General features: G+C 66.5%; 94 protein-coding genes (1 of these 94 running past the window's edge). 43 read left to right on the top strand and 51 right to left on the bottom strand.

Annotated elements, in window-relative coordinates; translation table 11 throughout:
* Nucleotides 1–38: 38 nt before the first annotated feature.
* Nucleotides 39–494, top strand: coding sequence for a hypothetical protein (locus tag HWN72_RS17510; RefSeq protein ID WP_211150868.1), 456 nt, complete (start codon nt 39–41; stop codon nt 492–494).
* A 353-nt stretch (nt 495–847) separates the two neighbouring features.
* Here the strand turns inward: HWN72_RS17510 and HWN72_RS17515 are convergent, their stop codons facing one another.
* Entirely contained in the window at nt 848–1,771 is a 924-nt protein-coding gene (locus HWN72_RS17515; protein ID WP_211150869.1) for a fumarylacetoacetate hydrolase family protein, read from the bottom strand.
* 39 nt (nt 1,772–1,810) lie between these two features.
* On the bottom strand, nt 1,811–2,938 hold the full coding sequence (locus HWN72_RS17520) for a cupin domain-containing protein (protein WP_211150870.1): 1,128 nt from the start codon (nt 2,936–2,938) through the stop codon (nt 1,811–1,813).
* A gap of 117 nt (nt 2,939–3,055) precedes the next feature.
* Here HWN72_RS17520 and HWN72_RS17525 point away from each other — a divergent pair, with 117 nt between their 5' ends.
* Nucleotides 3,056–4,006, top strand: coding sequence for a carbon-nitrogen hydrolase family protein (locus HWN72_RS17525; protein ID WP_008832876.1), 951 nt, complete (start codon nt 3,056–3,058; stop codon nt 4,004–4,006).
* 4 nt (nt 4,007–4,010) lie between these two features.
* A complete protein-coding gene (locus tag HWN72_RS17530) occupies nt 4,011–4,646 on the top strand; it encodes a flavin reductase family protein (RefSeq protein WP_211150871.1) in 636 nt (211 codons plus the stop codon).
* Nucleotides 4,647–4,706: 60 nt separating this feature from the next.
* Here HWN72_RS17530 and HWN72_RS17535 read toward each other — a convergent pair whose 3' ends face one another.
* The gene (locus HWN72_RS17535) at nt 4,707–5,840 is read right to left on the bottom strand and encodes a Gfo/Idh/MocA family protein (RefSeq protein ID WP_211150872.1); all 1,134 of its coding nucleotides are present in this window, start codon (nt 5,838–5,840) and stop codon (nt 4,707–4,709) included.
* A 295-nt stretch (nt 5,841–6,135) separates the two neighbouring features.
* On the opposite strand from HWN72_RS17535, the gene HWN72_RS17540 reads away from it, so the two are divergent.
* The 3 genes from HWN72_RS17540 to HWN72_RS31145 are packed head-to-tail and all read left to right on the top strand — an operon-like array spanning nt 6,136 to nt 10,447.
* Entirely contained in the window at nt 6,136–8,271 is a 2,136-nt protein-coding gene (locus HWN72_RS17540) for a TonB-dependent siderophore receptor (protein ID WP_211150873.1), read from the top strand.
* A 2-nt stretch (nt 8,272–8,273) separates the two neighbouring features.
* Nucleotides 8,274–9,005, top strand: a complete 732-nt coding sequence (locus HWN72_RS17545; protein ID WP_211150874.1) for a hypothetical protein — start codon at nt 8,274–8,276, stop codon at nt 9,003–9,005.
* The gene (locus tag HWN72_RS31145; RefSeq protein ID WP_211150875.1) at nt 9,002–10,447 is read left to right on the top strand and encodes a PstS family phosphate ABC transporter substrate-binding protein; all 1,446 of its coding nucleotides are present in this window, start codon (nt 9,002–9,004) and stop codon (nt 10,445–10,447) included. The genes HWN72_RS17545 and HWN72_RS31145 overlap by 4 nt, the downstream gene beginning before the upstream one ends.
* Nucleotides 10,448–10,512: 65 nt before the next feature.
* Here the strand turns inward: HWN72_RS31145 and HWN72_RS17555 are convergent, their stop codons facing one another.
* A complete protein-coding gene (locus tag HWN72_RS17555) occupies nt 10,513–13,407 on the bottom strand; it encodes a TonB-dependent siderophore receptor (protein ID WP_211150876.1) in 2,895 nt (964 codons plus the stop codon).
* 415 nt (nt 13,408–13,822) lie between these two features.
* Between HWN72_RS17555 and HWN72_RS17560 the strand changes: the two genes are divergently transcribed.
* Nucleotides 13,823–15,160 (top strand): LLM class flavin-dependent oxidoreductase, encoded by a 1,338-nt coding sequence (locus tag HWN72_RS17560; RefSeq protein ID WP_211150877.1) that lies wholly within the window; start codon nt 13,823–13,825, stop codon nt 15,158–15,160.
* Between the two features lie 30 nt (nt 15,161–15,190).
* Nucleotides 15,191–15,472: a LysR family transcriptional regulator gene (locus tag HWN72_RS31150; RefSeq protein ID WP_081799039.1), complete on the top strand. Its 282-nt coding sequence runs from the start codon at nt 15,191–15,193 to the stop codon at nt 15,470–15,472.
* Nucleotides 15,473–16,038: 566 nt separating this feature from the next.
* On the opposite strand, the gene HWN72_RS17570 is transcribed toward HWN72_RS31150, so the two are convergent.
* Nucleotides 16,039–17,202 (bottom strand): acyl-CoA dehydrogenase family protein, encoded by a 1,164-nt coding sequence (locus tag HWN72_RS17570; protein WP_211150878.1) that lies wholly within the window; start codon nt 17,200–17,202, stop codon nt 16,039–16,041.
* Nucleotides 17,203–17,480: 278 nt separating this feature from the next.
* On the opposite strand from HWN72_RS17570, the gene HWN72_RS17575 reads away from it, so the two are divergent.
* From HWN72_RS17575 to HWN72_RS17585, 3 genes are read left to right on the top strand one after another with little or no spacing between them, the layout of a single operon-like run.
* Entirely contained in the window at nt 17,481–18,548 is a 1,068-nt protein-coding gene (locus HWN72_RS17575; RefSeq protein WP_211150879.1) for an ABC transporter substrate-binding protein, read from the top strand.
* Nucleotides 18,549–18,558: 10 nt separating this feature from the next.
* Nucleotides 18,559–19,578, top strand: a complete 1,020-nt coding sequence (locus tag HWN72_RS17580; RefSeq protein ID WP_211150880.1) for an ABC transporter permease — start codon at nt 18,559–18,561, stop codon at nt 19,576–19,578.
* Complete coding sequence (locus HWN72_RS17585) at nt 19,572–20,360, top strand: ABC transporter ATP-binding protein (protein ID WP_211150881.1); 789 nt, start codon at nt 19,572–19,574, stop codon at nt 20,358–20,360. The genes HWN72_RS17580 and HWN72_RS17585 overlap by 7 nt, the downstream gene beginning before the upstream one ends.
* A 14-nt stretch (nt 20,361–20,374) precedes the next feature.
* Here HWN72_RS17585 and HWN72_RS17590 read toward each other — a convergent pair whose 3' ends face one another.
* The 5 genes from HWN72_RS17590 to HWN72_RS17610 form a co-directional block, all read right to left on the bottom strand.
* Entirely contained in the window at nt 20,375–22,225 is a 1,851-nt protein-coding gene (locus HWN72_RS17590) for a diguanylate cyclase (protein WP_211150882.1), read from the bottom strand.
* A gap of 62 nt (nt 22,226–22,287) precedes the next feature.
* Complete coding sequence (locus HWN72_RS17595) at nt 22,288–23,043, bottom strand: SDR family NAD(P)-dependent oxidoreductase (protein ID WP_211150883.1); 756 nt, start codon at nt 23,041–23,043, stop codon at nt 22,288–22,290.
* Nucleotides 23,040–23,432 (bottom strand): hypothetical protein, encoded by a 393-nt coding sequence (locus HWN72_RS17600; protein WP_211150884.1) that lies wholly within the window; start codon nt 23,430–23,432, stop codon nt 23,040–23,042. Before HWN72_RS17600 ends, HWN72_RS17595 begins: the two co-directional genes overlap by 4 nt.
* 6 nt (nt 23,433–23,438) lie before the next feature.
* Nucleotides 23,439–25,349 (bottom strand): hypothetical protein, encoded by a 1,911-nt coding sequence (locus HWN72_RS17605; protein WP_211150885.1) that lies wholly within the window; start codon nt 25,347–25,349, stop codon nt 23,439–23,441.
* 138 nt (nt 25,350–25,487) lie between these two features.
* Nucleotides 25,488–27,830, bottom strand: coding sequence for a TonB-dependent receptor (locus tag HWN72_RS17610; RefSeq protein ID WP_211150886.1), 2,343 nt, complete (start codon nt 27,828–27,830; stop codon nt 25,488–25,490).
* 293 nt (nt 27,831–28,123) lie between these two features.
* Between HWN72_RS17610 and HWN72_RS17615 the strand changes: the two genes are divergently transcribed.
* The 4 genes from HWN72_RS17615 (at nt 28,124) to HWN72_RS17630 (ending at nt 31,595) form a co-directional block, all read left to right on the top strand.
* Nucleotides 28,124–28,828, top strand: a complete 705-nt coding sequence (locus HWN72_RS17615) for a GntR family transcriptional regulator (protein ID WP_211150887.1) — start codon at nt 28,124–28,126, stop codon at nt 28,826–28,828.
* Nucleotides 28,829–29,062: 234 nt separating this feature from the next.
* Complete coding sequence (locus HWN72_RS17620; protein ID WP_211150888.1) at nt 29,063–29,395, top strand: EthD family reductase; 333 nt, start codon at nt 29,063–29,065, stop codon at nt 29,393–29,395.
* A gap of 1 nt (nt 29,396) precedes the next feature.
* Complete coding sequence (locus tag HWN72_RS17625; protein ID WP_211150889.1) at nt 29,397–30,605, top strand: hypothetical protein; 1,209 nt, start codon at nt 29,397–29,399, stop codon at nt 30,603–30,605.
* A 6-nt stretch (nt 30,606–30,611) separates the two neighbouring features.
* Nucleotides 30,612–31,595 carry a phosphotransferase family protein gene (locus tag HWN72_RS17630; protein ID WP_211150890.1) on the top strand — a complete coding sequence of 328 codons (984 nt, stop codon included), beginning with the start codon at nt 30,612–30,614 and terminating at the stop codon, nt 31,593–31,595.
* Between the two features lie 9 nt (nt 31,596–31,604).
* Here the strand turns inward: HWN72_RS17630 and HWN72_RS17635 are convergent, their stop codons facing one another.
* Together HWN72_RS17635 and HWN72_RS17640 are read right to left on the bottom strand one after the other, a co-directional pair.
* On the bottom strand, nt 31,605–32,285 hold the full coding sequence (locus HWN72_RS17635; RefSeq protein WP_036530185.1) for a Fe2+-dependent dioxygenase: 681 nt from the start codon (nt 32,283–32,285) through the stop codon (nt 31,605–31,607).
* Nucleotides 32,286–32,309: 24 nt separating this feature from the next.
* Complete coding sequence (locus tag HWN72_RS17640) at nt 32,310–34,652, bottom strand: TonB-dependent siderophore receptor (RefSeq protein ID WP_211150891.1); 2,343 nt, start codon at nt 34,650–34,652, stop codon at nt 32,310–32,312.
* 212 nt (nt 34,653–34,864) lie between these two features.
* Here HWN72_RS17640 and HWN72_RS17645 point away from each other — a divergent pair, with 212 nt between their 5' ends.
* Together HWN72_RS17645 and HWN72_RS17650 are read left to right on the top strand one after the other, a co-directional pair.
* Complete coding sequence (locus HWN72_RS17645) at nt 34,865–35,581, top strand: response regulator (RefSeq protein ID WP_008829187.1); 717 nt, start codon at nt 34,865–34,867, stop codon at nt 35,579–35,581.
* The gene (locus HWN72_RS17650; RefSeq protein WP_036530167.1) at nt 35,581–36,975 is read left to right on the top strand and encodes an ATP-binding protein; all 1,395 of its coding nucleotides are present in this window, start codon (nt 35,581–35,583) and stop codon (nt 36,973–36,975) included. Before HWN72_RS17645 ends, HWN72_RS17650 begins: the two co-directional genes overlap by 1 nt.
* On the opposite strand, the gene aroD is transcribed toward HWN72_RS17650, so the two are convergent.
* Nucleotides 36,962–37,999 (bottom strand): type I 3-dehydroquinate dehydratase, encoded by a 1,038-nt coding sequence (gene aroD / locus HWN72_RS17655; RefSeq protein ID WP_081799232.1) that lies wholly within the window; start codon nt 37,997–37,999, stop codon nt 36,962–36,964. The two genes, HWN72_RS17650 and aroD, sit on opposite strands and share 14 nt — an antisense overlap.
* 69 nt (nt 38,000–38,068) lie before the next feature.
* Here aroD and HWN72_RS17660 point away from each other — a divergent pair, with 69 nt between their 5' ends.
* Nucleotides 38,069–38,983 (top strand): LysR family transcriptional regulator, encoded by a 915-nt coding sequence (locus HWN72_RS17660; RefSeq protein WP_008829184.1) that lies wholly within the window; start codon nt 38,069–38,071, stop codon nt 38,981–38,983.
* A gap of 175 nt (nt 38,984–39,158) precedes the next feature.
* Entirely contained in the window at nt 39,159–40,523 is a 1,365-nt protein-coding gene (locus HWN72_RS17665) for an MFS transporter (RefSeq protein WP_211150892.1), read from the top strand.
* Nucleotides 40,524–40,620: 97 nt separating this feature from the next.
* Here HWN72_RS17665 and HWN72_RS17670 read toward each other — a convergent pair whose 3' ends face one another.
* Nucleotides 40,621–42,498 carry a bifunctional sugar phosphate isomerase/epimerase/4-hydroxyphenylpyruvate dioxygenase family protein gene (locus HWN72_RS17670; RefSeq protein WP_211150893.1) on the bottom strand — a complete coding sequence of 626 codons (1,878 nt, stop codon included), beginning with the start codon at nt 42,496–42,498 and terminating at the stop codon, nt 40,621–40,623.
* 224 nt (nt 42,499–42,722) lie between these two features.
* Here HWN72_RS17670 and HWN72_RS17675 point away from each other — a divergent pair, with 224 nt between their 5' ends.
* From HWN72_RS17675 to HWN72_RS17700, 6 genes are all read left to right on the top strand, one after another.
* Nucleotides 42,723–43,634, top strand: a complete 912-nt coding sequence (locus HWN72_RS17675; RefSeq protein WP_211150894.1) for a pirin family protein — start codon at nt 42,723–42,725, stop codon at nt 43,632–43,634.
* 11 nt (nt 43,635–43,645) lie between these two features.
* Nucleotides 43,646–44,029, top strand: a complete 384-nt coding sequence (locus HWN72_RS17680; protein ID WP_211150895.1) for an OsmC family protein — start codon at nt 43,646–43,648, stop codon at nt 44,027–44,029.
* Between the two features lie 110 nt (nt 44,030–44,139).
* On the top strand, nt 44,140–44,634 hold the full coding sequence (locus HWN72_RS17685) for an RNA polymerase sigma factor (RefSeq protein ID WP_211150896.1): 495 nt from the start codon (nt 44,140–44,142) through the stop codon (nt 44,632–44,634).
* A gap of 106 nt (nt 44,635–44,740) precedes the next feature.
* Nucleotides 44,741–45,715: a FecR domain-containing protein gene (locus HWN72_RS17690; protein WP_051587207.1), complete on the top strand. Its 975-nt coding sequence runs from the start codon at nt 44,741–44,743 to the stop codon at nt 45,713–45,715.
* Between the two features lie 121 nt (nt 45,716–45,836).
* Nucleotides 45,837–48,317 (top strand): TonB-dependent receptor, encoded by a 2,481-nt coding sequence (locus HWN72_RS17695; protein WP_211150897.1) that lies wholly within the window; start codon nt 45,837–45,839, stop codon nt 48,315–48,317.
* 8 nt (nt 48,318–48,325) lie between these two features.
* Nucleotides 48,326–49,012 (top strand): energy transducer TonB, encoded by a 687-nt coding sequence (locus tag HWN72_RS17700; protein ID WP_211150898.1) that lies wholly within the window; start codon nt 48,326–48,328, stop codon nt 49,010–49,012.
* Nucleotides 49,013–49,015: 3 nt separating this feature from the next.
* Here HWN72_RS17700 and HWN72_RS17705 read toward each other — a convergent pair whose 3' ends face one another.
* Nucleotides 49,016–50,074 carry a cytochrome-c peroxidase gene (locus HWN72_RS17705; protein ID WP_248006092.1) on the bottom strand — a complete coding sequence of 353 codons (1,059 nt, stop codon included), beginning with the start codon at nt 50,072–50,074 and terminating at the stop codon, nt 49,016–49,018.
* Between the two features lie 87 nt (nt 50,075–50,161).
* Complete coding sequence (locus tag HWN72_RS17710) at nt 50,162–51,475, bottom strand: MFS transporter (RefSeq protein WP_211150900.1); 1,314 nt, start codon at nt 51,473–51,475, stop codon at nt 50,162–50,164.
* 343 nt (nt 51,476–51,818) lie between these two features.
* Here HWN72_RS17710 and HWN72_RS17715 point away from each other — a divergent pair, with 343 nt between their 5' ends.
* A complete protein-coding gene (locus HWN72_RS17715) occupies nt 51,819–52,220 on the top strand; it encodes a pyridoxamine 5'-phosphate oxidase family protein (protein WP_008828886.1) in 402 nt (133 codons plus the stop codon).
* A gap of 78 nt (nt 52,221–52,298) precedes the next feature.
* Here the strand turns inward: HWN72_RS17715 and HWN72_RS17720 are convergent, their stop codons facing one another.
* The 5 genes from HWN72_RS17720 to HWN72_RS17740 form a co-directional block, all read right to left on the bottom strand.
* On the bottom strand, nt 52,299–52,781 hold the full coding sequence (locus HWN72_RS17720) for a hypothetical protein (protein WP_211150901.1): 483 nt from the start codon (nt 52,779–52,781) through the stop codon (nt 52,299–52,301).
* A 251-nt stretch (nt 52,782–53,032) separates the two neighbouring features.
* On the bottom strand, nt 53,033–53,428 hold the full coding sequence (locus HWN72_RS17725; protein ID WP_008828884.1) for an acetyl-CoA carboxylase biotin carboxyl carrier protein subunit: 396 nt from the start codon (nt 53,426–53,428) through the stop codon (nt 53,033–53,035).
* A gap of 4 nt (nt 53,429–53,432) precedes the next feature.
* Complete coding sequence (locus HWN72_RS17730) at nt 53,433–55,139, bottom strand: pyruvate, phosphate dikinase (protein WP_248006093.1); 1,707 nt, start codon at nt 55,137–55,139, stop codon at nt 53,433–53,435.
* A gap of 2 nt (nt 55,140–55,141) precedes the next feature.
* Nucleotides 55,142–55,756, bottom strand: coding sequence for a hypothetical protein (locus HWN72_RS17735; RefSeq protein ID WP_211150903.1), 615 nt, complete (start codon nt 55,754–55,756; stop codon nt 55,142–55,144).
* On the bottom strand, nt 55,756–56,505 hold the full coding sequence (locus tag HWN72_RS17740) for a PEP-utilizing enzyme (RefSeq protein WP_289357185.1): 750 nt from the start codon (nt 56,503–56,505) through the stop codon (nt 55,756–55,758). The genes HWN72_RS17735 and HWN72_RS17740 overlap by 1 nt, the downstream gene beginning before the upstream one ends.
* A 143-nt stretch (nt 56,506–56,648) precedes the next feature.
* Here HWN72_RS17740 and surE point away from each other — a divergent pair, with 143 nt between their 5' ends.
* The gene (gene surE, locus HWN72_RS17745; RefSeq protein ID WP_211150904.1) at nt 56,649–57,419 is read left to right on the top strand and encodes a 5'/3'-nucleotidase SurE; all 771 of its coding nucleotides are present in this window, start codon (nt 56,649–56,651) and stop codon (nt 57,417–57,419) included.
* An 89-nt stretch (nt 57,420–57,508) separates the two neighbouring features.
* Here the strand turns inward: surE and HWN72_RS17750 are convergent, their stop codons facing one another.
* From HWN72_RS17750 to HWN72_RS17775, 6 genes are all read right to left on the bottom strand, one after another.
* Nucleotides 57,509–58,732, bottom strand: a complete 1,224-nt coding sequence (locus tag HWN72_RS17750; protein WP_211150905.1) for a thiolase family protein — start codon at nt 58,730–58,732, stop codon at nt 57,509–57,511.
* Entirely contained in the window at nt 58,732–60,276 is a 1,545-nt protein-coding gene (locus HWN72_RS17755) for a class I adenylate-forming enzyme family protein (RefSeq protein ID WP_211150906.1), read from the bottom strand. Before HWN72_RS17755 ends, HWN72_RS17750 begins: the two co-directional genes overlap by 1 nt.
* A 123-nt stretch (nt 60,277–60,399) precedes the next feature.
* Nucleotides 60,400–61,857 (bottom strand): pyruvate carboxylase, encoded by a 1,458-nt coding sequence (locus tag HWN72_RS17760; RefSeq protein ID WP_211150907.1) that lies wholly within the window; start codon nt 61,855–61,857, stop codon nt 60,400–60,402.
* Between the two features lie 5 nt (nt 61,858–61,862).
* A complete protein-coding gene (locus tag HWN72_RS17765; protein WP_211150908.1) occupies nt 61,863–63,230 on the bottom strand; it encodes an acetyl/propionyl/methylcrotonyl-CoA carboxylase subunit alpha in 1,368 nt (455 codons plus the stop codon).
* A gap of 4 nt (nt 63,231–63,234) precedes the next feature.
* Nucleotides 63,235–63,735 (bottom strand): biotin/lipoyl-containing protein, encoded by a 501-nt coding sequence (locus tag HWN72_RS17770; RefSeq protein WP_036530117.1) that lies wholly within the window; start codon nt 63,733–63,735, stop codon nt 63,235–63,237.
* Nucleotides 63,732–65,279, bottom strand: coding sequence for a hypothetical protein (locus HWN72_RS17775; protein ID WP_202902899.1), 1,548 nt, complete (start codon nt 65,277–65,279; stop codon nt 63,732–63,734). Before HWN72_RS17775 ends, HWN72_RS17770 begins: the two co-directional genes overlap by 4 nt.
* 127 nt (nt 65,280–65,406) lie before the next feature.
* Here HWN72_RS17775 and bioB point away from each other — a divergent pair, with 127 nt between their 5' ends.
* On the top strand, nt 65,407–66,465 hold the full coding sequence (gene bioB / locus HWN72_RS17780) for a biotin synthase BioB (RefSeq protein ID WP_036530109.1): 1,059 nt from the start codon (nt 65,407–65,409) through the stop codon (nt 66,463–66,465).
* 209 nt (nt 66,466–66,674) lie between these two features.
* Here bioB and HWN72_RS17785 read toward each other — a convergent pair whose 3' ends face one another.
* The 7 genes from HWN72_RS17785 to HWN72_RS17815 are packed head-to-tail and all read right to left on the bottom strand — an operon-like array spanning nt 66,675 to nt 73,394.
* A complete protein-coding gene (locus HWN72_RS17785; protein ID WP_036528332.1) occupies nt 66,675–67,448 on the bottom strand; it encodes an enoyl-CoA hydratase-related protein in 774 nt (257 codons plus the stop codon).
* Nucleotides 67,445–68,437 (bottom strand): nitronate monooxygenase family protein, encoded by a 993-nt coding sequence (locus HWN72_RS17790; RefSeq protein WP_036528334.1) that lies wholly within the window; start codon nt 68,435–68,437, stop codon nt 67,445–67,447. Before HWN72_RS17790 ends, HWN72_RS17785 begins: the two co-directional genes overlap by 4 nt.
* On the bottom strand, nt 68,437–69,597 hold the full coding sequence (locus HWN72_RS17795) for an acetyl-CoA C-acetyltransferase (protein ID WP_036528336.1): 1,161 nt from the start codon (nt 69,595–69,597) through the stop codon (nt 68,437–68,439). The genes HWN72_RS17790 and HWN72_RS17795 overlap by 1 nt, the downstream gene beginning before the upstream one ends.
* 3 nt (nt 69,598–69,600) lie before the next feature.
* The gene (locus tag HWN72_RS17800) at nt 69,601–70,389 is read right to left on the bottom strand and encodes an enoyl-CoA hydratase/isomerase family protein (protein WP_051587051.1); all 789 of its coding nucleotides are present in this window, start codon (nt 70,387–70,389) and stop codon (nt 69,601–69,603) included.
* A complete protein-coding gene (locus tag HWN72_RS17805) occupies nt 70,386–71,459 on the bottom strand; it encodes a phosphotransferase (RefSeq protein WP_036528338.1) in 1,074 nt (357 codons plus the stop codon). Before HWN72_RS17805 ends, HWN72_RS17800 begins: the two co-directional genes overlap by 4 nt.
* Nucleotides 71,446–72,636, bottom strand: a complete 1,191-nt coding sequence (locus HWN72_RS17810) for an acyl-CoA dehydrogenase family protein (RefSeq protein WP_197524496.1) — start codon at nt 72,634–72,636, stop codon at nt 71,446–71,448. The genes HWN72_RS17805 and HWN72_RS17810 overlap by 14 nt, the downstream gene beginning before the upstream one ends.
* The gene (locus HWN72_RS17815) at nt 72,633–73,394 is read right to left on the bottom strand and encodes an SDR family NAD(P)-dependent oxidoreductase (RefSeq protein ID WP_036528340.1); all 762 of its coding nucleotides are present in this window, start codon (nt 73,392–73,394) and stop codon (nt 72,633–72,635) included. Before HWN72_RS17815 ends, HWN72_RS17810 begins: the two co-directional genes overlap by 4 nt.
* Nucleotides 73,395–73,538: 144 nt before the next feature.
* On the opposite strand from HWN72_RS17815, the gene HWN72_RS17820 reads away from it, so the two are divergent.
* A complete protein-coding gene (locus HWN72_RS17820; protein WP_211150909.1) occupies nt 73,539–74,174 on the top strand; it encodes a TetR/AcrR family transcriptional regulator in 636 nt (211 codons plus the stop codon).
* 125 nt (nt 74,175–74,299) lie between these two features.
* On the opposite strand, the gene HWN72_RS17825 is transcribed toward HWN72_RS17820, so the two are convergent.
* From HWN72_RS17825 to HWN72_RS17850, 6 genes are read right to left on the bottom strand one after another with little or no spacing between them, the layout of a single operon-like run.
* Nucleotides 74,300–75,403, bottom strand: coding sequence for an NAD(P)-dependent alcohol dehydrogenase (locus tag HWN72_RS17825; RefSeq protein WP_211150910.1), 1,104 nt, complete (start codon nt 75,401–75,403; stop codon nt 74,300–74,302).
* Between the two features lie 12 nt (nt 75,404–75,415).
* Nucleotides 75,416–76,219, bottom strand: coding sequence for an SDR family NAD(P)-dependent oxidoreductase (locus HWN72_RS17830; RefSeq protein ID WP_211150911.1), 804 nt, complete (start codon nt 76,217–76,219; stop codon nt 75,416–75,418).
* A complete protein-coding gene (locus HWN72_RS17835; RefSeq protein WP_036528344.1) occupies nt 76,216–76,632 on the bottom strand; it encodes a GFA family protein in 417 nt (138 codons plus the stop codon). The genes HWN72_RS17830 and HWN72_RS17835 overlap by 4 nt, the downstream gene beginning before the upstream one ends.
* Nucleotides 76,629–78,086 (bottom strand): aldehyde dehydrogenase, encoded by a 1,458-nt coding sequence (locus HWN72_RS17840; RefSeq protein ID WP_036528402.1) that lies wholly within the window; start codon nt 78,084–78,086, stop codon nt 76,629–76,631. Before HWN72_RS17840 ends, HWN72_RS17835 begins: the two co-directional genes overlap by 4 nt.
* A gap of 14 nt (nt 78,087–78,100) precedes the next feature.
* Nucleotides 78,101–79,333 carry a cytochrome P450 gene (locus HWN72_RS17845; RefSeq protein WP_211150912.1) on the bottom strand — a complete coding sequence of 411 codons (1,233 nt, stop codon included), beginning with the start codon at nt 79,331–79,333 and terminating at the stop codon, nt 78,101–78,103.
* A 16-nt stretch (nt 79,334–79,349) separates the two neighbouring features.
* Entirely contained in the window at nt 79,350–81,593 is a 2,244-nt protein-coding gene (locus tag HWN72_RS17850) for a TonB-dependent receptor (RefSeq protein WP_069709472.1), read from the bottom strand.
* A gap of 218 nt (nt 81,594–81,811) precedes the next feature.
* On the opposite strand from HWN72_RS17850, the gene HWN72_RS17855 reads away from it, so the two are divergent.
* The 5 genes from HWN72_RS17855 to HWN72_RS17875 all read left to right on the top strand — a co-directional run bounded on the left by HWN72_RS17855 (nt 81,812) and on the right by HWN72_RS17875 (nt 88,665).
* Nucleotides 81,812–83,311: an acyl-CoA synthetase gene (locus HWN72_RS17855; RefSeq protein WP_069709471.1), complete on the top strand. Its 1,500-nt coding sequence runs from the start codon at nt 81,812–81,814 to the stop codon at nt 83,309–83,311.
* A gap of 2 nt (nt 83,312–83,313) precedes the next feature.
* On the top strand, nt 83,314–84,462 hold the full coding sequence (locus tag HWN72_RS17860) for an acyl-CoA dehydrogenase family protein (RefSeq protein WP_036528352.1): 1,149 nt from the start codon (nt 83,314–83,316) through the stop codon (nt 84,460–84,462).
* A 28-nt stretch (nt 84,463–84,490) separates the two neighbouring features.
* Nucleotides 84,491–85,543, top strand: a complete 1,053-nt coding sequence (locus tag HWN72_RS17865) for a helix-turn-helix domain-containing protein (RefSeq protein WP_231958341.1) — start codon at nt 84,491–84,493, stop codon at nt 85,541–85,543.
* Nucleotides 85,544–85,668: 125 nt separating this feature from the next.
* Nucleotides 85,669–86,865: a DUF2252 family protein gene (locus HWN72_RS17870; protein WP_036528355.1), complete on the top strand. Its 1,197-nt coding sequence runs from the start codon at nt 85,669–85,671 to the stop codon at nt 86,863–86,865.
* 192 nt (nt 86,866–87,057) lie between these two features.
* Complete coding sequence (locus HWN72_RS17875) at nt 87,058–88,665, top strand: ABC-F family ATP-binding cassette domain-containing protein (protein WP_036528406.1); 1,608 nt, start codon at nt 87,058–87,060, stop codon at nt 88,663–88,665.
* Between the two features lie 53 nt (nt 88,666–88,718).
* Here the strand turns inward: HWN72_RS17875 and HWN72_RS17880 are convergent, their stop codons facing one another.
* The 7 genes from HWN72_RS17880 to HWN72_RS17910 form a co-directional block, all read right to left on the bottom strand.
* A complete protein-coding gene (locus HWN72_RS17880) occupies nt 88,719–91,049 on the bottom strand; it encodes a TonB-dependent receptor (RefSeq protein WP_051587054.1) in 2,331 nt (776 codons plus the stop codon).
* Between the two features lie 28 nt (nt 91,050–91,077).
* Nucleotides 91,078–91,800, bottom strand: coding sequence for a phosphatase PAP2 family protein (locus HWN72_RS17885; protein WP_008828627.1), 723 nt, complete (start codon nt 91,798–91,800; stop codon nt 91,078–91,080).
* A gap of 23 nt (nt 91,801–91,823) precedes the next feature.
* Complete coding sequence (locus HWN72_RS17890) at nt 91,824–92,855, bottom strand: YncE family protein (RefSeq protein ID WP_036528357.1); 1,032 nt, start codon at nt 92,853–92,855, stop codon at nt 91,824–91,826.
* A 116-nt stretch (nt 92,856–92,971) separates the two neighbouring features.
* Nucleotides 92,972–94,393, bottom strand: a complete 1,422-nt coding sequence (locus HWN72_RS17895) for a HAMP domain-containing sensor histidine kinase (RefSeq protein WP_051587055.1) — start codon at nt 94,391–94,393, stop codon at nt 92,972–92,974.
* On the bottom strand, nt 94,375–95,061 hold the full coding sequence (locus HWN72_RS17900; protein WP_008828630.1) for a response regulator transcription factor: 687 nt from the start codon (nt 95,059–95,061) through the stop codon (nt 94,375–94,377). The genes HWN72_RS17895 and HWN72_RS17900 overlap by 19 nt, the downstream gene beginning before the upstream one ends.
* Before the next feature lie 68 nt (nt 95,062–95,129).
* Complete coding sequence (locus HWN72_RS17905; RefSeq protein ID WP_211150913.1) at nt 95,130–96,488, bottom strand: ATP-binding protein; 1,359 nt, start codon at nt 96,486–96,488, stop codon at nt 95,130–95,132.
* Nucleotides 96,475–97,158, bottom strand: coding sequence for a response regulator transcription factor (locus HWN72_RS17910; protein ID WP_008828632.1), 684 nt, complete (start codon nt 97,156–97,158; stop codon nt 96,475–96,477). Before HWN72_RS17910 ends, HWN72_RS17905 begins: the two co-directional genes overlap by 14 nt.
* Nucleotides 97,159–97,306: 148 nt before the next feature.
* Between HWN72_RS17910 and HWN72_RS17915 the strand changes: the two genes are divergently transcribed.
* The 4 genes from HWN72_RS17915 to HWN72_RS17930 all read left to right on the top strand — a co-directional run bounded on the left by HWN72_RS17915 (nt 97,307) and on the right by HWN72_RS17930 (nt 103,867).
* A complete protein-coding gene (locus HWN72_RS17915) occupies nt 97,307–97,987 on the top strand; it encodes a response regulator transcription factor (RefSeq protein WP_036528359.1) in 681 nt (226 codons plus the stop codon).
* Nucleotides 97,988–98,067: 80 nt separating this feature from the next.
* Nucleotides 98,068–99,579, top strand: coding sequence for an efflux transporter outer membrane subunit (locus HWN72_RS17920; RefSeq protein ID WP_231958338.1), 1,512 nt, complete (start codon nt 98,068–98,070; stop codon nt 99,577–99,579).
* Nucleotides 99,576–100,766 carry an efflux RND transporter periplasmic adaptor subunit gene (locus HWN72_RS17925; RefSeq protein WP_051587058.1) on the top strand — a complete coding sequence of 397 codons (1,191 nt, stop codon included), beginning with the start codon at nt 99,576–99,578 and terminating at the stop codon, nt 100,764–100,766. The genes HWN72_RS17920 and HWN72_RS17925 overlap by 4 nt, the downstream gene beginning before the upstream one ends.
* Nucleotides 100,763–103,867 (top strand): efflux RND transporter permease subunit, encoded by a 3,105-nt coding sequence (locus HWN72_RS17930; RefSeq protein ID WP_211150914.1) that lies wholly within the window; start codon nt 100,763–100,765, stop codon nt 103,865–103,867. Before HWN72_RS17925 ends, HWN72_RS17930 begins: the two co-directional genes overlap by 4 nt.
* 82 nt (nt 103,868–103,949) lie before the next feature.
* On the opposite strand, the gene HWN72_RS17935 is transcribed toward HWN72_RS17930, so the two are convergent.
* Complete coding sequence (locus HWN72_RS17935) at nt 103,950–104,663, bottom strand: hypothetical protein (protein WP_248006094.1); 714 nt, start codon at nt 104,661–104,663, stop codon at nt 103,950–103,952.
* A gap of 10 nt (nt 104,664–104,673) precedes the next feature.
* Nucleotides 104,674–106,776, bottom strand: a complete 2,103-nt coding sequence (locus tag HWN72_RS17940) for a TonB-dependent siderophore receptor (protein ID WP_211150915.1) — start codon at nt 106,774–106,776, stop codon at nt 104,674–104,676.
* Between the two features lie 462 nt (nt 106,777–107,238).
* On the opposite strand from HWN72_RS17940, the gene HWN72_RS17945 reads away from it, so the two are divergent.
* On the top strand, nt 107,239–109,278 hold the full coding sequence (locus HWN72_RS17945; RefSeq protein ID WP_162177416.1) for a TonB-dependent siderophore receptor: 2,040 nt from the start codon (nt 107,239–107,241) through the stop codon (nt 109,276–109,278).
* 23 nt (nt 109,279–109,301) lie between these two features.
* Here HWN72_RS17945 and HWN72_RS17950 read toward each other — a convergent pair whose 3' ends face one another.
* Together HWN72_RS17950 and HWN72_RS17955 are read right to left on the bottom strand one after the other, a co-directional pair.
* Entirely contained in the window at nt 109,302–110,690 is a 1,389-nt protein-coding gene (locus HWN72_RS17950) for an ATP-binding protein (RefSeq protein ID WP_051587060.1), read from the bottom strand.
* The gene (locus HWN72_RS17955; RefSeq protein WP_008828764.1) at nt 110,680–111,354 is read right to left on the bottom strand and encodes a response regulator transcription factor; all 675 of its coding nucleotides are present in this window, start codon (nt 111,352–111,354) and stop codon (nt 110,680–110,682) included. The genes HWN72_RS17950 and HWN72_RS17955 overlap by 11 nt, the downstream gene beginning before the upstream one ends.
* 130 nt (nt 111,355–111,484) lie before the next feature.
* Between HWN72_RS17955 and HWN72_RS17960 the strand changes: the two genes are divergently transcribed.
* From HWN72_RS17960 to HWN72_RS17975, 4 genes are all read left to right on the top strand, one after another.
* Nucleotides 111,485–111,799 (top strand): PepSY domain-containing protein, encoded by a 315-nt coding sequence (locus HWN72_RS17960; RefSeq protein WP_008828763.1) that lies wholly within the window; start codon nt 111,485–111,487, stop codon nt 111,797–111,799.
* 98 nt (nt 111,800–111,897) lie between these two features.
* The gene (locus HWN72_RS17965) at nt 111,898–113,202 is read left to right on the top strand and encodes a TolC family protein (protein WP_036528363.1); all 1,305 of its coding nucleotides are present in this window, start codon (nt 111,898–111,900) and stop codon (nt 113,200–113,202) included.
* The gene (locus tag HWN72_RS17970) at nt 113,199–114,224 is read left to right on the top strand and encodes an efflux RND transporter periplasmic adaptor subunit (protein ID WP_036528364.1); all 1,026 of its coding nucleotides are present in this window, start codon (nt 113,199–113,201) and stop codon (nt 114,222–114,224) included. Before HWN72_RS17965 ends, HWN72_RS17970 begins: the two co-directional genes overlap by 4 nt.
* Nucleotides 114,221–115,343: the beginning of an efflux RND transporter permease subunit gene (locus HWN72_RS17975; protein ID WP_211150916.1), read on the top strand. The gene runs 1,916 nt beyond the window's last position; 1,123 of the gene's 3,039 nt are visible here — the first part of the coding sequence; it begins with the start codon at nt 114,221–114,223; its stop codon lies off the right edge, out of view. The genes HWN72_RS17970 and HWN72_RS17975 overlap by 4 nt, the downstream gene beginning before the upstream one ends.

Raw genomic sequence — 115,343 nt, forward strand, 5'->3', positions numbered from 1 at the left:
CCTAGGCAGGTGACAACTGCAACGCTATTCTGGTCGCAATGATCTCCCGTTCAACAGATTCGTTCTTCTGGCCTGCCTTGCTCGGGTCTTGGATGGCAGCGGTTGTTGCCGGGCTCATCGCGATTGCTCCGCTGACATTTGCGCCCATCGCTTTGCCCCTCACGGCGTTGTTGGGTGCTTTGGCGGCGGTTATGTTCTTGGTCGCCCTTTTTGATAGAGCAACACGTCAAGCGGTTGACACCTTTAATCAGCGGTCCAAGGCGCAGTGGCGTGACATGTCGTGGCGTGAGCGCTTGTTTTCCCGCAGCTACGGCGATCTCCGGTTGCTCATCATCAATCGGCTAATCGCTTTGGAAATGTTGGCCTTCATCGTTACCGGAAATCAAGGTCAGCACTTTGCGTTGCTCGCTTTCATCGGCTTCGCACTATCGACTTTGATGTTGATGCTGATGATGAAACATCAGTCTGACATCGTCATGCGCCCCGGCAGCTAACCACCCCAATCAGACCTCCCCACCCCGCTCAGCCTGAGCCTGTCGAAGGCCCGGAGGCGGGGCGCGAGGTTCCCCATGCTTCGACAAGCTCAGCATGAGCGGGGTGGGTGGGACAACGTCCATTTCCCACCCATTCCCGCGAAGGCGGGAACCCATCTCCTGACGGTTCCTGTTGCACTGGCATCAGCTGGGCCCCCGCTTTCGCGGGGATGACGTGGATATAGCTGAGGACGCTTACGCTCCGGATCGCTGCGTTCGCGACGACGGACTGCCATGAAAAAACGGGGGCCTTCGAAAAGGCCCCCGCTTGAAAGTCAGGGAGGATGTTCTCCCCTTTCGGGAAGTTCTTAAAATCAGGCCTTGATGACCGAGTGGGTCAGCGAGCCGATCTTCTCGACGGTCGCTGTGATCACGTCGCCCGGCCAGACCCACTCCTGCGGGTCCATGCCTGCGCCGACGCCCGCCGGGGTGCCGGTGGCGATGATGTCGCCCGGCTCCAGCGTGATGCCTTTCGAGATGTCGGCGACCAGTTCGTCGACCTTGAACAGCATGAAGGCGGTGTTGCTCGACTGCTTGGTCACGCCGTTGACGGTGAGCGAGAGGTCGAGGGTCTGCGGATCGCCCAGCTCGTCGGCGGTGACCACGACCGGCCCCATCGGCGCGAAAGTGTCCTGGCCCTTGGAGTAGATCCACTGGCCGGCACGGCGGCAGTCGCGCGCGCTCATGTCGATGCAGACGGTATAGCCGAACACGTAGTTCAGCGCGTCCTCACGGGCGACGCCCTTGGCGCGGGTGCCGATGATCGCGGCGAGTTCGACTTCCCAGTCGAGCTGCTGGGTGATCTCGCCGTTATGGCGGATCGGCTCGCCCGGCGCGATCACCGAGGTCGGCGGCTTGGAGAAGATCACCGGCTGGCGCGGCAGTTCGGGCGAGGTGTCGAGCGACTTGGCGCTCTCGGCGACGTGCTCGGTGTAGTTGAGGCCGATGCCGAAGATGTTCTTGCGCGGGCGCGGGATCGGCGCGAGCAGGATCACGTTGGCGAAGGGGATCGCGGTGCCGAGCGGGAACAGGCCCTCGGCCTGCTCGATCAGCTTGCTGGCGATCAGGACCGCCTGCGGGCCGAGGTCGATGAACTCGAGCATCGTCGCGGGGAAGGGAACGCCCATTTCCTCGCCGAACAGTTCGAGGTCGAGCACGAGATCGCCGCCGAAGCCGGAGACGAGGGCGCCGAGCCGGGCTTCGGCTTCGACATTGGCACGGTAAGTAACGAGACGCATTGGGCTATTCCCCCGAAGGTTATCGTGTTGAGTTGAAAATCAGGTCAGGATCGGCTGGTGACCGCCGTTTTCCGCCAGCGCTTCCTCGCGGTAGAGACCGAGCGCGCGCATCACGGGCAGGTCGTTGAAGGTGAACAGGCACGCATCCTCGGTGTCGGAGGCATTGGCGTGTTCGTGGTACATCCAGGCGGGCACGACGAAGATGTCGCGCTCCTGCCAGTCGAAGCGCTGGCCGTTGATGATCGACCAGCCCTTCCCCTTGGCGCACTGGTAGACGAAGCTGCCGGTCTGGCGGTGGGCCTTCGTCCGTTCGCCAGGGCGCAGCAGCTGCATGGACGCGCCGATCGTCTGCATCACCGGACCGCCGGTATGCGGATTGACGTATTCCATCATCACACCGTCGAAGGGCGACCCGTCGGTTACTCGTGCGTATTTCGTCAGCGCCTCGTAGGTGGGCGCCCATTCGTATTTGAACAGCGGCGAATAGGGCTTGGACCACGCCATACCCGCCGGGCGCAGGCCGGTGCCCGCCCAGGTCGCGGTGGAATCGTCGACCGGGTAGGAGACCGCCTGCTGCAGATCGGGATGAACCTCGTAGAAGTTGGCTTCCAGCGCGTTCATCAGCGGAATGTCGAGACCGTCCTGCCAGATGCACGGAGTGCCGCCCTCGGCGACGCCATGTTCGTGCCAGGTGCCGTTGGGCGTCAGCACGAAGTCGTTAGCGCCCAGCGTCATCTTGTGCCCGTCGACATTGGTGAAGGCGCCCTCGCCCTCCATGATGAAGCGCAGCGCAGAGGCGGAATGGCGGTGGCTGGAGGCGAGTTCGCCCGGCCCCATCACCTGCAGGCCCGAGTAGAGCCAGCCCACGGCGGCGACCACGTCGGCACGGCCCGGGTTCTCCAGATAGACGACGCGGCGCCCCGCCTGCTCCGGCGTGACGAGGTCGAGCGCCTTCATCACGTCGTCGCGCAGGTCCTTGTAGCGCCACAGATACGGCACCGAGGTGGAGATCGGCTCCCACGGTTCGATCTTGTTCGCCACGGTCCACAGCGCGCCGGTGCCCAGCTGCTTCAGGCGCTCGTAATAGGCCACCAGTTCGGGGGTGTCCGCCACGTTCGCGCGGCCGATCATTTCCTCACGGTACTGGTCGTAGCTCTGATCGGCCATGGGTGCCTCCATCTGCGAGATATTACAGACCTAAAATAATTTGAATAAAGTGTCAAATGCAACTATTGTCCCTTATGTGAACCGCAGATTCCCTGTGCTTTTCCAAAGGAGCGCCGCATGTCCGCATCGTTTAAGGCAGCCCCCTTCAAGGCCGCTGTCATCCAGGCCGCATCGATCCCGACCGATTCTCTCGCCGCCGCCGAAAAGGCCGCTGGCCTGATCCGCAAGGCAGCCGCAGGCGGCGCGGCCTTGATGGTGTTTCCCGAGGCGTTCCTCGGCGGCTATCCCAAGGGCGCCTCGTTCGGCACGCCGGTCGGCATGCGCAAGCCGCAGGGACGCGAGGACTTCCGCGCCTATCACGAAGCCGCGATCGACCTGAACGGCCCCGAAGTGGAGGTACTCTCCGAGGCCACCGCCGAGACCGGCGCCTTCGTCGTCATCGGCGTGATCGAGCGCGACGGCGGCACCGTCTACTGCACCGCGCTGTTCTTCGACGGCGACAAGGGCCTCGTCGGCAAGCACCGCAAGCTGATGCCGACCGGTGCGGAACGCCTGATCTGGGGCTTCGGCGACGGCTCCACGCTGCCGGTCTTCGACACGCCCTTCGGCAAGGTCGGCGCGGTGATCTGCTGGGAAAACTACATGCCGATGATGCGCATGGCGATGTACGATCAGGGCATCTCCATCTACTGCGCCCCCACCGCCGACGACCGCGACGCCTGGCCTTCGACCATGCAGCACATCGCGCTGGAGGGCCGCTGCTTCGTGCTTTCCGCCTGCCAGCATGTGACGCGCGGCGCCTATCCGGCCGACTACGACTGCGCGCTGGGCGACGATCCCGAGACGGTGCTGCTGCGCGGCGGCTCGATGATCGTGGATCCGCTGGGCACGGTGCTTGCGGGACCGGACTATTCGGCCGAAACGATCCTCTATGCCGATATCGAACCGGCGCAGGTGGTGCGCGGCAAGTACGACTTCGACGTCGTCGGCCACTACGCACGGCCCGATGTGTTCGAACTGAAGGTCAACGTCGCACCGCGCCGCGCGGTCACCCGTTCGGGGGAATAGCCAAGTGGAATTCGATTTTTCAAAAGTACCGGGCCCCGATCGCTACAAGCTGATGGGCTCCAGCATCACCCCGCGCCCGATCGCGTGGGTGACGACGGTGTCGGGCGCGGGGCTGCGCAATGCCGCGCCCTACAGCTTCTTCAACATGATGAGCGCCGAGCCGCCGCTGATCGTGCTGGGCATGATGCGCCGCCCCGACGGCACGCACAAGGACAGCGCCGCCAACATCCTCGAAACCGGGGAGTTCGTGGTGAACCTCGTCTCCGAGGCCGACAGTGCGGCGATGAACTTCACTTGCATCGATGGCCCGCCCGAATTCGACGAACTGGCGGCAGCGGGTATCCCGACCCTGCCCTCCAGCGTGATCGGCGCCCCGCGCATCGCGACCGCGCCGGTGGCGATGGAGTGCCGTCTCTACGAGACGGTCGAGACGGAGAAGACCACCATCGCGCTGGGCGAAGTGTTGCGCTTCCATATCGACGACGCCTTCATCGATGCCGAGAAGCTGCATGTCGATACGCTGGCGATGAACCTCGTCGCGCGCGTTCACGGCGCGGGCTGGTATGCGCGCACCACGGACTTGTTCCAGATGACCCGCCCCACCTTCGCGCAGTGGAACGCGGAGAAGGCCGAGTCCTGACGGTACGGGGATGGCCTGCCGAATAGCGGCAGGCCACTCTTCTCAGGCGGCCATCCCGCCTCAGACTGGCACGTCGACCCAGGCATTGGTGTCCGCCGACTGAATCACCGCATCGATGATCCGTGCCGAGCGCAGACCGTCGGCGAACGTCGGCAGACCGGCAGGTGCCTCCCCGCGCACGGCAGCGTACGTGTCCGCAACGAAGTTCTCGAAGCACTGGGCATAACCCTGCGCATGGCCCGGCGGCAGGCTGGAAAGACGGCGCGCATCGGCCGCACCTGCGCCCGGACTGCGGAACAGTGTTTCGGCCGAATCCTCGGTGCCGAGCCAGACCGTCTCGGGGTTCTCCTGATCGAAGACGGCGGACTTGTGCGCGCCGTCGAACTCGAACCACAGCCGGTTCTTGCGGCCCGCCGAGACCTGCGAGATCACGGCGCTGCCCAGCACGCCCGAAGCCGTGCGGAACAGGATGGTCGCGGCGTCCTCGGTATCGACCTTCACCAGCGGCCCGGTGGCCGCCCCGCCCGAGAAGCTGGCCTGCGACACTGCGGGACGCTCCGGCACGGTGATCGTCATCGCCGCCATAACCGAGGCGATGCGCTCGCCGGTCACGAATTCCATGAGGTCGCACCAGTGCGAGCCGATGTCGGCGAAGGCCCGGCTGCGCCCACCCTTCGATGCATCCACACGCCAGCTGGTCGCGTTCGGCGAGAGAAGCCAGTCCTGCAGATAGCTGCCGTGCAGCAATTGCCACGCGCCGAACTCGCCCGCCTCGCGCCGCGCGCGGATTTCGCGCACCAGCGGATGGAAACGGTAGACGAAGGGCACGGTGGCGATCCTGCCCGCTTCGGCCGCGAGGGTGTGAAGATGCAGCGCCTCGTCGGTGCCGACGGCGAGCGGCTTTTCGCAGATCACGTGGGCACCGGCCGCCAACGCCGCCTCGACATGGGCTGCGTGCAGGCTGTTGGGGCTGCAGACGTGGACGACATCGAGGCCGAGCCCCGCCAGTTCCTCCAGCGAGCCGATGGCCAGCGTGCCCCACTGCGCCGCCGCTTCCGCGGACCGTGCGCGAGAGGACGCCATGACGCCGACCAGTTCGACACCAGCCAGCAGCGCCGCGCGGCGGTGAATCTCGCCGATCATTCCGGCACCCAGGATCGCCACACGCAAGGGCTTGCGGACGGAAACGTTCAACGGACTCTCCTGTTCTCGGTCGTGCACCCACCGGATGCGGGGCCGCACCTCTAGCCTTGTCAGCGCTGTCGGGAAACCGGTTTGCAGCCTTGCCCGCAAGATAGATTCGGCACGCAACAGTTCGGGCCGGGACCCGACTCCCCCGGAACCATCGAGGCTACGCCTGCAGCCCACACCGGCGGATTTCCGGGCCTGAAGGCAACCTGAACAATGTCGCTTTTAACTATTGCAATGAATTCGCAGTAGCAATATGTGCGGTGCACAATCGAGATCACCCTCGGGGAGCACCATACAAATGTACCTTCATCCCTCTTGCCTGCGGGCAGGAACGAGCACGCTTGCCCTTGTTCTGACAACCATCGCCGCGCCCGCTTTCGCCGACGAGGCCGCCGCCGACGGTGCGCCGCAGGACGTCAGTTCCTCGGAAATCACCGTGCTCGGCGCGCGCAGCAAGGATTACAAGGTCGACCAGTTGACCACCGCCACGCGCACCGGCACCAGCATCATGGACGTGCCGCAGTCGATCCAGTTCGTGCCGCGCGACGTCATCGACGATCAGCAGATCCTCGACCTCACCAGCGCGCTGCGCAACGTCAGCGGCATCCAGGCGGGCACCGACGCGGGTAACCGGTCGGAGAGCTTCACCATCCGCGGCTTCCGCTCTTCGTACTACGCCATCGATTCGATCATGCTCAGCCCGGCGATCGAGACCAACGACAGCTACCGCGACCTTGCCAACGTGGAGCGCATCGAAGTGCTCAAGGGTCCGGCCTCTGTGCTCTACGGGCGCGGCGATCCGGGCGGCCTGATCAACATCGTCACCAAGCAGCCGCGCTTCGAGCGGGGAATGAACTTCTCCGTGCAGGGCGGCAGCAACGACTTCATGCGCGGGCAGGTGGACGTGACCGGTCCGGTTGATGCCGCCAAGACGCTGGCCGTGCGCTTCATCGCCGCCGCGCAGACCGGCGACACCTTCCGCGACGTGTTCCAGCCCTATCGCCGCCAGTTTCTGTCCGGCTCGGTGCTGTGGCAGCCGACCGACCGCACCCGCGTCATCGCCAGCCTGACGTATGCGCACCAGAAGAACCAGACCGATCGCGGCATCGTCGCCACCACCGACGCCGACGGCGATCTCGTCGTCAACCTCCCGCGCGAGCGGTTCCTGGGCGAAGCCTGGGCGACCACCGAATCCAGCCGCTACGAGTTCAACTACCGCATCGAGCATGAACTGGCCGACTGGCTGACGGTCCGCCAGATCGGCCATTACGACGAGGGCAAGCTCGACCTGTTCGGCATCAATTACGGCACGTCCGTCGCCGTCAATGCCATAACCGGCGCGCGCACCGTCACCCGCACCGCCGTCGAGCAGCACGAGAACAATCACAACTACGATGCGCAGGCCGACATGGTCGCGCGCTTCTCCACCGGAGGGATCGGGCACACGGTCGTGTTCGGCGGCGAGTATGTGAAGTCCTACCGCTTCCGTACCTTCGCGCGCGCCACACTGGCCCGCATCGACATCGACAACCCCGAATACGGCGCGCAGCCGGGCACGTTCGTCCTTGCCGCCGACCGCGAGGTGAAGTCCAAGTCGCTGTCCGGCTACCTGCAGGACCAGATCGACATCGGCGAGCATGTCAACCTGCTTGCCGGCGTGCGCTACGACCATGCCCAGCAGTCGGACCACGGCTCCACCCAGTATGCCTCGGACGACAAGGCATGGTCGCCGCGCGTGGGCGTGGTGTTCAAGCCGGTGCCGAACGTCTCGCTGTTCGCCGACTTCACCCGCTCGTTCCAGTCCAAGCCCGAGCCGACCATCGACGGCAAGCCGATCGATCCGGAAAAGGGCAAGCAGTACGAGGCCGGCATCAAGGCTGAACTGTTCGGCGGCCGCCTTGCCTCCACGCTGTCGATCTACCAGCTGACGCGTGAGAACGTGACGCAGCAGGACCCCAACAACGTCGGCTACAACATCAACGCGGGCGTCCAGCGCTCGCAGGGTGTCGAGTTCGACATGTCCGGCGCGATCACGCCAAGTGTCAAGGTCATCGCCAACGGCGCCTATACCGACGCCACCGTGCGCTCCTCCACCGACTACGCAAAGGGCAACAAGCTGATCGGCGTGCCCAAGTGGAGCGGCAGCCTGTGGGTGACGCTGGAGCCGGTGGACGGCCCGCTGAGCCGCTTCGGCCTCGGCGGCGGCGTGGTTGCGGCGAGCAACCGCATGGGCAATCTGGAGAACACCTTCTCGGTTGGCGGCTACACCCGCTTCGACAGCAGCCTGTGGTACAAGCTGGCCGACAAGGTGCGCCTGACGGTGAACGTCAAGAACATCACCAACGAGTACTACATCGCCAGCACCGTCTCCCGCGCGCAGATCACGCCGGGCGAGGGCCGCAGCTTCCTCGTCGGCCTGAGCGGAGGGTTCTGAGGATGACCAAGGCATTCGCCGCCGCGCTGCTGGCGCTGGCCATCGGCACGGCTCCCGCCCCGGCCTTGGCGGCGGATGCCGGCAAGGTGCTGTTCCTGATGCGCGCCGATCCCCCCGGCGGTTCGGCCGACCCGGCGGTCAAGGCGCGACTGGAGGCGATGGGCTATGCCGTCACCACCAGCGAGGGGCTGGACGGCGCGCCGGACCCTTGCGGGTTCGACCTTGTCGTCATGTCCTCGACGGTGCGCTCCAACCAGTTCACCGCCAACCGCCCCATGATCGCGCGCTGGCGCGACATGAGCGTGCCGCTGGTGACCTGGGAGAACGACCTTCTCGACGACTTGTGGATGACCGGCCTGCGCCGCGACACCGACTTCGGCGAACTGGAGACCGGCCACTACTTCTGGCTGGTGCGCGCACCGCATCCGATGGCGGCGGGCATCCCGGCGGGCCTTGGCACCTGGACCGAGGCGCGCACGCCCGCAGGCTGGGGCAAGCCCGGGCTCGGCGCCGACGTCATCATGACCTGGCCGGGCGAACCGGACAAGGCGACACTGTTCGGCTACGAGGCGGGCGCGACGATGGACCACGACCACCTCGCGCCCGCGCGCCGGGTGTTCATCGGCATGGAGAACAACAGCTTCACCCGCATGACCGATACCGGCCGCAAGCTGTTCGACGCCGCGATCATATGGGCGCGCGCGGGCGCGAAAGTGTGCAAGGTGAAGAAGTGAGGCGCGCGCTTGGCTTCGCGCTGGCAGCCGCCCTGCTCGCGGGCTCCGCATCGGCGCAGGACAGCGGGCCGATCCCCGAGGCGCAGCCGCTGCTGGCGCGCTACGTGCTGGCGGACGGTGGCCTTGCCATTGGCGGTGGCCGGGAAACGGATGCCGTCGCAGCGGCAGCCAGCGGCCTGTCCCCCCGCATCGTCGGCCCGGCCGGAGCGATGCCGCTGCTGACGCAAGGCACCATCGCGCTCGCCGTGATCCCACGCGAGATGACCGTGATCGAGCGCGCCGCCGTGCGCCGCTTTTCCGGCGGCCTGCCGCTGGCGGTGCCGGTGATGCAGGGGCTCTACCTCTATGTGCGCTGCGACAAGGACGGCGCCATCGACGAACGGGTGAAGCCGGTGCTGCAGGCGCTGTTCTCGGACGACGGACAGGCGCGCCTGAAGGCGGCGCTGTCGATCTACAAGCCGCTCGATGCCGCCGCGCTGACCGATGCGCGGGAACGGATCGCAAGGCTGCACGGGATCACGATCCCGCGGCGTGAGGCGGGCTACGTCGCCCCGGACGGCAGCCTGTCGATCATCGGCAGCGATACGCTGACGACGATCATGCCCGACATGCTCGCCGCCTATGCGCGTCACGCGCCCAAGGTGCGCTTCACCGCCGACTTGCGCGGCTCCTCCACCGCGATGCCTGCGCTGACGGCCGGAACCACGATCTTCGCGCCGATGGGCCGTGAGCTGTGGGAGAACGACCTCGACGGCTTCCGGCAGGTGAAGGGCTACGATCCGGTGCGCATCCGCATCGCCTATGCCAGCCACGGTCCCCGCGCGAACGGCAAGACGCCGCCCGCGATCTACGTCAACGCGAACAACCCGCTTGCCGGACTATCGATGGCGCAAGTGAAGCGCGTCTTCGCGGCCGGAGCACCGGGCGGCGACATTGCCGACTGGTCGAATCTGGGCGCCGCGGCTGGCGCGATCCACGTCTACGGTGCGCGCGACGATGGCGGGTTCGGCTCGGCCATGCGCGCCTCGAAGCTGGACGGGCTTCCCTTCAACGCCCGCTACCAGGCGATGCCGAGCGGCAAGGCGATCCTCGCCGCCGTCGCGGCGGACCCTCGCGGCATCGGCTATGCGACATGGATCGACGCGGGCGAGGCACCGGAAGGCGTGCGAGTCCTGCCGCTGTCCGCACGCGACGGCGGCCCTTACGTCCTGCCTCAAGCGGGCAAGGACCGGGGCGCATGGCCGATCTCGTACTTCCTCAACATCTATGTCGATAAGGCGCCGGGCAGGCCGATCGACCCGGCGGTCAAGGGCCTGCTGCGCTTCCTGCTCTCGGACGAGGGGCAGGCGATCATCACCCGCCACCGCGAAGAGGACGACGGCTACGTCCCCCTGAACGGCGCCGACCTGAAAGCCATGCGCGATCTCGTCGAGACTTTCTGACCGAGACGAAGCCACCACCCCCCTCGTGGTGGCTTCGTCATCGGGCTCCATAACCGCCGGAAAGGTTACAGAGCGTAGTTCAGGCCCACCACCACGCTATGCGTGCGGAACGCGCCTTCGATGGCATTGGCGGTGGTCGTCTGCAGGAACACGTCCGACACGTTGAGATAGCGATAGCGCAGTGTCGCATCGAGCCGGTCCGACAAGGCGTAACGCGCGCCGACCACGGCCTGCCAGGCGAAGCGTACCTTGTTCTCGTAGGCGAAAGTGCTGCTCTCGTCGGCCTCCAGCTTCCAGCGGTACTGGTTGATCCGCGCCACGCCAATGCCGCCGCCCGCCTCCAGCGACCAGCGCGAGCCGGTGGCGATGTCGGCCAGACCGTTGAGCAGGATCGACTGGATGCGGGTGGTGCCGGAAGGATCGTCGTAGATCCCGGCGGTACGGGACACCGGATTGACCGCGATGCGCGTCGAATTCAGCGCAACCCGGTCGAGATCGAACTGCTGGCGCGCCAGTTCGAGTTCGGTGCGCAGGAAGCCGAAGTCATAGCCCAGCCTCCCGGCGAGTTCCCATCCGGTCTTGTACGAGGTCTTCAGGCCACTACGATCCACACCCAGCGCGGCGTTTACGCGGGCGCGGATGTCGAAGCTGCCATCATTGATCTTCGTGCCGCCCACCGCAGCGCCGATATAGAAGCCGCCGGTTCCGGAGCCTTCACTCCACTCGGTATCGCGCCGCTCGATCGGGCCGGTGGAGACCGTCAGGTTCAGGCTGAACGTGCGCGGTGCACCCGCCGACAGCGAGACGCCGCCCGAACCCGGCACCCAATACTGCTCGTTGGTGATGTTCTGGACGTTGCCGGAAACCGTGACCGAACGTCCCTCGATCGGCAGTTTATAGGAAATACCCGCATCGCCGACGGTCACCGGCTTGTAGATGAAGGTATTCGTCACCTGCCCGTAAGCCTTGCCCGAATAGCGCACGCCGCCGAACGCCGAGAAGCCGGGCAGGAACGCGGGCGAATATTCGACGAAGCCCGAGGTCTGGAACGCGGTAGCGCCCGGCACCTTCTTGCCGACCAGCGCCGCGCTCGATGCCTTGGTCTGCACCGCGTCGAGATAGGCGGCGCCGAACTTCAGCAACACTTCGGGGGTCGCCTGCCAGTGCGCGTCGAACTCGATGCCCTGGAACCGCCGCTCGCCGTCGCGCACCCAGTAGCTTTCGGTATTGAGAAACTCGGACGGCACCTTGGTGCGGAACGCCGCGAGCGTCGCGCCCCAGGTGCCGCGATCGACCTTGATGCCCGCCTCGTACTGCGTGCTCTTGATCGGGCCGAAGCTCTCGCCATAGTTCAGCGCGTTGGCAGGGGCCTGCGTGCCGCGCTGCAGCGCCTGCACGTAGGAAACATAAGCCCGGACGCCATGTGTTACGTCGTAGCTGAGCGCGGCGACGGGAGTGAAGCTGTTCTCGCGGTAGTTCGTATCCGCCAACACCGGCTCGTAATTGCGCTCAGTATAGAAGGTGTAGCGGCCGCCCAGCATCAGTTCGGCATTGCCCAGCTTCAGCGTATCGCTGAGAAACAGGCCGCGCTGGCGGATTTCCTGATAGCGGAACCAGTCGGGCGGGCGCTGGAACTGGCGGCCCGTCACCACCTGCCCGTCGGCGCGGGTGTAGGAAGCGAAAGCCCAGTCGGGCACGTTGTTCGCGTAGATGTTGCCGGTCAGGTTGAAGTCGTACGACACCGTCGGCACGCGCGTAGCGGTGTATGGGTTGTAGTCGTAGTCGTAATCGACGTCCAAGTAATCGAACCCGGCGACCACGGCATGCTCGATCGCGCCGGTATGGAAAGTGCCGTCGATCGACAACTGCCCGACATGATACGTGAACTTGCGGTTCATCCCCAGTACGCCGACGCGATAATCGCCCGCATTGTTGGTGATCTGCGCGGTATTGCCGGTGAACCGCTCGTCCAGCGCCGAATAGCGCAGCGCGGCGGAAATCTTCCAGTCAGGCGCGATCTGGTAGTTCAGGCGGCCGGTCACCTGATTGATGTCGTTGAACTTGTGCGTCGATTTCGAGGCGAGGTTGAAGTCCGCCCCGCTCATCGTCGCCAGCGAGGTGACCCCGGTGGTGAAGCTGACGGTATTGGACTGCCCCGCCTGCCATGTGCGCTGGTAATAACCGTCGACGCTCCACGTCAGGTCGGGCGTGATCTCGCCCTGCAGCCACAACTGCGCGAAAGTATTCTTGTTGTAGGCGCCGTTGTAGAGCGTGCCCTGCTCCTCCACCGCGTTGAGGCGGAAGGCAGTGGAGCCCGTCTCGGTCAGCGGCCCGCCGATATCGACGTGCGCGCGCCAGATGCTGGAACTGCGCAAGGATAACCCGGCGGTGGCGACCAGTTCGTCGGTCGGCTTCTTCGAGATGAAGTTCACCACGCCCGAAGGCGAGGCATAGCCGTAGACGAAGCCGCCCGCGCCCTTCAGCACCTGGATCTGCTCGACCGCCTCGATCGGGTGGTCCTGGAACCAGTAGGGAAAGGCCAGCCCGTCGTACTTGTAGCCGTTGGTAAGGTCGATCGCCTGCCCGCGGATGCTGAAGGTATTGCCCGAAGCCAGCCCCGAATTGTTGGATCGCACCGAAGGATCGTAATTGAACGCGGCGTCGATCGTCGTCGCGGCGATGCGGTTGATCTGGTCGGTATCGGCAGCGGAGACCGAGAACGGCGTCTCCAGAATGGTGCGCGTGCCGAGCGGCCCGGCCTCTACCACCGAGCCGCGCGAGCGCGTCCCTTCGACGAGGATTTCCGCCGCCGCATCGCTGCTGTCCGCGCCTTCCGCTTCGTCTGCCGCGAAGGCGGGCGTCGCCGTCCCCCCTACCGCCAGTGCGAGCATGAAGCCCAGAGCCTGCCTGCTGCTGCCCGATCCCAAGGCATGGCCCTTATGGCGTGCCGATTTGCGCATTGTTCACCCCTGTATATGCGTCGGGCGCACCGCTCCGGCCCCCGGAACGGAAGCTGCGGGAGCGGCGAAATCCGGCCCGACCTGTCGTTTTTCGAAAAAGGATATCCCCGAGGTCAGGGTGCATCCGGCGCGCACGCTGTCGCAGCGTGCAGGGCCTTTTCAGCGTGTCTCACCAGCATGGCATTGTTATCGGCGTTTTGATGTCAAATAGCCGCCGAGGCCTGACCTGATGAGCGATGGGTATGGGCGGCCCGCCCATCAGACAAATTGGAAGTCGCAGCCCTCGCTTGAGAATTGGTCATACTGATCGCGTCCGTTTAGCGCCGCGAATATCGCTATGGGAAACCCTCGTTATTCGCGGGTGTCCACGTCGATTACGCTCGGCCCATCATCATCGACGAACGGGTACAATCTCATGAGCGAACGGCAGCTTCATCTTGGCGCGATACTTACCGGCGTAGGCAACGATCAGTACAACTGGCGCCATCCCGACGTGCCGGGCGATGCCAGCGTCGACATCGACTGGTACATCACCAACGCGAAACTCGCCGAGGACGCCAAGTTCGACCTGGTGTTCATCGTCGATTCCCCGTTCATCACGCCGGACACCTCGCCGCACTTCCTCAACCGGCTGGAGCCGCTGACGCTGCTCTCCGCCGTCGCCGGGCACACCTCGCGCATCGGCCTCGTCGGCACGCTGACGACGAGCTACTGGGAGCCCTATAACGTGGCGCGCCAGTTCGGTTCGCTCGACCACATCAGCCGGGGCCGCGCCGGCTGGAACGTGGTGACCACCGGACTCGAAGGCGCCGCACGCAACTATGGCCGGGAGGAGCACTTCGACCACGCCGTGCGCTACGAACGCGCGCAGGAATTCGTCGAGGTCGTGCAGGGCCTATGGGACAGCTACGAAGATGACGCCTTCCCGCGCGACAAGCAATCGGGCCTGTTCCTGCACAAGGACAAGCAGCACCGCCTCGACCACAAGGGCCGCCATTTCGCGGTGGCCGGGCCGCTGGCCCTCACCCGCTCGCGGCAGGGCCAGCCGGTGATCTTCCAGGCGGGCGACAGCGACGAAGGCCGCAACCTGGGCGCGCACATCGCCGAAGCCACGTTCGCCGCCTCCCCTGATTTCGCGTCGGGCCAGCAGTACTACGCCGACCTCAAGGCGCGCGCCGCCGCGCTCGGCCGCGATGCGGACGCGATCAAGGTGCTCCCCGGCCTGTTCCCGCTGATCGCCGAGACGGATGAGGAAGCCCACCGCATCGAGCGCGAGCGCGCGGAGAACCTCGATATCGACAAGCTGCTCGTCCAGCTCGGCCGCGCGTTCAACTACCACGACTTCAGCCAGTACGATCTGGACGCACCGTTCCCCGATCTCACCGGCGTCACGCTCAACAGCTACAAGGGCGCGGCCGAGCGGATCATCCGCACCGCGCGCGAGGAGAAGCTGACCTTGCGGCAGGCGGCCCAGCGCGGCCAGAACCCAGGCGGCAAGGGCTTTGTCGGTTCGCCCGAGACGATCGCGAACGAAATCGAGCGCTGGTTCACCGGCCGCGCGGCGGACGGCTTCAACATCGTCGTCGGTGCACCGGACGAGTTCGCGCTTTTCCGCGAACGGGTCGTGCCGATCCTGCAGAGCCGCGGCCTGTTCCGCACCGAATACGCGCACGACACCCTACGCGGCCACCTCGGCCTGCCGGTCCCGGAGCACCGCCACGCCGCCGCCTCGCTCGCAGTCGCCGCAGAGTGACCCCGCGCGCCTGACGAAAGCGCACGGAAAGTGACGGGGCCTTATCCCCTCAACGCCTTGCGCGCCTTCGAGGCGGTGGCGCGCAACCGCAGCTTCGCGCTCGCCGCGCGGGAACTGCAGGTGACGCCGTCCGCCGTCGGCCAGCTGGTCGCGCGGCTGGAGAGGGATTTGGGGACAGAGCTGTTCGCCCGGCCCCGACGCGGGCCTGGCGACCTGTCGCTCACCCCGCGCGCGGCGCGGGCGCTGCCGGATCTGCAGGAGGGGTTCGCCAGCCTGTCGAGGGCGGTGACGTATCTGGAAAGGGGTGGTTGAGGACCGCCTTCAACCCGCTCCCCACCTCGTCATTGCGAGCGCAGCGAAGCAATCCAGGGCGGTGTAACTCTGCCCTGGATTGCTTCGCTGCGCTCGCAATGACGAATTTCATGAGAGGCAGGATACGCCCCATTGCAGACATACGGCGTTTGACCCACCATTCAGCGGATGGTTTCCGGATCATGGACGACGAGGACAAATGAAAATCCCGCGATGGTACTTATGGCAGTTGGCGGCGTGGTTCGTTACGGGACTTCCGTTCCAGTGGTTTTTCACGGCTTTCAACGGCCTGCCATTTTTCTCATTGCCCGATGCGCCGGGGCCTAACGGCCCGTCGATACCACTTTGGGTTCTGGTGATAATTTTTCTCTATCACCCAATCTTGACCGCTCCGGCGGCGGCTTGGTCTGCCTGTTCCGATTCCAATCGGCGTTGAAGAGCCCTGCCGCGCTCTGAGGGCGGCTGCGCTAGTACTCAGCGATAGAAGGTCCGCTCACCACCCAAAGCTGGCAACCCGTCGCGCTCCGCCTGCACGGAGTGGCGGGACGAAAACACTCGTTCCCACCTCAATCCTTCAACAATGCCTTGCACCCTGCCCCGACCAGCACAGTGTCAGCCTGCGGCGAGTGAATCCGGCTGCACAGCACGTCGCGGTAATGCCTCTCGAGCGGGTTGTTACGGCTGATGCCCGGGTTGCCGGTCAGTTCCAACCCCAGCGCCACTGCCTGGATCGCGTTCGCATTGGCGACATGCTTGATCAGGTTGGCCTCGGTGGCGGCGGGCAGCGCGCCTTCGTCGGCCGCCCGCGCCGCGCCTGCGATCAGGGCGCGGTTGGTGTAGAGCAGCGCCTCGATCTCGCCCAGCTTCTCCTGCACGCGCGGCAGGGTCGCCAGCGCAGCCCCGAGGTTCGCGGGCACCCGCGCGTTGAGATAGCCGACCAGCCAGTCCCGTGCGGCGCGGGCGACCCCGTCGTAGATCGTGGCGATCGCCAGCGCGTTCCACAGCGCCTGTCCTGCCGCCGGTTCCCACTCGGCCGGAAGCCGGACGTCGACTGCATGCTCGGCCGGGATCGCCACGTCTTCGAACACGACCTTGTGGCTTACCGTGGCACGCATGCCGAGGTGGTCCCACTCAGGCACGATGGTGATGCCGGGCGTCGCCGGGTCCACGAGAAAGCTGCCGACGCGCGGGGCTGCCTCGTCGGTGCGTGCCCAGACGACGAACCAGTCGAGCCCGGTCGAGCCGGTGGAATAGATCTTCTCGCCGCTGATGCGCCAGCCTTGCGGGGTGCGGGTGGCGGTGGTCTTGGGCAGGCCGCCGCGTACCGGGGTGCCGAGTTCCGGCTCGACGCGGAACGTGCCGATCAGTCCGCGTCCCGCCACCGCCTCGCGCGCCAGTCGTTCGTAGAGAGGACGCGGCCAGCGGGCGGCCTTCTCGGCGGCGTGGAAGGCGTAGGTCATGAACAGGATGAGCGCGGTGGACGGCTCCCCCTGCGCCACCGCGCCCAGCACCCGCAGCGTGTCGGCATAGCCCGCACCCGCGCCGCCCAGCTTTGGATCGACCGTCAGGCCGATGAGGCCCGCCTTGGCCAGAATGTCGAAGTTGGCGCGCGGGAACGTGGCAGCGCGGTCGTGGTCCTGCGCGCTGGCTGCCAGCTTGCGGGTGATTTCCTGCAAGGCGGCGTCATCGGGAAGGCGCAGCGAAGCGGGTTCAAGTATACGGGTCGCCATCGTCGAAGCTCCGAAAGCACAAGTTGTCTTGTGAAACCTGTGTTCACTGCCGCCGCGTTCGACAAACGAGTTCGGCGCGATCTGGCTTGAGAGTTTGTGGACTGCGCCTGACGCCCGGGCATCTGTTGAGATAGCTCAATAGTCACATTGCCATTGCCGGATAGTCTTGCACGATCGCGGCGCTAGGCTTGGTGAGCAGGATCGATCCTTGCCGGGGCACTTCGCGTGAAAGCCCCCGGCGTACGGGTCTCCATTCCCTTCCAAGCAAGCGAGCCCGCATGACTTTCACGCCGCCTGACGACGATATCGCCGAACCCGAAGCCCCGCCGCCGCGTCCGCTCATCAACCGGCGCAGCGTGCTGGCGGGCGGCGTGGTCGCGGCGGCGGGGGCGGCCGGGCTCTATGCCGCCGCGCGGCCCGCGCCGCTGCCGCGCAATGCGAAAGGGCAGCGCAAGATCACGCTGGCGTGGAATGCCAACGCCATCTGCCTCGCCCCCGCGCTGCTGGCCAAGGAACAGGGCATCTACGAGCGCTTCGGCCTCGACGTGGAACTGATGAACTTCGCCGGGTCCACCGACCAGCTGCTGGAGGCGATCTCCACCGGCAAGGCCGACGCCGGGGTCGGCATGATCCTGCGCTGGATCAAGCCGCTGGAACAGGGCTTCGACGTGCGGCTGATCGCGGGCACCCACGGCGGCTGCATCCGCGTGCTGGGATCGCGCCGGGCGGGGATCACCGATGCGGTGGAGAGCCTGCGCGGCAAGGCGATCGGCCTTTCGGAAATCACCGGCGCCGGGCGCAATGCGCTGGCGGTGCTGCTGAAGGCCAACGGCCTCGATCCCAATCGTGACGTCGAATGGAAGGCATTTCCCGCGCCGCTCCTCGCCGCCGCGGTCGAGAAGGGCGAGATCCAGGCTTTCGTCGATTCCGACCCGATCGCCTACGTGCTGCAGAAGAATTCGGGCGGCGATCTGGTGGAGGTGCTCTCCAACCTCTCGGCTCCCTGGCAGGACCGCGTGTGCTGCGTGCTCGGCGCCAGCGGCGACCTGCTGCGCCGCGACCGCGCCAGCGGCGTCGCGCTGGCGCAGGCGCTGACGACGGCGGCCTCGATCTGCTCGCAGCAGCCCGAGGCGGTGGCGCGCGCCTTCGCGCCTTATGCCAAGGCCAGCGTCGAGGATCTGGTCGCGGTGCTGAAGATGCAGACCCACGATCACCACCCTGTCGGCCGCGACCTGCACAACGAGGTCGCGCTCTATGCCGGGGAGCTGCGCGACGTCGGAGTGATGAAGCCGACCACCGATCCGCAAAGTTTCGCCAGCCGCACCGTCGAACAGCTTTTCGCATGAAGGACACGCCATGAGCAGCAGCGCCCTCGCCTTATCGTCTGATCGCTTCGCCGGACGCAGTGAAGAGGTCGTCGAACCGGCTTCCCCGCGCGCTCCGGTGTGGCGAGGCGGCATTGTCGCGGCGCTGGCATGGGCCGCCGCCGCCGGGGTCACCTGGACGTGGCCGGATATCACGCCATGGTCGCGTTCGGGGCTGCTGGGTGCGGTTGAGTGCACGTTGGGTGCCGCTCTGTGCCTCCTCGCATTCGCCGGAAATCGCGGCCGACTGGCGGCACTCCGGCCTTGGGATCGCTGGCTCGGCGCGGGTGCGGTGCTGCTTACACTGTGGCAGATTCTGACCGCAAAGACCGCAATTCTGCCGCTTCCGTTCTTCCCTCCGCCCCAGTCGATCCTCGAAGTCTACACCGACGACAGCGCCCGATTGCTCGAAAGCGCGGCCCGTTCGCTGCTCCTGCTGCTGCCGGGCTATGCGATCGGCGGAGCGGTCGGTTTCGCCAACGGCGTCGCCATCGGCTGGTGGAAACAGGCGAGCTACTGGGGCCACCCGATCCTGCGTTTCGTCGGCCCGCTGCCCGCCACCGCATGGCTGCCGCTGGCGTTCTTCGTGTTCCCCGGATCGCAGAGCGCCAGCACCTTCCTGATCGCGCTGGCGACCGCCTTTCCGGTCGCGGTGCTGACGTCCTCAGGCGTCAAGGGCGTCAATGCGGCGTATTATGACATCGCCCGCACCTTGGGCGCGAGCGAGCGGTTCCTGATCCTGAAAGTGGCAATCCCGGCCGCGCTCCCGGACGTTTTCGTCGGCCTTTTCATGGGCCTCGGCGCATCGTTCGCCGTGCTGATCGTAGCCGAGATGATGGGCGTCAAGGCCGGGCTCGGCTGGTATCTGCAGTGGGCGCAAGGGTGGGCGGCCTATGCCAACCTCTACGGTGCGCTGATCGTGATGGCGCTGTTGTTCTCGGGGCTGATCGCCCTCCTCTTCACCGTGCGCGACCGCGTGCTCGCCTGGCAGAAGGCAATCGTTCGATGGTAACTCTGGTCCATTCCCCCGCGACCACCGGCCTGTCCGTACAGGCCCGCGGCGTCCACCACGCTTTCGACACGCCCGGCGGCCCGCTGCCGGTGCTGGACGACGTCACCCTCGACATTGAGCCGGGCGAATTCGTCGCCCTCCTCGGCCCCAGCGGCTGCGGAAAATCCACGCTTCTGCGCCTTTTGGCGGGGCTTGAGGCTCCGTCCGAGGGCAAACTCGGCGCAGACAAGGTCCGCATAGTCGGCCCCGATCCGTCGCGGCTGCTCGTGTTCCAGGACCCGACGCTATATCCATGGCGCAGCGTGCACGGCAACGTCGCGCTCGGCCTTGAGGCGCAGGGCGTGGACCCGCAGGAGGCCGAGGCCCGCGTCGATCGCACCTTGCGGCTCGTCGGTCTCGAAGGCTTCGAGCAGGCGCTGCCGAGCGAGCTTTCCGGTGGCATGGCTCAGCGTGCCGCGCTCGCCCGCGTGCTGGTGAACGAGCCGCGCCTGCTGCTGCTGGACGAGCCGTTCGGCAAGCTGGATTCTCTGACCCGAATGACCCTGCAGACCGAAATCCTGCGGCTTTGGCGCGATGCCGGGTTCACCGTGCTGCTGGTCACCCACGATGTCGAGGAAGCCCTGCTGCTGGCCCAGCGGATCGTCGTGTTCAGCCCGCGCCCGGCGCGGATCGTGCGTGAGGTGACGGTCGGGGAGCCCTATCCGCGCCGCCGCGACGACCCGGCGCTGCAGTCGCTGCGCCGCGATATCCTCGCCTCGCTGGGCCATGCCCATGAACTTTGAGGGCTGAGGCAGCGTCAGTCCCCGACAGAAACCGACATGCCGCCGCCACGGCTGCGCTGAGTGGCGACGACGATGCAGTCGCGGCCACCTTCCTTGGCGCGAAGAAGCGCAGCGTCGGCGGTCGTGATCAGCGCCTGGATCGGGCCGTGACGGGGATAGACCGCGAGCCCCAGCGACACCGTGACTTGCCCGATCGGTTGCCCCTCGTGCGTAAGGTCGAGCGCCGCGACGCGCTCGCGAATGCGCTCGGCCCGTTCCAGCGCCAGGGCCTCGTCCGCGCCGGGCATCAGCATCAGGAATTCCTCGCCGCCGTAGCGCAGCGCCAGATCGTCTTCGCGCGCGCCGCCCGCGAAGACGGCGGCGACGGTGCGGATGACGAGGTCCCCGGCATCGTGGCCGAAGCGGTCGTTGAGCCGCTTGAAGTGGTCGATGTCCATCATCAGGCAGGCGATCGGCGTGCCGGCGGCGTCGGCGGTAGCGACCAGACGGCGCAAGGTGTCGTCCAGCTCATGCCGGTTGCGCAGGCCGGTCAGCGGGTCGAACAGCGCCTTTTCGTGAAGCACGTCGCGCAAGTTCAGGTTGGCGAGCGCGAGCCCGACCGTCTCGGACATCAGTTCGATGTAGACGCCGGTGGACTCGTCCGGCCCGTGGTCGGCAGCCAGGTTCTCCAGCACCAGCAGGCCGATCGTCTCGCCCTGCGCGGTCAGCGGTACGCAGATCGTCGCCCGGGCCGCTGACGGGGCCACGTGGCGGCACGGCACGTCGAGCATCTCTCCGCCGGGGGCATGGATCTGTCCGCGTCGCAGCGCCCAGCAATCGTCCGGGCCGAAGGCGGCGTCAGTGCCTTGCGGCCCGCTCCTTTCCGCGCCGTCGCCATGCGACCCGCGCCACTCGGCGGCGCAGACCATCAGGTCCATGCGGTTGTCCAGCGTGTAGAGCCGCCCGGCAAGGCTCGGCGCGATCTCGGGCGCGAACAGGCGCACGACGGCGAACAGGTCGCTCACGCTCTCGCAGCCCTGCAGGCGCTGAGTCATCCGCGCCAGCAGGTCCCGCACCGCCCAGTCGGCGTCGCGCTCGCGCTCCAGCCTTTGACGCTCAAGGCCGTTCTCGCGGAAGATGCGGATGGCATGCGCCATGTCGCCGATCTCGTCGACTTGCGAGAAGGCCGGGGTCTCGACCGTATAGTCCTGATCCGCCAGCCGGTTGACGACGTCGCTCAGGGTCATGACCGGACGCAGGATGCGCCGCTTCAGGATGAAGCCCAGCACCAGCAGGAACAGCGCCGCCGTGATCGCGACCATGGCTTCGGACACCGAGCGCAGCCGCTGCGACGCCTGGCTCGCCTGCTCGATGGAATCGTCCGAGCGCTGGTCGAGCATATAGCGGAAACGGCCGATCAGGAAGCGAACGCGTTCCAGTTCGCGCTCGTACTCCGGCCCGAAGACGATGGCCCGCGCCGTGGCGTCGTCCCCGCGCCGGGTGGCGGCGATCGCCGCCTGCTGTTCGTCTTCCAGCGTTTTGGCCCAGCGCAGGCCCTCTTCCAGCGAGCGCAATTCCTGTTCGTTGGCGCCCCCGTCCTTGAGCTTCGCGACGCGCTGCTCGACCGTGCCGAGCGAGGCCAGCGTGCGCTGATAGGCGATGGCGTGGCTGGGATCGTCGGTCACCGCCGCCAGCCGCGCCTGGTCGGTCAGCTCCGAAAGGTCATTCTCGATCTCGAAGGTCAACTGGTCGAACAGGTCGCGCTGGCGCACCGCGGCGCGCTCGACCCGGTCGGCGCTTGAGGCCATGACCATCGTGACACCGGCCACGATGGTGAGGCAGACGGTCGCGCCGTAGGCCCAGTTGGTGATCGTCGCGATGCGCATGACCGGAAGCTAGGCCCGCATGGTTACTTTTTGGTGCATCCCATCAGGAATTGGAACCGCATTCACGCCATATGGCCACCGCAATTCGCGTGGATGACCTGCCCGGTGATCACCGAGGATCGCGCGGAGGCCAGAAACAGGAATACTTCGGCGATTTCCTCAGGTCTCGCGAGGCGTCCCAGCGGCAGCACCGAGGTGACGGCGGCCACCGCGCCGGTCTTGTCGGTTTCCATCAGGGCCTTCACCGTTTCCGTCATCGTCGGACCCGCCGAGACCGCATTGACGCGCACCAGCGGCGCGGCTTCGACCGCCATCGCGCGGGTCAGCCCCTCGATCGCGCATTTAGACGCGCCGTAGATGGCGAGCCCCGGCGTGGGAAAGCGCGCGGCGGTGGACGACATGTTGACGATCGCGCCGCCCCGCGCCCGCAGTTCGGGCAGCGCCGCGCGGCACATCGCGAATGTCGCGCCGAGATTGCTGGCAAGGGTGCGGGCGTAGTCCTCGTCCCCGGTGTCCTCCACCAGTGCGGTCGGATACCAGCCCGCGACGTTGGCCAGCAGGTCGAGCCCGCCCAGTTCGATCGCCGCCGCGACGGCCCGCGCCGCGACTTGCGCGTCGGCGGCATCGCCCGCCACCGTCCGCAGGTTCACGCCATGCGCTGCGCCGATGCGACGGGCAGCTTCCTCCAGCCGCGCCGCGTCGCGCGCCACCAACACCACGTCCGCGCCGCGTGCGGCGAGCGCCTCGGCCAGCACCGCGCCGATCCCGCGCGAAGCGCCGGTGACGATGGCCACGCGGCCAGCGAATTCCCCGGTCATGACTGCGCCGACACCCGCTCGTTCCGGATTACCCTGCCGCTTTCGTCGATCACCATGCGCAAGGCATAGCGCTCTCCGGGCTTGCCGCAGTCCTCGCTATAGATGACCCGCTCTCCGCGGATCGCCGAGTAGGCCTGGTCGCCGAGGCGATAGAGGTGCGTGCCGTGCTCCGCGTAGACCCAGGTGCCGCCCGCCAGAAGCTCCACCGCCACGAGCGCGCCCAATGTCGCCCGCACCTTGGGCCTTGCCGACCACGCCCGCATCCGGCTGGGCAGCGTGTCGGCATCGTCGTACTCGCGGGGCGGGACCAGCCCCAGGAACACCGCCCAGCGCCGCAACATCGCCATGATATGGGCGATCAGCAAGGCGGCAAGGATGCAGCAGGACATGGCGCGTCAGCTTACCGGAACCAGATGCAGTTCGCTACGCGTGTCGAGGTCGAACGCGAGCGCCGCCTTGCCGTCCGGCCCGGCCTGTAGTTCCTGCCCGGTCTGCACCACGCGGTAGTGCGTACCCGGCACCAGCCGCGCGAAGCCGAGGCTGACGCGCGCCGGCCCTTCCCCTGCCCGCAGCACCAGCGACAAGTCGCGCCCGTCGCTGACCGCACGGGTGACGATCGTTTCGGGATAGCACGCCTCGGCCAGCAGCGGGCCGGTATTCCACGCTTCGGGCAGGCCCTTGTTGACCATGTCGCGCACGGTGTTGCGGCGGGTCCAGGTCAGTGCGTCGGCCATGCCGGGACTGTACTGCGCGTCGATGCTCTCGCGGGTGGCGGCGATGATCTCCTCGTCGCCCATCTCCAGCGCGGCCCACAGCACCATCGTCAGCGGGTTCAGTTCGGGCCACTGCGCGAACGAGAAGTTGGCGGGCTTGCGCGTGTCCCAGCCCAGCGGCAGCAGCTTGAAATCGAGCGTGCCGTCAGGGCGGCGGGCGATGAAGTCCTGCTTGAGCACCTGCCACAGCCGCTCCGCCTGATCGGGCGCGTGGGGGGTGAGGAAGCGGATGCCCCAGGTCTCGCCGAACAGGCCCGAGAGGCTGGGCACGGTGAAGCCGAAGGGGGAGGAGGTGCAGACCTTCACCCGCCCGTCGGCCATCATCATTTCCTGCTCCATCGTCTGCTCGAAGCGGTCGCCGACCTTGCCGATCATGTCGGTGCCGTTGCGCGCATCGTGCAGCGCCAGCGCGGTGCGGCCGACGAGATTGCACATCGAATAGATCCAGCGCGGCTCGCACGGGAACCAGCCGATGTCGTAGCGGCGGAAGTTCTTCACCACTTCGTCCATCAGCGTTTCGTGGCTGTACGGGAACGCGGTCTTCTCGTCCCAGCGGAAGGTCAGCGCGTCCTTGCCCGCGAAGGGCGAGGTGCCGCTGGCCGTCTCGAACAGGCCGAGCGAGACGCCCATGAAACCCGACAGCATGATGTTGTCGGTGGCGACGGGGTTCTTCTCCAGCTTCAGGTTGCCCCACAGGCTTTCCCAGAACCAGTAGTTCCACGTCCTGCGGTCCACGTGCTTGCGGATCAGGTTTTCCTGCGCGGTGTTGAGGTAGCCGTGGAACGCCGGAAGCTGCGTGTACTGCCCGAAGGCGAGGTTCCACGACATCGTGCAGATCTGGTAGCGCAGCGCGCCGTCCTGCCAGGTGTCGCCGGTCGAGAACCCGGTCCAGCTGTCCACCGGCTGCAGCGCAAGGTCGAGCATGCGGCGGTACTCGCCGATCTGGCCCTCGGGCATCTCCGGCCCGGCCTCCACCGGCGCATCGCGCAGGATCGGCTCGGCCCGGGCGATCACGCGGTTGAGTTCCTCCCCCCGTGCCTGCTGGCGGGTGAAGTGCGCGCGGCGCCTTAGCGCCATGACGCCGAACGCCGCCAGCACGCCAACGGGGAGCGCATATTCGACGAAGGCGACGCCATCGCGCCCCTCGATCCAAGCGGCGGAGAGCAGCGCGGTGCCGATCAGCACCCCGGGCGGCGCGATGATCGGACCGCGCGCCCACCAGATGAACAGGATGACCGCGAAGGCCGCGATCGAGGCCAGCGCGCCCAGCACGCCGACTACCCCGCCCGCATAGAGGAACCCGCCGCCCGGGAAGATCAGCCCCAGCCCGAAGGCCTTCCACTGCGCGCTCATGCCCAGCACCACCGGCAGCACCGCCAGCGCGAAGACCACCGCAAGGCCAAGGTAGAAGCGCCGCAGCCGCCGCGCCGTCAACGGGCCGTGCGCGCGGTCACGCGGCGGGATCAGCGGGATCCGCGCCACGATGGGCGTCGGGCTGGCGACATGCGGCTGCTCGTAGGGCTGCGTGGCCATCGGTGCTCTCCATTGCGGCGTCTCGTTCGATCCGGTTGCCGGATTTGCGACGAATCGCCTGTCGTTATCGTAATACGATCTTGCCTATCCAAAAAGACCCCGCGGCCCTGAAGCAAGGGCCGCGGGGCAACGGAGAGGTCAGTAGCGCCAGCCGAGCTGGATGCCGTAAGTGCGCGGCATGCCGGTGAAGCGCGAGATCGAGGCGAGGTTGTCCTGGATGTTGGTCCAGTAGAACGTGTTGGTCACGTTGCGCACCCAGGCACCGATGCGGAGCTTGTCGTCGTGCAGCTTCACACCCGCTCGCAAGTCGAGCAGCGCGTATTCCTTGATCTGGAAGCGGCTGTCGCGATCGACGTACTGCGTGTTGCTGTTGGCCAGCGCGCTGCTGGTCTGGCTGTTGTAGGTGACCGAAGCGCCGATATAGGCATTGGCGCTGCCCACCGCCCAGTCGTACTGCGCATCGCCGATCGCGGTGATCGCCGGGGCATAAGGGAACTTCTGACCCGCAAAATCGTGCAGTTCGCCCAGCGCGTCGTAGCCGGTGAACTCGGTGATCTTGGTGTCGATGTAGGTCATGCCGGCGGAGATGCGCAGGCCGTCGGTGGGGCGCACGTCGATCTGCGTCTCGAAGCCGTAGACGCGGCTCTTGGGGATCTGCACCAGCCCGTCGAGGGTGCCGAACACCGGATCGGGCTTGCGGCCGCGCAGCTGCTTGTCCTTGTAGTCATAGTAGAACGCAGCGGCGGAAATTTCGACCAAACCGTTGCCGAACGGGGCCTTCACGCCCGCTTCATAGGCGGTGACGGACTCCTGCTTGACCGGGGTATAACCGCTGTAGCTGGCGACCGAGGCGGTCGGGAAGCTGCCCGACTTGTAGCCCCGGCTGACACGGGCATAGAGCAGCATGTCGCTGTCGGTCTTGTAGTTGACCCCGGCGTTCCACGAGATGTTGTCCTCGTTGAGCTGGTCGAAGTCGGCGGGATCGAAGATGACCGGGAACGTCGGCGTGAAGGTCAGGCAGCCGCCGGGCTGGACATTGGTGCCGAAGATCGCATTCCACCACGTCGCCGTGCCGCCACCGAAGTCGTTGGTGCAGCCCTCGAAGCTGCGCTTGGTGTTGGTGTAGCGCGCGCCGCCGATCAGGGTGAGCTGCGGGGACAGTTCGAACTCCACGTTACCGAAGGCGGCGTAGGACTTCACGTTCTGGCGTGAGTAGTTGAACGTCAGCTCACCATGCGGCGCGCCGGGGATCATGTAGAGCGGGTTGGCCGATGGGCCTTCGCTGAAGTTGTAGAACAGGCGATCGAACGTGCGCGAACGGTTGTAATTGCCGCCGACGATGACGTTGAGCGCACCATACTTGCCGGACAGGCGCAGTTCCTGCGCGAAGTCCTTGATGAAGCCGGTGGTGTTGGTGTCCACCGAGAACATCGTGGCGCCGTCGAAGTCCTGCACCGAATCCGTCTTGTAATCGGAATAGGCGGTCACCGAAGTCAGCGTCAGGTTCTCGTTCAGGTCGAGGTCGGCGCGGGCGCTGAGTTGCCAGAAGCGGTCGTCGCGCTTGGGACGGCGGCCGAAGATGCCGTAGCCCCAGTCGGCCGCGCGGGCCTTGTCCGGCGCGCGCGGATAGTCGCGGAATGCCGCGGCCTGCGGGCTGCCGCAGGTGCCTGCGGTGGATTCCGCGCAAGTATCCTCGACCAGCTGCGCGGCCTGGGTATCGCCCTTGTCGATCCAGCCATTGGCATTGAGCAGCAGGCGGAAGTTGCTGGTCGGCTCGATCGCCAGCTGGAAGCGGCCCTGCAGCTGGCGCTTGCGGCCGAGGCTGTCGTCGCGGGTGTAGCTGTACTGCCAGTCGTCGCTATGAACGCCGCGCACCGCGAGGCGCGCCTTGACGCCGTCGGTGATCGGGCCGCTGATGAAGGCGGTGGTGTCGATCTCGTTGAAGCGGCCGTAGCTGAGATCAAGACCGGCATCGAACACTTCGGTCGGCTTGTTGACCACGTAGTTGATCGCACCGCCGGTGGTGTTCTGGCCGAACAGCGTGCCCTGCGGACCTTTCAGCACCTCGACGCGCTGGATGTCGAACGCGGCGCCGCGCGTGGTGGCGCTGAACGGCAACGCCACTTCGTCAGTATAGACCGCGACGGTCGGCGAAGCGGACAGCGTCGTCTCGTAGAATCCGATGCCGCGCAGGGTATAGACCGGGGTGTTGAACGGCGAGGGCTGGACCGTCAGGCCCGGCACGATCTTGCCGAGGTCGGTGGGCGAGCTGATGCCGCGCTCCATCAGCGCCTCGCCCGACTGCGCGGTGATGGAAAGCCCGACGTCGTTGATCGACTGCTCGCGCTTGTTCGCGGTCACGATGATCTCGTTCGCCGATGCGCTCGGGGCATTCGGGGTGCTTGCAGTGCTGGTCGCGTCCTGCGCCCATGCCGCATCCGCGCTGGCCAGGACCGTGAGCGATACTGCCCCCAGCAACATCCGCCCAACTGCGATTCGCCCAACTGTAATTGGATTGCCTGTCGCCATTTCAGTTTCCTCCCTCCTTGGAGCCACGAGGCGCGGGAATTTGCTTCCCTGCCGTCCGTCGTGGATTGGAGGTATTGCCGCCCTCACACCATCTGTCAATATCGTTCGACGATTTCGTGATATGAGACCGATCGATCATTTTGTATTGATGATGGACGAAACGCTTGTAGAGCAGTACGGATTGGAAGTCCGGGAGAGACCCGGCGGCACGAGTGAGCAGGACAATGTCTACGCGGTTGAAGGACATGGCAGACGAAACCACCCTCGATGCGGAGGCCATCAAGGTCGACGCCGGAAGCGCGGCCGACAAAGTCTCCGAAGCCATAATCCGGGGCATCCGCGCGGGCGTGTTCGTGCCCGGCCAGCACCTCGTCGAACCTGACCTGACGCAGCGGCTGGGGATCAGCCGGGGCTCGCTGCGCGAAGCGCTCAAGCATCTTGCGGCGGACGGCATCGTCACGCTCAACCGCTATCGCGGCGCCTACATCGCCACGCTGGACCGCAAAGCGGTGCTCGATCTGCTGCAGACGCTGGAGCCGCTCGCCTGCCTCGCCGCGCGACTCGCGGCCGAGCATTGCGACACCGACGAGAAGCGCCGCCAGATCGTCGAGGCCGCCAACGCCATCGACGAGGCCAACCGCAACCACAACCGCGCGCTCTATCTGGAGCAGCGCCGCCAGTTCTATTCGGTGCTCGTTGCGATCGGCGGCAACGGAGAGCTTGAGCGCGCGATGCCGCTCACCCGCACCGACCTGTTCCGCGCCCAGATCGAATCGATCCAGTCGGAAAAGCAGCGCGTGCGCCATGCCTCGGGCTACAGCAAGATCGCCAAGGCCGTCGCGGAGAACGCCGTCGGCGCCGCCGACCGCGCGGTCCAGCGCCACTTCGCCGGCACGCGCAACACGATCGAGGAACTGCCCGCAGCGGCCTTCGCCAGCTTCGCGTCCTGAGCAGCTAACGTACCGAAACCCCTGTCGTCCCGGACCTGATCCGGGACCGCCGGCGGTGATCAACCCACCTGACGCCGAGGCGCCCGGCGCAATGGCGCAATGGCGCTTGCCTGAAGACGGCCACCGGTCCCGGATCAAGTCCGGGACGACGAAAAGCAGGTACGATTTTCTATAGACTAAATCGTCGGACGATTTAAACAGATCAGCGGGACAGGAACAGAAAGGCGAAGCGCGATGATTCGCATTCTCGCGGTCTATCCGAACGACGCTGGCAGCCGTTTCGACGGTGACTATTACCGGCACCATCACACGCCTTTCGCGCGCCGCCTGCTGGCGCCGTTCGGGCTGGAAAGCGTGCGCACCGTGCTGGGCGAAGCCGCACTCGACGGCACGTCTCCGGCTTACTGGGCCGTCTCGGAAATGCTGTTCGCCACACGCGCCGCCTTCGACGAGGCCATGGCGCAATGCGGCGCGGCGCTGTTCGCCGACCTTCCCAACTACACCACCGTCACCCCCGTCCTGCAGGTCGGCACGCTGGCGGAAGAAGACATCAAAGAGGGAGCCTGAAATGAATTCGACACTGCTGAACACGCCGGTGCGCTACGTGCGCAGTGCGATGGAAGACATCGGCATGATCACGGCGCTTGACGAGCATCTCAACCACCAGATCGTCGATACGTTCGCCTCCGTCAGCACCTCAGAACAGAGCTGGACCGAGAAGATCTGGACCGCGATCGTGCGCAAGGACGGCGCCATGGGCGTCGATTTCGGGCTCGGCCGCTACCACAACCGCGGCGTTCTCGACGGCTGGGCCGCGATCTCGCGCGGGAGCGAGCAGTGGACCGTGCGCGCCAACCGCGAGTTGCGCGACGACCCGCTCGTCACCGAGGCCGGGCCGCTTTCCTACGAGATCATCGAGCCGCTGCGCCAGGTCCGCTTTGCCTGCGCCGCCAACGACCAGCAGCCGATCGCCTACGACATCACCTTCACCTCGGAAATGCCCCCGTTCTTCGAGGACCGCCACAAGCAGCGCGAGAAGGACGGCTTCCGCATCGGCTCCGATGTGATCCGCTACCACCAGATCGGCACCCCCTCCGGCTGGATCGAGGTCGAGGGCGAGCGCATCGAGATCAACCCCGAGGAATGGACCCAGTACCGCGACCACTCCTGGGGCACCCGCCTCGACGTGGGCGCGCACAATGCCGACGTGCGCCCCACCTCCGACTTCGGCGACGTGAAGTTCGGCCAGGGCGAGTTCGTGCTGATCTGGAGCCCGTTCATGCTCGTCTCGCCCAGCGGCGAGAAAGTCGCCTATCACATGTACTTCCAGTCGAAGCAGGGGCGGATCTTCTACTCCTCGGGCTACCGCAACAACCCGGACGGCACGCAGGAGAAGATCGCCCGCGTGCGCCCCGAACTGCGTTTCGACGACCGCACCCGGCGCCTGCTCGGCGGCCGCCTCCACTTCGACATGCTGCAGGGCGGATCGCACACCATCGAGGTGGAAGTGGTGGGCACCTCGGGCGTCCACCTCGGCCCGGGCCTCTACCTCGGCTTCGACGGGCGCAAGCACGGTTCGTGGCACGGTCCGCTGACGGTCGAGGGCGAGAAGTTCGACGACACGCTGGACCGCAAGACGCTAGAGCGCATCCGTCAGTTGCGCGACTGCCCGATCAAGGTGACCGAGGGCGACTGGACCGGCTACGGCATCATGGAGACCATCATCCACGGCGCGCATCCCGAACTCGGGCTGACCGCCGAAAACTCGCTGGTCTGAGCCGCCATGGCGCGCGATACCGAAAAGCTGGCAGCCGGGCTTCGCGCCTGGCTGCCGCGCGGAAACCGGGTGACGGGGGTGAAGACCCTCTCCGCCGGCCACTCCAACGAGACTTATCTGGTCGAGGGAATCGACGAGATCCTGCGCATGCCCCCGTCCGAGGAGGGCCTGTTGCCGCCTTACGACATGGTGCGCCAGCACGCGGTGCTCAGCGCCGTGTCGAAGGCCGCGCCGGGGGTGCCCCTGCCCCCGGTGCTGGAACTGTGCGACGATCCGCAGGTGCTGGGCGACCCGTTCTTCCTGATGGGCCGCATCGAGGGCGAGGCGTTCGAATATGCCGTGCCCGACTGGCTCGCCGCCGACCCGGTCGAGGGCGCCGAAAGCGTCTGCCGCCAGTGGTTCGACGCGATCCTGGCGCTGCACCGGATGCCGGTATCGGCGATGCCGCCGGGTGGCCGCACCGTGCCGGAGGAAGCGCAGCACTGGCTGGACGTGGCGCGCGGGGCCGATTCCACGCCCGGTCTGGTCTCGGTGCTGGAGGATCTGGTGGCCCGCCCGCCGCGCACCTCCGGCACGCCCACGCCGGTCCACGGCGACCCCAAGCACGGCAACTGCATGTGGCACCGGGGGCGCATCACCGGCCTGCTCGACTGGGAGATGGCGCAAGTCTCAGAACCGCTGCTGGACCTTGGCTACGTGCTGATGTTCCACGATCAGGGCGAGGCGTCGCTGGCCAACGCCGGGTTCGAGCTGCCCGGCTGGTGGTCCGCCGGGCGCATGGTCGAGGAATGGGAGAAAGGCACCGGCCGCACCGCCGTCGACGTCGATCGTTATGCGGTGCTGGGTCAGGCCAAGGTGGCGGCGATCATCTCGGTCGGCGCGTTCCTGTTCGAGACGGGCCGCATCGCCGACCCGCGCTTCAAGGCCTTCGCGGCGCTGATCCCGTCCTACGTGGCGCTGCTGGAGAAACGGGCGATGGTTGCGGGCTGAGCCTTTTGATCAGACCTCGGCCCACTGCCGCAGCAGGTTGTGGTATACGCCGGTTAGTTGCACCAGCGCATCGGCATCGCCGCCGGTCTGGGTCAGGCGCTGGATCGCCACGTCCATGTCCAGCAGCATCTCGCGGCGCGCATCCTCGCGGACGACGCTCTGCACCCAGAAGAACGACGCCAGCCGCACCCCGCGCGTCACCGGCTCGACGCGGTGGATGCTGGTGCCGGGATAAAGCAGCAGCGAACCGGCGGGCAGCTTCACCGCATGGGTGCCGAACGCCCCGCGCACCACGAGTTCGCCGCCGTCGTAGCTGTCGGGATCGGCGAGGAAAAGCGTCGCGGACACATCGGTGCGGACCCGCTCGCGCGTTCCGTTGATCGGGCGGATGGCGTTGTCGACGTGATACCCGAAATCGTGGCCCGGCGCATAGCGGTTGAACAGTGGCGGATAGATCCGCTGCGGCAGCGCCGCCGACATGAAGACGGCGTTGCCCGCCAGCGCCTCGAGAATCCGCTGGCCGAAACGTTCGGCCAGCGGGTGGGTCTCGGATAGCTGCTCGTTGCGCTTGGCCTTGGCCGACTGGGCACCGGCGGTCACCTTGCCGTCGAGCCAGTCGGCCTGTTCCAGCGCGCGGCGCATGGTGCCGACTTCGTCCGGGGTCAGGACGTCTGGGATTTCAAGCAGCATCATGCACTCCGGCAGCAGGTATGATCAGAACGCGAAGTCCACGCTGCCCGTCACCGTGCGGCCGGCGCCGGGGATGCCGTAGAGCTGGAAGCCATCCAGCGAGGCACCGATGCGCGACCAGTAGAACCTGTTGGTCAGGTTCTGCACGTTGAGGTTGGCGGTGACGTTGTCGCTGACATGCCAGCGAACGGCCGCATTCTGGACGATGTAGGAAGGGGCACGTTCCTCGTCGAGCGTGTAGATCGCATAGACGCCCGAAGGACCCATCGCATAGCTGGCGCTGTTGTTGAGGCCGCCGACGTACTTGTTGTTGGAATAGCGCCGATGGCCGACGTACTGCGCGCCGTAGCTCAGTTCGACTGCTGAGCCCAGCTTGTAGGAGGTCCACAGGCTGCCGCTCCAGTCTGGCACGTTGGCAGCTTCCACGCCCTTGTTCACGCCCTTGGTGATCTCGCTCTTGAGGCGCGAGAAACTGGCGATGATAGACCAGCGCGGCGTGATCTCGCCATGCGCTTCCAGCTCGAAGCCGTCCACCCGCTTGGAAGGCAGCGCGCGCACCGGAGAAGTATCGTCGGCGTTGTATTCCCACGAATCCGACAGTTCAGTGCGGAACACCGCGCCGGTGAGGGACAAGGCGCCGCCCATCAGGTCCCACTTGCTGCCCGCTTCCCAGGTCCGCGACTTGGCGGGCTTGAGCGCAGAAGTGGCCGCCGCGCCATAGATGGTGTTGTTAGTGGTCAGGCCCACCGCCGAAGGCTGCGCCGCCTGGCTGTAGGACACGTAGATTGCGCCCGCCTCGACCGGCTTGTAGACGAGGCCGAGGCGGCCGCCGATCGCGGTGTCACTGCGACTGGCGGTGACCGATTGCGCCTTGAAACGGTCGGCCCGGATCGCGGCCTGGACTTCCCAGCGATCGGCCAGGGTGATCGTGTCGTTGATGTAGATTCCCGCGCTTTCCACCTTGGCGCGCGCGTTGCCCGCGCCCTTTGTCACCGTGGTGGTGGCGAAGACCGTCTGCGGGTTGGCGAGGTCGAAGAACATGTCGCCTGCCGGTGCGAGCATGGTGCGCTCGTGGTCGCCGTAGTATTCGCGGAACAGTTCGATACCCGCCGTCAGGTCATGCTTGATGCCGCCGGTGTGGAAATGGGTCTTGATGTCGGTCTGGCTGTCGTAGATCTCGTAGCGCTTGGACGTACCGAAATCGTTGCCGCGCAGGTAGCCGTAAGCGCCGGTGTCGATCGTGGTGTAATCGGTGTAGGAACTGACGCCCGCAACCGAAGTCAGCCCGCCGAGCCCCGCATAACCCAGCGTCGCGCAGCGGGTGCCGGTGCAGGTCTTGTTGCCGTTGGCATCAGCCGCGGTGAAGCGGGCGGGCGAATAGACGCCCCAGTTGTCCGAGCGTTCGTAGCGCGCCTGGGTGCGGATCGTGGTCGCATCGGAGAAATCGTGCTCGAGCTTGCCGGTCAGGCTGTCGACCTGGGTATGCTGCGCGTAGGAATTCGACGCGCCGTACCAAGCATCCTTGGGCACGCCCGGCATCCGCTGGCCGCCGGTGCCGCGCTGGATCGGCAGGCCGCCATCGGGGGTGTTGTCGTCACGCTGGTGTAGGCCGTCGAGGTACAGGCGAGTGGACGTGCCGAGGCCAGTCGCCAGCGACACGGCGGCGCCGTAGCGCTCGTAGTCCACCTCGTTGCGACGCGCGACCTGGTTGTAATGCGACATGAGGTTGACCCGCACCGCCGTCGTATCGGTCAGCTTCTGGTTCACGTCCACCGTGGCGCGGCGATAGTTCTGGCTGCCGAGGCCGAACGATCCGCGATAGAAATCCTCCGCCTGTGCTTCCTTGCTCACCAGGTTGACGCTGCCGCCGACCGCCGAGACCCCGGATTCGACCGAGCCGGTGCCCTTGAAGACTTCGGCCTGCTGCATGTTGAAGATGTCGGTACGGCTCGACATGCCCCCGTCGCGCACGCCGTCCACCGTCACGCTCTGCTCGGAGGAGAAGCCCCGGATCGTGAAGAAGTCGCCCCAGCCCAGATTGCCCTCGCCCGAGGTAAAGGTGATGCCGGCGACGTTCTTGAGCACGTCCTGCAGGCTGAGCGCGTTTTGCTCCTTCATGGTCTCGCCGGTGATGACGCTCACGCTCTGCGGCGTATCGCGCAGCGGCTGCGTCATCTTGGGAGACTGCACCTTCTCCGGCTTGCGCCCGTTGACGATCATCGGCGCTTCCACCCGCACCGAGCCCAGCGAAACCGGCTCTTCCGCAGTCTGCGCCTCGGCCGGAACACTCAACATGCCGAGCATGCCTAGCGATGCGATGTGCGTGGTGGAAATCCGGCGGACGGTGCCGGACGGAACTTTCTTCATGGCTCACCCCTGATATAATGCGATGCATTCGCAATCGACAGCGCCCCTATCAGGTGGCAACAGCAGGTATACTGGGGAACGGGTATATTTTTGTATTATTTCATAACGTTATGTCATGGAATGTAATCAATGAAGGCCTATTTCATTTCGTTACATAATTGCAGGACGTGGATATCGGCGAGCGCTGGACCGGCGGACCGGGCAGACAGCCGATGAGCGACAGAATCCTCGTAGTCGATGACGATCCCGGCATTCGCGAGTTGCTGTGCGAGTATCTCAACGGCGCGGGCATGGTGGCCCATGCGGCGCAGGACGGTGCAGCGATGTGGCATTGGCTTGAGCACAACCGCGCCGACCTGATCGTCCTCGACCTGATGATGCCGGGCGTGGACGGGCTGGCCCTATGCAGGATGATCGGCGACCGCGCCCGCGTGCCCGTCATCATGCTGACCGCGCGCGGCGCGCTGATCGACCGGATCATCGGGCTGGAGATGGGCGCGGACGATTACATGCCCAAGCCCTTCGACCCGCGCGAACTGCTGGCGCGTATCAAGGTCGTGCTGCGCCGCACCCGCCAGTTCCCGCCGGACAACCAGGTGGACGAAGTCGGCCTGCTGCAGTTCGCCGGATGGCGGCTCGATACCCGGCGCAACCGGCTGACCGCACCCGACGGCGATGCCGTGCAGCTGGGTGGATCGGATTACCTGATGCTTCGCCTGCTGCTCAGCCACCCACATCGAACCCTGAGCCGCGATTATCTGGCGGCGCAGGTCTACGGCAAGGAGCGCGATCCGCTGGACCGCTCGGTCGACGTGTGCATCAGCCGCCTGCGCCAGATGCTGGGAGAGGACGTGCGCAGCCCCCGCATCATCCGGACCGTGCGCAACGGTGGTTATGCACTGGCGGTCGATGTGGTCGTCGAGGGGTGATGCGCTGGGCTCCATGGCGCTGGCCGCACTCGCTGTCGGGCCGCATGGCCTGCATCCTGATCGCCGGACTGTTGGCGGCGCAGGCGCTGACCAGCACGATCTGGTTCGATCGGCGGCACAGCGAACTGATCGACCTACCCTTGCGGGTCCTCGGCGTACAAGTGGCGGATACGATGAAGCTGTTCGAGGCGCAGCCCGAGGCGGAGCGCGTGAGGACGGCCGCGCGCATCGCCGGTCCCGCTTTCCAGCCCACGGTGCTGACCGCGCCGCCCGCCGACTTGCCCCCGCCGCACCAGCGTTCCCAGACCGAGCGCCTGATCCAAAACGTCGCGCAGGCCCGTTACGGTCGTCCCCTCTACGTCTGGGTGCAGGAAATGGAACTGCTCGGCGATGAGGGGCAGACCGCGGGGACATGGTCGATGCTCGATGCGCGGGCGCCATCGGTGCGCTACAGCATAGTCGTTCACGTCCCCGGCAGGCCGGTGTGGCTGCAAGTACGCGGCGTCGAAGGAGAAAACGGCGCCGACACGCATCGCCTCGGCACGATCGCGGACTATTTCCTGCGCATCTACCTGGTGCGTATCCTGATCGTCGTACTGATCGCGCTGTTCGCGGTGCGCATCGCGATGCAGCCCCTCGCCCGCATGACGCTCGCCGCCGAAGCTCTGGGCAAGAACATCAACAGCCCGCCGCTCGACACGCAGGGACCGGTCGAGGTGCGCCGCGCGGCAGAAGCGTTCAACCGGATGCAGTCCCGGCTCGTGGAGATGCTGGCGGAACGCTCGCGCTTTCTGGCGGCGGTGTCCCATGACCTGCGCTCGCCGATAACGCGCCTGCGCCTGCGCACGGAGATGCTGGCAGACGAATCTCAACGCGAGAAATTCCGCTCCGAACTGGCAGACATGGAAGCCATGATCGACGACACGCTGACGTTCATGCAAAGCGGTGAACCCGAAGGGATCAGATCGACGGTCGACGTGAACAGCCTCGTGATGGTTCTGGCCCAGAACATGCGGGAGACCGGCGCCACCGTCACCGTTACCGGCAAGGCGGCCGCGCCGCTGTCCTGCTTCCGGTTGAGCCTTCAGCGCTGCATCCAGAACATAGTCGAGAATGCGGTACGTTACGGCGGGCGGGCCGATATCGCGATTTCGGATTCCGACAAGGCCCTGGAGATCATCGTGACCGACGATGGGCCTGGCATCCCGGAAGCCGAAATTGCCCAGGTGTTCGAACCATTCTATCGGCTCGAACACTCCCGCAGTTCGGTCACCGGAGGCTTCGGGCTGGGCCTGAGCATCGCCAACGCCATCGCTGCTGCGCACGGCGGCTTCGTGCAGATTACCAACCGGAACGAGGGCGGCATCAAGGCACGCATCTTTATCCCGCGATAGCGTCGTGCACGATCGCCAGGGTATCGCGCAACTGGGCGACCTTGACCTGACCCGGCGCCGAGGGATCACCAAGCGCCCCGAAGCTGAGCGCGGAACCAAAGGCTTCGCCCGCCAGACGGGACACCGCGCCGATGCCGCCCATCGCCATCGTCACCAGCGGACGGTCGCCATGATCGCGGCGCATGATCCAGGTCGCTTCCAGCAGGCGAAGCAGGTCGCCGGTATCGTGCGGCATCACTGCGAGCTTGCAGATATCCGCGCCCAGCGCCTGCTGTTGGCGCAGGAGCCCGACCATCAACTCCACCGAGGGGGTCACCGCGAAATCGTGGTGGGAGAGGATCACTTTTCGCCCCGCCGCCTGCACGCTCGTCCTGAGCGCGGCGACGGCCGGATCGGATAGCAGCGCCGCTTCGATATCGAACAGATCGCCCGCGCCGGTCTGCAGGATCGCCTGATAGACCGCCGCGTATTGCGCGGGCGCGATGGCCTTCTGGCCGCCTTCCGCCTTGGTCCGGAACGTCACTACCAGCGGCTTGCCCTTGATAGCGTCGGCCACGGGTCGCATGGTCGCGGCGACCACCTGCGGGTCGAGCGCCCGATCCAGGAAGTCGATACGGTATTCGACGACATCGACTTCGCCCATGCTGCCCAGCAGGCGCGCGCGGGAGAGCACCGCATCCGGCGTCATCTCGATCAGCGACACGATCGTCTTCGTCCGCCCCGCGCCGATCTCGACATCGCGAATCACGATGGGACGGGTGCGAACCGGCACCTTCGTCCCGGAAGTGGAGGCGGGCGTGGCGGCCACAGCACTGGCACCGATAGTCGGCAGGATACCCGCCACGGCCCCGAGGGCGAGAGCCTGTCGGCGCTGCATCAAAGGCATATTCATTCTCCGCGAGTGTTTCGGCCCGATCTTGTGGTCGGGATAGCTGTGTACTAAATGGTACACGTTCATAATGGAAGTCTCCCGGCCATCGTTTTTTTGTGTGGCCGGGCAGGCCGCGAGGAGTGCTTTGCCCATGAACCTGACCTGCCCCGGCGCGCGGCAAGATCGCTTGTCGCCTCGTCCTGCGATCGGCTAGGCTGGCGCATGTTGACGATCCGGCAGATCGAGATATTTCACGCCGTCATGATCACCAAGACGGTGAGCGGCGCGGCGCGCATGCTGGGCACGTCGCAGCCCGGCCTCAGCCGCATGATCGGGCACATGGAAGACAAGCTGCGCTTTCGCCTGTTCGACCGCACGCGCGGCCGCCTTCTGCCGACGCCCGAGGCGCAGGCTCTGTTTCAGGAAGTGGAACACGTTTTCAAGGGCTTCAGCGATCTCGAATACGTGGTGCAGCGACTGGCCAAGGGCGTCGATCGCACGTTCCGGGTCGGCGCATCGCCGTCGCTGGGCCATTCGGTGGTGCCCCAGATGCTCTCGCGGCTGACCGGGAATTATCCCGAAGTCACCATCCAGTTCGATATCCTTTCGGTGGAGCAGGCGGTGGACTGGCTGGCCCTGCAACGCGGCGACTATGCACTGACGGTGTTTCCGATCGATCATCCCAACGTGCTGTCGAGCCGGATCGGCACCGGCCGCATGGTCTGCGCGGTGCCCGCCGGGCACCACCTCGCGGACCGCCCCCGCATCACCCTCGCCGATATCCAGGGAGAGCGAATCCAGTCCTTCCGCAAGGAAACGCCGCACGGGCAGATCATCGCCCGCATGTACGAGGAAGCGGGCGAGGAACTGGACGTCGCGACTTACGTGCGCTTTGCGGAGACCGCGGTGGCCTTCGTCGCCAACGGCATGGGCGTCGCGCTGGTGGACAGCTTCACGGCGATGCAGGCCCATGCCGATTCCGTGCGCTTCCTGGAATTCGAGCAACCGGGCACCCTGCCCGTCTACGTCAGCCGCAACCTAGAAATCGCGCGAACGCTGGTAGGGGAGACGTTCGAGGAGATCGCGCGCAACATTCTCATAGCCCTTCCGCGATCGGCAGCGCATTCTCATCCATAACATAACGGCATGCCGAACATCATTGCGTGCACTGCGAGAATTGCGCCGTTGCCGTTACGACATGATCCGTTAAGGACCGCCAGGCCGATGCCGTTCGACAGCCGGACGTATTCCAAGACCGGGCGGGCACAGGCGCAAAGCAAGCGCCGCGAAGAGGATGGAGAAGGGCGTTACCATGGCCAGTTATTCCGCCGCAGGATCGGTGTCCGTGCGTCCCTACGTCACCGTGAACGGCCAGCCCGCCGACGCCAAGGTAACGCATGGGGACGACAACTGGTCGGCCCGTCAGGTGCTGATCGTGGCGATCTGCTTCCTGCTGAATATGCTCGACGGGATGGACGTGCTGATCCTGTCCTACATCGCCCCGGCACTGTCGGCGGACTGGCGCATCAGCCCGGAAAACCTCGGCGTCGTCTTCAGTGCCAGCCTTGCGGGAATGGCCGCCGGCGGCCTGCTGGTCGCCCCGCTTGCCGACAGGTTCGGACGCCGCAAGCTGATCCTCGCCTCGCTGATCATGATGGCGACGGCGATGTTCGGCTCTGGCCTCGCGACATCGGTGACCGAACTGCTCGTCACCCGCTTCATCGTCGGCATCGGCATCGGCACCGTCCTTGCCAGCATGGCGGCGCTGACCGCCGAGTATGCACCCGCGCGCCATCGCACCTTCGCGGTCGGCTTCCTGCAGGCAGGCTACCCGGTCGGCGCGACCCTGACGGGGTTCCTCGTCGCGCAGCACATCGAGGCGCACGGTTGGCAGGCGATGCTGCTGGGCGCGGCGACGCTGTGCCTGATCTCGATCCCGCTGGTCTTCGCCTTCCTGCCCGAATCGGTGGACTTCCTGCTCACCCGCCAGCCGGCCAACGCGCTGCAGCGGGCCAATCGCCTGCTCGTCGCCATCGGCCGCGCCCCGCTCGAGCGCCTTCCCGAGCGAGCCGATGCCCAGGCCGAGCGTGTCGGCCTGCGCGGCCTGCTCGGCGAAGGCCGCGCCGCCAGCACGATGCTGCTGTGGCTGGCGATCACCTTCAGCTTCATGACGCTTTACTTCGTCATCAGCTGGATTCCCAAGCTCGCCGTCGAAGCCGGCCTTCCGGCCAAGGATGCCATCTATGCCGGGGCGATCTACAACATCGGCGCCTTCATCGGCATCTCCTCGCTCAGCTATGTCGCCATGCGCGTCGATCTGCGCCGCCTGATCCTGGGCTACATGGTGCTGGCGGCAGGTGCGCTGGTGGTATTCGGTTCCGTCGCCATGCCGCTGGCGGCAACGCTTCTGACCGCCTTCCTCATCGGCGTCTTCGTGCAGGGCGGCTTCAATGGCTGCTACCCGCTGGCGACCAGCCTCTACCCTGCCGAAGCGCGCAGCACCGGGCTCGGCTGGGCGATGGGCGTGGGTCGCATCGGCGCGGTGATCGGCCCGATGCTGGGCGGCTTCCTGCTGGCCGAGAAGGTTTCGCTGCCCGTCATCTTCGCGATCTTCGCGGTGCCGGTGGTGCTGGCGGGCCTGTGCGTCTCGCTGATCCGCATGCCCCGGGCAAACTGACGCCCGCGACTCAAACGAAAAAAGCAAAACCCCGGGGCAGCCTGACGCTGCCCCGGGGTTTTGCTTTGTCAGCCCGTCGGGACCGGCGGGCGAAGGCTCACTCCGCCCCGACCGTCGCCCCGCGATAGCGGTTCTGCGCGGCCAGCCGCACCCCCGCATTCGCAGCGCCGTAGCCGACATAGGCCGCTGCCCGCTCCACGAACTCGAAGAAGAACAGCTTGTCGAACGCGCGGCTGTAAAGCTGCCGGTAGGAATTGCCCTCGAAATCCTCGTCGTAAAGCATATGCGCCTCCACCATCGCCGCGACCACATCGTCCGCCAGCCCGAAGCGGGCGGCAAGATCGTCGTAGTAGTTGGCGGGCACCTCGAGCATCGCCGCGCCGCGCGCCTGCAGCGCCTGCGCCGTGGCGACCATGTCCTCGCTGGTCAGCGCGACATGCTGGAAACCGCCCCCCAGCCCCTGCGCAAGGAACCGCGAGGACAGCGTTTCGCGCGCGTCCGATGCGTTGAGCGTCAGACGGAAGGCACCGTCGGGGGACTGCAGCGCCTGACTGTGCACGAGGCCCGCCGGGTCGATCACGTCCTGCGCGTCGCGCCCCTCCAGTCCGAACAACGCGCGCCAGTAGAGCTGCCACGACAGGAACTCGTCATTGTGGACGACGGCGGCGAGATGGTCGATGCCGCGCACTCCCGCATCGCCGGACACCTCGGTGTTTTCGACCGGCTCGAACTCGCGCGCCCACAGCGCTTCAGCGCCGGCATCCTCGACGAGATAGACCAGGCTACCGCCGACGCCGCGCAGTGCGGGCATCGCCATGCGACCAGGACGACCCTCGGGCCGATAGGCGCGAATGCCGAGCGCGGCGGCGCGGTCCATCACCGCCTGCGCATCGTTCACCCGCACCCCGATCGCGCAGATCGAAGTACCGTGAACGATCCGGTACGACTGCGCGAAACCGCGCGGCTCCGCATTGACCACCAGGTTGACTTCGCCCTGCCGCCAGCGCGTCACCTTCTTGGTGCGATGCGTGGCGGTCCGCGCGAAGCCGAGCGTCTCGAGCGTATCGCCCAGCCGCGCCACGTCGTTCGTACCTGCGGTGAACTCGACGAACTCCGCACGCAGCGGCGCCTGCGGGGCGGGCATCGCGGTCGGCTCGCCCAGCACGCGCAGCGCGGCGTCGCGGACGTATTCGAGCGAGCGATGCCCGTCCTCGGCGATCAGTTTCGTGGAGATCGAACGGAAGCGGTCGTTGAAGATCTCCAGCGACAGCGGGCCGTCGTAGCCGGTGCGCAGGATCTCGGCCACGTAGCGCGCCAGATCGAAGCCGCCCTGTCCGGGCAGGTTGCGGAAATGGCGGCTCCAGTACAGCAGGTCCATATCCAGCAGCGGCGCATCGGCAAGCTGGACGTAGACGATCTTGTCGCCCGCGATCTCACGGATGCTTTCGCTGGGAATCCCGCGCGACAGCGAGTGGAAGCTGTCGAGGATGATGCCGATCGCCGGGTGGTCCACCGCCTTCACGATCGACCAGACGTCGCGGTGATCGTTGACGTGCCGCCCCCAGGCCAGCGCCTCGTAGCCGACGCGGATGCCGCGCTTCGCGGCGCGCTCGCCAAGGTCACGGAAGTCGTCGACGATGCGCTGGCGGTCGCCCAGCGATGCGGGCGAACAGTTCGAGCATACCAGGATGCGGTCCGTGCCCAGCGCTTCCATCACGTCGAACTTGCGCTCCGCCCGGTCGAGCGCGCGCTGCCGCAAGTCGCCGGGCATGCCTTCGAAATCGCGGAACGGCTGGTAGAGCGAGCAGGACAGCCCCGCGTCCTCCATCAGCCTGCGCACTTGCTGCGGTCGCAGCGCCGAACCGATCAGGTCGTTCTCGAATATCTCGACGCTCTGGAAACCGGCCTGCGCGGCGGCGGCCAGCTTTTCCTCGAGAGTGCCGCGCAGCGACACGGTGGCAATGGCGTTATGCATCGAAGGCTCCGCTGGATAGGGTCCATCCCATATCTGCGCACGGGAGGGCGACTTTAAGCGCCTGCGGAGCCGTCTTTCATAGCATTTGGTTATGGGCACAGGCTTTTCGATATATTCGAACGTTCCGTGCTATATTTTTCGTCTGAATAGAATTTCCCGATCAGGGTATCTGAAGTGGAAAGGGCAGCCCCCCGCCCCCCAAACCGCGATCAAGGACCAACCCCATGACGATTCAGACTTCACTCGGCCCGGAACTCGATATCGAAGGCGTCGAGCAAGTCATCCTGCCGCCGGTGCGCGACCTGGGTGACGGTTTCCGGGTCCGTCGTGCACTGCCAAGCGCGCAGCGCCGGATGGTCGGCCCGTTCATCTTCTTCGACCAGATGGGCGAGGCGGTGTTCCGCAGCGGTGAGGGTCTGGATGTCCGTCCGCACCCGCACATCGGTCTTTCGACCGTGACGTACCTGATCGAAGGCGAAATCCTTCATCGCGACTCGGTCGGCTCGCTGCAGGCGATCCGCCCCGGCGAGGTGAACTGGATGACCGCAGGCAGCGGTATCGTTCACTCCGAGCGCACGTCCGCCGAAAACCGCGCCAGCGGCGGCAAGCTGTTCGGCCTGCAGACCTGGGTGGCCCTGCCGAAGGAAGCGGAGGAGACGGCTCCCGCCTTCTCGCACCACAAGGCGCACGAAATCCCGTTCACGGAAGATGCGGGAACCCGCCTGACCCTGATCGCGGGCAGTTCGGACGGTATGACCTCGCCGTTGAAGACCTGGTCCGACATGGTCTATGCCGACATCGCCATGCAGGACGGAGCACGCTACCGCGTCAAGGCCGAGCATATCGAGCGCGCGATCTACGTCGTTTCAGGCGCGGTCGAAGTCGAAGGCCAGACCGGCACTTTCGCGGCGGGCCAATTGGTCGTGTTCAAGCCCGATGCCGAACTCGTGCTGCGCGCCAGCGGCCCTGCCCGACTGATGCTGCTGGGCGGCGAGCCCCTTCCCGAAAAGCGCCATATCTTCTGGAATTTCGTCTCGTCCTCCGCCGATCGCATCGAGCAGGCCAAGGAGGACTGGCGCGAACAGCGGTTTGCCCCGGTGCCCGGCGAGCACGAATTCATCCCGCTTCCGGCTTGAGGAGAACAACGATGGCACATGGAACCGCACATATCGGCGATACCCACTGGCGCACCGAGATCGTCGTCGGCGGCCACGCGATCACGGCGGACGAGCCTGAGGCTCTGGGCGGACAAGGCGCAGGCCCGGCCCCCTACGACCTGCTGCTTGCCAGTCTGGGCGCGTGCACCGCGATCACGCTAAAGATGTACGCGGCGCGCAAGGGCTGGCCACTGCAGTCGCTCGACGTCGAACTGCATCTGGGAGGCGGCAAGGACGGCATGCATATCGAGCGCCGGCTGCCGATCATCGGGCTGGACGAGGACCAGAAAGCCCGTCTCGCCGACATCGCCGAGCGTACGCCGGTAACGCTCACCCTCAAGGGCGGATCGCCGATCGAGACGACGCTCGCCTGAAACCATTGCCGTGCCTGTGGACGGGATACCGGGCCGCGCGACAAACAATTGCGAATGATTCGCAATCGTGTTAGCGACTCTCTTTCCGTCAACTTCACCCGAGACCCTGCTTGGACGACCTGATCCGCCACCGCGCTGCTCTCGTGAGCTATGCGCGGCCGATCGTGCGCGATCGGTTCGAGGCGGAGGATGTTGTGCAGGAGGCATTTCTCAGGCTTGCGGCGGCCGACGGCAATGCCGCTCGGCAGAATATCCGCAGCCCGCTGTCCTATCTCTACCGCATCGTACGCAACATCGCGCTCGACAAGGTGCGGCGCGAGAAGATCGAACGGCGCGAAGAGGAAGTTCCACAGTGGTGGATGCTGCCCACGGAAACCGCCAGTCCCGAAGACGAGGCGGCCAGAGGACAACTGATCGACAGGATCGAGAAGGTCCTTCGGGACATGGAACCGCGCATGCGCCTCGCTCTCGAGATGAACAGGTTCGAAGGATACACGCTTCAGGAGATCGCCGACAGATTATCGGTCTCGGTCGCGACCGTGCATCGCCTCGTCAGGGAGGCACTCAGCCGGATAGCCATGGCGATCGGGGAGGACGAGGCGTGAGCCATGCTCCTTCATGCCGAAAAAAATGCGGCACGCGTGAAAAATGCGTGAGCCTCGACCGTCATGCAGGTTGCCGGAGCATCGGCGCAGCAGCAAGGCAGACACCATGAACCCCGCCCCGCTTTCGAAGGAGACGATGGACGCTGCCGTCGGCTATCTCCTCGACGCGCAAGCCGCGCCGGAAGACACGGCGCTGCGCGAGCGCATCGAGGCGTGGCTGGATGAAACGCCCGAGCATCGGCAGGCATGGACGCAGGCGCGCAAGGCCTGGGCCGTGCTTGGCGATGTGGAGCGGGCGCAGCGGGCGCCGTCTTCTACGGCGACGGTACTGCCCTTTACCCCGCGGGCGCGATCGCAACCGACTTATCGCCGGGTCATGGCCTCGCTCGGCGCACTGGCGGCCTCGGTCGCACTGGCGCTTGCGATCTCGCCGTCGCTGCTGCTCAGGCTGAGCGCCGACTATGCCACCGGCACCGGCCAACTGCGCGACGTGCAATTGCCGGACGGGACGCGGGTGACGCTTGGCGCACGCAGCGCGATAGACGTGGACCTGACCGGCAATGAGCGGCGTGTCCGACTGGTCGCGGGCGAGGCATGGTTCGATGTGGCGCGCGATCCCGCCCATCCCTTCGTCGTCGCCAGCGGACGCACCGAAACACGTGTGCTGGGCACGGCATTCGAGGTCCGCTCCAGCCGGGAGCAAACGCAGGTCGGTGTCGCCAGAGGGCATGTGCGCGTCAGCGCGAGCGGCAACAGTGAGGACCTGCTTCCCGGCGACCGCGTCCTTGTCGACAATGCAAGCGGCGCGATGCGCGAGGACAAGGTGCCGGTCGCTTCGCTCGCGGGATGGCGCGATGGCTATCTCTTCGCCGAAAATGCGACGGTCGGAGAGGTCGTCGAGGAAATGCGGCGCTATGACAAAGGCTGGATCGTCCTTGCCGACAAGGCGTTGGCCGCCCGCCGCATCACGGGTCTGTATGATGCTCGCAGACCGGCAGCAGCGCTTGCCGCGATCGTCGAGCCTGCCGGTGGTTCGATCACCCGCGTCACCCCCTACCTGACGATCGTTCGGGCGCGCTGACTGCGCCTTTTCGCATGATGTGCGAGAAAATTATCGAGTTGCGTGAAAAATTCCGGAGCGCTTTCCGTCTACCTCGCGATTGCAACGCAATTGCAAGTTCGGATCAATCTGGGGGTCACAAATGACAATCAATTCGCGTGGCGGGCTGCGTCCCCGCCGTGATGGCCTGCGCCTTGCGCTGTTGGCGGCTGCGTGGACTAGCATGATCGCGCTCGCCGCGCCGGTGCAGGCACAGGACGCGTCGCAGTCGGCAGGCACGCGCTTCGATATTCCCGCGCAGCCGCTGGCGAGCGCGATCAACATGTTCGGGCGGCAATCGGGGCTGCAGGTCACGGCGGACGCCACGCTCGTAAACGGCGTGCGCAGCCAGGCGATCCAGAGCGAGATGCCCGCGCTCACGGCGCTCAGCCACATGCTGTCCGGCACCGGTATCACCTGGCGCATGGCGGGCAATGCCGTCGTGCTCATCGCGGCGCCGAGGAGCGCGGACGGCGCCGTCCAACTGGGATCGGTGCGGGTCGAGGCCGCCTCCATGGACGGCGCAGGTACTTACGCGGGATCACCTGATCTTCCCCCAGCCTATGCAGGCGGCCAAGTCGCAACGGGCGGACAGCTTGGCCTGCTGGGCAATGTCAGCGTGATGGACACGCCGTTCAACGTCACCAACTACACCAGCCAACTGATCGAGAACCAGAACAGCCGCAGCCTGCTCGACGTGCTCGACAACGATCCCTCGATCCGCGCGAGCGGCGCGCGCGACGGCGAGACCACCACCGTCATCATGCGCGGTTTCGAACTTACGGGGCGCGAAGTGCTCGTCAACGGCATGTTCGGCGCTTCCGACACGCGCGGGACGATGATCGAGGCGGTCGAGCGGGTCGAAGTCCACAAGGGGCCGAGCGCGATGCTCAACGGCGTCAGCCCCTGGGGCTCGTCCTATGGCGGCTCGATCAACTACGTACTCAAGCGGGCCGGTGATGCGCCGCTCAACCGCGTGACGGCGACATATGCCTCGGAAAGCCAATTCGGCGCCAATCTCGACGTGTCGCGTCGGTTCGGCGTGAACAAGGGCTTCGGCGTGCGCGTCAACGCGGTCTACCGCGACGGTGCCACCGACGTCGACTACACGAACAACCGCTCGGCCATGCTCGCCGCCGGGCTCGACTACCGCAGCGACGACTTGCGCGTGACGATCGACCTCGGCCATCAGGACCGCCTGCTCAAAGGCGGCTGGAGCAGCACCCGTATCGGCTCGCGCGTGGCCGTGCCCAAGGCGCCCGATGCGCGGACCAACTCCAAGCAGAAGTGGGAGTTCTGGGACGGCCAGAACGACTACGCCATCGGCCGCATCGAATACGACTTCGCGCCCGGCTGGACGGCCGCTGCTGCCTATAGCCGCAACCAGTCGGATGAACTCTACATCCAGGTGATCGACAGCATCACCAACGTGGACGGCACCAAGAGCGGCTTTCCCTACTGGATCCCGGCGCGCAGCCGAAACGAGAGCTATGAGGGCTCGATCAAGGGCAAGTTCGATACCGGGCCCGTCTCGCACAGCCTTTCGGTGATCGCCTCGGCCAACAATGCAAAGCGCGGCCAGCTGAACTACTACATCGCGAACTGCACGACCGGCTGCGCGGCCTCGAACATCTATACGCCGATCTATTACCCGGCACCCGATACCAGCGCGCTGAGCAAAGATGCCGGGCGCCTGACGTCCCAGTACGACTATGAAGGACAAGCCATCGCCGACATCATGAGCATGGCCGACGACCGCGTCGTGCTTATGGTCGGCGCGCGGCGGCAAAAGGTGGGGCAGAAGACCTTCTCCGCCACCGGTGACCTGACCCGCCGCTACAACCGCAACCGGGTGTCGCCCTCGGTCGGGCTGGTGGTGAAGCCGGTGGAGAACCTCTCGGTCTACGCCAGCTACATCGAATCGCTCAACCCGGGCGGCATCGCCAGCAGCTACTACGCCAATGCCGGGGACATCTTCATGCCCTTCGTCACCGACCAGTACGAAGCCGGTGTGAAGTATGATCTCGGCACCTTAACCGTGACGGCCGACGTGTTCCAGATCGCGGTGCCCAGCGCCGTCGAAGTGGCCAGCACCACCGGCGGTTCGCCGACGCTCGAATACGACGGCCTGCAGCGCAATCGCGGCATCGAGCTGAACCTGTTCGGCCAGCCCTTCGACCACCTGCGGCTGCTCGGCGGCGTGATGTACCTCGACGCGGAGATGACGAAGACCGAGGGCGGGCTCAACGACGGACGCCGCGCACGCGGTTCGCCGGAGTTCAACGCCAACCTCGGCGCCGAATGGGACGTGGCGATGGTGCCGGGCCTGACCGTAACCGGCCGCGTCGTCTACACCAGCCGCGAGTACATCGACCTCACGACCACCAACGCGCGCAGCATCCCGGCCTGGACCCGCGTAGATGCCGGTATCCGCTATGCCTTCGAGGCGGCAGGTCGCCCGATGCAGTTCCGCCTGACCGCCGACAACCTGTTCGACCGCAACTACTGGGCGGCGGCATCGCGCGGGGTGCTGACGATGGGTGCGCCGCGCTCGATCCGCGCGTCGCTCGCCATCGATTTCTGATCGGGGCGATGGCCTATCGCCAATCCCCGGCTGACCGCCTGCGCGGCCTGTCGATCACGCTCCTCCTGCACGTTTGTGCGGGGGGAGCGTTGCTCGTCGGCTGGTCTTTCGCGGCGGCCCCGCCGCCGCTGCGTGCTCCGCTGACGGTGATCGATCTTGCCGCGCCTGCATCCCCGCCCCAGCCCGAGCAGGAAACGCCCAAGGATGCCCCGGAGCCGGTGGAGCAGCAGGACCCGGTGCTGCCCGTGCCCCAGCGGATCGAGGTGCCGCAGGCGGCGATCGCCCTGGCGCCATCCTCGCCAGCGGCGCGCCCCGTGGATGCACCGCAACCCCGCCCCGAACAGGCGGAGGCTGCAGCGCCCAAGGCGATCGAGGCGCCGCCCGCCGTCACCGTATCCTCCAACGCACCCGACAGCTGGGAGGGCCGCGTCCTCGCCCGGCTTGCCAGCCGCAAGCGCTACCCGGCGACAGCCCGCGCGCGGCGCGAGCAGGGCGTTGCGTGGGTGCGCATCACCATGGACCGCCGGGGCCGTGTGCTTGCGGTGGCATTGGCACAAGTATCGGGCAGTTCGGCGCTCGACCGCGAGGCCCTTGCGCTGCCGCACCGTGCGGACCCGCTGCCCGAACCGCCGAAGGAGCGCGGCGGAGAGACCCTGGACCTCGTGGTCCCCGTCGAATTCATGCTGCCGCGTTGAAGCTTACAGCGCCTGCAGGAATGCGACCAGCGCCTCACGCTCCTCGCGCGTAAGATCGCGGGGTTTGAGCAGGGGGTCGGCCTGTGGCGGCGGCGCGGCCTCGCCGGGCGCCTGCACCGCGTCGTTGGGACCGCCGCCGCCGGAATAGAACATCACGACCGGCTCGAGAAACGGGAAGAAGCCGTTGTGCATGTAAGGCCGGGTATGGATCAGTCCGCGCAGCGTCGGCGTGCGGAACGCGCCGACGTCCTCGGGACGCCCTGTGACATTCCAGCGCCCCAGGTCCTGGCGCTCGGTGCCGTAGAAGCTCAGCCCCAGATTATGGAACCGGTTGTCCGTCAGCAGCGGGCCGCTGTGGCAGTTCGCGCACCCCGCCTTGGTCCGAAACAGATGGAGCCCGCGCACCTGCTGGTCGCTGAGCGCCGAAACCCCTTGCGTGAACACGCGGTCCCAGCGATTGCGCGGCGGGGTCAGGCTGCGTTCGTAGGCGGCGATCATTCCGGCAATGTCGTTGAACCCGATCCGGCGAGTCCCGATCAGTGCGGCAAAGGCGCTGCGATAGCTTGCCTCGCGATTGATCCATCGCTCGATCCGCTTGCGGCTTCCAGCCATTTCGAGAGGATCGGAGAGCGGTCCCAAGACCTGGCCTTCAAGGGTCGCCTCCCTCCCGTCCCAGAACAGTCCATGAGTCCATGCGGCGGCAATGAGCGATGGTGCGTTTCTCCGCCCGCGCTTGCGATCATGCCCGAAGGAGGTGCGCAGGCCATCGGTGAAACCCAGCTCTGCATTGTGGCAGGATGCGCAGGCGATCTGCCGCGATCCGGAAAGTCTCGGCTCTTCGAACAGTCTCTGCCCAAGCGCTATTTCTTCGGGGACCTGAGGCGTAGGCAGGGATGGGACCGGACCGAACTCGGCGAAATGCGCTCCCGGCTCAAGCCAGGGCCGCGGCCAGCTATCAGGCTGCCCGGCATAGAGCGCCCGCAATGTTGCCACTTCGCCATCGCCCGGGTCGGCCCGCGATCCGGGCGATGGCGAAGCAAGGGCCAGGGCAATCGCTGACATCGCAAGCATCAAGGAACCAATTGGGGAAGTCACGGAGCACTCTCGCGATGAACGGTTCATCGAAGACGAATGGGCGCCCCGGTTTTTTCATGTCGGCTGAGACTTCAAAAAGCGACGCGCAGTCGCTATCGAGCGCGCAGCGCAGGCAGTCGAAAGCAACAATGCAGGAATCGCCGTGACGGCGATCGCGGTCAGCAGACGTCCACCAAGCAGCAGGTCCGACAACGCGCCCGCAGCCAGGGGACCGATCGCGCAGAACACCGATACCACGAAGCTCCAGATGGCAAAGCTGCGCGCGCGTAGCGTGGCCGGGGTCAGATCCTGCAACATGGTCGGAACCAGGGCGTTCGCGGTGCAGGTGACGAAAAGGAACAACGCCACCACCCACAGCGCCGCGTCCACGCTGTCTATCACGATCAACAAAGCGGAGCACGGCACCGCGCACAAGGCACCCGCGCCCATGATCAACGGACGCGCCGCCAGACCGAAACGGCTCCGCAGCGTCCGGTCGAGCAGACCCGCCACCGGCAGGCAACCGATCGAGGTCACGAGCGTGACCACCCCCATGGCATGGCCGACCTTGCCGAGGTCCGCATCGAAGCGTCGCTCCAGCGCCAGCGCAATCAGCGGATTGAGCGCTTGCACCGCGATCATCAGGCTTCCCGCAACGCCGACGAACAAACCCACGGCCTGCCACCGCTCACGCAGAAAGGGTCCGAGCGCGGCCGACCTCCCTCCTGGGTCCGACGGCGCGATCTGGCGTGCCGGGTCGTGAGTCAGAAGGCCGAGGGCAAAGAGCGGGGCACCGGCGAAAGACAACAGCAGCAGCGCCTTGCGCCACGACTCCATCGCGAAGGGTAGCGCCTTCTGGGCCGTCTGGACGATCACCTCGCCGAAATAGAATCCCGCGCTCGCCCCAGCAGCCATCAGCGCAGCGAAGCACAGATTGGCCGTCACGCGATGCCGATCCGGCGCGATGTCGGGGATCATCGAGTACACGATCGGTATCATCGCGAACTCGGTTACGCCCGAAGCCGCGCGGCCTACGAAGAACAGCGGAAAATCGGGCGCCAGTGCGCTCAGGGCCATCAGGCAAGTCCAGCCCGCGATCAGGCCGAGCAGCACTTTCTTGCGTGACAGGCGATCCGCCAGCCTGGCCAGCGGTACGGCGATCGCGCTCCCGACAAGGACACCAGCAAGGCCCTGAAGCGCCCCGATCGTCGCATCCCCGACCCGGAAACTTTCCTGGATGGCCGAGAGCAGGATCGACTGAAGGCCCCGGTCGCTCATCTGGACACCCGCCGTCACGCCGAGAAAGGCGACGGTGAACAAGCCGCCGGAAGTCCATGTCGCCGGTCCATCGGCGCTATCGGCCTCGTACTCCGGCAGTGCCAGCGCCATTCCGTCTCGCCCCACGATATCGAGCACACGTCGCTGCGGACGCGGCGATCGGACAAGCAGTCGCATCTGGAAGGCGGTGCTGCAAGTGATTATCACTAGCCATTTTCAGGCGATGCCCGGTCAGTACGAGGTCCTTGTCCGGATTTGCATATCCTATCGTCAATGGTGCTGTGGCCGGTCATGGCATCAGGATCGAACAAGCATTCCGCCAAATTATTGCATTTGCGAATCATTATATATAACGGTTTGCATGCGCGGTTATCCGCGCGATCTCAGCCCTTGCGAGCCTACGCGCCGGCACGCCGTCGGCCATCCCGCTCGAACCGGAAAGAAATGACCCGCCATGAGCTCTCTCGACGAAACCATGAAGCAATTCCTTGCCGTCCAGCTGCCGATCCAGTCCACGGTGAGCAAGGAAGGCCTCCCTGACATCGGCCCCAAGCGCTCGCTTCGCGTTTATGACGACAAGACGCTTATCTATAACGAAAACACCGGTGGCCAGACGCTGCAGAACATCCTCGACGGATCGAAGATGGCCGTCGCGGTGATCGATCGCGATGCGCTCGACGGCTATCGTTTCATCGGACGGCCGGAAGTCTTTTCCGAGGGCGATGCCTTCGATAACGCCGTCGCTTTCGCCGACACGGCCGGGATGAAGACGCCGAAATTCGCCGTGCTCATCCATATCGAGGACATCTTCACGCTCCGCTCCGGCCCGACCGCGGGAACCAGACTGGCGGCCTGATACGGCTGGATACCGATCCGGCGCCCAGGCATCGGATCGGTATCGGTCCATTGAAGCGACCGTGCCTTCACCCCGTTCTCAATACCGGGGAGGTGACGGGTCCATGGCGCGAAGCGCAGCGCTGCGCACCTCCATCACCTGAGCGACAACTGCATCGCTCGACCAACCGGCGCGGGGCAATACGGACGTCAGGCTCCGTACTGCGCCTTTCAGGTGAACAAGGCACTGTCGGCGGAAATCCGGCGGACTTTCCATGTCGTCGACCACTTCCACGAGTCGCCGCGACAGCCCGGCGATCGCTTTGCCCGCATCCTCGCACCGGCCCAGGACGATCCAGTTTTCGGCAGCATTGGTGGTCGCGACTACCAGCATCGGCGCCGGATCGCAGCGCATCACACCGCCCGCCTGCGCAATCTCGAACAGCCGGTTCGCTTCGTAAAGTGCAGCGCCGTACAGGCGATCCGCTTCATCCCATCGACGTTTGGCGAATGCCATGTTGGCAAAGCGGTTCAGCCGCTTCCAATGCCGGTCGTCCAGGGGCCGATCGCCGGGCTGATACACAGGGCTTCCTTTTTCACTTGCATATGCGACTGCTTCGCATTAGCTTTTATTTCGCGGCTTGCCTCTCTCGTCAAGCCTCAAGCCCGGAGGAATGCTTGTCATGGGGCATTCCTCTCATCCTGTGACCCTTGGCCGGAGCGGCTCCTTGCCTTGCTCGCTCCGGCCACCTTTTTGTCACGGACATGAAAATCCACCCGGCACCGCAGAAAACGGCGCCCGGTGGTGAATTATTCGATCTTTCGATGCAGCCCTCAGGCGGCCGCGATCTCCACCAGATCGGCGCCATATTCGACGAGGTCGTTGGCCGCCGCGTGCACCGCGCTGACCACGCCGGCGGCAGTGCTGACCACCTCGGTCTTGCGTCCCAGCACGTCGAGGCGGGCGAGCACGTCGCCGACCTGCACCGCGTCTCCGGCCGCGCAGCACGGCTCGAACAGGCCGAGGTGCGGTGCCTGCGCGACGCCCGCGATCGTGGCCGCAGTGACGGCCTCCGCCGCGCCGGCCTCCAGCGCCAGCAGCGGGTTCGCGCCGCCCTCCGGCCGGGCGAGGAACAGCGACCAGTCGGCCGAGCGGAAGTACAAGTCCTTCAGCGGCGAGCGCTCGAACTGCAGCAGCATAGCGCGGATATCGTGAATGGGCGAGGTCATCGGCTCAATCCTCCAGCGCGACCAGAAGGGCCGGCAGCACCGGCTCGGTTATCATGCGCGTAATCCCCGCCCGCCGGGCGATGCGCGCGATCTCGGCATTGGCGAGGCCGCTGCCGCGCGCCGCGGCGTGGCCCGCCAGCGCGCTCGCCAACTGTTCGTGGGTGCCTTCGGCCAGCAGCAGATCGACGTCCACCGCATCGGCGGAGGCGGCGTCCTCAGGGCGCAGCACTTCGATCGGGCAACGCTCGCGCGCCCAGCCGATCAGGCGGGAGAGGCGCTCGTCCTCGTCCTCGCGCGGCACCTGCGTTGCGAGTGCGCCTGCGAAGACCTTGCCGCTGGCGCCGTCCACGGTGACCACCTGCCCCGCCAGCACCAGGGCGCCGCTGCCGGTGCCGACCACGCAAGGGCGCCCCAGCGCCCGGCTGACGACGGCGGCGTGCGAGGTGGAGCCGCCCTGCTCGGTCACGACGGCGCGTGCGGCGATCATGCCGTGGACGTCGTCGGGACTGGTGGTGGCGCGCACCAGGATCACCGCTTCCCCAGCGGCGGCACGGCGCTCGGCTTCGTCGGAATCGGCCACCAGCACGCCGGTGGCGACGCCGGGGCAGGCGCCCTCGCCTTGCGCCACCACCTGTGCGCCCTCGGCGGCGTTGGGGGCGAGACGCGGCAGCAGTAGTGTCGAGACCTGCTCGGCGCTGACGCGGGAGAGCGCGGTGGCGGCGTCGATCCGCCCCTCGCCCACCATGTCCACCGCGATCCGCACCGCAGCCTCCGGGGCGCGCTTGGCCGAGCGGGATTGCAGCAGGTACAGCCTGCCCGACTGCACGGTGAACTCGATATCCTGCACGTCGCCGTTCTCGCGCTCCAGCATGTCGCTGGCGGCTAGGAGCGCGGCGTGCGCGTCGGGCACATGCGCCTGCATGGCCCCCAGCGAGAGCGGGGTGAATTTGCCCGAAACCACGTCCTCGCCCTGCGCGCGCGGCAGGTATTCGCCATAAGGCGCAGGGTCGCCCTGCAGCGGATTGCGGCTGAACAGGACGCCGGTGCCGCTCAGATCGTCGAGGTTGCCGAAGACCATCGCCTGCACCGTCACCGCCGTACCCATGTCGTGCGGGATGTTGTTATGTTCGCGGTAACGCCGCGCGCGGCGGGTGTTCCAGCTGTCGAACACCGCCCGCACCGCGCCGAGAAGCTGGTCGTGCACCGCGCCCGGAACCTCGCCGATCGCCGCGCGCCACTGCGCCGGGCTTTCGTCCGCTTCCAGCTCGACCGCCTGCTTGAGCACGATCGAACTGTAGAGTTCGAGGAACCGCCGATGCGTATCGCGGGCGAAGGCGGGCAGGCCCGTCTCGGCCGCCAGTGCCGCCTCGCCGTCATCGTCGATGCCGAGGTTGAGCACGGTGTCCATCATGCCGGGCATCGAGATCGCCGCGCCCGATCGGATCGAGAGCAGCAGCCGCTTGTCGCCCGCGCCGAAGCTGCGGCCGGTGCGGCGCTGCAGCCAATCGAGCCCGGCGGCGATCTCCGGCTCCAGCCCCTCGGGCATTTCGCCGCGCTCCAGATAGGCGAGGCAGGCCTTGGTGGTGATGACGAAGGCGGGCGGCACGTCGAGGCCGAGCGCGGCCATGCGCGCCACCGACCATGCCTTGCCGCCGATCAGCGCGCGGTCGGGCAGGTCGGCACCGTCCAGCAGGAGAGTCCAGTCGGCCATCGTCATTCCTCCCGCTCGCGGCCCATGGTCCGCAGCAGTTCCTCGTGCAGTTCGAACCAGACGGTATGGTAGCTGTCGCGCCGGATATCACTGACCCATTCGGGGTCGCCGTCCTCGGCCGCTTCCAGCGCGGCGAGCAGCTTGTCGGCGTAGTATTGCAGGCGCGGCAAGCGGCCCGCCAGCTTGGCAAGAATCGGCTCGGCCTGTTCGTGCAGCGCGCCGAGGCGGTCGATCACCGCGTCGTCGTGGGCCTTGTCGCTATGGTCGTTGGCCACCTTGGCGCCGCCGATATCCAACGTCTGCCAGTCGGTGATGATCTGCTTGAGGGTGCGATTGATCCGCTCGAAACCTTCGTAGGCGCCGACGAAGGCAGCATCCTCACGCACACTTGCGAAGTGGCGCGCATAGCGTGCGGTGAGCGCCACGCCCGCCAGCGGCGTCAGCGCATAGGCGCCGCGCGCCTCGATCACGCGGCCGGTGGCGACGGCCTGGTCGATCACCGCCTGTGCCGTGGCTTCGGGAAGCCCCGCAAGGTGCGCGATGGCGGGGAGCGGCGCATGGCGCTTGATCGCCGTGGCATGGAGCACAAGGTCGCGCTCGGTCATGGTCGTCGCCATCACGCCGCCTCCCCGATCACCCAGACGCGCGCGACGCGCTCGACGCCCTTTTGGTAGTCCTCGGTCGTCTTGGCCGGGGCGGAGACTTCCACCGAGATGCGATCGCCTTCGCGGATGCCGGCCACCTTGGCGTTCATCAGGCAGGGGATGTTGTACTCGCGCGTCAGGATGCCGAGGTGCGAGCGGACCGAGCCCCCGGCGCAGACCACGCCCGCGAACTGGTCGATGATCGGCGCGGTCAGGGTGCCGCCCGAATCGTCGATGATGGCGATGGCACCGGTGGGGACGCCGCTCGACAGCAGTTCCATGACCCGCTCGTTCGAACGCACGTAAAGCGCCTGGCCGACGATGTCGCTGGGATAGCGCACGACGTTGTCGCCAAGCCCCCGCAGGGCCTTGCCGTCATCGTCCGCGTCGCCGCTGGGCGCCTCTGGATGCGCGAAGCCGGTACTGGCTTCCGAAGCGGTGCCATCGGGCTTGTGCGCGTCGGGCCGCTCGGTGACGGAAACGCGCGCCGACCAGTCGAAGCGGTGGCCGCTGGCGAGGATGCGGGCCTCGACAGTCTCGATGTCCTCGCGCGTCACGAGGTCGTCGGCGGCGGTGAGCGCGAAGGCGTCCCAGTCCAGTCCCGATTCGCCGAAACGTGCGCGGATGCGTTCGCGCACAAGGTCCAGCACGGCTTCCACCAGCGGCGTCGCCGGCGGACCTGCGTGCAGCACGTCGTCGATAGGCAATTTAACGGAGCCCACGGTCCCTCCCAATCCTCTTTGTTGCGCACAGGGATGCCGCATGCCAATCACCCTGTCAACATGATTGGATGAAATCGTCGGACGATCTTGACCGCGCGTGCAGGCTGTCGTAGCCCTCGCTCGGGAATGATCGGGAGGATATGATGACTGGAACCCCACCGCGCGTATTGCTCGTCAACGACGACGGCATCGACGCGCCCGGCCTTGTACTGCTGGAAAAGATCGTGCGCCGGTTCACCGACGACGTGTGGGTCGTGGCGCCGGACGACGAACGTTCCGGCGCGGGGCACTCGTTCTCCACCACGCTGCCGATTCGCGTGAAGCAGCGCAACGAGCGGCACTTTGCAGTGAAAGGCACGCCGACCGACTGCGCGCTTCTGGCGATCTACGAACTGATCGAGGGTAAGCGGCCCGACATCCTGATCTCGGGCATCAATCGCGGCCCGAATCTGGCCGAAGACATCACTTATTCCGGCACGGCGGCGGCGGCGATGGAGGGGGCTTTGCTGGGTATCCCAGCGATCGCGCTCAGCCAGTGCTTCCGCCCGCCGAACGCGGTGCCCTGGGACAATGCCGAGCGTTTCGCCGGGGACGTGATCGAGAAGCTGCTGCGCTTCGACTGGAAGCCGGGGCTGTTCGTGAACGTCAACTTCCCGGAATGCCCGGCCGACGAAGTGACCGGCATGCGCGTGACCACGCAAGGGCAGCGGCCGCCGGGCGCGTTCATCCCGGAGCGGCGCGTCGATGCGCGGCACTTCCCGTACTACTGGGTGAAAATCGCCCTTCCGGCGGGCGGCCATGCTCCGGGCAACGACCTGCAGGCGATGCTGGACCGGGAAATCTCGATCACGCCGATGCAGCTCGACATGACGGCGCATGGGGCGAAATCGGGGCTTGAGGTGTTGTTTGGGTGATGTGTAACGCGGCGGTCCGGAGGCAGCGTTACGCCGCCCTGGATTGCCGCGGCCCTAAGGGCCTCGCAATGACGAAATGAGGGGAACGTTTAGTCCCGCGCGAGGATCGTCACCGCCGACATGCCGTCCTCGACACCGTAGAACCCGCCGGAGTTCTCCGCCACGGCCACGCGCGCACCTTCAACTTGTCGCTTGCCGGCCTGCCCGCGCAGCTGCGTGACGAGTTCGTGGATCTGCCCCAGCCCGGTCGCCGCCAGCGGATGCCCCTTCGACACCAGCCCACCCGAGACGTTCACCGGAACCCGGCCGCCCAATGCCGTCTCCCCGCGCTCGGCGGCGAGCCCGGCCTCTCCCGGTGCGCACAGGCCGAGCGCTTCGGTCTGGATCATCTCGCCGATCGAACTGGCGTCATGGACTTCGGCGAGGTCCACGTCCTGCGGGCCGACCCCAGCGCGCTCGTAAGCCAGCGCCGCGACCTTGCGGGTGACGTGGTCCGCATAGTCGTGCGGCGCGCGATCGCTGCCGGTGCGGTTTTCCGCCGCAAGAACGCGGATCGGCGTACCCGGGAAGCGCTTCGCGAAATCCGCCGAGCACACGATCGCGGCCGCCGCGCCGTCGCTGATCGGGGCGCACATCGGGTTGGTCAGCGGCCAGGCGACTTGCGGCGCGGCGAGGATTTCCTCGACGCTCATCGCCTCACGGTACTGCGCCAGCGGGTTGAACTGCGAATGCCGATGATCCTTGGCCGCCACCGCCGCGATCTGGGCCTGCGTCGAACCATAGGTGCCCATGTGCAGGCGCGCCTGCGCCGCATAGGCTTCCATCAGCACATTGGGGCTGGCCGCGCGCTTATCCGCCGGGACGGGGGCGAGGAGATCGCGGGTGCGCTCGATATAGGCCGCAGCCTCCACCATGTCGCGCGGCTGCTGGAACACGGCGAAGCGCTTGGTGCGATCGTCGCTGTAGAGCTTCTCGACGCCGACGACGAGCGCCACTTCGGCAAGGCCCGCCTTCACGTAATCCACTGCAAGGTGCAGGCTCACCGTGGAACTGGCGCAGGCCTGCTCGACATGGAACCCGCGCACGCCGGAGATGCCGAGGGGGCGCAGCGCGTACTCGCCCGGGATCGACATCTCGCCCGCGAAGAAGCCCTGGATGACGTTGGCATAGACAGCCATGTCGATCGCCGCGCCATCAAGCCCGGCATCCTCCAGCGCCAGACGCACCGCGGCTTGCGTCAGCTGTTCGTGGCTCTTGTCCAGATGACGGCCGAAAGGCGTCATGCCGACGCCGAGGATCACCACGTCGCGCATCAGATCGTCCTTCCCACCGGCTGCCAGTGGCGCTTGCGCAGTTCGGCGCGCAGCACCTTGCCCGCGTTGGAGCGCGGCAGCGCGGCCATCACTTCCACCCGCTTGGGCGTCTTGACTGGGCCGAGCCGCTCGCGTGCTTCCGCCAGCAGCCTCTCAAGATCGATGGTGCAGCCGCCGCGCGGTTCGACGATGGCGACGACGGCCTCGCCCCACTTGTCGTCGGGGACGCCGATCACGGCGCAGTCCTGCACTTGCGGATCGGCCATCAGCGCCTGCTCCACTTCGGCGGGGTAGACGTTGAAGCCGCCCGAGATGATCATGTCCTTCTTGCGGTCCACCACGTAGAACCAGCCCTGCTCGTCACGCACACCAATGTCTCCGGTATGGTGCCAGCCATGGGCGGAGACTTCGGCGGTCGCCTGAGGGTTCTTGTAGTAGCCCTGCATCACCAGCGGCCCGCGCACGACGATCTCGCCACGCTCTTCGGGGCCGAGGATGCGACCGTCGTCATCCATGATTTCGACGATGGAGAGCAGGTTCGCGCGTCCGCAGGAACCGGGGTGTGCGAGGTTGCCGGCATCGTCCAGATGTTCATGCGGCGGCATCGCGGTGACGCACATCGGCGCTTCCGTCTGCCCGAAGCTGGCGTTCATCACCGGGCCGAAAAGCGCGATGGCCTCCTTCAGCCGGTCGAGCGACATCGGCGCCCCGGCGTAGGAGATGTATTCGAGGCTGGAGAAATCGGCGGTCTGCGCGGACGGCTCCGCCAGCAGCATATAGATCGCGGTGGGGGGCAGGAACATGTAGGTGACGCGGTGGCGCGCGATAGCCGCCACCACTTCGGCCGCATCGAAGCGCGGCAGCACCACCACCGTCCCGCCCAGCGCCATGCTGGCCAGCGCCAGCGGCCCCGCCGCATGCGTCATCGGCGCGGCAACGAGGTTCACCGGCGGACGCTTCATCGGCATCGAAGCGACGAGGCTGGACACCAGCGCCTGCCAGTTGCCGTTCGACAGCATCACCCCCTTGGAGCGCCCGGTGGTGCCGCCGGTATTGGCGAGGAAGCCAAGCTCCTCCGCCGCGCCCGAACGGCGCTGGGGCACGGGTTCGTCGCTCTCTACCAGCATGTCGCCAAGGAAGCGGTCGGCCTCCGCAAACGCGCGATTGAGCGCGATGAAGCGGCGGATGTTGGGGCAGGCCTCGCGGAAATGCGCGACCCGGTCCGCCACTTCGGAATGGACGAAAAGCGTGTCCACATCGAGCAGGTCGAGCAGATAGGCGTTCTCGTCCAGCGAGGCGCGGTTGTTGGCCATCACCCAGACGCCGTCGGCGCGCAGGATGCCCAGGATCGCCTCGAAAGCGCGGACGCTGTTGCCGCTCAGCACCGCCGCGTGGCCGCCCGCCGGAAAGCCGTCGGCGATCAGAGCGCGGGCGATGGCATCGCTGCGCGCCTTGACCTCGCCATACGTGCTGACGCGCTCGCCCTCGATCATGCAGGCTTGGTCGGCGCCCATGCGCGCGCCGCGGTCGAAGAAGTCGATCATCCGCATCCGCGCGAAAAGTCCCCGCCAAAGCGTTTTCTAATCAGGTCAAATGGCCTGATGACTCGGAAAACGCGTAAAACAAAAACGTAGAGCAGTTTGGCCGACGCAGTCGGCTCGACTGCTCTACTGCCGCATCGAGAGTTCGAGCTGGCTGGAGCGCAGCTGCACCAGCGGCAGGTTCGCCACCTTCATCAGCCGGGCCACCTGATCCAGTTCGGGCGAGGACAGCGTCGGATAGTCCCGGCGCGGCGCTCCCGAAAGGCGCATGCGGTCGATGTCGGCGGACGGCACTAGCGCGCGCAGAAGCAGTTCGTCGTCATCCCCGCCGGTGCCGTGGCGGCGATGCAGTTCCTCGCGGTTGGGCTGTTCGGGCGGGCTGGCGAGGATTTCCTTGGCGCGCGGTTTCGACAGGATGCGGTCCAGCACATCGGCGTCGATCGGCGCGACGGGCTCGCCATAGAAACCGGCTGCGTACTGGATCACTTCGTCCGGCACCACCGAGTAGCGCTTGCCCGTCACGATGTTGAGCACCGCCAGCGTGCCGACCAGCTGCGCGAACGGCGTCGCCATGCCGGGATAGCCCAGTTCGCGGCGCACGCGCGCGACTTCCTCCAGCACGTCGGGCAGGCGATCCAGCATGTTCTGCTGTACCAGCTGTGCGCGCAGGGTGCCCATCATGCCGCCCGGGATCTGGTGCTTGAGCGAAGTGACGTCGTACTCGAAATGCTGGTTCACCAGGAACCCGGCCGCTTTGCCGACCTTCTCGAAGTGATCGGCCACCGGCTTGAACAGCGACGTGTCGAGGTTGTGGGTGTGGCCCAGCATCTCGACATTGCGGGCCATGATCTCGACCGAGGGGATCGAGGGACCGTTGGCCATCGGGCGCACGGCGGTGTGGATCGTCGTCACCCCGAACTCGATCGCGTCGATATAGGACTTGGCCGACTGGCCGAGCATGTTGTTGGCATGCATCTCGATCGGCTTGCCGCGCGCCTTGGCCTTGATCGCAGGGACCAGCGTGGAAATCCGGTCTCGATCGAGCACGCCGCCGGTGTCGTAGAGCAGCAGGCTGTCCACCTCGTCCAGCGCCGAAAGCTTGTCCGCCTTGTCCGCGTAATAGGCATCGTCGTGGACCGGGGAGAGCGTGAACAACATCGTGCCCGCCACCTGGCACTGGTGCCGCTTGGCGATGCGGGCGAGACGGTGCATCTTGTCGATGTTGAACAACACATCGTAGAGCCAGAAGCTGCGGATGCCGTGGGCGCAGAGGCGATCCACCCAAATGTCCATCAGCGCATCGGGCGTGAAGCCGAAAGTCACCGACCCGTTGGAGCGGCACCCGGCGCGCAGGGGCGTGTCCGGCATCGCCTTCACCAGCAGGTCGAGGCCCGCCCAGGGGTCTTCCTGGCAATGCCGGATCAGCACTTCGAACAGCGAGGAACCGGCCAGGCTGATGATCTGATAGCCGGTCCTGTCGATCAGCGGCGCCACCGGCAGGGCCATGCCCGCCTGCATGCGCATGCCCCACAGGCTCTGCTGGCCGTCGCGCAGGGTTTCGTCGAGGAACTGGATATGCGCCATGGGGATTACTCCGCTGCCATGCGCTGCGCGGTGAACAGGTCCTGTTCCAGCCAGCGGGTGTGAATGGTGTTCGACCGGAAGTGCTCGTCGCGAAGAATCTCGCGGTGGAGCGGGATGGTCGTGGGCACGCCTTCGACCTCGAAGGCGTCGAGCGCGCCGATCATGCGGTCGATCGCGGCGTCGCGGGTGTCGGCGTGGACGATCAGCTTGCCGATCATGCTGTCGTAGAATGGCGGGATGCTTGCGCCTTCACGCATGTGGCTGTCGAGGCGGATGCCCTCGCCCTCGGGCGGGCGCCAGCGGGTGACGGTGCCGGGCACCGGCACGAAATCGCGCGCGGTGTCCTCGGCATTGATGCGGCATTCGATGGCGTGGCCGGTGAGCACGACATCCTGCTGGCGCACCGAAAGGCCCTTGCCCGCCGCAACGCGCAACTGTTCCTGCACCAGATCGCGACCCGTCACCATCTCGCTGACCGGGTGCTCCACCTGGATGCGGGCGTTGACCTCGATGAAGTAGATCTCCTCGCGCATCACGTCGTAGAGGAACTCGCACGTCCCCGCGTTGCGGTAGTTGACGCTTTTCGCAAGGTTCACCGCCGCCTCGTGCAGCTGCGCGCGCAAAGCGTCCGGCATCGCTACACAGGGCGCTTCCTCGACCACCTTCTGATAGCGGCGCTGGACCGAGCAGTCGCGCTCGCCGAAGTGGATCACTTCGCCCTGCCCGTCGCCCATGAGCTGGACTTCGACGTGGCGCGCCTCGGGCACGAAACGCTCCATGAACAGGGTGCCGTCGTTGAAAGCGGCCAGCGCCTCCGCGCTCGCGCGGTGGTATCCGGCTTCGACTTCGGACGGGCCGTTGACGATGACCATGCCGCGCCCGCCGCCGCCCGCCGCCGCTTTCAGCAGCACGGGATAGCCGATGTCGCCTGCGATCCGGCGGGCATCGGCTGTCGAGGCGATCTCGCCGCTGCCGGGCACCAGCGGTACGCCTGCGGCAGCGGCCATCTCTCGCGCGCGCAATTTGTCGCCCAGCGCTTCGATCATGTCCGCTTCGGGGCCGACGAAAGTGATGCCGTGCTCCTTGCAGAGCCGTGCCAGTTCGGCGCGTTCGGACAGGAAGCCGTATCCGGGATGGAGCGCGTCACACCCGCTGGCCTTGGCGGCCTGCACCACCAGTTTCGCGTCGAGATAGCTTTTCGCCGCAGGTCCGGGGCCGAGCACCAGCGCTCGGTCGGCCAGCCTTGCGGTCACGCTGTCACGGTCGGCATCGGAGACGCCGATCACGGTTTCCAGGTTCAGCCCTTGCGCGGCGCGAAGCACGCGAAGGGCGATTTCCCCCCGGTTGGCGATGAAGAGGCGGGACAGGGCCATGGCGCTATTCCGGCCGGATCACGAAAAGCGGCTGCCCGGCCGAAACCAGATCGCCATCGCTGGCGAGCACTTCCAGAACGGTGCCAGCGGCCCCTGCGCGCACGGCGGTGAACAGCTTCATCACCTCCACCAGACAGACCTCGGTTTCGGCGGAAACACGCCCGCCCACCTCGACATAGTTAGGCGCACCGGGCTTGGGCGCGCGGTAGAAGGTGCCAAGGTAAGGCGCCGTCACGACGACCGCGCCGTCCGGCACCGCAGGCGCTCCCGCCGGTGCCGCCACGGCAGCTGCAGGCGCGGCCTTGGAGGCAGGTGCAGCGCTGGCAACCGGCGCAGCGACCGAGACACGCGGGGCATCAAGCCCGGAGGCATCCGCATCCTGCGAGAGATAGACCTCCAGTTCGCCGCAGCGGGCGTGCAGTTCGCGCAGGCCCGACTGCTTGAACTCGGCGATCAGCAGTTCCAGTTCGGGCAGCGAGGTTTCGTCAGGGTCTTTGCCGCTCATGCGCGCGCACTCCGAATGGCTTCGACATCGTCACGGCTGAGGCCCACGCCCCGGCCCGCCAGCGGCGAGCCTTCCTGTTCAAGCCGGTAGAGCGCCTGAACCTGTGCATCGTCGGGGTGGAATTTGGCCGTGGTGTCGCAGATGAAACGATACTCGGGCGCCATCTGCGCGGGTTGCAGCGCCCTTGCCCGGGCGTTGTACTCGGCCAGCGGCAGGCGTCCGGCGGTGGTGGTGTAAAGGTCCTGCTTGGGCGGCAGGTGCGAGACGCCCGGCCCGATCGGTGCCAGCTTGCCGCCCGTACCTTCTCGCTGCAGCACCGAATAGGGGATCTGCGAGATGTAGCGCACCGGGTTGTTGTTATGCTGCATCATCGCATAGCGATTGAGCTGCTGGCTCGGCAGCGAGACGAGGCCCACCATCTCGCCCAGGAAATCGCGGCCGAACTCGTCGTTGAACAGGCTGCGGAACCGGTCCGCGCGCGGGTCGATCGTCATCCAGTCGTTCACGTCGTAAACGCCCGCGATATGCGCGATCTCCTTGATGAGCGAGAAGTAGACGAGCGCGCCCGCATCCATCATCTCGTCGCGCGACCAGGTGGCCGTGCGCTTCCACAGTTCGACGGTGGCCTTGCGGATGCGGTCAGTCAGATCCTCGAAAGTGGCGGCCAGTTCCTCGGCCGAACCCATGCCGACCGGGATGTAGCCGCCCGACAGCGCATCGGATGTATAGAGGCCCACGCCGGTCAGCTTGTCGGCGGTGAATTCGGGGCGGGATTCGAAGCTGCCCCAGTCGTCCATCAGGTAGAACTGGCAGCCTGTGGCCTCCATCGTCACCGTCAGGTTGCTGAAGGGGATGTCGCCCGCCACGCCGTCGAGCCAGGGATAGTCGCCCTCTGCCAGATCGGAGAAGTCGCGGATGATCATCTCGCGGTCTTCGGCAAGGCGATAGGGCCCGGAATTGTTGAGCGCACAGCGGCTCTCGCACGAGACGAGGAAGCCGTACTGCGACACCGTGGCGAGGAACGCCTGCGCCGCATGACCGAGCCGGTCGCCGGGCTTGCAAGGCAGCAGTTCGGAGTGGAAGCGCTGCACCCGGCGTTCGGGCAAGTGCTGCACGCGCTGGCCGAATTCGCGGGCGTTGAGGTGCCCGTCCTCGCGCTGCTGCGCCAGCTTGAAGCGGCGCCAGAAGTCCATGACATAGGCCACGTCCTCCGCCGCATCCTCGGGCGCGAGCATACCGAAGTTGATGAGGATCTCGCGGCCCAGCAGGTAGAAGGTGGGGAGCGCCCAGCCCGGCAGGTTGCCCAGCTTGCCGCCGATCAGGCGCGAGCGGTCGCCCACTTCCTCGGCCGGCATCACCGCCTCCACCTTCCGCAGCAATTCCGGGTAACGGTAGAAGCAGCAGAGGTACGAAAGCAGCATGTACGACGGCACGGGAAACAGCTTCGATTCCTGCACGGTGCGCGTCACACAGAGCCAATAGGTATCATCACCTATGGTCTGGATAGCGTTGTTGGCCTCCAGCAAGCGAACGTAGTCGGTCATCATCCCCTGCCCTTGTCTTTGTTGCGAACCTTGTGGACTACAGCTTCGTGGTCTGTCAATATCGTCCGACGATTTTGATCGATAGAATTTGCCGTTGACGGCCGGACACATCGGGAGAGTACCAGAAATGCCGCAGGGATCGCCGTTCTCCACCACCCCTCGTACTGACTGGACCCGCGAGGAAATCGCGGCGCTGTTCGACCTGCCGTTCACCGAACTGGTCTTCCGCGCCGCCGAAGTTCACCGCGCCAGCCACAAGGCGGACGAAGTGCAGCTTTCCACGCTGCTCTCGATCAAGACCGGCGGCTGCGTGGAGGATTGCGGCTATTGCTCGCAGTCGGTGTCCGCCAACAGCGGCGTCAAGGCGACCAAGCTGATGGAGGTGCAGGCCGTGCTCCAGCGCGCGGCGCAGGCGGCGGATCAGGGCTCCACCCGCTTCTGCATGGGCGCGGCCTGGCGCAACCCCAAGGACCGTGACATGCCCGCCATCATCGAGATGGTGAAGGGCGTGCGCGCGATGGGCATGGAAACCTGCATGACGCTGGGCATGCTGACGCCCGATCAGGCCGACATGCTGAGCGACGCGGGCCTCGACTACTACAACCACAACATCGACACGAGCCCTGAACGCTACGATCAGGTCATCACCACGCGCACGATGGAAGACCGCCTCGATACGCTGTCGAACGTGCGCATGGCGGGGATCAACGTGTGCTCGGGCGGCATCGTCGGCATGGGCGAGACCCGCGCCGATCGCGTGGGCTTCGTCCACACGCTCGCCACCTTGCCGGAGCACCCGCAGTCGGTGCCGGTGAACGCGCTGGTGCCGGTGAAGGGCACCGTGCTGGGTGACATGCTGGCCGACACACCGCTCGCCAATATCGACGACGTGGAGTTCGTGCGCACCGTGGCGGTCGCGCGCATCACCATGCCGGGCTCGATGGTTCGCCTCTCTGCCGGCCGCGAATCGATGTCGGAGATGACGCAGGCGATGTGCTTCATGGCCGGCGCGAACTCGATCTTCACCGGCGACAAGCTGCTGACCGCGCCCAACGCGGGCGACGACAACGATCTGGCGATGTTTGCACGGCTCGGCCTCAAGCCGATGGCGATCGAACTGACGCCCGCGCAAGTTGAAGCCCAGCGCATGCCGAAGGGCTGCGCGAAGCTGGAGGCTGCGGAGTAGTCCCGCCTGCGCTTCTGGCATAGCGCAAGGCCCACCCCGCTGCGACTAAGGCCTGCGGCCTAAGTCTCGCTCCCCCTCCCGCTCGCGGGAGGGGGGCGCCGCATCAGCCCTCCCGCTTGCGGGAGGGCTGGAAGGCTTGGGAGCGCAGCGAACTAGCTGAACGGGGTGGGCCTTACACCGCGGCGGATTGACACCACCGTTAAAGGGGATCAGCGCCCCTTCCACTCCGGCCCGCGCTTCTCGGCGAAGGCGCGCGGGCCTTCGACGTAGTCCTCGGAGGCCAGCATCGCCTGCATCGCAGGGTAGCTCCACTGCTCGGCGAAAGCCTGGTCGTACGGCGTGGACAGGCCGCGCCCGACCGCTTCTTTGGTGGCGCGCACCGCCATCGGACTGCCGCCAAGGATCAGCTCCGCCCAGCGCCGCGCAGCCTCAAGCACGTCGCCTTCGGTCGCTTCGTTGATGAAGCCCAGCGCATGCCCCTCCTGCGCCGAGACGCGCCGTCCGGTCAGCAGCATGCCCATCGCGTGCTTGGCGCCGACCACTTGCGGCAAGATCTGGATACCCCCGCCCAACGCCGCCAGTCCGACGCGGACCTCTGGCAGCGCGAAAGCCGCATGGGCCGCCGCCACCACGATGTCGCAGGCCAGCGCCAGTTCGAAGCCGCCGCCCATCGCCACGCCGTTGACGGCGGCGATCACCGGCTTGGTCAGCCCTTTGCGCCCGGTCAGGCCGCCGAAGCCGTTGGGCGGTGACACCAGTTCCCCGCCAGCCGCCTGCTGCTTGAGGTCATGCCCGGCACAGAACGCCTTCGGCCCCGCACCGGTGACGATGGCGACCCACTGCTCGTCGTCCGCCGCGAAGGCACCGAAGGCCGCGTCCATCGCGACTTGCGCGTCGGCGTTCAGGGCGTTGCTCGCCTCAGGCCGGTTGATAGTGATGATCGTCAGCGGCCCTTCGCGCGTGACGGTGACGAGTTCGCTCATGCCGTCACCTTCTCCGCGACCATGCCCGCCAGCCGCGAGACGATGATCTCTTGCGCATCGCGCACGATCCGGCCGACCAGTTCGGCGCATGTCGGAATGTCGTGGATCAGCCCCTGCACTTGCCCGGCCCAGACGAGCCCGGCGTCGATGTCGCCCGTCTCCAGCGCCGTGCGGCCCTTCGCGCCTGATACCAGCGGGCGGATATCCTCGAACACCGCACCGTCGCGGGCGGAAATCTCCACCACCCGGTCGGACACGCTGTTCTTCGCGACGCGGCCGGTATTGTGGAACTTGCGGAAGATCAGGTTGGTGCCGCGCTCGTCGTTGTCGACGATGAACCGCTTCACCCGCTCGTGGATCGGCGCTTCCACCGTGGCGCAGAAGCGGGTGCCCATGTTGATACCGTCCGCACCCAGCGCCAGCGCGGCGGCGAGGCCGCGCCCGTCACCGAAGCCTCCGCTCGCGATCATCGGGATCGTCAGCGTGTCCGCCGCCGCCGGGATCAGGATGAGGCCTGGGATATCGTCCTCGCCCGGATGGCCCGCGCACTCGAAGCCGTCGATCGAGATCGCGTCCACGCCCATCCGCTCGGCCGACAGGGCGTGGCGGACGGCCGTGCACTTGTGGATCACGGTAATCCCGTGGGCCTTGAAGTCCTCGACATGCTCCTGCGGGCGGTGGCCTGCGGTTTCGACGATGGTGACGCCGCTGTCGATGATGGCCTTACGGTATTCGGCATAAGGCGGCGGCGAAACCGAGGGCAGGATCGTCAGGTTCACGCCGAAGGGCTTGTCGGTCAGGGCCCGGCAGCGGTCGATCTCGCGGCGCAGGTCATCAGGCGTGGGCTGGGTCAGCGCAGTGAGGATGCCGAGGCCGCCCGCGTTGGAGACCGCCGCCGCCAGTTCGGCGCGGCCCACCCACATCATCCCGCCCTGAACGATCGGATGCTCGATGCCGACGAGGTCGGTGAAGCGCGTGCGCAAGGTCATTACAGCGCCTCCAGGATGGTGACGTTGGCGATGCCGCCGCCTTCGCACATGGTCTGCAGGCCATAGCGCTTGCCGCGCGCCTTCAGGGCATGGACGAGCGTGGCCATCAGCTTGGTGCCGCTGGCGCCCAGCGGATGGCCGAGCGCGATGGCGCCGCCGTTGACGTTGAGCTTGTCAGGATCGCCGCCCAGCGCCTTGAGCCAGGCCAGCGGCACCGGTGCGAAAGCCTCGTTCACTTCGTAGAGGTCGATATCCTCGATCCGCAGTCCGGCGCGCTTGAGCGCCTTTTGCGTCGCCGGGATCGGTTCCTCCAGCATGATGACCGGATCGCCCGCCGTCACCACCATGTCCACGATCCGCGCGATCGGGGTAAGGCCGTAGTCCTTGAGCGCCCGCTCCGACACCACCAGCGCGCCCGAGGCGCCGTCGCAGATCTGGCTGGCGTTGGCGGCGGAGATCACCCCGCCCTCCTGCAGCAGCCTGACCGAACCGATGCTGTCCAGCGTCGCGTCGTAGCGGATGCCCTCGTCCGTGACGTGGGGCACGCCGTCCACATCGAGCGGCACGATCTCGCGCTCGAACGCGCCTGCCTTGGTGGCGGCGGCGGCGCGGCGGTGGCTTTCCAGCGCGAAGCGGTCGAGCGTCTCGCGGTCGAAGCCGTACTTGGCGGCGATCATCTCCGCCCCGCCGAACTGGCTGAAGCTCTCCACGCCGAAGCGCTGCTGGATACGCGGGCTGAACGGGCCGACGCCGACGCCTTCCTTCGCGTGGTAGGCGGTGTTGGAGAACATCGGCACGCGCGTCATACTCTCCGCCCCCGCCGCGATCACCACGTCCTGCATGCCGGACATCACCGCCTGCGCAGCGAACTGCACCGACTGCTGGGAGGAGCCGCATTGCCGGTCGATGGTGACAGCGGGCACGCTGACCGGCAGCTTCGAGGCCAGCACCGCATTGCGCGCGAAGGCGAAGGCCTGTTCGCCCGCCTGGGTCACGCAGCCGAGGATGACGTCCTCGACCACCGCCGGGTCCAGCCCGGCGCGGTCCACCAGCGCGTTCAGCACTTCGCCCGCCATGTCGGCAGGGTGCCATCCCGCGAGCTTGCCGTTACGGCGCCCGCCTGCGGTGCGGACGGCTTCGACGATGTAGGCTTCGGCCATGTGTCAGATTCCCTTGAAGTTCGGCGTGCGCTTTTCGAAGTAGGCGGCAAGGCCCTCACGGCATTCGGGTGCGGCGCCCGACCGGGTAATCGCCGCGACTTCGCGTTCCAGTTGTGCGTCGAGGCTGGTCTCAAGGCTCTGGCGCAGCAGTCCCCGCGCCGCGCCGAGCGCACCCACGGCGGCATCGGCAAGGCGGGCGGCCAGCGCGTCGCCCTCGGCGGCCAGCGCCTCGTCATCGACGGTGCGGGTGACCAGGCCGATCGCCTCGGCCTCGTCGGCCTTGATGCGGCGGTTGGTGAGGATGATCTCCTGCGCTTTGCGGAGGCCCACGAGGCGCGGCAGCCACCAGCTCATCCCGCCGTCGGGCGTCAGGCCGAGCGTACCGTAAGCGGCTGTGAAGTGCGCCGACCGTGCGCAGAGCACCACGTCGCCGCCGATCGCGAGGCTGAGGCCCGCACCCGCAGCCGGTCCGTTGACCAGCACCAAGAGCGGCTTGGCCATGCGCGCGAAGCGGGTGAGCGCCATGTGCAGCGTGCCCGCCAGTTCGCTCAGCAGCGCATCGACATGATCGCCCGAGGACTTGAACAGCCCCACGTCGCCGCCCGCGCAGAACAGCCGCCCCGCGCCGGTGAGGACGACGCAGCGGATCGCGGTGTCGGTCTCACAGCGGATGGCGATCTCGGCCAGCGCGCGCGCCATCGCAAGGTCGATGGCATTGCCCGCCTCGGGCCGGTTGAGGGTGACGCGGGCGATGCCGTCCGCAAGGTCGAACAGTACAGGTGTGTCGCTCACAGGCAGGCCTCCATGCTTTCCACTGCCAGCGCGACGATGCGCGGCAGGCTGGCGGCACGCTCGCGGGCGTGTTCGGACGCGGCCGTGCCCCGGATCACGCGCCCCTTGATGCCGTGGAAGATCGCTGCCAGCCGGAAGTAGTTGAACGCGATGCAGAACGCATAGTCCTGCTCCGAAATCGGCGGGCGCCCGACGTTGCGGCAATAAGCGGCGAGGTATTCGGCCTCCGACGGGATACCCAGCGCCGCGATGTCCGCGCCGCCCAGCCCCGCCACGATGTCGGGCGGCATGCGAAACATCATCGCGTGATAGGCGAAGTCCGCCAGGGGATGCCCCAGCGTCGAAAGTTCCCAGTCCAGCACCGCCAGCACGCGCGGCTGCGTGGGATGAAAGATCATGTTGTCGCAGCGGAAGTCGCCGTGGACGATGCGCGTCTCGTCGCCCGCCGGGATCGCCGTGGGGAGCCATTCGATCAGCCGGTCCATGCCCGGATCGCGGCCCGCCTCGGTGTCCTCCAGATACTGGCGCGACCAGCGGGCGATCTGGCGCTCGAAGTAATTGCCCGGCTTGCCGTAGTCGCCCAGCCCCACCGCGTCCGGCTCGATCCGGTGCAGCGCGGCGATCGTTGCGTTCATCGCGGCGAAGTAGGCGGCGCGCTCCCCGTGCGGAACGTCGGGGAACGTCGCATCCCAGAAGATGCGGCCCTCGACCATCTCCATCACGTAGAACCAGCTGCCGATGACGCTTTCGTCCAGACACAGGCCATGGACATGCGCCACCGGGAAACCCGTCGCCCCTAGCGCCGACAGCACCCGCGCCTCGCGCTCGACCGCGTGGGCGCCTTTCAGCACCTGCCCCGGCGGCTTGCGCCGCAGCACATAGGCGCGCCCCGGCGTGACCAGCTTGTAGGTCGGGTTGGACTGCCCGCCCTTGAACTGCTCGACCGTGAGCGGCCCGGCGAAGCCCTCGACATGCGCGTCCATCCACGCCGCCAGCCGCGCCTCGTCGAAGCGATAGCCCTCGCGCACGGCGCCGGTGCCGGCATTGGCGGCGGCGTCAGTGCTGCTCATGTGACGTCTTCCAGTCGCGCTTGATCTTCTTGGCGAGGCTCCACTTGTGGACTTCGGTGGGACCGTCGTAGATGCGGAAGGCGCGGATCTCGCGGAACACCTGCTCGACGATGGTGTTGGCGGTCACGCCCTGCCCGCCCATCACCTGCACGCAGCGATCCGCCACCCGCATCAGCGCCTCGGACACCGCGACCTTGGCCATCGAGCTTTCGGTGCCGCCCGCTTCGCCCACGTCGAGAACGTCCGCGCACCAGTCGATGATGAGTTCGCTCTGCTTCAGGTCGATCAGGTTGTCGGCCAGCATGAAGCCGACGCCTTCGTGGTCGATCAGCGGCTTGCCGAAGGCCATGCGGCGATTGGCGTAGTCGGTGGCAATCTCGTTGGCGCGGATGCAGGCGCCCAGCCAGCGCATGCAGTGCGACAGCCGCGCGGGCGCGAGGCGCACTTGCGCATAGCGGAACCCCTCGCCCGATTGCCCAAGCATCTGGTCGGCCGGCACGCGCAGGTTCTCGATGGCGACCACGGCATGGCCGCCGGGCATCGAGGAATCGATGGTGTTGGGCACATGCTCGATGCGGATCGCCGGATCGGGCAGGTCGACCAGAAACATGCAGGCGCCGTCCGTGGACTTCGCCATGACGATGCCAACCTGCGCGCCTTCCGCGCCGGTGATGAACGCCTTGCGCCCGTTGATGACCCAGTGATTGCCGTCGAGGTGGCAGGTCGTCCGCATCATCGAAGGGTCGGACCCGGCGCCGTTCTCGTCCGCCGGTTCGGTCATGAAGAAGGCCGAGCGCGCGCGCCCTTCCACCAGCGGCTTCAGGAACCGTTCCTTGATCGCCGCGCTGCCCACCTTGCCGAGCAGGTACATGTTGCCCTCGTCCGGCGCAGCGGTGTTGAGCGCCAGCGGGCCGAGCGGCGAGAGGCCCGAGGCACGCAGCACCACCGCCGTCTCACGCTGGGTCAGGTGGCGGCCGTCCGGCAGGATATGCGGCGTCAGCACCCCGGCGGCGCGCGCCTTGGCCTTCAGTTCGGCGACCAGTTCCTCGCTCGGGCAATCGTGGTGATCGCGGCGCGGGTCCTTCTCGTAAGGCGCGACGACTTCGCGCACGAAGGCTTCGACTTTTGCGGCGATCTGCGCGGTCAATTCGGGACCGGCACCGGGTACGCCGCTCACTTCGGCGCCATCCGGATCGCGCCGTCGAGGCGGATCGTCTCGCCGTTGAGCATCGGGTTGGTGACGATGCTTTCGACCAGCTGCGCGTATTCGTCCGGCTGGCCCAGACGGCTGGGGAACGGCACCTGCTTGCCGAGCGAATCCTGCGCCTCCTGCGGCAGCGTCGCCAGCAGCGGGGTCCAGAAGATGCCCGGCGCGATCGTCATCACGCGGATGCCGTAGCGGGCGAATTCACGCGCCACCGGCAACGTCAGGCCGACGATGCCGCCCTTCGACGCCGCGTAGGCCGCCTGCCCGATCTGCCCGTCATAGGCCGCGACCGAGGCGGTGTTGACGATCACCCCGCGCTCCTCGCCGATCGGGTCTGCATCGTGGAGCCGCGCGGCGAACTTCGACAGGACGTTGAAGCTGCCGATCAGGTTGATCGTCACGATCTTGGAGAAATCCGCCAGCGGGATCGCCTTGCCGTCGCGCCCGATCACCTTGGCGGGCGGGCCGATCCCGGCGCAGTTGACGAGGATGCGGGCCTTGCCGTTCAGCGCCTCGGCCTCTTCCAGCGCGGCCTCGACGGCGCCCTCGTCGGTCACGTTGACCGATACGAAGTGCCCGCCGATCTCGCGCGCGGTCGCAGCACCCAGTTCGGCGTTGAGGTCGAACAGGGTCACTTTCGCCCCCGCCGCCGCCAGCCGCCGCGCGGTGCCCGCGCCAAGGCCGGATGCGCCACCGGTCACGATTGCCGCCACGCCTTCGATCTTCATCAGGAATCCCTTTCCGCAACTGCCCCCGGTCCAGCGCGAATCGCGTCTCCGGGAGGCTCATGAAACTCATTGGTTTCTTACGTACTCTTGAGTACGTTGCATAACGACGCGTTTCTTGTCAATGTCGCCAGACAAGGAAAAGCCGTGACGACACCTGAGCCAGACTTCATCGATTCCCCGTTCCGTTCGCCCGAGGACCGCCTTCGCGAGAAGGACCAGAAGCGCGAGGCCGTGCTGCTTGCCGCGGTGCGCGCCTTCAACGCGCGCGGCTTCCAGGCCGCCTCGCTCGACGAGGTCGCGGCCAGCCTGCGCATCAGCAAGCCGACGATCTACCGCTACCTCGGCAACAAGGAGCAAGTGCTGCTGGAGTGCATCAGCCGCGGCCTCAACCTCTTGCGCGAGGCGGCGGCCGAGGCGGAGCGCGAACCGGGCAACGGGCTGACGCGCCTGACGCATTTCTTGCGCCGCTATGCCGAGATCAACATGGACGATTTCGGCCGCTGCGTGGTGCGCACCGACGACAACGTGCTGTCCGAAGAAGGCCGCGCGCATTTCCGGGCGCTCAAGCGGCGGATCGACCAGGCGATGCGCGATCTGGTGGCGGCTGGCGTCGAGGACGGCTCGATCGCGACGCTCGACGTGCGGATGACTGCCTTCACGCTGGCGGGCGCGCTCAACTGGCCCGGGCAGTGGTACGCGGCGCAAGGCGAACAGAGCGCCGAGGCGCTGGCCGCCACGATGGTCGATGTGCTGGTGCGGGGCCTCGCACCGCGAGGGTGATGCGGTGAGCATCACCCCACCCTCGTCATTGCGAGCGTAGCGAAGCAATCCAGGGCCGCGCAAACCGCCCTTGGATTGCTTCGCTACGCTCGCAATGACGAAAGGGTGTAGAGACATCCTGCTCTCTAGGGGACCAGCACGGCCTTGATGCACTCACCGCTCAGTTGCGCGGCGACCGCCTCGTTGATCTGCGCGAGGGGGTAGGTGCGGATCAGCTTGTCGAACGGGAAGCGGCCTTCGCGGTAGAGGTCCACCAGTTGCGGGATGAAGGTCTGGAGGTCGCTGTCGCCCTCGACGATGCCGTGGATGCGATGGCCGTAAGTGATGAGCGAGGCGAGGTTGATCGACAGGCTGCTCTCGGGCCGAGGGGGCACGCCGACAAGGCCCAGCAGGCCGTGGCTGGACAACGATGCCAGAGCGGTTTCGACGACGGCCTCGCGCCCGCTGGTCTCGAAAGCGAACTCCACGCCGTCCGGCAGGATCGCCCGGATCGCGGCGCCGACATCGCCCTCAGCCGGATCGATGACGTGGGTTGCGCCCAGCTCAAGCGCCATGGCGCGGCGGGCGGCGAAGGGTTCGACGAGGATGATCGTCGCGCACGCCTGCACCACCGCGCCCATGACCGCTGCCAGCCCCACCGGGCCGCCGCCGAAGATCGCGATGCTCGATCCCGCCGGGCAAGCGAGCGAGCGCATCACCCCGCCCGCGCCAGTCTGGAATCCGCAGCCCAATGGCCCCAGCAATTCGAGCGGCACGTCCTCGGCCTCGATCTTCACGAGGTTGCGTTCGTGCGTCACGGCATGGGCGGCGAAGGAGGACTGGCCGAAGAAATTGGCCGAGACCGGCACGCCGTCGATGCTGATCGCGGTGCTGCCGTCGCCCCGCGCGCCTGCGTAGTTCAGGACCGGAAACTCGCGGCAATAGGAGGGCAGGTGCTCCTCGCAGCGGGGGCAGTGGCCGCAACTGGAGAAGCCCAGCACCACCCGGTCGCCGACCGCGACCTTGGTGACGCCCTCGCCCACCGCCTCGACGATCCCGGCGCCTTCGTGGCCGAGAACGGCGGGCAGCGGGATCGGGATGAACTGATCGCGCGCGATCAGGTCGGTGTGGCACAGGCCGACGCCCGCGATCCGCACCCGCACCTCACCCGCGCGTGGTTCGGCAAGGTCGACCGGCTCGACGGTGAAGGCGCCGTGGGCCTCACGCGCGATGGCGGCGGTGGTGTGCATGCTCAGGCTCCCTCAGGCTGCGGTGTAGCCGCCGTCGGCGGTGAATTCGGCGCCAGTCACGAAGGCGGCGGCGTCGCTGGCAAGGTAGGCGATCATCGGCGCGATGTCGCTCGCCACGCCGAGGCGCTTCATCGGGATCAGCGAGGCCCAGGCCGCCAGCGCGACTTCTGGCGGGATCGGCTTGCCATCGGCATCCACCGGCGGCTCCCAGTCGGCGCCGAGGTTGGTCTGGACCGGGCCGGGCAGCACGCAGTTCACGCGGATGCCCGCGCTCGCCCATTCACAGGCCACTGCCTTGCTCAGCGCCCGCACCGCGCCCTTGGTGGCGCTGTAGGCGGCGAACTGCGCGCCCGCCACCTTGCCGTAGATCGAGGCCAGGTTGACGATCGAGGCCCCCGCAGCGCCCTGCGCGATGGCGGCCTTCATCAGCGGCTCGGCGGTCTGCATGCCGATGTAGACGCTTTCCACGTTGATGCGGTTCTGTCGGCGCAGGATCTCCACTGGCGCCTCGGAGAACGGGCGCGACATCATGATACCGGCGTTATTCACCAGCACGTCGAGCTTGCCGAAACGCTCCTGCACAGCGGCGGCGCAACTCGCCCAGGCGGCCTCGTCGCTGACGTCGTGCGCCAGCGCCAGCGCATCGCCGCATTCCTGCGCCGTCGCCTCAGCGCCTTCGAGGTTGAGGTCGCTGGCGATCACGCTGGCGCCGTGGCGGGCGAGCGTCAGCGCCGTCTCGCGGCCGATGCCCGAGGCGGCGCCGGTAACCCAGCAGGTCTTGCCGGTCAGGTCGAACAGGGCACTCGGCATGGTCATTCTCCGATATTGGAACGGGCGTGGCGTTCGGCGGCCACGGGGGGGAGCCATGGCAGGCTGCCATCGCAGTAGGCCTCGAGGGCAGGCGTCCAGCGCCCCGGTTCGTCGAGGGTGCCGCCTTTGATGAGCGTCAGCCCCGGCAGCGCCCCCGCGATCGAGACGATGGGCGAGCCGCAGGCGGGGCAGAAATGGCGCGAAACGGGCTGGCCGCTGTCGCCCATATCCTCGAACACCCGCGTCTCGCCCTGCTGGGAGAAGGCCGCGTCGGTCACCGCGATGACCAGCGAAAAGGCGCTGCCGGACTGGCGCTGGCAATGGCGGCAGTGGCACACGGCGGCGAGCAAGGGCTCGCCCTCGAAAGCATAGCGCACCTGCCCGCAGAGGCAGCCGCCGGAGTGGGTCGCGTTTATCATAGGGCCATCACCACCGACTTGGGCTCCAGATAGGCGTCGAGCACTTCGCTGCCGTTTTCGCGCCCGATGCCGGACATCTTCATGCCGCCGAAGGGGAAGGCCGGGTCGGCCAGCATCACGCAATTGACGAAGACGGTGCCCGCCTCCAGCGCGGCGGAGGCCCGGTGCGCGGTGGCCAGATCGCGGCTAAAGACATGCGCGGCGAGGCCGAAGGCGCTGTCGTTGGCGCGCGCGATGGCTTCCTCGATATCGTCGAACGGCGCGGTGGCGAGGACCGGGCCGAACACTTCGTCGCGCATGACTTCGGCGTCGGCGGGGACATTCCGCAGCACGGTCGGCGCATGGTAGAACCCGCGCTCGGGCAGCACGGCGGCGGAGGGCATCGCCTCGATCCCGGCCGCCCTCGCCCGCTCGACGAAGCCCGTGACCCGCTCGTGCTGGCGGGCGCTGATGAGTGGGCCGAGCTGGCTGGCGCGGTCGGAGCTTGGCCCCAGCTTCTGCGCGCTGCCCACGGCAGCGATGCCTTCGAGCACTTCGTCGTAGACCGAGCGATGCACGTAGAGCCGCGTGCCCGCGTAGCAGACCTGGCCTGAGTTGAAGAAACACCCCATCGCCGCCTGCGGTATGGCGCTGGCGAGGACGGCATCGGCGCAGATGATCGAGGGCGACTTGCCGCCCAGCTCCAGGGTCACGCGCTTGAGGTCCGGCACCGAGGCGGCGAGGATCGCCTGCCCGGTCGTGGTGGAACCGGTGAAGGCCACCTTGGCGATGCGCGGATGCGCCGCCAGCGCCGCGCCGGTCGCGCCGTCGCCGGTGACGACGCTGAGCACGCCTTCGGGAAACCCCGCGATGCGCGCCAGTTCGACCAGCCGCAATGCGCTCAGCGGGGTTTCCGGCGCGGGTTTCAGGACGACGGTGCAGCCCGCCGCCAGCGCTGGGGCGACCTTCCACATCGCCAGCACCAGCGGGAAATTCCACGGCGTGATCGCCGCGACGACGCCGATCGGCTCACGCCGCGAATAGACGTGATAGTCGCCCGGCGTTGCGGACAGCGTCCCCGCCCGGCCCGCCAGCTTCGACGGCCAGCCTGCATAGACACGCAGCCACGAGATCGCGGCGGGAATATCCACCGCCTCGACGATACCGACGGGCTTGCCGGTATCGAGCGCCTCCAGCGCGGCGAGGCGCGGCAGGTCGGCTTCCATCGCATCGGCCAGCTTGTGCAGCAGTCGCTCGCGCGCCAGCGGGGCAAGGCCGCGCCATGCGGGCGCGCGGAAAGCCAGCCATGCCGCCTCCACCACCTGATCGACCTGCGAGGCCGAGGCCACCGGGACATCCGCGAAAGCGGTTTCCGAGCACGGGTCCACATCAGGCAGTGTCGCGGCGGAGGCGAGCCGGTCCCCACCCGCCGTCAGCGCCAGATCGGGCAGTTCCAGACCGTCGAAACCAAGCAAATTCGTGTCTCCTGTCATCCCGGGATCAGCACCACGTCAAGGTTTTTCAAACCGTTGATGAAATTGGAGCGGAACCGGCGCGGCGGCGACAGCACCTCGAACCGGGCCACGCGCTCCGCTAGGATGCCGAAGGCGACGCGCAACTGCATCTCCGCCAGCCGCGAGCCGACGCAGACATGCTGCCCGGTGCCGAAGCCGAGGTGCTGGATATTGCCGCGCCCCACGTCGAAGCGATGCGGATCGGGGAATACGCTCTCGTCACGGTTGGCGGCGATGTACCACATCACCACCTTGTCGCCCTTGGCGATGGCCTGCCCGCCGATCTCGGTATCGGCCATGGCGGTGCGCCGCATATGCATGACCGGGCTGGCATGGCGCACCATCTCGCGCACGGCGGTCTTGATGAGGTCCGGCTCGGCGCGGATGCGATCCCACTGCCCGGGGTTTTCGGCAAAGGCGACGATACTGTGGCTCAGCGAATTGCGCGTCGTCTCGTTCGCGCCGACAAGCGCGAGGATCATGTTGCCGGTGAATTCGCGCAAGGTGACGGGGCTACCGTTCACCTCCATCGTCGCCAGCAGCGTGGCGAGGTCCTGCCCCGGCGCGGCGCGTCGTTCCTCGAACAGCCGGGCGCAGAAGGCCATGAATTCGCCGAGGATCGTCGCCATCGCCTCGGGGCTCTGGCGAAAGTCCGGGTCGTCCTCGCCGACGAAGGCGTTGGTCCAGTCGTAGAGCTTCACCCACATCTCGGCGGGCAGGTCGAACAGTTCGCACAGCGTCAGCAGCGGTAGCGGCGCGGAGAGCAGCGGGACGATGTTGACCGGCTCGCCGAGAGGTATCTTTTCCACCAGCGCAAGGCAGCGTTCGCGGATGCGTTCCTCGATCCCGGCAAGGCGACCCGGGGCTACGGCAGGCATGATGAACTTGCGGTACTGGGTATGCGTGGGCGGGTCGATCGAGATGAACGGGGTTCCGATCGCCGATTCCCCCGCGCCCGTCAGGCCCACCTCGTTCTCGTTGAAGATGCGGTGGCCGCCGTTCTCGCTGGCGGACGAGAACAGCGCCGGATTGCGCGATACCTCGACGATATCGGCATAGCGGGTTAGCGACCAGAAGCCCGACCCGTCCTTTTCGGGGTTCCAGTAGACCGGCTGCGCGGTGCGCAGCCGGTCGAACACGTCATGCGGCGCCCGGTCCAGATAGAGGTCGGGGTCCTTCAGGTCCGGCGTGGTGAGAGCTTCGATCATGACGCGCGGCTCCCGCTCAGAAGCTGACGCGCGCGGTCACGCCGTAGGTACGCGGCGCGGCGGGGACGAGCAGGTTGTAGTTGAAGCCAGCGCCGCGCAGGTCGAGGCCATAGGCCAGAACCTTGCGGTTGAAGGCGTTGTTGATCCAGCCGCGCAGTTCGATGTTGTCATGCTGCCAGACGAGCGCCGCATCGACCTTGGCATAGGCGCCCTGCTGCAGTTCGGAATTGACTTGGCCCGTGCCCGCCACGTCGGTCGTGTTGAAGGGCGAGAAGTACTGGCGGCTGAAGTAGTTGACCGAGGGCGAGAAGGTCACGCTATCACGCCCGGTGTCGAACACCTTCCAGTCTACTCCGAACTGCGCGGTCCAGCGCGGAGCGAAGGGCAGCGCGTTGCCGGACAGGTCGACGCCCTGCAGCGACAGTTCCTTGTACGTGGCGTGGAGGTAGCCGCCCGAGGCATTGATCGTGAAGCCGGGTGCGGGGCGCAGGGTGGCCTCGATCTCGCCGCCGTAGACTTCGGCCTTGGGCGCATTGACGAGGAAGTTGACCGGACCGGCGCGCAAGTCCTGCACCTGCTGGTTGGTGTAGTCGTAGTAGAACCCGGCCGCCGAAAGCGTCAGCATGTTGCCCAGCAGGCGACCCTTCACGCCCGCCTCGTAGGCATTGACGCGCTCCGGCTCAACGTAGTTGACGCCTGCCGAGGACGTGTAGCTGCCGCCGTTGAACGCACCCGAACGATAGCCGCGGCTGTAGCTGGCATAGACCAGAAGGCCGTTGTCGAAGGTGTAGCTCAGCGCCGCGCGGCCGGTCAGCGCGTTGTTCTTGCCGTCGAGGTTGAAGCGCGCGTTCGGGTCGTAGGCGCAAGTGCCCGGTGCGCCGCTGCAGGGCACGGTCGAGGCGATCGGCGTCATCGCATCGTCCACGCCGCCCGCGAAGAGGAAGGCATAGCCGTCGCGGTACTGGCCGCGATCCCAGGTGTAGCGCGCGCCCAGCGTGAGGACGAGCTTGTCGGTCAGGTCATAGTCGCCCTGCAGGAACGCGGCGTAGGAGCGGCGGCTCTGGCGGTAGTGCTGGAAGAACCCGCCGTCGACGCCCACGCCCAGCGCGCTGCCGATGTTGAAGCGGTTGTCGGTGACGGTGCGGTCCCAGCCATAGAACAGGCCGCCGACGAGTTTCAGCGCATCGCCTTCGTAGTTGATCCGCGCTTCCTCGCTGAACTGGCGGAAGCCGGACTGCCACGTGATATCGAGCACGTCGTTGGGCGATCCATCAGCCGCCTGATCGAGATCGAGCTTGCCGCCGTCATACGAGGTGATCGAGGTGAAGGTGACGGTGGGACTCAACTCCACCGAGACGTTGCCCGCGATGCCCCATGCGTCGGTGCGGCTGAGGCCGACGCGGTTCTCGTTGATCTCGAAGAAGCCGAGGTTCGATGTGGCGCGTTCGCTCGGGATGCCGAGCGGGGTCGCCTGCGTACCGCGATCGCGTCCGGCATAGGCGCGGATCTTGATGTCGACGGCGCCGTTTCCGGGCTTGGCGCGCAGGGCGACGCGGCCCTGCAGCGAGTCCACGCTGTTGGCGTCGCGGCCGCCGGGGTAGACGTTGCGGATCTGTCCGTCGCCCTTTTCGTAGTTCGCGGCGATGCGCAGGCCGAGTTCATCCTCGACCATGGTTGTCTCGACCGCGCCCTGCGCCTTGAACGTGTTGTAGTTGCCGTAGCCCGCCTGAAGGTAGCCCTCGGTGCCCTGCAGCTTGGGTTGGCGTGTGATGAAATTGATCGCGCCGCCGGTCGTGTTCCGGCCGAACAGCGTGCCTTGGGGCCCGCGCAGCACCTCGACGCGGTCGAGGTCGAACAGGCCCATGCCATGGCTGGTGCGCGCGGCGATGTAGACGTCGTCGATATAGACGCCGACCGGCGATGCCTGGTTGGAATTGAACTCGTTCGCCACGCTGATGCCGCGCAGCGAGAAGTTGGGCTGGGTGCGCCCGAACGAGCTGCTGACCTGCAGGTTCGGCACTGCCGTCGCCAGCGAGGCGGAGTTGGTAATTCCCTTTGATTCCAGTGCGTCACCGCCCAGCGCAGAGATCGCCAGCGGCACGTCGAGCAGCGACTGCGACCGGCGCTGCGCGGTGACGATGATGTCTCCGGCAACCGCTTCGCTGGCCTGCGGAGCCTGCGTCGCCTCTTGCGCCAGCGCGATGTTGGAAACGCCGCAGCTCAGGATGACGGACGCGATTCCAGCCTTGGTGATGTTCATTTCTACCTCTCCTCCCTCGCCCCGTTTTTCATCTCAGGGGCTTCGTCGGGTTGCCCCATGACTAGCCGCTGCGAGCCTCCATGGCTTTAACCGGGCTTGATCCCGTTTTTGTCATTTCTTGCGCTCGCCTTGAGCCCTCGCCCCCTTGCGCCCCAATGTCGCGGCGACGGCGGATCGACAGAGTCCGCGCCCGAACTTGCCCGAGAGAGGTTTCATCGATGCACCCCAGGCCCTTCGCCCTCAGCGATGCGCAGCGCCCCGCCCTCGTCATTCCGGCGACGGGAGAAACGGTCAGCTACGGCGAACTGGAAGCCGCCGCCAATCGCGGCGCCCACCTGCTGCGCCACCTCGGCGCGAAGCGCGGCGACGTGGTGGCCCTGCTGATGGACAACGAGAGCGCGATCTTCGACGTCGCGTGGGCCGCGCAGCGCACCGGGCTCTACCTCACCAGCATCTCGACCAAGCTGGGCGCGGCCGACATCGCCTATATCCTGCGCGATTCCGGCGCGCGCCTGCTGGTCCACTCCGACCGCCTCGCCCCCCTCGCCGCCGAAGCCCTGCGCGATGCGCCCGGCGTCGAGAGCTACGATGCCGGCCGCTGGCGCAGCACGGCCGCGTCCTGGCCTGAAACGCCGGTGGAGGACGAGAGCGCGGGCACCGACATGCTCTATTCCTCGGGCACCACGGGCCGCCCGAAGGGCGTGAAGCCGCCGCTGCCGCAAGGCCCCTTGGACGAGACGACGCCGCTGGAAACGATGGGCACTGCGCTTTACGGCATGGGCGAGGACACCGTGTACCTCTCCACCTCGCCGCTCTACCACGCGGCGCCGCTGCGCTGGGCGATGACGATCCACCGGCTCGGCGGCACCGTGGTCATCATGGAGCGCTTCGATGCAGGGGAAGCGCTCGCGCTCATCGAGAGCCACCGCATCACCCACGCGACATGGGTGCCCACGCACTTCGTGCGGTTGCTGAAACTCCCGCCCGAAGCGCGCGCGCGGCGCGATCATTCCTCGCTGCGAGCGGTGATCCACGCCGCCGCGCCCTGCCCGGTGCCGGTCAAGCAGGCGATGATCGACTGGTGGGGGCCGATCGTCCACGAGTACTACTCGGGCACCGAATGCTGCGGGATCACCGCGCTGTCCTCGGCCGAGTGGCTGGCGCGCCCCGGCTCGGTCGGCAAAGCGGTGCTCGGCAAGGTGAAGGTGCTCGATCCCGAGGGCCGCGAACTGCCTCCCGGCGCGACCGGCGACGTCTATTTCGCCGATGGGCCATCGTTCGTCTACCACAACGATCCACAGAAGACCGCCACGGCGCACAATGACCGGGGCTGGGCGACGCTGGGCGACGTCGGCCACGTCGATGCGGACGGCTACCTGTTTCTCACCGACCGGCGCAGCTTCATGATCATCTCGGGCGGGGTGAACATCTATCCGCAGGAGATCGAAAACCACCTCGTCACCCACCCCAAGGTCGCCGACGTGGCGGTGATCGGCGTCCCGCACGAGGAGATGGGCGAATGCGTGCTCGCCATCGTCCGCCCCGCCGAGGGGGTAGCCTCCGGCCCTGCGCTCGCGGAGGAACTCGGCGCCTTCGCCCGCGCCGCGCTGGGCAGCGTGAAGACGCCCAAGGCTTTCGAATTCCGCGACGAACTTCCGCGCGAACCCACCGGAAAGCTCATGAAGCGCAAGCTGATCGACGAGTTCAAGGCCCGCTGATCATGGAGCGCCTGATCTTCGCGGAGGAACACGACCAGTTCCGCGCCTCGGCCGCGCGGTTCATGGCCGCCGAAGTCGCTCCCCACGCCGAACGCTGGCGGCGCGAAGGCATCGTTGAGCGCGAGGTGTACCGCAAGGCCGGAGATGCCGGGCTGCTGTGCCTCTGGGCCGATCCCGCGCACGGCGGCGCGGGCGTGGCCGACCTGCGCTTCGACCAGATCGTCATCGAGGAGAACGTGCGCGGCGGCGAACCGGGGTTCTACCTGCACCTGCACAGCAATCTCGTCGCCCCCTACATCGCCGCGCTGGGCACGCCGGCCCTGCAGGGCCGGTTGATGCCGCGCGTGGTCTCGGGCGAGACGATCTTGGCCATCGCGATGACCGAGGCGGGCGGCGGCAGCGACTTGCGGGCGATCCGCACCCGCGCCGTCCGGGAGGGCGACGGCTGGCGGCTGACCGGCGCAAAGACCTACATCTCCAACGGGATTCTTGCCGACGCGGTGGTCGTCGCCGCGCGCACTGGGGAAAGGACGCTCGGTCTCTTCGTCGTCGATCGCGGCATGGCAGGCTTCGAACGGGGCGGGAAGCTGGGCAAGATGGGCCTCGCCGCGCAGGATACCGCCGAGTTGTTCTTCAACGACGTACAAGTGCCCGGTGACAACGTGCTGGGCGATCCCGAGGCGGGCCTGCCCGCGCTGATGCGCTTCCTTGCTACCGAACGTCTGGTCGCGGCCATCGCCAGCATCGCGGCGGCACAGACCGCGCTGGCGCTGACGCTGGACTTCGCGGCGACGCGCACCGCTTTCGGACGCCCCGTCGGCCTGTTCCAGCACAACCGTTTCCGCCTTGCCGCGCTGCGCAGCCGTATCGACGCGGCGCAGGCGTGGATCGACCAGCTGGTGCTCCTCGCCAATGCCGCGCGCCTGACGCCCGAGGACGCGGCGGCCGCCAAGCTGGTGGCCAGCGAACTGGAGGGCGAAGCCGCCGACCTGGGGGTCCAGCTCCACGGCGGCGCGGGCTACATGGACGAGTACCGCATCAGCCGCATGTACACCGACGCGCGCATCAGCCGCATCTTCGCCGGATCGAACGAGATCATGCTGGAGATCATCGCGCGCGGCATGGGACTGGACGAACGGGGAGTGCCGTAGTCCGGCTGATCAAGAAACGTCAAAATCGATGCGCATTTTCGACAAGGCGTTGCGCGGATTTTGCGTTACCCTGTCCGGATCGAAAGAGCAGCCCTGGCTGCCGGACCGGGAAAAGGATGACAATGGACGCAATCGCCACGATCTGCCCAGAGCAGCGATCGCGAGCCACCGCGCAGGGCACACCGCGATGATCGCCGCATGCGACATCGCCTCGCCCAGCACATGGCACGGCGAGGCGATCATTGCCGACACCCTGCGGCGCGGCCCCGAGGTCAGCCTGGAATCGAGCGACGGGCGCTGGCGTTTCAGCCGCTGGCGCCAGTTCGTGGGCAGCTACGCCCTGCCCGGCCTGCCCGACCCGCTGTTCGTGGTGCAGCTTGCGGGCAAGGCCAACGTGCGCACCTGGGACCGCGACGGCTGGAGCGACGACGCCGCCTACCCCGGCGCGGCGACCATCGTGCCCGCGACGATGCAGACGCGCTGGCTGGTCGACGGCGAACTGGACGTCATCACCCTCAGCATCGATTCTGACGAATTGCGCTCGGCCTCGGTGCTCGACCAGTTCTCGCGCATGCGCTTCGCCTTCAACGACCCGCTCGGCTCAGCCCTCTCGCGACAGATCCTGGCAGAGCTTTACGAACCGGAATCGGGCGCCCGCGACATCTACGTCGCCTCGCTGATCGACGCGCTGAAGGCGCACATGCTGCGCGGCCCGGCGCGCACGACGGCGTCCGATTTCCCGGTCTCGGCGTTCTCCTCCTACCGCATCCACCACATGATGGACACCATCCGCCGCCATCCCGAGGCGGAGCACAGCTTGGAGAAGATGGCCGCCGACGCCGGCATCACGCCGTCGCACTTGTGCCGCGTGTTCCGCAAGGCGACCAACATGACGCCGCACCAGTTCGTGCTCAAGACCCGGCTGGAGCGCGCGCAGCAGATGCTCTCGCAGTCCGATGCGCCGATGAACGTGATCGCGGAACTACTTGGCTTCGGCAGCCAGAGCAGCTTCAACCGTGCCTTCCTCAAGTTCTGCGGCGAGACTCCATCCTGCTACCGGAACCGGCGGATGCAGGGCTGAAAGCGGCAAGCTGCCTCTGGTCGAGGCGCAATTTCCGGCATCCCGCCCCGGCCCGGCGGCAGCGTCGATCCGGCAATCGCGCACCGGCGCCGGAACACGCGTAATCATTGCTCGTTCGTGACGTCATGAAATTCATCGTGCCGTCAGACCGCCTTGCCACCCTTCATGCCCGCAGGGATCTCAAGATGGCACGGTCCGCCCATGCCTATGTCCGGGGCAATACGCTGCTGTTCTACCGCTGGCTTACCGAGGAGGGCGGCGACCGCATCGTCCCGGAAGGTCCTGCGGTCTGGATCTGCGGCGATTGCCATCTCGGCAATCTTGGGCCGATCTCCAACGGCGGCGGCAAAGTGGCGATCCAGATCCGCGACCTCGACCAGGCGGTCATCGGCAATCCCGCCCACGACCTCATCAGGCTGGGGCTATCGCTCGCCACGGCGGCCCGTGGATCGGACCTGCCGGGCGTCGTCACGGCGCGCATGATGGAAGAGATGGTGGACGGCTACGAACAGGCCTTCGTCGGACCCGAGAACGGCGAAGAAGACGGCGATGGCGAACCGGACATCGTGCGTGTGGTCCGTCGCCGCGCCGTCGGCCGGAAATGGCGGCACCTGGCGAAGGAACGGCTCGACGATGTAGAGCCCCGGATTCCCCTGGGTCGCCGCTTCTGGCCTTTGAGCGAAGAAGAGGCGACCGGCCTTCGCGAAATCGTGACCCACCGGCCGGTAAGCCGCATGATCCTGTCGCTCGATAGCAAAGGCGAGGAACGGCGCCCCGTCATGGTCGATGCGGCATACTGGATGAAGGGCTGCAGTTCGCTGGGCCTGATGCGCTATGCGGCCATCGTCGCCCTCGACGGGGAACGCGGGACGGACCACGCCCTCGTCGATATCAAGGAAGCGATCGAACCGATCGCCCCCGCCGCCGAAGACGCGCAAATGCCGCAAGACCCTGCCGAGCGCGTCCTTGCCGCTGCGCGCGCCTTGTCGCCCTATCTCGGCGGCCGTATGGCGACGGCCCGGCTGCACGGACATTCGCTGTTCGTGCGCGAACTCATGCCGCAGGACCTCAAGATCGAGGTCGAGCAGTTCTCCCGCGCGGAAGCGCTCAAATCCGCACGCTATCTGGCCTGGGTCGTCGGCAAGGCCCATGCGCGGCAGATGGACCCGGCGACCCGACGTTCCTGGGCGCGAACGTTGCAGCGCGGCCGGTCGGGAGGCCTCGACGCGCCGTCATGGCTGTGGCGCACGGTCGTCGATCTCGCCGGACGGCATGAGAGGGGCTATCTCGAACACTGCCGCGTGCATGCACTGGGCGCATGACGGGTTGGCGAACCTTGGATCAAGAGCGTCGATGATCGGCGGCCATGGGCGGACGATACGTCGTCTATCCTCAGGATTGCAGTCTCGGCAAACAATGGCTATCTCCTGCTCCAGCCAATACGGAGTGCGCAACCTTGAACCTTTCCCTGACCGCATCGCCTACCTGCCTTGCCGCCAAGGAAACCCGTGTTCATGCCTGCCTCAATTTCCGTTTCCCATCTCGCCTGGTCCGCGCCTGACGGCCGACGCGTTCTCGATGACCTGACGCTCGATTTCAGCTCGGAACGCGCCGGGCTGATCGGACGCAACGGCATCGGCAAATCGACGTTGCTGGGTATCATCGCCGGCGGCGTGTCCCCCTCCAGGGGAGGCGTCCGCATCCATGGCACGGTGGGGCTGTTGCGGCAGACCGTGCAGACCGCGCCGGGTGAAACCGTCGCCGACGTTCTCGGTGCCGCCGCTGCGCTCGCGGTCCTTCGCAGGGCCGAGGCCGGCATCGCGACGATGGACGAACTGAGCGATGCCGACTGGACGCTGGAAGCCCGCGCGGCCGATGCGCTCGCCGGACTGGGACTGCATCTGCCTCTCGATACGCCGCTCGCCAGCCTGTCAGGCGGGCAGAGGACACGCGCGGCACTGGCCGGGCTGGTTTTCGCCGAACCTGATTTCCTGCTGCTCGACGAGCCGACGAACAACCTCGACGCCGGGGGCAGAGCCGCCGTCGTCGATATGCTGGCGAACTGGCGTGCGGGCGCTATCGTCGTCAGCCATGACCGCGAACTCCTCGATACCATGGACGCGATCGTCGAACTGACTTCGCTGGGCGCGACGCGGTACGGCGGCAACTGGAGCGATTACAGCGCACGCAAGGCCGTCGAACTCGCTACCGCCGAGCATGATCTGGCGGCGGCGCAGCGCCATCGGACGAGCGTGGCCCGCAAGGCACAAGTGACCGCCGAACGCCAGCAACGGCGCGATGCCGCGGGCAACCGACAGGCCGAACGCGGCGGGATGCCGCGCATCCTGCTCGGCGCCCGCCGCGAGCGGGCCGAGAACAGCGGCGCGGAAAACCGGCGCCTCGCCGAACGGCAGCGCGGCGAGGCGGACCTCTCGGTCGAACGCGCCAAGGCTCGGATCGAGGTACTGCAGCCCTTGTCCGTCCAGGTCGCACCGACCGGCCTCAATCCATCGCGCGAGGTGCTGACGCTCGACCACGTCTCGGCGGGTTACGGCGATGGCGCACCGGTGCTGCGCGATGTGTCGCTGCGCATTACCGGTCCCGAACGGGTCGCCGTCACCGGGGCCAACGGCAGCGGAAAATCGACTTTGCTGCGGGTCATCCTCGGCGAACTCGCGGTATCGTCGGGACGCGTGGAACGGCATGTTCCGGGCAGACTGCTCGACCAGCAGGTCAGCGTCCTGCAGCGAGAGAGCACCATCGCCGAGAACTTCATGCGGCTGAATCCGGGGCTCGACGACAATGCCTGCCGCGCCGCGCTTGCCCGTTTCGGCTTCCGGGCGGCAAGCGCCGACCAGGCCGTCCACGCCCTGAGCGGAGGCCAGATGCTGCGGGCCGGGCTGGCCTGTGTCCTCGGCAATCCCGTCCCGCCGCCGCTGCTCATCCTCGACGAGCCGACCAACCATCTCGACATCGATGCCATCGCCGCGATCGAGGCCGGTCTGCTCGCCTACGACGGTGCGTTGATCGTGGTCAGCCACGACCGACATTTCCTCGATCGCATTCGTATCACCAGGACGGTGGAGCTGACGCGTGACTCCCCGATCCACTCGGCGGGGTAGAAGCAAGTCGCGGTTCAGCCCCGTCAGGTGCTCCCACCTGACGGGCCATCGCCTCAGAACTTGACCGAGAGTGTGCCCTGGATGCTGCGCGGCGGGTTGAAGCGCAGCTGGTCGTTGGGGCCGTAGCCCGACTGCACGGACTTGCCGTTGAGACCAGCGGTCGTCGGCGCGCCCTTGCTGCTGTTCTTGACCTCGATCACGTGGTCGTCATCGAACAGGTTGTAGACGTTGAGGCTCACGCGGTACTTGCCGAAGTCGTAACCCACTGCCAGCGACCCGACATTGTACGCAGCCAAGCGATAGAGGCGGAACGAGGCGTTGGTATCAGCTTCGGTCGCATACTGCGCGCCCGTGAACTTGTGCGTATAGGATGCGAAGAAACCGTCGTGATCGTAGAACACACCGAGCGTTTCGGTGGTGTACGGCGTCTTGGCGATCTGCGTGCCGGTCGTGCCGCTTTCGGCCTTATTGTACGAGGCATTGGCGAACAGCGTCAGGCCGGTCACCGGGAACACGCTGATCTGGCCTTCGACGCCCTTGTACTTGACCTTGCCGATGTTCACCAGCAGCGAGGAGTCCGATCCGGCGACGGTCGGCGAGGCGATCTTGTTGTTGACGTCGATCTTGTAGGCATCGACGTCGATCGCGAAGCGGCGGCCGTGATAGACGGTGCCGATCTGGTAGTTGGTGCTGCGCTGCGGCTGGAGCGCAGAAAGCGAACTGCCGAGCGAAGACGACGTCGAGTAGAAACTCGACAAGTCAGGCACGTACATACCCTTGGCGTACTGCGCATAGACCGTCCAGTCCGAGCGGATCTGGTAATTCGCGGTCAGGAAAGGCAGCACGTCGGTCCAGGTGGCCTTGGCATTCAGCGGAGCGTGGGTCTTCTGGTTCACCTCCGCATCGATCTGCCTGGTGAAGTGCACGTACTTGACGCCCGGCGTGATCGAGAGGCCCTCGATCGGACGATATTCCAGTTCACCGAAAAGCTGGAACTGGTCCCATCCCGAATGCTGGATGTAGTCGATGTTGGACTTGCCGACGATGTAGTTCGGCTTGCCCGTCGACAGGTCGTAGTTGATCAGATGGCGATCGCTGGCCGAATGCTCATACCAGCCGCCGACGCGCAGGCGGCCGTGCTCGAATTCGTAGTCCGCCTCGCCGATGTAACCGATCGTGCGGTACTTGTTCTGCTTGTCGTAGCCCGGAACGCCGGCGGTCTTGCTGCCGCCCGGCGTCAGCACCACCACGTTGGCCGAGTTGCCGGTGCCGTCGTTGCCGGAACTGGTGTGGTTGGTATAGCCATACATGTAGACGCGGTTGTCGAGCGTCAGGCCCGAGCCGAGGTCGCTCTGCAGGCGGACAATCTCGAAGTCGGTCTGCTTGCTGGTGCGGTTGTAGCCCCAGTAGTTCTGCGCGTACTTGCTGGTCACCGATGGATCGTTGGTGTTGCCGTAGCGCTTGCCGAAATCGGCTATGCCGCCCACCGTGCAGTTCTCGCCGGTGATGTCGCCGCTGTTAGCGCCGGTGCCGCAAGTGCCGAAGCCGGTGTCGGATTCGTAATAGACATTGGCGTTGTAGGTGGACAGCACCGTCAGCGTGTTGGCGGTGCCGATCGGGATCACGCCCTTGACGAAGATGTTCTTGGAATGGGTGGGGCTGTATGTCAGTGCGCCCTGCGAATCCATCACCTGGCCCGAGACCACGAACTTGGCGCCACCCAGCGCATCGATCGCGCCGGTCTGCACCGCGAGGCGGCCCACATAGGTCTCGAAACTGCCCACCGTGGCGTCGGCACGAACGCCGAAGTCGTCGGCCACGGCCTTGGAGTACATGTTGACGTTGCCGCCGTAGGTCGCCTGACCCAGCTGGCTGGCGTTGCCGGGGCCACGATCGACCACGACCGTCTCGATCGTGTTCGAGGGGAAGAAGGCCGTGCTGTGGTGCGTCGGGTTGTTGGTGTCGCCGAAGGGAATACTGTCATACGTGACGTTGTATTCGCCGTCCTTGAAGCCGCGGATCGACATCTTGGATTCGCCAAGGCCGATGCCGTTGTTGGCGCCGGTCAGCGTCACACCCGGCGTCAGCGAGGCCAACTGGTAAAAGTCCGCCGTCAGCGGCGCGGCCTTGTCGATATAGGTCTGCGAAACGGCTGCCTGCGGCTGGGTCGTCGCGAGCGAGGCGATCGACGGGGCCTGCTCCGTCTCGTGCGTGCCGGTGACGATGATGTCCGAGGTGGTCAGGGCGTTGGCGTCGTTGGCCTGGCCCCGGGACTGGCGGGTGCTGGAGGGATCCGCATCGGCATCGCTGGCGAAAGCCGGAGCCGAAGCGAAGGCGAGCGCCGTCGCCCCCGCAAGCAGGGTATACTTGATGGCATTCTTCATGGTGTCGCCCCTATGAAAGAAATTCGGTTCAGTTCTTGTCGAAAGCGGCCAGTTCCGCGCGGGCGGCCGAGGCCTTTGCCGCGATGGCCGGAGTGTCGAGCACGCGCTCGGCGACGATCGAGCCGAGCACGTGGCTCGCTTCGGTGTCGCTCGGGAAATGGACGCCGCAAATCTCGCGGCTGAGTGCATAGTCACGGGCCTTGGCGAGGATCGCCGGCGCCTTGCCCGGCATCAGCTGTGCCAGCACGAGGCCGCTCGAATAGCCGAGCAGCGAATGGCCGCTGGGATAGCTGCGGGTCGGCTTCTTGCCCTTGCCCGCGTCGCAGTTCGGCAGGGTCGGGTCGACGCCCCAGGGGCGGGTGCGGGCGAAGTGCTCCTTGGCATCGTCAGCCGCGACCTCGATCTCGTTCTGCACCGTCTCGAGAAGCGCCCAGGTTGCCGGGAGGTTCTTCAGGCTGGTGCCCACCACATCGTCGAAGATCGAAGGGTCCTCGTGCGCATCGTCCGCGCGGGCCTGCTCCATGCGCGCTGCGGACGTCGATGCGACAAGCGCGTGGAGATACTGAAGCTCCAGCTTCTCTTCCTGAGAGCCGCGGGCGGGCGGCGCCGGAAGCTGGGCCGCGACGGAGAGCGTGCCGGGCTTGATGACCTGGAACTGCCGGGCGGCAGCGGGGGCCTGCGCCGATACCGCGCCGGGCAGCGCGAGGCAGGCAAGAACCGCGATGGCGGTGGTCGAAAGCAAACGGGTCATGGGAATGTCTCCGGATCTGTCGGTCAGGACGCGGTGGGCGCGACGACCAGCACCTTGAAGGTGCCGGGTACGGGCTTGCCGCGCTTGGCGCCCGGTTCGGGGCGGGCGAGCGTGGCGGTGGGCAGGTAGACGCGGCCGTCGCGCGGATCGACTGCGCCGGTCTTGGCGCCGATCTGCGTCTTCACCGTGCCGATCACGCGGATGGCGGCAGGCTTCGCGATGTCGAGCACCGAAAGGGTGCCGCTGCCGCCGTTCGGGATGAAGGCGCGGTGGCGGGCTTCGTCGACGATCACGGCATCGGGGTCCGCGCCGATCGCCAGCGTGGCGACGACTTTCCCGGCCTTGGGGTCGGTTACGACCGCGACGTCGTTGGCGCAGGCGCTGATGAGGCGCGTGCCGCCGCCGACGAGAGCAAGACCGGTCGGCCCCTCGCATCCGGTCAGCGCGATGGTCTTCACGACCTTGCGCGCCTTGAGGTCGATCGCGACCACGACGTTGCGATCCTCGACATTGACGTAGGCGCCGCCCTTGCCGTCGGGCACGCCGAACTCCAGGCCGCCGCCGACCTCGATGATGCCGGTCACCTTGTGCGAGGCCGGATCGATGAGCGATACGGTGCCGTCGGCCGCGTTCATGACCACCACCTGGTCGGTGGCCTTGTCGTAGAAGCCGCCGTCCGGCTTCTTGCCGGTGGCGACTTCGGCATTCACCTTGCCCGTGGCGATATCGACGAAGCGGGTGGTGCCGGTATCACCGTCGGTTTCGAACAGTTCCGTCTTGCCAGGAATGCGCAGGACCTGATGGGCGTGATGGGCCGGCGCCAGCACCGGGTTGACCGCGCGCGAAGCCAGATCGACGGTGGTGATCGCATCGCCGTGCGCAACATAGAGCGTCCCGGTGGTCGGATCGACCGTCGCATAGTCCCAGCCGCCGTCAGGACCGGCGATATGCCCGGCCAGTTCGTAACCGGTGCCGGAGGCGGGACGGGCTGCGAGATAAGCGGGCGCAAGCGCTCCTGCCGCGACGCACGTCGCGACGACCCAATGTTTTGCCATGAAGATGTGATCCCTGTGATATTGGCCGGCGATCCTGTTCCGGCGAGACAAGGACCCGCTAGGAATTGCCTGTGACAGTCCTGTTACGCAAAGCGCTCGAAGACGCCGGGAAGCCGTTACATTGCAAGATTAGAATGTTCGGCGGCCTGTTCGGCGCCGTTAGCCTTCCCCCATGCATCGGACAGGGGAAAACGAACACGGACGACAAGCCCCGGCCGCCCGTCCTCGAGTTCGACCGACGCGTCATGGAACTTCGCGATCGCCGCCACGAGCGACAGACCAAGCCCGTGGCCGGGGGTATGGCGACTGCGTTCGAGCCGTACGAACCGGCCGAAGACGCTCTTGCGGTCGGTATCGGGAATTCCCGGCCCGTCGTCACGCACGATGAGCACGGCCCCGGTTTCCGCGATCTCCACCAGAACGGAGGTCTCGCTGCCCGCGGGCGTATGCAGCAGGACATTTTCCAGAAGGTTGACCAGCATCTGGTTGATCAGGTCGGCGTCGGCTTCCAGCGTGACGGGGTGAAGGCAGCCGGTCCGCAGCACGCGCTTCGCGTCGGCAAAGGCCGGGGCGTACGAATCGACGACGTCCTCCACCAGAACATCCAGCCGGGTCCGCCGGACCTGCGCGCGCCTGCCGCCGGCTTCGACCTCGCTGATGCGCAGGATGGCGGTAAACAGCGCCAGAACTCCCGCCGTCTCGCGTGCGGCCGAACGCAGCAGTGCGAGACGCTGTGCCTCGTCGATCAGATCCTCGCTGCCAGCTTCGCTAAGGGTGCCCTGCAAACGGGTCAGCGGCGTACGCAAGTCATGGGCGAGATCGCTGGACACCTGCCTCAGATTGGTCATCAGGGCGTCGATACGGTCGAGCATGTGATTGAAGGTACGCGCATGCTCTGCGAACAGCCCTCCAAGACGATCCACCGAAATGCGCCGTGAATAGTCTCCGGCGATGATCGCCTGCGCCGTCACGAGGCTGGCTGCCAGCCGCTGTCTGATCAGATGGCTCAGCAATACGGCACTGCCAATGCCGAGAATCGTCGCCAGCACAAGCGCCGTGCCGCCGATCCGCCAGACGATCTTGCCCATTTCCTCGCCGGATTCGCTTTCGCCGACGATGGTAAGGTGCCCTCCATCCCGTAGTACCGTGGATACCGCGCGGGCCGCTCCCCAATCGCCGCCATACTGGCGAAACTCGACGTCGTGCAGATCCTGCCCGTCCCCCCTGACCTCGAGGTGCCCGGCTAGGCGCGTGCCGTTGCGATCGAGCAGGACGTAGCCGACACTGCTGATGTTCCGGCGATCCGCGAATTCGTGAATACGGCGCGCGACTTGCGCTGCACCGGGCGCAATACCGTTTGCCGGAGCGATCAGCCGCGCACGCTCGCGCTCGATGCGAAGGTCCACCGAGTGTGCCAGTTCGCGTTCGGTAAAGTGATAAGTCGCGACGCCGATCGCCGCCGTGCCCAGCACGAACACCAGACCGAACAGCCCGGCGAGTCCGAATACGCTGCGCGGGTTCAGCCGAGTTCCGGGCATGGCACCGCGTTGCGCAGGATGTAGCCGGTTCCGCGCACCGTCTCGATCGGATCCGTACCACCGTGGATGGTCAACTTGCCCCTCAGCCGGCTCATGTTGCTTTCGATGATGTTGGTGGACGGATCGAAGGAATAGCCCCAGACGCGCTCGATCAGCATTCTGCGCGTGACCATGCGGTCCGCATTGCGGACCAGTTCCGCCAGCAGCGCGAATTCCTTCTTGTTCAGGTGCAGCGGCTTGCCGTCACGGGTCGCGCGCAAGGTGGTCAGCACGATCTCGATGTCACCGGCCCCGAGGACGTCGGGACGCTCCGATGCGGGAAAGCGCCGGGCAATGGCGTTGAGTCGGGCAGCGACCTCCGCCACTTCGAACGGTTTGACGAGGTAGTCGTCGGCACCGGCATTCAGCCCTTCGATCCGGTCGTCCAGGGTGTTCAGAGCGCTGAGCATCAATACCGGCAAGTCGCGCGGCTTGCGCAGGAGCACCTCGATACCGTCCAGCCCGGGCAGCATGCGATCGAGCACCATGGCGTCATAATGATGCGCCGCGATGGCTTCGATCGCCGCCTCTCCCGACCCCGCCGTATCGACGAGGTGTCCGATCGCGGCTAGCCCGCGTGCGAGGAACGTCGCGATCTGGTCATCGTCCTCGACGATCAGCAAATGCATCTGGCTACCATGGTTGGGAAAATGTCATCGCCGAAGTGCACCGCAAATGTGACGTTCGCACGACACCTTCAGGCGCCGGCTGCAATCAACGCCACACGGGCGCCCGGCGTCAGGGCGTCGATGCGGACGGTCATGTTGTGGAGATGCGCTATGGCTTTCACCAGAGTAAGGCCCAGTCCGTTGCCGGGACTGCTGCGACTGTGTTCGGCGCGGTAGAACCGCTGGAAGACGGCTTCGCGCTCTTCGGCCGGAATGCCGCATCCGGTATCGCGCACGGCGACTTCCAGGCCGCCGGCGCGGTTCTTCAGTTCGACGACGACATGGCCGCCGGCGGGCGTGAACTTGATTGCATTGTCGATGAGGTTCGCGAACGCCTCGAACAGCAGGCTCGCATCGCCGTTGAGCGTGCATCGCCCTTCGGTATCGAAAGCCGTGATCAGAGTAAGGCCCTTCTCCTCGGCGGCAGGGTCGTAATAATCGACCACGTCGGCCAGGATGAGCGGCAGATCGACTTGCGAGAAGCCGCTGCGCCGGGCGCCGTCCTCCAGTTCGGCAATGCGCAGCATCGCGGTGAAAGTCCGCAGTACCCCGCGCAATTCGACGATCGCGTCATCGACCGCAAGGGCGTAATCCTCGCGCGTTTCCGCCCTTCGCTGAGAACGCTCCAGTCCTGCGAGGATGCGGGTCAACGGCGTTCGCAAGTCGTGCGCGATCCCGTCGCAGACGCCCTTCACGTCCTGCATCAGCCGTTCGATGTCGTCGAGCATGCCGTTCACGACATGGACAAGGCGATCGAGGTCGCCCGACGTGCCGCGCGCGGGCAATCGGCGCGACAAGTCGCCGCGCACGATCTCCTGGATCGCGTCGGCCACGGCGTCGAAGCGGCGCACCGCTCCCAGCCCGACGATCGTGGCGCCGCCCAGGCCGAGCACGGCGGTGATCAGGGCTCCCCAGGCCGCCGTACTGATGAAGGCTTCGTCGAATTCGCGCGATTCATGGAGGTTTTCGGCGATGATCGCGACCTCGCCCGATGGGTAGCGACGCGCCACGCCGCGATAGCGCAGCACCTTGGAACCGCGTCGAGCCGTCATGAAAAAGGGTTTGCCCGATGTCTCCAGCGTGTCCGGCAGCGGCAGCGGGTCGCCCGCCAGCCGCCGTCCCTCGGGAGCATAGAGCACGAATACCCGTTCCATGTTGCCACGATTGTCGGCCGCGTGAAGCGTGAAAAGGCGGCGGACTTCGGGGAGGTCCGCATCGAACCGGGCGGGCGCCTCCCGTTCCAGCCAGTTGTCGATGCCGGCAAGCAGAAAGCGTTCGGTCTGCAGGTACAGGAAGCCGAAGAGCACCGCCGAAGCCACACCGAACAGCGTCAGGAACAGCAGGGCAAGCCGAAAGCTGCCGGTGCGCGGAAGGTCAACCAGGCGCATGGAGCATGTACCCCGAGCCGCGCACGGTCTGGATCAGTTGCGGCGCGTCGGCGCGCTCGATCTTGCGGCGCAGCTTGCTGACGTGCACGTCGATCACATTGGTCGGCTCGTCGTAGTGATAGTGCCAGACTTCCTCGAACATCATCGTGCGGGTGACGATCTGTCCGGCGTGGCGCATCAGGTATTCCAGCAAGCGGAATTCGCGGGGCAGCAGTTCGATGCTGCGCCCGCCCCTGCGCACGGCCTGAGTCAGCAGGTCGAGTTCGAGATCGCCCACACGCAGCACCGTTTCGCGCTGCGGCGCGGTGTGCCGACGCAGCAGGGCATCGACGCGAGCGGTCAGTTCGAGGAATTCGAAGGGCTTCACCAGGTAGTCGTCACCGCCCGCCTTGAGCCCCCTTACGCGCTCGCCGACGTCCGACAGAGCGCTGAGCACGAGGACGGGCACATCGTCCCCGGTCGCCCGCAAGGTCGATACGATGGTCAGCCCGTCCATGCCGCCGGGCAGCATCCGGTCCACAACCAGCGCATCGAAGGATTCGGCCGCAGCGATCAGCAGTCCCTCGCGGCCGGTTCCGGCAAGCGTCACGTCGTGGCCGTGGTCGGTCAGGGCAGCGGCCACCTCCTCGGCGGTCTGCGCGTCGTCCTCGACGATCAGGATTCTCGCCATGTCACTGTCCGTGCTTCCTTCGTTGGGGTGCATACGAAACCGCATGGCACGCAGAGCCCCGGTGCTGCTAGAGCACCCTATGCCATGGCCGTGCGATTCACAGCTTCGCACAAACATTAAATCGGTTTCACGAAAGCGAACGCCCTTCATGCGGCTGCTGGTCATAGAGGACGACGATCGCGGAGCCTCCTACCTCGTGCGCGGGCTGCAGGAAAGCGGCCACGTCGTCGATCGTGCGCAGGAAGGAGAGACCGGCCTGATGCTGGCGACGGAGGGTTTCTACGACGTCGCCGTCATCGACCGGATGCTGCCGCGAATGGACGGCATCGCCATCGTGCAGGCCATGCGCAAGGCCGGGAACGACACCCCCGTCCTGATGCTCAGTGCCCTTTCGGGTGCACTGGACAAGGCCGAGGGCATTCGTGCCGGCTGCGACGACTACCTCGCCAAGCCTTACGCCTTCGCCGAACTGAGCGCGCGGATCGAAGCGCTGGCGCGGCGCGCCGATCGCGCGCGGTCGAATGCCGTGCTGAAAGTGGGCGACCTCTCGTTCGATCCGGCCAGCCGGCGCGCGGTGCGCGGGGCAGTGGACGTGGTGCTCCAGCACAAGGAGAGCCTGCTGCTGGAATTCCTGATGCGCAATGCCGGACGGATCGTCACCCGCACCATGCTGATCGAGGCGGCATGGGATTACGATTTCGAGCCCATAGACGCGCTGATCGACCGGCACATCCATCGCCTGCGCCGCAAGATCGATCGCGACCCGCCGGAGCAGTTGATCCAGACCGTTCACGGGGCAGGCTATCGCATGGCGGCGCCCATCCTTTGATCTTGGGCATTGGCGGACCCTAAAACGGATTTAATGTTCGAACGAACCACGCTCCATCGTCGGCCCGCTACCCGGTGCCGGTGCAGCATCATAACCTCGATACCGCCCGCATCGGGCCACGCCGCGATCCGCTGAAACCAGCGGGGCGGAGCCACGCGCCTCTTGCCCTGGCCGTTGCGCTGGCCGCCTCGCTCGGCGGCTGTTCGCTGACGCCCGCCTATCACCGCCCCTCGATCGCCCCCGTCGGTGCATGGGATACGCAGGCCGCTCAGCCAGCACTTCAGGGAGAGCCGCCGGCTACCGTGCGCAGCGACTGGTGGCGGCACTTCGCGAGCCCGGAACTCGATCGGCTCATGGAGCGCAGCCTGTCCGACAGTTTCACCCTGCAGGCCGCGGTCGCCCGGGTCCGTCAGGCGGAAGGCTCCGCACGGATCGTCGCCGCGCCGCTTGCGCCGTCGCTTTCGCTCAGCGGGACTGCCGGTGCATCTTCCGGCTCGACTTCAAGCCCGACGCGAAACGTGCTGGCGCAGGCCAGCTACGAACTCGATTTCTGGGGCAAAAACCGCGCGGCGGCGGGTTCCGGGGTCGCGCTCGCCCGGGCCAGCGCCTTCGATGCGGGGACGGTCGCGATGACGCTGTCCGCCTCGGTCGCAGACGAATACTTCACTGTCCTGTCGCTTCGCGAAAGGCTTGGCATAGCGCGGCAACAGGCGGACGATGCCCGCAAGGTGCTCGCTCTCATACAGGCCCAGCGGTCGGCCGGGACGGCGACGGACCTGCAACTGCGCCAGCAGGAAACCTCGATCGCCGGGCTCGACGCCGCCGTCCCGGCACTGGTACAGCAACTGAAGGTAGCGCAGGACGCCCTTGCGGTGCTGACCGGCCGACCGCCGGAAGGCTTTACCGTCGAGGGAGCCTCTCTCGACGATGTGCTGCGCCCCGCCATATCCCCAGACCTGCCGCCGCAACTGATGGCGCTGCGCCCCGACGTGCAGGCTGCCGAAGCCCGCCTCGTCTCCGCCAATTTCGATATCGGCGCGGCGCGTGCGGCGTTCTTTCCAAGCCTGTCGCTTTCCGCCAGCGGCGGCCTGCGCGCAGCGGGCGCCGGAAGCGTCTTCCCGCCAGTCGCCATCGCCGATGGCGCGGCCGGATTGCTCGCCCCGTTGTTCGACGGCGGGCGTCTCGGCGGCCAGCTCAAGGTCAGCCGCGCGAGGCAGGCCGAGCTTGTCGCCACGTACCGCCAGACGGTTCTCACCGCTTATCAGGAAGTCGAGGATGCGCTTGGCGCGATCGCCAATGCGCGTGCGCAGGAAGCCCTTCAGGAAGGCGGCGCCACTTCCGCGCAGCGCGCCGCCGCCCTTGCGATGACCCAATATCGTCTCGGCAGCGCCGATTACCTCAGCGTGCTGACTACGCAGCAGACGCTGTACCAAGCACGCGATTCCCTCGCCCAGACCCGGCTGACGCACCTGCAGGCGATCGTCAGCCTGTGCCGGGCGCTCGGCGGCGGCTTCGGCCGGGCCGACCTTCAGTTCGCGGCGGCGCCCACGTCACGCTCCGCTCCGCTTCAATCTCAGGAAAAATCCCGGTGAACGAAACCGAACACGCCCCTCATCAGGATCGGCCACGCCTGCCGCTGCATTGGAAGCTGGCGGGATTGTCCATGCTTGCCGTTGCGACCATCGCCGGTTTCGCCGTCTATGACGGCGGCCAGTCGGGCACCGCCAAGGCCGATGCCTCCGCCAAGCCGATACCGGTCGTCACCGGCATCGTCACGACCCGCGACATGCCGATCTGGATTTCCGGGATCGGCAGCGTCGCCCCGTTGAAGGTGGTGGACGTCAAGGCGCGGGTGGACGGCCAGATCATGCGCCTGGCCTTCAACGAGGGCGACGAGGTACAAGCAGGCCGCCTGCTCGCGCAGATCGATCCCCGGCCGTATCAGGCCGTGCTCGCGCAAGCGCAGGCCGCGCGGGCTCGGGACATGGCGCAGCTCGTCAATGCCCGGCAGGAAGTGTCGCGCACCGGTGCCCTGTCACAGGCCGGAGCGGGCACCACGCAAAGCTACGATGCCGCCAAGGCGCAGGCCGCAGCGCTCCAGGCCACCGTCGCTGCGGACGATGCCGCGATCGCCGCTGCCCAGCTCAATGTCGAATTCGCCGGGATCGTCGCGCCGATCGCGGGGCGTGTCGGCCTGCGACAGGTCAATCAGGGCAGCATGGTCCACGCCAGTGATACGACCGGTGTGGTCACGGTGACGCAGATGGCGCCGATCTCCGTGCTCTTCACCCTGCCCCAGGATTCGCTGGGAGAAGTGCTCACCGGCCAGCGCAGCGGTGCGCTTCCGGTGTCGGTCTATTCGCGGGACGGCGCCAGCCACATCGTCGATGGGCGGCTCCTGTTCGTGGGAAGCAACGTCGACCAGACGAACGGACAGTTCCAGCTCCGCGCCGAGTTCGGCAACGGCGACCGGGCACTGTGGCCGGGAGAATTCGTCTCCGCGCGCGTGCTCGTCCGTACCGACCGCGGGGTGGCGGTGGTGCCCAGCCAGGCCGTCCAGACCAGCGAGACCGGCCGCTACGTCTATGCCGTCAAGAGCGACGGCACCGCCGAGGTCCGCAACGTCAAGGCAGGCCCCGCCGTCGATGGCTTCACCGAAATCCTCTCGGGCCTGAAACCCGGGGAGAAAATCGTGGTCTCGGGCCAGTCGCGCCTGTCCGCAGGAGCACCCGTCAAGGCCCAATCGTCAGCGCAATCTGCAGCGGAGCAGGCACAATGAGCCTTTCCGCCGCCTTCATCAATCGCCGGGTCGGCACGTGCCTGCTGGCGATCGGCGTAGTCCTGCTGGGCCTGGTCGCCTACCTGTCCCTGCCGATCTCCTCGATGCCGCAGGTCGAGTATCCGACGATCTCGATTTCGGCCAGCCTGCCGGGTGCCAGCGCCGATACGATGGCGACTTCGGTGGCCACGCCGCTCGAACGCACGCTCACAAACATTCCCGGCGTCACGCAAATGACCTCGTCCAGCTCGCTCGGGCAGACGCAGATCACGTTGCAGTTCGACCTCAACCGCAACATCGACGGCGCCGCCGTGGACGTCCAGACCCAGATCAACGCGGCGGCGGGCCTGCTGCCCAAGAACATGCCCAACCCGCCGACCTACCACAAGGTCAACCCGGCGGGCGCGTCGATCTACTCGCTGGCGCTCACCTCCGACACGCTGCCGCTGACCGAAGTGGACCGTTATGCCGAGAACTACATCGCCCAGCCCATCTCGCAGCTGCCCGGCGTCGGCCTTGTAGACTACCACGGCCAGCTGCGACCGGCCGTGCGCGTCCGCGTCGATCCCGACCGCCTGACGGGCCTCGATCTGACGCTGGAGGACGTCCGCACGGTCATCGGCACATCAACGGTGAATGCGCCCAAAGGCACGCTCAACGGCCTTCACCAGTCGGTCGTGCTTAGTGCCACCGACCAGCTCATGGACGCCAAGGCTTATCGTAACGTCGTCGTCGCCTATCGCAACGGTGCCCCCATCCACCTAACGGACGTGGCCACCGTCGAGAACGCCCCCGAGGACGTCCATCAGGCCGCATGGTTCCAGGGCAAGCGCGCGATCATCGTCGACATCGCGCAGAGCCCCGGCTCCAACGTCATGAGCACCTTGAAGGGCATCAAGGACAAGCTGCCTGCGCTGGAAGCCTCGCTCCCCCCTTCTGTCCATCTTGCCGTAGTGGCCGACCGCACGCAGACGATCACCGGATCGGTGAACGACGTGCAACTGACGCTGATGATCACGATCGCGCTGGTGGTGATGGTGATCCTGGTATTTCTGCGCAACTTCTGGGCGACGCTGATCCCCAGCCTCACCATCCCGCTGTCGCTCATCGCCACGTTCGCGGTGATGTATGCGCTGGGCTACAGCCTCGACAACCTGTCGCTGATGGGACTGACGATCGCCGTCGGCTTCGTGGTGGACGACGCCATCGTCGTCATCGAGAACATCATGCGCCATATCGAGGAGGGCAAGTCGCCGATGGAGGCGGCGCTGCTAGGCTCGCGCGAGGTCGGCTTCACGATCATCTCGATGACGGTGTCGCTGATTGCGGTGTTCATCCCGATCCTCGCCATGGGCGGGCTGATCGGCCGACTGTTCCGCGAATTCGCCGTCACCATCACGGTCGCGCTGATCGCATCGGGAATCGTCTCGCTGACGGTCACGCCGATGCTGTGCGGCTGGCTGATCCGGGACGAGAAAGGGCGCAGGCACGGCCGCTTCCATCGCTGGTCCGAACGCTGGCTGACCGCGCTCAACGACGGCTACGAGCGGCTGCTCGACGTCGCGCTGCGGCACCAGCGACTGACGGTGCTCAGCTTTGTTGCCACCGTGGCACTAACCGGGGGCCTTTACGTCACGCTGCCCAAGGGGTTCTTCCCGCAGGTCGATACGAGCTTCGTGATCGGCACCATTCGCGGTGCACCGGATATTTCCTATGAAGACATTTCCAAGCGGCTGAACGCGGTCGCCAAGGTCACCATGGCCGATCCCGACGTCGATACGGTCGATTATTGGGCCGGCCCCAATCCGACGATGAGCGACGGGCGCATGATCCTCAACCTCAAGCCGCTCGACCAGCGTTCGGTGACGGCGGACGATATCCTCGCCCGCCTCGGCAAGAAGATCGCCGAAATCCCCGGCGTCACGCAAGGGCTGCAGGTTCGCCAGGACATCCAGATCGGCGCGCGCAGCGGCCTCGCCCAGTACCAGTACACTCTGCAGGACGGGAACCTGCCCGAACTCTACAAGTGGGCGACGATCCTGCAGGACAAGTTCAAGACCTTGCCCGAACTGCAGGACGTGTCATCCGACAAGCAGGCATCCTCGACGAGCATGACGCTGGAGATCGACCGGACCACCGCGTCGCGTCTTGGCGTGCAGGCGCAGGATATCGACAACACGCTCTACGACGCCTTCGGCCAGCGGCAGGTCGCCACGATCTTCGATCCGCTGAGCCAGTACTACGTTATCGAGGAAGTCGATCCGCGCTTCCAGCTGGACGCCGATGCCCTCACCCACCTCCACGTACGCTCCAGCACCACGCAGGCGCTGGTGCCGCTCAGCGCTCTGGTGCGCGTGAAGCAAGGCGTGGCGCCGGTGACGATCGCGCACCAGGGGCCGTTCCCCGCCGTAACGCTCTCGTTCAACCTGGCACCCGGCGTGGCGCTGGGCACGGCGGTCACAGCGATCCAGAACGCCGAACAGGCCGCCGGGATGCCCGCCACCGTGAAAGGCTCGTTCCAGGGCGCGGCGCAGGCGTTCCAGGCTTCGCTCAGCACGCAGCCTTTCCTCATCCTCGCCGCCATCGTGACGATCTACATCGTGCTGGGCGTGCTCTACGAAAGCGCGATCCATCCGCTGACGATCATCTCCACCCTGCCCTCTGCGGGTCTGGGCGCCTTGCTGGCGCTGATGCTGGCGGGCAAGGACCTGTCGATCATGGGAATCATCGGCATCCTGCTGCTGATCGGCATCGTCAAGAAGAACGCCATCATGATGATCGACTTCGCCCTCCACGCCCAGCGCGAGCGCGGACTGGCCGCGTTCGACGCGATCCGCGAAGCCTGCCTGCTGCGGTTCCGCCCGATCCTGATGACCACGCTTGCCGCGCTGCTCGGCGCGGTGCCGCTGGCGATCGGCTCCGGCGCCGGTGCGGAGCTGCGGCAGCCGCTGGGCATCGCCATCGTCGGCGGGCTGATCGTGTCGCAGGTACTCACGCTGTTCACCACGCCGGTGATCTTCCTGTGGTTCGAGCGACTGCGGGTATCCGGCCGCCGGTGGCGCGCGCGCAAGCAAGGGGAAGGCGCACCCGCTCAGGCCTAATCGCGCCGAAAGAAAAAGGCCCGCGAGGACAGTTCGTCCCCGCAGGCCTTTTTGCATCAATAGGTTAGCCTATCCGGCACCGTCAGCGCATTCCTCCGGCCGCCCATTCGACCGCGGCGTCGAACAGGCGCAGGCCCACCGGCGAGAGATTCGCGAACGTGTCGTTGCCCAAGAACATCATCACACGGCGCGCGGGTGCGATCGCTTCGTAATCCATCGTCGCGCCCTTCTCATAACCGAAGATCGCCGCCTTCTCGGGCTGGCCGTAGATCGTGGCGATCGTTGTCGCGCCAAGGCCGGGCTTACCCCAGCTCATGCCGGCCTGCTTGACATAAACGTTGGCGACCCCGGCCGGCAGGCCCGCCGCCATCGGCTGCGGCGCGTTGACGATCCACAGATAACGCTCCTTGTCGGCCTCCCCGAAATCGACGTCGTGCCGCTTTCCGGTCATCGCGAGATCGTCGAGGATGTCGTTCTCCCAGCTGAGCAGCGGCACCGCAAGCTGGCGCCAGCCCGGCTTCACGTCTTTGGAGGACACCGTGGATGACACGATGACCAGCGCGGCACCACGCGCGGTCCCGGGATCGGCGTCCTGGTTCTCGAAGCGGACCGCATAGCCTTTTTCCGCCAGATGCGCGCGCACCTTCTCGTCGATGGCAATGCTGGGGCCGCCCTGCTGCACCAGCATGACCACGTCGCGAGGCTTGGCGCCCGAAGCCCCCATGGCGGTCCCGGACGCGCAGAACGCTGCCAGCGTCAGGGCCAATGCGGTCAGCCCATAGCGAAGTTTCGTCATCATCAGACCCTTAGAATTCCAGCGAGGCGGCAAGCGAGAAGCGGCGGGTATCGCCGATCGACACGAAGTAGCTGTTCACCGCCGAAGGGTAATAGGTCTTGTCGAAGATGTTCTTCACGTTGAACTGCAGCCCCAGCTTGTGTCCGGCGATCTGCGTATCATACGTGATGAAGCCATCTGCCGTCACATAGCTCGGCAGGAAGAAGCTGTTGGCGGAATCGCCCGCCCGCCTGCCGACGTAGTGAGGGCCACCGCCCACTCGCAACCGGTCGTTGCCGACGATCTCGCCGAAGTCGTAGACCCCCGAAAGCGATGCGGTGTACTTCGCCGCGTTCCACAGCAGATTGCCGGCGAAAACAGGATCCTCCGTGGTCTTGCCATCGAGGTAAGCGAAGCTGCCGATCGCGCTCAGTTGCGGCAGAATCTGACCTGCAAGGTCCAGTTCGACGCCGCGCGCACGCGCCGCACCTGCGGTGCGGTAGTCGGTCTGCTTGGTCTGGTCGTTGAACTGCGAGACCAGCACGTTGCGCTTGTGGATGTCGAACAGTGCGAGGGTGCCGGTGATACGGCCGGGAATGTCGATCTTCGCGCCCACTTCCCACGAGCGCGCACGCTCCGGCGCAAAGCCGGAATCGAGCACAACGCCCGCAGACAGCGGGGCGATGGTGGAGGCCGGCTTGAGCGACTCGGAATAGCTGCCGTAGAGCGAGAAGGTCGGCGTCCACTTGTAGACCAGCCCTGCGCGTGGCAGCACCACGGTATCGTTCGTGTCGGTGTTCTGCTTGAAGGGCCGCCCGCGTCCAGCGATCTGGCTCCAGTGCAGGACGCGTGCGCCGCCCACCACGATAAGACGATCGGTGAGGTGCAACGTATCCTGCAGGAAGGCCGAATAATTGCGCAGCTTGTCTGTCTGCTCGCTGTCGCTGGCGGACACCGTGCTCGACGGCTGTTCCAGACCGTAGACCGGGTTCAGGTAGCTGAACGTGCTGGTCGTCGCCTGGCGCAGCAGGTCTTTGCGGTAGATCTTGCGCGATTCCGCCTCTACCCCGACCTGCAGATCGTGGCGCATGCCCAGCAGGTTCACGCTGCCGTCGATATAGGCGGTGCCGTAATAGTCCGTGCTGAGCGCGCCGTGCGTGGCGTCGTTGCTGCGCAGCAGAGTCCCACGCGCGGTATTGACGCCATTCACGCGCAACTGGTTCGCGTCGTAGGTTTCCTCGTTGTAGCTGAGGCTGAGATGCGCGGCCCAGCCGCCGCCCAGTTGCTGGTCGGCCGACATCTGCGCGAGGTGGCTCTGGCCGTTCATCGCGTTGAACGGCTCGTCCAGCCGCCGGGTGCGCGGAATGTCCAGAGGCTTGAGCGTCGCCGGATCGAGCGCAGTTCCGCGATCGAACGGCGCCAGGAAATCCCTATATTCGTACCAGAGCACGACTTGCGTGGTGGCGCCGTAATAGGCCAGCGACGGCGCGATCAGCGTTTCCCGGCGCTTGCCGAAATTGCGCCAGTAATCCTCGTTCACGTGATCGACGATCAGTCGATAGGCGAGACCCGTGCCGCCGATCGGACCGGTCGTGTCGAGCGTCGCGCCGTAGCCGTTGCGGGCATTCGCATAAGTCGACCCCGTCAGGGACACCACGGTTCGCGCATTCAACTGCGGCTTCTTGCTGACGACGTTGATGACCCCGCCCGGATCCATGATGCCGTAGAGCAGCGATGACGGCCCCTTGAGCACTTCGACGCTCTGCGCCGCGGCGTTAAACCCGCGCCCCTGCACCAGCGGCATGCCGTTATGCTGGATCGAACCGTCGCGATTGCCGCCGAAGCCGCGTTTCATGATCGTGTCCTGCGTGCCCGCAAGCGTATTGCCCTGCGTGATCCCGCTGACGTTGGAAAGTGCATCATCGAGATAGCGCGGCTTCTGGTCGCGCAGCACTTGCGCCGAGACGATGTTGACGACCTGCGGTACGTCGAGTGGCGGCAGCGAACTGCGCAAGGTCGAGGCGTCGGGCGTCGGCTGGTAACGGTCGTCGGCGCCGATCGCCACGGGTGCGGCGCGCGCAGTGACGATGATGTCCTGTCCGGCGACAGGTTCGCCGTTCACCGCCTGGGCCATGGCGGAAGCCGGGCATGCGGTGACACTGGCGGCAACGAGCCACGGCGAAAACACTGACTGGCGAATGAGACTTACTCCGGCGTTGACGAACCCGCCTCTCCGCCGCCCTTGCAATGCCATCTTATGATCTAGAGCAGGCCCTCTTAGCGACGGCCGTTCGGCTATCAATAATCACTATCAATCGCAAATTGATTTTCGGTAATGTTTGGGCACGCACGGAGCGTTTGCGGCGGTTTCCAGATCGTTCCTGTGCTGCCCCCGGAACGATCGACGAGCTCCGCGAAGGGGCCGAGACGATCCCTCAGGCGAAATATTTCTCGCTTATTGCAAATGCGTCTCAACTACTTCAATGGGGCGCAATCGCACATTGCAGGGAGATACACTTTGGCCGCGCCGCGCATTCATGCCCTCTCGTCGAACGCCTTTCACAGGATGGGTCTTGCGGCCGCAAGCATAACGGCCTTGCTGCCGATCGCTGCCGCGGCCCAGGCCGCCGACGAGAATGCTCCCGTCCGCGCGGATGAGATCGTGGTGACGGCCGACCGACGGGACACCTTCAGCGCCGACTACGTACAAGCGGGCACGTTCCGCGATTCGCTCCTGCGCGATACCCCGCTGACGATCGCGGTCATGACCAAGGACCTTCTTGAGGCGCAGCAGGCGCGCGGACTGATCGACGCCGTTCGCAATACGCCGGGCGTCACCCAGGCACAGATCAATACCGCGATCTACAGCAACCTCGCCATTCGCGGGATCGTCCTGAACAACTTCACCAACGTGCGCTGGAACGGCGTGCTGCCGATCGTCAACCTGATCGAGCAGCCCATCGAGAGCAAGGATCGCATCGAGGTGCTCAAGGGCGCGGCGGGGCTCTACTACGGATTCGCAACGCCGTCCGGCATCGTCAACCTGGTGACCGAGCGGCCGAACGCCGCGCCTGTGACCCGGTTCGATGTCCAGGGCGACAGCAACGGATCGGTTGGCGCGGGCTTCGACATCGGGCGCAGCTTCGGCGCGGCGGGCCTACGCGTGAACGCCGGAACCTCGATCATCGAGACCGGCCTCAAGCGCAGCGAGGGCATTCGCCGCTTTGCCTCAGGGTCGTTCGACTGGCGCCCAGCCGACGGGCTCGAAATCCTCCTCGACGCCGAATACAATTACAAGTCCGTCACCGAGCCGACCGAATTCAGCCTACCGGCTGCGGTGAACGGCGTCATCGCGATACCGCCGCTGCAGTCGCCGTCGAAGAACCTCGGCGCGGCCTGGATGCAGGGGCGCGGCTGGGAAACCAACCTGCTGGCCCGCATGAACTACGACCTGACGCCCGACTGGCGCATCTCCGCCGCGATCGGGCAGTCCTACCTCACCCGGGGGCGGGCCTATTCCTCGTTCGGCGGCTACAATCTGGCGACCGGCGACGGGACCGTCACGGTCGCCATGACGGACGGCAACGACTACAGGAACGTGATCTATCGCGGCGACCTGTCCGGCAAGTTCCGCACCGGACCGATCGAGCACAACCTGCTGCTCGGCGTGTCTTTCTACACCCGCGACAGCAACGTGCCGACCGCCGTGCGCTATAGCTTCGCGCAGAACCTCTATGATCCGGTAGTGATCCCGCGGCAGCCGACCCCGCCCCGGATCATCGCCAACCCCTCGCGCGTCGAAGACCTCGGGCTGTACATCTTCGATCGGGCTTCCCTCGGCGACTGGCTGCAGGCGACCGTCGGCTATCGCAAGACCGATTACAGCGACGTCAGCCGTACCACCAGCTACAAGATCAAGCCGGGCACCTGGACTTACGGCGTCATGGTGAAGCCGATCAGCTGGGCCAACATCTACGCCAACTACATCGAAGGGCTCGAACCCGGCCCGATCGCCCAGCAGATCGCGAACAATGCCGGCGAGATCCTGCCGGCCGCGATCAGCAAGCAGAAAGAAGTCGGCATCAAGATCGAACCGCTCCGGGGCCTGCTCGCGACCGGCGCCTACTTCCACATCAAGCGGCCCTCGGCCTATCTCAACAGCGCGAACGTCTTCGTCCAGGATGCCGAGGCCGCGTACGAAGGCGCCGAGTTCAGCCTGGTCGGCGAAGTCGTACCCAACCTGTCGATCGCCGCCAGCGCCATGTATCTCGATGCCATGCAGAAGTCCGGCAACGCCACCGTGGTCGGCAAGCTGATCGAGAACGTGTCGAAATATTCCGGATCGCTGTTCCTCGAATACCGCGTTCCGGTGGTCGAGGGCTTGCGAGTTTCGGCGGGCATGTTCCATGTCGGCCGCAGGGCCGTCAACGCGCTCAACCAGGGCTTCGTCCCGGGCTACGAGACGTTCGACCTTGGCGCCAGCTATACGTTCGACCTTTTGGGCAACCGCACCACGGCGCGCATCTACGGTGAGAACATCACGGGCAAGCGCTACTGGGCATCGACCGGATCGAGCCTGCTCGCACAGGGCCTGCCGGCGACGGTCAAACTGAGCATCTCCACGCAGTTTCCGTAAGCAGCCAAACGGGTGACGGGCCGTCAGGATGGGCCGGACGGAAAGGCAATCCGGACCGTCAGGCCCGAGGCATTCCCGGGGATCGTGCAGACTGCATCGTGCAGGGCTGCGATCGCCGCCACCAGCGCCAGGCCGAGCCCCGAACCCTCGGTATGGCGGCTGGCATCGAGGCGATAGAACCGCCGGAAGACGTTGGCGCGCTCCGACACCGGGATACCTTGCCCGGTATCGGACACCTCGGCCACGATGCCCCCATTTTCCACGAAGAGCCGGGACGTGATCGTCGTTCCCGCCGGCGTGTGGACGATGGCGTTCTCCACCAGGTTGGTGAAGAGCTGCGCCAGCAGTTCCCCGTCGCCGTCCACGACGATGCCCGGTGCGTGGTCGGCGAGATAGATGTGCTCGGCATCCTCGGCCACCGGGGCATAAGCCTGATGGACGCGGTCCATCAGTTCGCTGAGATCTACCTGCGTGAAGCGCCGGCGCCCGACCCCACCTTCGAGCGCGCCGATCCGCAGCAGCGCCTGAAAGGTCGCGAGGATACCGGACGTCTGTTCAAGGGCGTCGTCGATCATCGCCGGTTCGATCTCGGGGCTGTCCTGCATCTGCTCAAGCCGCTGGTGCAGACGGCTGAGCGGCGTGCGCAAATCATGCGCGATGTCGTTCGAAACCTGCCGCAGTGCCTCCATCGCCGCCGCGTTGCGATCAAGCATCCGATTCAGGTTCCGCGCGAGTTCGTCGAATTCCGGGCCTAGGCCGATCATCGGCAGCCGCTCCGCTCGGTCCCCCTCGACGATGCGATCGACCGCGCCGTTTACCCGGTCGAGACGACGCACGAAGAGCCTCCCGGTGAGATATCCGCCCAGCAGTGCGAAGAGCGTGATGCCGATCCCGCTGAGCAGGGTGAAGCGGCCGAGCCGGTGGCGCAGCATCTGCACGTCGTAGTTGTCGCTGGCCACGACCAGCCGCAACCCGTCCGGCAGACGCGCGCCGAGCGTAGTCATGCTTTCCCGGCGCGTGCCTTGCTGGCCCGGCTCGGGCTCTATCACGTTCACCGTGCTCCAGCCCTCCGTCATCGCCGTCGCCGGAAGATCGCCGAACAGGCGGCGGCCTGCGACATCGAGCAGCAGGTAGCGATAGGGTGCCTCGGGACGAACGCCTGCGTGACGGGCCATCGCGTCGGTCAGACCGGATTGCCCGAGTTGCGCGTATTCGCCCTGAAGCACGCTCATCTCCGCCTGCAGGCCGCCGTTCGTCGCTTCGGTGGCATAGCGCCCGATCTGCTCTTCGACGACGATCAGCAGCGCGGCCGCACCGATGGCGAAGACCCCGGCGAGAAGCAGCGCGAAACGGAAGGCCGCGCTGCGGATCGGCCCGGAAGCCCGGCGCTTAGGCCGGTGCTCAGGCGGCATCGATTCGATACCCCGCGCCGCGCAAGGTCTGGATCAGTTCCTTGCCGAAGCCGCGATCCACTTTCGCGCGCAACCGGCTCATGTGGCTCTCGATCACGTTGGTCTTGGGGTCGAAGTGGAACGACCAGACGTTTTCCAGCAGCATGGCCCGCGTGACCACTTCGCCCGCGTGGAGCATCAGGTATTCCAGCAACTTCAGTTCCTGCTGCTGCAGGTCGATACGCTGGCCACCGCGCATCACCGTCCGCTTCACCCGGTCAAGTTCAAGATCGTCTATCCGCAGCAAGGTCTGCAGTTCGACGATCGGCGGCCGCCGCGCGAGCGCATTCACCCGGGCGAGCAGTTCGCTGGCCGCGAAAGGCTTGGCAAGGTAATCGTCGGCCCCGGCTTCCAGGCCCTCGACCCGGTCCTCCACCCCGTTCATCGCGGTCAGGAAAAGCGCCGGACTTCGTACGCCCATCGCCCGCAAGGCCTTGAGCGCCCCTAGCCCGTCGAGCCCCGGCACCATGCGGTCGAGGATCAGCACGGCATGATCGCCGGTCGAACCCAGGAAGATCGCGTCCTGTCCGGTGGAGCAGACATCCACGACATGTCCGGCCGCGCTCAACACGCGCTCGAGGTGCGCCTTGGTCGCGTCGTCGTCCTCGAGAAGCAGGATTTTCATGCCGTGTCCTTTTTCGCTCGCATCGGATGCATCTGCAAGTTGGCAAAAAACAATGTTTCAATCATCTTGGGCAAAGGTTCAGTTGTTTATGTTCGCGTCATAGAGCAGTCCCGCTCTTAAGGATGCCATGATGAAAACTTCCAGCATCATCGTCGCACTTGCCCTGGTAGGTGCCGGATCTTCGGTTGCGTCGGCCAAGCCCGCCGCGCTGAAAGGCGGGGAATACGCCGCCCAGGCCAAGGTCACTCTCGCATCGGCGCGCATCGCCGCGCTGAAGGCACGGCCCGGCACGATCACGGACCAGGAACTGGAGAAGGAAAAGGGCGGCAGCGGCCTGCGCTATTCCTTCGACATCACCAGCCACGGCAAGCCATTCGAAGTGGGCGTCGATGCCAAGACCGGCGCGATCCTCGAGAATGCCGCCGAAGGCAAGAACCCGGACTGATACACCTGCGACGGGGCGGTTGCTTGGCCGCCCCGCCCTCTTTGCAAAGACACCCTACCGGTATGGACAGGCATCGTTTTAGGCACTCCGTAGCGATCTTGCTTGCCGTGGCCGTCACCGGTTGCGCGCGCTACACCCCCCTGCCGCTCTCGACCGCCGCCCCGCTTGCGCCGAGCCTCGGCGCCCTCGATGCATCGACGCCGCAAGCTCCCCTGACCGTCGCGCAGGTGATAACGCTGGCGCTCGCCAACAACCCCGACCTCAAGGCAGCGCGCCTGCAACGCGGCATCGCCGCCGGACAGACGGAGCAGGCCGGGCTGCTTGCCAACCCCTCGCTGAGTGCTGCGTTCCTGCCGTTGCTGTCGGGTGCCGGAACGGTTCCCGCCTGGAACCTCGGCCTCGCGCAGGACATCAAGAGCATCCTGACGTACAAGTCGCGCCAGCGCGCGGCCCGTGCCAGCGAGCGGCAAGTGGACGCCAGCGTCGTCTGGCAGGAATGGCAGGTCGCAGGCCAGGCCCGGCAGATCGCCACCGACCTGATCATCGGCGCCCGCAACCGCCAGAACTATCTCGCGGCCTATCAGCTCCTCGCCGAACGCAGCGCCAAGCTGGACAAGGCCCTCGCCAGCCAGACCGTCACGCTGGTGACCGTCGCTCCCGATCGTGTCGCTCTGCAATCCGCCCGCTCCGCGCTGGACGCGCTCGACCAGCAGCAGTTGAACCTGCGACACCAGCTCAATGCTCTGCTGGGCCTGTCCCCGGAAGTGGTTGTCCCCCTCGCCGCCGAGCCTGATCTGCCGCCGTTCGATCCCGCGCAAGTGCGCGGCGAGATCGCCACCCTGCCCGATCGGCGACCGGACCTGTTGGCCCTGCGCATGGGATATGCCGCATCTGACGAGCAACTGCGTCAGGCGATCCAGTCGCAGTTCCCCGACCTCATCCTCGGCGGCAGCGTCGCCAGCGACAATGCCAAGGTCATCAATGGCGGCCCGAACCTGCAGATCGGCCTGCCGATCTTCGATCAGGGCCAGGCCGCCGTCGCGACTGCCCGCGCGACCCGCGCACAGTTGCATGCCGATTACGATGCCCGCCTCTCCGCGGCCATCGGCACGATCGGTTCGCTGCTGCGCGAGTACGAGCAGTTGTCGGCGCAACTGGAGGTCGCCAGGCGCGACCTGCCGAACGCACGCGCCGCCGCCGCTCGCGCCCAGGCCGCGTTCGGCGCATCAAATCTGGACGAGCGCGGCTATGTCGACCTCGTCCTGAACCGCTTCACCAAGGAACAGGAAATCATGACGCTGGAGCTTGCCCTGCTCGATCGCCAGATCGCGATCCAGACGCTTGTTGGCGCCGGGCTGCCGACCGTCGATCTTGAATCGACGACCCCGGTGGACGCCCGATGAAAAGGCTTTTCGCTTTCTCGGCCGTGGCGCTGCTGGCGGGCTGCGGCTCGAATGCACCGACGCCGACCCCCTCGCCCACCGTGCTCGTCACCACGATCCCGGCCAGGCAGGGTTCCCTGCCGGCAACGGTCGTGGCCTACGGATCGGTCGGCCCGGCCCTCAACGGCACCATGACGTTCAGCGAGGCCCAGCCCGGCCAAGTGACCGCACTGGCCGTCGCGCCGGGCATGGCCGTGCATGCCGGACAGACGCTGGCGACGTTCGTCACCGCGCCCGCATCGCGCAGCGGCTACCTGCAGGCCGTGACCGCCCTTGCCGCGGCACGCAAGCAGGAGGCCAGCACCGCGCAGCTCCTGTCCCAGCAGCTTGCCACGCGTGACCAGCTGACCCAGGCCACCAAGGCCGTCACCGATGCGCAGACCGCACTCGCCGCCTTGCAGGCGGACGGCGCCGGCCGAGCCAGCCACACCATCGTCGCCCCGTTCGACGGGGTCGTCACGACCGTCGCCGTCGCGCAAGGGGACCGCACGCAGGCCGGAGCCCCGATCCTCACCGTCGCAAAGGCAGGCGGGATCGTCGTAACCGTAGGCGTCGATCCGGCGGCGCGGGCCGGGATCGCCGTCGGCCAGTCCGCCAGCCTCAAGCGCCTTTCGGGCGGCGGCGACCTGCGCGGCAAGGTGATCCGCGTGGACAGCGCACTGAACGCGACCAGCCGCCTCATCGACGTCGATCTCAGCTTCCCCGCCGGTACGCTGCTGCCGGGCGAATCGATGCAGGTCGCGATCGAGACGGGCGCAGTCCAGGGCTGGGTCGTGCCGCACAAGGCGGTCGTCACCGCCGGAGGTCCGTCCCGCGTGTTCCAGATCATCGGCGGCAAGGCCCAGTCGGTGCCCGTTCAGGTCCTGCTCTCGTCCGACAAGGGCGATGTAGTCCAGGGCAAGCTCGACGCCAGCCGCCCGCTGATCGTCGATGGCGCCTATCAGGTCGATGACGGCGGAGCCGTACGCCGGAGCAACCGATGATCGAGAAATTGCTGGGCTCGCAATCGCGGGCCATCGTCCTGGTCGCGCTGGCAATGGCGCTCGCCGGGATCGTCGCCGCCCTCGCACTGCCGATCGGGCTGTTCCCGCAAGTCTCCTTCCCCCGCGTTGTGGTGGACCTCGATGCCGGCAGCCGCCCTGCCGACCAGACCGCGCTGACCGTCACGCGCCCGGTGGAAGAGGCGATCCGCGCCATTCCCGGCGTGCAGAACGTGCGTTCGGAAACGAGCCGGGGCTCCGCGCAGATCTCGGTCGATTTCGGCTGGGGCCGCGACATGATCGCCAGCACCCAGCTGGTCGATACCGCCGTTGGCCGGGTCGTGCCGACACTGCCTGCGGGCACGCAGTACGACGTGCGCCGCATGGATCCCACGGTCTTCCCGATCATCTCCTACGCTCTGGTTTCCGACAAGGTCGATCCGGTTACCTTGCAGGATTTCGCCAGGTACCAGATCACCCCCCTGCTCTCGTCGATCAGCGGCCTGGCGCGCATCGGCGTGCAGGGCGGCGACACGGCAGAAGTGCAGGTCCTCGCCGACCCGCACCGCCTGGCCGACTACAACCTGTCGATGACCGACCTCTCCACCGCCATCAAAAGCGGCAACGTCCTGAGCGCGGTGGGCCAGGTGCAGGATCGCGGCCGCCTCTCGCTAGTGATCGCCGACCGCAGCGTCAGCAGCGCCGCCCAGATCGGCGACATCGTGGTCAAGGCCACGCCCACCGGCGTGGTGCGCGTGCGCGACGTCGCGACCGTGCAGAACGGCGCGCTTCCAGTCTGGCAGCGCATCGTCGAAGACGGCAAACCGGCCGTCCTCTTCAACATCTACGAACAACCGGACGGCAACGCGGTCAAGATCGCGCAGGAAGTCGAGCAGAAGCTGAACGGCCTCAAGCTGCCCCCAGGCGTCAAGCTGGTGAACTGGTACGACCAGAGCCAGCTCGTCACGCAGTCCGTCTCCAGCGTGCGCGACGCGGTGCTGATCGGCCTCGTCCTCGCCGGTCTCGTCCTCTTGTGGTTCCTGCGCAGTTGGCGGGTGACGCTGGTGGCGGTGATCGTGGTGCCGGCAACGCTGGCCATCACCGTGCTGGTGCTGAGCATGC

It is taken from the genome of Novosphingobium sp. HR1a, from assembly GCF_015594425.1.
GTDB classification, from domain to species: domain Bacteria; phylum Pseudomonadota; class Alphaproteobacteria; order Sphingomonadales; family Sphingomonadaceae; genus Novosphingobium; species Novosphingobium resinovorum_A.

Coding starts and splice junctions, on each gene's coding strand:
- HWN72_RS17895 (WP_051587055.1), bottom strand. CDS start 94,393: ATGCCCGGAACTCGGCTGAACCCGCGCAGCGTATTCGGACTCGCCGGG.
- HWN72_RS17880 (WP_051587054.1), bottom strand. CDS start 91,049: ATGAAGAATGCCATCAAGTATACCCTGCTTGCGGGGGCGACGGCGCTC.
- HWN72_RS17650 (WP_036530167.1), top strand. CDS start 35,581: ATGCGCTGGGCTCCATGGCGCTGGCCGCACTCGCTGTCGGGCCGCATG.
- HWN72_RS17750 (WP_211150905.1), bottom strand. CDS start 58,732: ATGCGCGACGTGGTGATCCTCGGCGTCGGCATGACGCCTTTCGGCCGT.
- HWN72_RS17675 (WP_211150894.1), top strand. CDS start 42,723: ATGACGATTCAGACTTCACTCGGCCCGGAACTCGATATCGAAGGCGTC.
- HWN72_RS17625 (WP_211150889.1), top strand. CDS start 29,397: ATGAATTCGACACTGCTGAACACGCCGGTGCGCTACGTGCGCAGTGCG.
- HWN72_RS17710 (WP_211150900.1), bottom strand. CDS start 51,475: ATGGCGCTGGCACTGCCGGAGTACGAGGCCGATAGCGCCGATGGACCG.
- HWN72_RS17805 (WP_036528338.1), bottom strand. CDS start 71,459: ATGAGCAGCACTGACGCCGCCGCCAATGCCGGCACCGGCGCCGTGCGC.
- HWN72_RS17525 (WP_008832876.1), top strand. CDS start 3,056: ATGTCCGCATCGTTTAAGGCAGCCCCCTTCAAGGCCGCTGTCATCCAG.
- HWN72_RS17510 (WP_211150868.1), top strand. CDS start 39: ATGATCTCCCGTTCAACAGATTCGTTCTTCTGGCCTGCCTTGCTCGGG.
- HWN72_RS17935 (WP_248006094.1), bottom strand. CDS start 104,663: ATGACGAAACTTCGCTATGGGCTGACCGCATTGGCCCTGACGCTGGCA.
- HWN72_RS17725 (WP_008828884.1), bottom strand. CDS start 53,428: ATGACCTCGCCCATTCACGATATCCGCGCTATGCTGCTGCAGTTCGAG.
- HWN72_RS17620 (WP_211150888.1), top strand. CDS start 29,063: ATGATTCGCATTCTCGCGGTCTATCCGAACGACGCTGGCAGCCGTTTC.
- HWN72_RS17585 (WP_211150881.1), top strand. CDS start 19,572: ATGGTAACTCTGGTCCATTCCCCCGCGACCACCGGCCTGTCCGTACAG.
- HWN72_RS17630 (WP_211150890.1), top strand. CDS start 30,612: ATGGCGCGCGATACCGAAAAGCTGGCAGCCGGGCTTCGCGCCTGGCTG.
- HWN72_RS17615 (WP_211150887.1), top strand. CDS start 28,124: ATGGCAGACGAAACCACCCTCGATGCGGAGGCCATCAAGGTCGACGCC.
- HWN72_RS17775 (WP_202902899.1), bottom strand. CDS start 65,279: ATGACCGACTACGTTCGCTTGCTGGAGGCCAACAACGCTATCCAGACC.
- HWN72_RS17790 (WP_036528334.1), bottom strand. CDS start 68,437: ATGACCTTGCGCACGCGCTTCACCGACCTCGTCGGCATCGAGCATCCG.
- HWN72_RS17835 (WP_036528344.1), bottom strand. CDS start 76,632: ATGATAAACGCGACCCACTCCGGCGGCTGCCTCTGCGGGCAGGTGCGC.
- HWN72_RS17755 (WP_211150906.1), bottom strand. CDS start 60,276: ATGATCGACTTCTTCGACCGCGGCGCGCGCATGGGCGCCGACCAAGCC.
- HWN72_RS17660 (WP_008829184.1), top strand. CDS start 38,069: ATGTTGACGATCCGGCAGATCGAGATATTTCACGCCGTCATGATCACC.
- HWN72_RS17595 (WP_211150883.1), bottom strand. CDS start 23,043: ATGACCGGGGAATTCGCTGGCCGCGTGGCCATCGTCACCGGCGCTTCG.
- aroD (WP_081799232.1), bottom strand. CDS start 37,999: ATGGGCAAAGCACTCCTCGCGGCCTGCCCGGCCACACAAAAAAACGAT.
- HWN72_RS17815 (WP_036528340.1), bottom strand. CDS start 73,394: ATGAAGATCGAAGGCGTGGCGGCAATCGTGACCGGTGGCGCATCCGGC.
- HWN72_RS17765 (WP_211150908.1), bottom strand. CDS start 63,230: ATGGCCCTGTCCCGCCTCTTCATCGCCAACCGGGGGGAAATCGCCCTT.
- HWN72_RS17705 (WP_248006092.1), bottom strand. CDS start 50,074: ATGTCAGCGATTGCCCTGGCCCTTGCTTCGCCATCGCCCGGATCGCGG.
- HWN72_RS17680 (WP_211150895.1), top strand. CDS start 43,646: ATGGCACATGGAACCGCACATATCGGCGATACCCACTGGCGCACCGAG.
- HWN72_RS17760 (WP_211150907.1), bottom strand. CDS start 61,857: ATGGCGCATATCCAGTTCCTCGACGAAACCCTGCGCGACGGCCAGCAG.
- HWN72_RS17915 (WP_036528359.1), top strand. CDS start 97,307: ATGCGGCTGCTGGTCATAGAGGACGACGATCGCGGAGCCTCCTACCTC.
- HWN72_RS17600 (WP_211150884.1), bottom strand. CDS start 23,432: ATGTCCTGCTGCATCCTTGCCGCCTTGCTGATCGCCCATATCATGGCG.
- HWN72_RS17955 (WP_008828764.1), bottom strand. CDS start 111,354: ATGAAAATCCTGCTTCTCGAGGACGACGACGCGACCAAGGCGCACCTC.
- HWN72_RS17785 (WP_036528332.1), bottom strand. CDS start 67,448: ATGAGCGAACTCGTCACCGTCACGCGCGAAGGGCCGCTGACGATCATC.
- HWN72_RS17645 (WP_008829187.1), top strand. CDS start 34,865: ATGAGCGACAGAATCCTCGTAGTCGATGACGATCCCGGCATTCGCGAG.
- HWN72_RS17870 (WP_036528355.1), top strand. CDS start 85,669: ATGAAATTCATCGTGCCGTCAGACCGCCTTGCCACCCTTCATGCCCGC.
- HWN72_RS17515 (WP_211150869.1), bottom strand. CDS start 1,771: ATGCGTCTCGTTACTTACCGTGCCAATGTCGAAGCCGAAGCCCGGCTC.
- HWN72_RS17555 (WP_211150876.1), bottom strand. CDS start 13,407: ATGCGCAAATCGGCACGCCATAAGGGCCATGCCTTGGGATCGGGCAGC.
- HWN72_RS17910 (WP_008828632.1), bottom strand. CDS start 97,158: ATGGCGAGAATCCTGATCGTCGAGGACGACGCGCAGACCGCCGAGGAG.
- HWN72_RS17540 (WP_211150873.1), top strand. CDS start 6,136: ATGTACCTTCATCCCTCTTGCCTGCGGGCAGGAACGAGCACGCTTGCC.
- HWN72_RS17890 (WP_036528357.1), bottom strand. CDS start 92,855: ATGGCAAAACATTGGGTCGTCGCGACGTGCGTCGCGGCAGGAGCGCTT.
- HWN72_RS17900 (WP_008828630.1), bottom strand. CDS start 95,061: ATGCATTTGCTGATCGTCGAGGACGATGACCAGATCGCGACGTTCCTC.
- HWN72_RS17850 (WP_069709472.1), bottom strand. CDS start 81,593: ATGAACATCACCAAGGCTGGAATCGCGTCCGTCATCCTGAGCTGCGGC.
- HWN72_RS17570 (WP_211150878.1), bottom strand. CDS start 17,202: ATGGCGACCCGTATACTTGAACCCGCTTCGCTGCGCCTTCCCGATGAC.
- HWN72_RS17960 (WP_008828763.1), top strand. CDS start 111,485: ATGAAAACTTCCAGCATCATCGTCGCACTTGCCCTGGTAGGTGCCGGA.
- HWN72_RS17855 (WP_069709471.1), top strand. CDS start 81,812: ATGCACCCCAGGCCCTTCGCCCTCAGCGATGCGCAGCGCCCCGCCCTC.
- HWN72_RS17590 (WP_211150882.1), bottom strand. CDS start 22,225: ATGCGCATCGCGACGATCACCAACTGGGCCTACGGCGCGACCGTCTGC.
- HWN72_RS17560 (WP_211150877.1), top strand. CDS start 13,823: ATGAGCGAACGGCAGCTTCATCTTGGCGCGATACTTACCGGCGTAGGC.
- HWN72_RS17575 (WP_211150879.1), top strand. CDS start 17,481: ATGACTTTCACGCCGCCTGACGACGATATCGCCGAACCCGAAGCCCCG.
- HWN72_RS17670 (WP_211150893.1), bottom strand. CDS start 42,498: ATGCATAACGCCATTGCCACCGTGTCGCTGCGCGGCACTCTCGAGGAA.
- HWN72_RS17605 (WP_211150885.1), bottom strand. CDS start 25,349: ATGGCCACGCAGCCCTACGAGCAGCCGCATGTCGCCAGCCCGACGCCC.
- HWN72_RS17610 (WP_211150886.1), bottom strand. CDS start 27,830: ATGTTGCTGGGGGCAGTATCGCTCACGGTCCTGGCCAGCGCGGATGCG.
- HWN72_RS17735 (WP_211150903.1), bottom strand. CDS start 55,756: ATGGCGACGACCATGACCGAGCGCGACCTTGTGCTCCATGCCACGGCG.
- HWN72_RS17825 (WP_211150910.1), bottom strand. CDS start 75,403: ATGCACACCACCGCCGCCATCGCGCGTGAGGCCCACGGCGCCTTCACC.
- HWN72_RS17520 (WP_211150870.1), bottom strand. CDS start 2,938: ATGGCCGATCAGAGCTACGACCAGTACCGTGAGGAAATGATCGGCCGC.
- HWN72_RS17715 (WP_008828886.1), top strand. CDS start 51,819: ATGAGCTCTCTCGACGAAACCATGAAGCAATTCCTTGCCGTCCAGCTG.
- HWN72_RS17665 (WP_211150892.1), top strand. CDS start 39,159: ATGGCCAGTTATTCCGCCGCAGGATCGGTGTCCGTGCGTCCCTACGTC.
- HWN72_RS17845 (WP_211150912.1), bottom strand. CDS start 79,333: ATGATCGAAGCTCTCACCACGCCGGACCTGAAGGACCCCGACCTCTAT.
- HWN72_RS17695 (WP_211150897.1), top strand. CDS start 45,837: ATGACAATCAATTCGCGTGGCGGGCTGCGTCCCCGCCGTGATGGCCTG.
- HWN72_RS17795 (WP_036528336.1), bottom strand. CDS start 69,597: ATGGCCGAAGCCTACATCGTCGAAGCCGTCCGCACCGCAGGCGGGCGC.
- HWN72_RS17545 (WP_211150874.1), top strand. CDS start 8,274: ATGACCAAGGCATTCGCCGCCGCGCTGCTGGCGCTGGCCATCGGCACG.
- HWN72_RS17940 (WP_211150915.1), bottom strand. CDS start 106,776: ATGGCCCAGGCGGTGAACGGCGAACCTGTCGCCGGACAGGACATCATC.
- HWN72_RS17830 (WP_211150911.1), bottom strand. CDS start 76,219: ATGACCATGCCGAGTGCCCTGTTCGACCTGACCGGCAAGACCTGCTGG.
- HWN72_RS17640 (WP_211150891.1), bottom strand. CDS start 34,652: ATGAAGAAAGTTCCGTCCGGCACCGTCCGCCGGATTTCCACCACGCAC.
- HWN72_RS17930 (WP_211150914.1), top strand. CDS start 100,763: ATGAGCCTTTCCGCCGCCTTCATCAATCGCCGGGTCGGCACGTGCCTG.
- bioB (WP_036530109.1), top strand. CDS start 65,407: ATGCCGCAGGGATCGCCGTTCTCCACCACCCCTCGTACTGACTGGACC.
- HWN72_RS17860 (WP_036528352.1), top strand. CDS start 83,314: ATGGAGCGCCTGATCTTCGCGGAGGAACACGACCAGTTCCGCGCCTCG.
- HWN72_RS17690 (WP_051587207.1), top strand. CDS start 44,741: ATGAACCCCGCCCCGCTTTCGAAGGAGACGATGGACGCTGCCGTCGGC.
- HWN72_RS17885 (WP_008828627.1), bottom strand. CDS start 91,800: ATGACCCGTTTGCTTTCGACCACCGCCATCGCGGTTCTTGCCTGCCTC.
- HWN72_RS17970 (WP_036528364.1), top strand. CDS start 113,199: ATGAAAAGGCTTTTCGCTTTCTCGGCCGTGGCGCTGCTGGCGGGCTGC.
- surE (WP_211150904.1), top strand. CDS start 56,649: ATGACTGGAACCCCACCGCGCGTATTGCTCGTCAACGACGACGGCATC.
- HWN72_RS17770 (WP_036530117.1), bottom strand. CDS start 63,735: ATGAGCGGCAAAGACCCTGACGAAACCTCGCTGCCCGAACTGGAACTG.
- HWN72_RS17865 (WP_231958341.1), top strand. CDS start 84,491: ATGCGCATTTTCGACAAGGCGTTGCGCGGATTTTGCGTTACCCTGTCC.
- HWN72_RS17700 (WP_211150898.1), top strand. CDS start 48,326: ATGGCCTATCGCCAATCCCCGGCTGACCGCCTGCGCGGCCTGTCGATC.
- HWN72_RS17635 (WP_036530185.1), bottom strand. CDS start 32,285: ATGCTGCTTGAAATCCCAGACGTCCTGACCCCGGACGAAGTCGGCACC.
- HWN72_RS17905 (WP_211150913.1), bottom strand. CDS start 96,488: ATGCGCCTGGTTGACCTTCCGCGCACCGGCAGCTTTCGGCTTGCCCTG.
- HWN72_RS17875 (WP_036528406.1), top strand. CDS start 87,058: ATGCCTGCCTCAATTTCCGTTTCCCATCTCGCCTGGTCCGCGCCTGAC.
- HWN72_RS17730 (WP_248006093.1), bottom strand. CDS start 55,139: ATGGCCGACTGGACTCTCCTGCTGGACGGTGCCGACCTGCCCGACCGC.
- HWN72_RS17950 (WP_051587060.1), bottom strand. CDS start 110,690: ATGCCGCCTGAGCACCGGCCTAAGCGCCGGGCTTCCGGGCCGATCCGC.
- HWN72_RS17580 (WP_211150880.1), top strand. CDS start 18,559: ATGAGCAGCAGCGCCCTCGCCTTATCGTCTGATCGCTTCGCCGGACGC.